At 69.8% G+C, this 111,992-nt stretch carries 108 protein-coding genes, 1 tRNA gene and 1 pseudogene (2 of these 110 only partly in view); 51 read left to right on the plus strand and 59 right to left on the minus strand.

The window, feature by feature from the left end; translation table 11 throughout:
• Positions 1-366, minus strand: the 5' end (the start) of a protein-coding gene (locus tag ABNG04_RS06060) for a creatininase family protein (RefSeq protein WP_371160947.1). 429 nt of this gene lie to the left of the window's left edge; 366 of the gene's 795 nt are visible here — the first part of the coding sequence; the start codon lies at positions 364-366; its stop codon lies beyond the left edge, outside the window.
• A gap of 81 nt (positions 367-447) precedes the next feature.
• Between ABNG04_RS06060 and ABNG04_RS06065 the strand changes: the two genes are divergently transcribed.
• Complete coding sequence (locus ABNG04_RS06065) at positions 448-756, plus strand: DUF5789 family protein (RefSeq protein ID WP_371160949.1); 309 nt, start codon at positions 448-450, stop codon at positions 754-756.
• A 66-nt stretch (positions 757-822) separates the two neighbouring features.
• Here the strand turns inward: ABNG04_RS06065 and ABNG04_RS06070 are convergent, their stop codons facing one another.
• Both ABNG04_RS06070 and ABNG04_RS06075 read right to left on the minus strand, forming a co-directional pair.
• A complete protein-coding gene (locus ABNG04_RS06070; protein ID WP_371160951.1) occupies positions 823-2,769 on the minus strand; it encodes an ABC transporter ATP-binding protein in 1,947 nt (648 codons plus the stop codon).
• 163 nt (positions 2,770-2,932) lie between these two features.
• Positions 2,933-3,211, minus strand: coding sequence for a DUF7538 family protein (locus tag ABNG04_RS06075; protein WP_371160953.1), 279 nt, complete (start codon positions 3,209-3,211; stop codon positions 2,933-2,935).
• Between the two features lie 103 nt (positions 3,212-3,314).
• Here ABNG04_RS06075 and rnz point away from each other — a divergent pair, with 103 nt between their 5' ends.
• From rnz to ABNG04_RS06140, 13 genes are all read left to right on the plus strand, one after another.
• Complete coding sequence (gene rnz / locus ABNG04_RS06080; RefSeq protein WP_371160955.1) at positions 3,315-4,247, plus strand: ribonuclease Z; 933 nt, start codon at positions 3,315-3,317, stop codon at positions 4,245-4,247.
• 289 nt (positions 4,248-4,536) lie between these two features.
• On the plus strand, positions 4,537-5,463 hold the full coding sequence (locus tag ABNG04_RS06085; protein ID WP_371160956.1) for a replication factor A: 927 nt from the start codon (positions 4,537-4,539) through the stop codon (positions 5,461-5,463).
• A complete protein-coding gene (locus ABNG04_RS06090; RefSeq protein ID WP_371160958.1) occupies positions 5,464-6,096 on the plus strand; it encodes an RPA family protein in 633 nt (210 codons plus the stop codon).
• A 124-nt stretch (positions 6,097-6,220) separates the two neighbouring features.
• The gene (locus tag ABNG04_RS06095; RefSeq protein ID WP_371161933.1) at positions 6,221-6,622 is read left to right on the plus strand and encodes a DUF8146 domain-containing protein; all 402 of its coding nucleotides are present in this window, start codon (positions 6,221-6,223) and stop codon (positions 6,620-6,622) included.
• A 319-nt stretch (positions 6,623-6,941) separates the two neighbouring features.
• Entirely contained in the window at positions 6,942-8,045 is a 1,104-nt protein-coding gene (pdhA, locus tag ABNG04_RS06100) for a pyruvate dehydrogenase (acetyl-transferring) E1 component subunit alpha (RefSeq protein ID WP_371160960.1), read from the plus strand.
• Positions 8,046-9,032 (plus strand): alpha-ketoacid dehydrogenase subunit beta, encoded by a 987-nt coding sequence (locus tag ABNG04_RS06105; RefSeq protein WP_371160962.1) that lies wholly within the window; start codon positions 8,046-8,048, stop codon positions 9,030-9,032.
• 45 nt (positions 9,033-9,077) lie between these two features.
• The gene (locus ABNG04_RS06110; RefSeq protein WP_371160964.1) at positions 9,078-10,769 is read left to right on the plus strand and encodes a 2-oxo acid dehydrogenase subunit E2; all 1,692 of its coding nucleotides are present in this window, start codon (positions 9,078-9,080) and stop codon (positions 10,767-10,769) included.
• Complete coding sequence (gene lpdA / locus ABNG04_RS06115) at positions 10,769-12,196, plus strand: dihydrolipoyl dehydrogenase (RefSeq protein WP_371160966.1); 1,428 nt, start codon at positions 10,769-10,771, stop codon at positions 12,194-12,196. Before ABNG04_RS06110 ends, lpdA begins: the two co-directional genes overlap by 1 nt.
• A gap of 295 nt (positions 12,197-12,491) precedes the next feature.
• Positions 12,492-14,654, plus strand: coding sequence for a catalase/peroxidase HPI (gene katG / locus ABNG04_RS06120; protein WP_371160968.1), 2,163 nt, complete (start codon positions 12,492-12,494; stop codon positions 14,652-14,654).
• 237 nt (positions 14,655-14,891) lie between these two features.
• On the plus strand, positions 14,892-15,221 hold the full coding sequence (locus ABNG04_RS06125; protein ID WP_371160970.1) for a DUF5783 family protein: 330 nt from the start codon (positions 14,892-14,894) through the stop codon (positions 15,219-15,221).
• 72 nt (positions 15,222-15,293) lie between these two features.
• Positions 15,294-15,671 (plus strand): NifU family protein, encoded by a 378-nt coding sequence (locus tag ABNG04_RS06130; RefSeq protein ID WP_371160972.1) that lies wholly within the window; start codon positions 15,294-15,296, stop codon positions 15,669-15,671.
• 236 nt (positions 15,672-15,907) lie between these two features.
• On the plus strand, positions 15,908-16,327 hold the full coding sequence (locus tag ABNG04_RS06135) for a PPC domain-containing DNA-binding protein (protein ID WP_371160974.1): 420 nt from the start codon (positions 15,908-15,910) through the stop codon (positions 16,325-16,327).
• Between the two features lie 34 nt (positions 16,328-16,361).
• Entirely contained in the window at positions 16,362-19,922 is a 3,561-nt protein-coding gene (locus tag ABNG04_RS06140; protein WP_371160976.1) for a DNA polymerase II large subunit, read from the plus strand.
• A 58-nt stretch (positions 19,923-19,980) separates the two neighbouring features.
• Here the strand turns inward: ABNG04_RS06140 and ABNG04_RS06145 are convergent, their stop codons facing one another.
• Positions 19,981-20,622 carry a bifunctional 4-hydroxy-2-oxoglutarate aldolase/2-dehydro-3-deoxy-phosphogluconate aldolase gene (locus ABNG04_RS06145; RefSeq protein WP_371160978.1) on the minus strand — a complete coding sequence of 214 codons (642 nt, stop codon included), beginning with the start codon at positions 20,620-20,622 and terminating at the stop codon, positions 19,981-19,983.
• Between the two features lie 194 nt (positions 20,623-20,816).
• On the opposite strand from ABNG04_RS06145, the gene ABNG04_RS06150 reads away from it, so the two are divergent.
• The 5 genes from ABNG04_RS06150 to rpsJ all read left to right on the plus strand — a co-directional run bounded on the left by ABNG04_RS06150 (position 20,817) and on the right by rpsJ (position 26,739).
• Complete coding sequence (locus ABNG04_RS06150) at positions 20,817-23,006, plus strand: elongation factor EF-2 (RefSeq protein WP_371160980.1); 2,190 nt, start codon at positions 20,817-20,819, stop codon at positions 23,004-23,006.
• A 319-nt stretch (positions 23,007-23,325) separates the two neighbouring features.
• Positions 23,326-23,958 carry an amino acid-binding protein gene (locus ABNG04_RS06155; RefSeq protein WP_371160982.1) on the plus strand — a complete coding sequence of 211 codons (633 nt, stop codon included), beginning with the start codon at positions 23,326-23,328 and terminating at the stop codon, positions 23,956-23,958.
• Complete coding sequence (locus ABNG04_RS06160) at positions 23,955-24,953, plus strand: homoserine dehydrogenase (RefSeq protein WP_371160984.1); 999 nt, start codon at positions 23,955-23,957, stop codon at positions 24,951-24,953. The genes ABNG04_RS06155 and ABNG04_RS06160 overlap by 4 nt, the downstream gene beginning before the upstream one ends.
• Before the next feature lie 208 nt (positions 24,954-25,161).
• A complete protein-coding gene (gene tuf, locus ABNG04_RS06165) occupies positions 25,162-26,427 on the plus strand; it encodes a translation elongation factor EF-1 subunit alpha (RefSeq protein WP_006111547.1) in 1,266 nt (421 codons plus the stop codon).
• Between the two features lie 3 nt (positions 26,428-26,430).
• Positions 26,431-26,739 carry a 30S ribosomal protein S10 gene (gene rpsJ / locus ABNG04_RS06170; protein WP_004048854.1) on the plus strand — a complete coding sequence of 103 codons (309 nt, stop codon included), beginning with the start codon at positions 26,431-26,433 and terminating at the stop codon, positions 26,737-26,739.
• A 105-nt stretch (positions 26,740-26,844) separates the two neighbouring features.
• Here rpsJ and ABNG04_RS06175 read toward each other — a convergent pair whose 3' ends face one another.
• On the minus strand, positions 26,845-27,405 hold the full coding sequence (locus ABNG04_RS06175) for a rhomboid family intramembrane serine protease (RefSeq protein ID WP_371160985.1): 561 nt from the start codon (positions 27,403-27,405) through the stop codon (positions 26,845-26,847).
• 72 nt (positions 27,406-27,477) lie between these two features.
• Complete coding sequence (locus ABNG04_RS06180) at positions 27,478-27,768, minus strand: DUF7967 family protein (RefSeq protein ID WP_371160986.1); 291 nt, start codon at positions 27,766-27,768, stop codon at positions 27,478-27,480.
• Between the two features lie 119 nt (positions 27,769-27,887).
• Between ABNG04_RS06180 and ABNG04_RS06185 the strand changes: the two genes are divergently transcribed.
• The 4 genes from ABNG04_RS06185 to ABNG04_RS06200 are packed head-to-tail and all read left to right on the plus strand — an operon-like array spanning position 27,888 to position 33,672.
• On the plus strand, positions 27,888-29,021 hold the full coding sequence (locus ABNG04_RS06185) for a lysylphosphatidylglycerol synthase transmembrane domain-containing protein (RefSeq protein ID WP_371160988.1): 1,134 nt from the start codon (positions 27,888-27,890) through the stop codon (positions 29,019-29,021).
• Between the two features lie 30 nt (positions 29,022-29,051).
• On the plus strand, positions 29,052-30,233 hold the full coding sequence (locus tag ABNG04_RS06190) for an alpha-1 4-glucan-protein synthase (RefSeq protein ID WP_371160989.1): 1,182 nt from the start codon (positions 29,052-29,054) through the stop codon (positions 30,231-30,233).
• Positions 30,234-30,272: 39 nt separating this feature from the next.
• Positions 30,273-31,400, plus strand: coding sequence for an extracellular solute-binding protein (locus tag ABNG04_RS06195; RefSeq protein ID WP_371160991.1), 1,128 nt, complete (start codon positions 30,273-30,275; stop codon positions 31,398-31,400).
• A 13-nt stretch (positions 31,401-31,413) separates the two neighbouring features.
• A complete protein-coding gene (locus tag ABNG04_RS06200; protein ID WP_371160993.1) occupies positions 31,414-33,672 on the plus strand; it encodes a DUF7846 domain-containing protein in 2,259 nt (752 codons plus the stop codon).
• Positions 33,673-33,891: 219 nt separating this feature from the next.
• On the opposite strand, the gene ABNG04_RS06205 is transcribed toward ABNG04_RS06200, so the two are convergent.
• From ABNG04_RS06205 to ABNG04_RS06215, 3 genes are all read right to left on the minus strand, one after another.
• A complete protein-coding gene (locus ABNG04_RS06205; protein ID WP_510952314.1) occupies positions 33,892-34,701 on the minus strand; it encodes a dolichyl-phosphate hexose transferase in 810 nt (269 codons plus the stop codon).
• Positions 34,702-34,766: 65 nt separating this feature from the next.
• Entirely contained in the window at positions 34,767-36,410 is a 1,644-nt protein-coding gene (locus ABNG04_RS06210) for a GMC family oxidoreductase (protein WP_371160995.1), read from the minus strand.
• Positions 36,407-36,967: a gluconate 2-dehydrogenase subunit 3 family protein gene (locus ABNG04_RS06215; RefSeq protein WP_371160997.1), complete on the minus strand. Its 561-nt coding sequence runs from the start codon at positions 36,965-36,967 to the stop codon at positions 36,407-36,409. Before ABNG04_RS06215 ends, ABNG04_RS06210 begins: the two co-directional genes overlap by 4 nt.
• 151 nt (positions 36,968-37,118) lie before the next feature.
• On the opposite strand from ABNG04_RS06215, the gene ABNG04_RS06220 reads away from it, so the two are divergent.
• Positions 37,119-38,729, plus strand: a complete 1,611-nt coding sequence (locus ABNG04_RS06220; protein ID WP_371160999.1) for an ABC transporter permease — start codon at positions 37,119-37,121, stop codon at positions 38,727-38,729.
• 121 nt (positions 38,730-38,850) lie between these two features.
• On the opposite strand, the gene ABNG04_RS06225 is transcribed toward ABNG04_RS06220, so the two are convergent.
• Positions 38,851-39,858, minus strand: a complete 1,008-nt coding sequence (locus ABNG04_RS06225) for a sulfite exporter TauE/SafE family protein (protein ID WP_371161937.1) — start codon at positions 39,856-39,858, stop codon at positions 38,851-38,853.
• A gap of 49 nt (positions 39,859-39,907) precedes the next feature.
• Entirely contained in the window at positions 39,908-40,072 is a 165-nt protein-coding gene (locus tag ABNG04_RS06230) for a DUF7512 family protein (RefSeq protein ID WP_008444452.1), read from the minus strand.
• A gap of 259 nt (positions 40,073-40,331) precedes the next feature.
• Here ABNG04_RS06230 and ABNG04_RS06235 point away from each other — a divergent pair, with 259 nt between their 5' ends.
• Positions 40,332-41,177, plus strand: coding sequence for a universal stress protein (locus ABNG04_RS06235; protein WP_371161002.1), 846 nt, complete (start codon positions 40,332-40,334; stop codon positions 41,175-41,177).
• A gap of 33 nt (positions 41,178-41,210) precedes the next feature.
• On the opposite strand, the gene ABNG04_RS06240 is transcribed toward ABNG04_RS06235, so the two are convergent.
• Genes ABNG04_RS06240 through ABNG04_RS06255 form a run of 4 tightly spaced genes read right to left on the minus strand, consistent with a single transcriptional unit; the run spans position 41,211 to position 44,617 of the window.
• Positions 41,211-42,386 (minus strand): inorganic phosphate transporter, encoded by a 1,176-nt coding sequence (locus ABNG04_RS06240; protein ID WP_371161004.1) that lies wholly within the window; start codon positions 42,384-42,386, stop codon positions 41,211-41,213.
• 12 nt (positions 42,387-42,398) lie between these two features.
• Entirely contained in the window at positions 42,399-42,857 is a 459-nt protein-coding gene (locus tag ABNG04_RS06245) for a YeeE/YedE family protein (protein WP_371161006.1), read from the minus strand.
• Positions 42,858-43,415, minus strand: a complete 558-nt coding sequence (locus tag ABNG04_RS06250; RefSeq protein ID WP_297886729.1) for a YeeE/YedE family protein — start codon at positions 43,413-43,415, stop codon at positions 42,858-42,860.
• A gap of 8 nt (positions 43,416-43,423) precedes the next feature.
• Entirely contained in the window at positions 43,424-44,617 is a 1,194-nt protein-coding gene (locus tag ABNG04_RS06255) for an MBL fold metallo-hydrolase (protein ID WP_371161008.1), read from the minus strand.
• 237 nt (positions 44,618-44,854) lie between these two features.
• On the opposite strand from ABNG04_RS06255, the gene ABNG04_RS06260 reads away from it, so the two are divergent.
• The 4 genes from ABNG04_RS06260 to ABNG04_RS06275 all read left to right on the plus strand — a co-directional run bounded on the left by ABNG04_RS06260 (position 44,855) and on the right by ABNG04_RS06275 (position 47,276).
• The gene (locus ABNG04_RS06260; RefSeq protein ID WP_371161010.1) at positions 44,855-45,100 is read left to right on the plus strand and encodes a sulfurtransferase TusA family protein; all 246 of its coding nucleotides are present in this window, start codon (positions 44,855-44,857) and stop codon (positions 45,098-45,100) included.
• A gap of 2 nt (positions 45,101-45,102) precedes the next feature.
• A complete protein-coding gene (locus ABNG04_RS06265; protein ID WP_371161012.1) occupies positions 45,103-45,675 on the plus strand; it encodes a DsrE/DsrF/DrsH-like family protein in 573 nt (190 codons plus the stop codon).
• Between the two features lie 175 nt (positions 45,676-45,850).
• On the plus strand, positions 45,851-46,291 hold the full coding sequence (locus ABNG04_RS06270) for a DUF302 domain-containing protein (protein WP_371161013.1): 441 nt from the start codon (positions 45,851-45,853) through the stop codon (positions 46,289-46,291).
• A gap of 49 nt (positions 46,292-46,340) precedes the next feature.
• The gene (locus tag ABNG04_RS06275) at positions 46,341-47,276 is read left to right on the plus strand and encodes an NAD-dependent epimerase/dehydratase family protein (RefSeq protein WP_371161015.1); all 936 of its coding nucleotides are present in this window, start codon (positions 46,341-46,343) and stop codon (positions 47,274-47,276) included.
• A gap of 25 nt (positions 47,277-47,301) precedes the next feature.
• Here the strand turns inward: ABNG04_RS06275 and ABNG04_RS06280 are convergent, their stop codons facing one another.
• Complete coding sequence (locus ABNG04_RS06280; protein WP_371161017.1) at positions 47,302-47,622, minus strand: hypothetical protein; 321 nt, start codon at positions 47,620-47,622, stop codon at positions 47,302-47,304.
• A 556-nt stretch (positions 47,623-48,178) separates the two neighbouring features.
• Between ABNG04_RS06280 and argS the strand changes: the two genes are divergently transcribed.
• Both argS and prf1 read left to right on the plus strand, forming a co-directional pair.
• Positions 48,179-49,987: an arginine--tRNA ligase gene (argS, locus tag ABNG04_RS06285; protein WP_371161018.1), complete on the plus strand. Its 1,809-nt coding sequence runs from the start codon at positions 48,179-48,181 to the stop codon at positions 49,985-49,987.
• A gap of 135 nt (positions 49,988-50,122) precedes the next feature.
• Positions 50,123-51,373: a peptide chain release factor aRF-1 gene (gene prf1 / locus ABNG04_RS06290; protein ID WP_371161020.1), complete on the plus strand. Its 1,251-nt coding sequence runs from the start codon at positions 50,123-50,125 to the stop codon at positions 51,371-51,373.
• 28 nt (positions 51,374-51,401) lie between these two features.
• Here the strand turns inward: prf1 and ABNG04_RS06295 are convergent, their stop codons facing one another.
• From ABNG04_RS06295 to ABNG04_RS06320, 6 genes are all read right to left on the minus strand, one after another.
• Entirely contained in the window at positions 51,402-51,845 is a 444-nt protein-coding gene (locus ABNG04_RS06295; RefSeq protein WP_297886738.1) for a metal-dependent transcriptional regulator, read from the minus strand.
• Positions 51,846-51,888: 43 nt separating this feature from the next.
• A complete protein-coding gene (locus ABNG04_RS06300) occupies positions 51,889-52,374 on the minus strand; it encodes a ferritin-like domain-containing protein (RefSeq protein ID WP_371161022.1) in 486 nt (161 codons plus the stop codon).
• 139 nt (positions 52,375-52,513) lie between these two features.
• Entirely contained in the window at positions 52,514-53,728 is a 1,215-nt protein-coding gene (gene sufD, locus ABNG04_RS06305; RefSeq protein ID WP_371161024.1) for a Fe-S cluster assembly protein SufD, read from the minus strand.
• Position 53,729: 1 nt separating this feature from the next.
• On the minus strand, positions 53,730-55,160 hold the full coding sequence (gene sufB / locus ABNG04_RS06310) for a Fe-S cluster assembly protein SufB (protein WP_371161026.1): 1,431 nt from the start codon (positions 55,158-55,160) through the stop codon (positions 53,730-53,732).
• A gap of 52 nt (positions 55,161-55,212) precedes the next feature.
• Complete coding sequence (locus ABNG04_RS06315) at positions 55,213-56,136, minus strand: ABC transporter ATP-binding protein (RefSeq protein ID WP_371161028.1); 924 nt, start codon at positions 56,134-56,136, stop codon at positions 55,213-55,215.
• A gap of 148 nt (positions 56,137-56,284) precedes the next feature.
• The gene (locus ABNG04_RS06320; protein ID WP_371161030.1) at positions 56,285-59,086 is read right to left on the minus strand and encodes a DNA-directed DNA polymerase; all 2,802 of its coding nucleotides are present in this window, start codon (positions 59,084-59,086) and stop codon (positions 56,285-56,287) included.
• Between the two features lie 102 nt (positions 59,087-59,188).
• Between ABNG04_RS06320 and ABNG04_RS06325 the strand changes: the two genes are divergently transcribed.
• The 3 genes from ABNG04_RS06325 (at position 59,189) to ABNG04_RS06335 (ending at position 60,406) form a co-directional block, all read left to right on the plus strand.
• On the plus strand, positions 59,189-59,362 hold the full coding sequence (locus tag ABNG04_RS06325; protein ID WP_371161031.1) for a DUF7331 family protein: 174 nt from the start codon (positions 59,189-59,191) through the stop codon (positions 59,360-59,362).
• A 94-nt stretch (positions 59,363-59,456) separates the two neighbouring features.
• Positions 59,457-59,918: a DUF7322 domain-containing protein gene (locus ABNG04_RS06330; RefSeq protein ID WP_371161033.1), complete on the plus strand. Its 462-nt coding sequence runs from the start codon at positions 59,457-59,459 to the stop codon at positions 59,916-59,918.
• A gap of 26 nt (positions 59,919-59,944) precedes the next feature.
• Positions 59,945-60,406, plus strand: coding sequence for a DUF7346 family protein (locus ABNG04_RS06335; protein WP_371161939.1), 462 nt, complete (start codon positions 59,945-59,947; stop codon positions 60,404-60,406).
• Positions 60,407-60,844: 438 nt separating this feature from the next.
• Here the strand turns inward: ABNG04_RS06335 and rad50 are convergent, their stop codons facing one another.
• The 4 genes from rad50 to ABNG04_RS06355 all read right to left on the minus strand — a co-directional run bounded on the left by rad50 (position 60,845) and on the right by ABNG04_RS06355 (position 65,648).
• A complete protein-coding gene (rad50, locus tag ABNG04_RS06340; RefSeq protein WP_371161035.1) occupies positions 60,845-63,538 on the minus strand; it encodes a DNA double-strand break repair ATPase Rad50 in 2,694 nt (897 codons plus the stop codon).
• Entirely contained in the window at positions 63,535-64,893 is a 1,359-nt protein-coding gene (gene mre11 / locus ABNG04_RS06345) for a DNA double-strand break repair protein Mre11 (RefSeq protein WP_371161037.1), read from the minus strand. The genes rad50 and mre11 overlap by 4 nt, the downstream gene beginning before the upstream one ends.
• Complete coding sequence (locus tag ABNG04_RS06350; protein WP_371161038.1) at positions 64,890-65,303, minus strand: DUF7966 family protein; 414 nt, start codon at positions 65,301-65,303, stop codon at positions 64,890-64,892. The genes mre11 and ABNG04_RS06350 overlap by 4 nt, the downstream gene beginning before the upstream one ends.
• A gap of 81 nt (positions 65,304-65,384) precedes the next feature.
• Positions 65,385-65,648 carry a helix-turn-helix domain-containing protein gene (locus ABNG04_RS06355; RefSeq protein ID WP_371161040.1) on the minus strand — a complete coding sequence of 88 codons (264 nt, stop codon included), beginning with the start codon at positions 65,646-65,648 and terminating at the stop codon, positions 65,385-65,387.
• Between the two features lie 184 nt (positions 65,649-65,832).
• Between ABNG04_RS06355 and pan1 the strand changes: the two genes are divergently transcribed.
• A complete protein-coding gene (gene pan1, locus ABNG04_RS06360; protein WP_371161041.1) occupies positions 65,833-67,050 on the plus strand; it encodes a proteasome-activating nucleotidase Pan1 in 1,218 nt (405 codons plus the stop codon).
• A gap of 83 nt (positions 67,051-67,133) precedes the next feature.
• On the opposite strand, the gene ABNG04_RS06365 is transcribed toward pan1, so the two are convergent.
• The 12 genes from ABNG04_RS06365 to ABNG04_RS06420 form a co-directional block, all read right to left on the minus strand.
• Positions 67,134-67,265 carry a hypothetical protein gene (locus tag ABNG04_RS06365; protein ID WP_371161043.1) on the minus strand — a complete coding sequence of 44 codons (132 nt, stop codon included), beginning with the start codon at positions 67,263-67,265 and terminating at the stop codon, positions 67,134-67,136.
• An 89-nt stretch (positions 67,266-67,354) separates the two neighbouring features.
• Positions 67,355-68,530: a DHH family phosphoesterase gene (locus tag ABNG04_RS06370; RefSeq protein WP_371161044.1), complete on the minus strand. Its 1,176-nt coding sequence runs from the start codon at positions 68,528-68,530 to the stop codon at positions 67,355-67,357.
• A 123-nt stretch (positions 68,531-68,653) separates the two neighbouring features.
• On the minus strand, positions 68,654-69,556 hold the full coding sequence (locus tag ABNG04_RS06375; protein WP_371161045.1) for an NAD-dependent epimerase/dehydratase family protein: 903 nt from the start codon (positions 69,554-69,556) through the stop codon (positions 68,654-68,656).
• A complete protein-coding gene (locus ABNG04_RS06380; RefSeq protein ID WP_371161047.1) occupies positions 69,553-70,005 on the minus strand; it encodes a DUF5791 family protein in 453 nt (150 codons plus the stop codon). The genes ABNG04_RS06375 and ABNG04_RS06380 overlap by 4 nt, the downstream gene beginning before the upstream one ends.
• A gap of 56 nt (positions 70,006-70,061) precedes the next feature.
• A complete protein-coding gene (locus ABNG04_RS06385) occupies positions 70,062-73,319 on the minus strand; it encodes a DUF7286 family protein (protein ID WP_371161049.1) in 3,258 nt (1,085 codons plus the stop codon).
• A complete protein-coding gene (locus ABNG04_RS06390; protein WP_371161051.1) occupies positions 73,313-73,897 on the minus strand; it encodes a DUF7284 family protein in 585 nt (194 codons plus the stop codon). The genes ABNG04_RS06385 and ABNG04_RS06390 overlap by 7 nt, the downstream gene beginning before the upstream one ends.
• Positions 73,888-74,352 (minus strand): DUF7285 family protein, encoded by a 465-nt coding sequence (locus ABNG04_RS06395; RefSeq protein WP_371161053.1) that lies wholly within the window; start codon positions 74,350-74,352, stop codon positions 73,888-73,890. Before ABNG04_RS06395 ends, ABNG04_RS06390 begins: the two co-directional genes overlap by 10 nt.
• A gap of 6 nt (positions 74,353-74,358) precedes the next feature.
• Positions 74,359-74,847, minus strand: coding sequence for a DUF7283 family protein (locus ABNG04_RS06400; RefSeq protein WP_371161055.1), 489 nt, complete (start codon positions 74,845-74,847; stop codon positions 74,359-74,361).
• A gap of 84 nt (positions 74,848-74,931) precedes the next feature.
• Entirely contained in the window at positions 74,932-76,758 is a 1,827-nt protein-coding gene (locus ABNG04_RS06405) for a type II secretion system protein (protein ID WP_371161057.1), read from the minus strand.
• Positions 76,755-78,689 (minus strand): ATPase, T2SS/T4P/T4SS family, encoded by a 1,935-nt coding sequence (locus ABNG04_RS06410; protein WP_371161058.1) that lies wholly within the window; start codon positions 78,687-78,689, stop codon positions 76,755-76,757. The genes ABNG04_RS06405 and ABNG04_RS06410 overlap by 4 nt, the downstream gene beginning before the upstream one ends.
• A 115-nt stretch (positions 78,690-78,804) precedes the next feature.
• The gene (locus tag ABNG04_RS06415) at positions 78,805-79,269 is read right to left on the minus strand and encodes a DUF7311 family protein (RefSeq protein ID WP_371161060.1); all 465 of its coding nucleotides are present in this window, start codon (positions 79,267-79,269) and stop codon (positions 78,805-78,807) included.
• A gap of 7 nt (positions 79,270-79,276) precedes the next feature.
• Entirely contained in the window at positions 79,277-79,939 is a 663-nt protein-coding gene (locus ABNG04_RS06420) for a DUF7310 family coiled-coil domain-containing protein (protein ID WP_371161062.1), read from the minus strand.
• A gap of 74 nt (positions 79,940-80,013) precedes the next feature.
• On the opposite strand from ABNG04_RS06420, the gene ABNG04_RS06425 reads away from it, so the two are divergent.
• Entirely contained in the window at positions 80,014-81,093 is a 1,080-nt protein-coding gene (locus ABNG04_RS06425) for a tubulin/FtsZ family protein (RefSeq protein WP_371161064.1), read from the plus strand.
• Positions 81,094-81,144: 51 nt separating this feature from the next.
• Complete coding sequence (locus ABNG04_RS06430; RefSeq protein WP_371161066.1) at positions 81,145-81,852, plus strand: phosphoglycerol geranylgeranyltransferase; 708 nt, start codon at positions 81,145-81,147, stop codon at positions 81,850-81,852.
• 57 nt (positions 81,853-81,909) lie between these two features.
• Here ABNG04_RS06430 and ABNG04_RS06435 read toward each other — a convergent pair whose 3' ends face one another.
• The gene (locus ABNG04_RS06435; RefSeq protein WP_371161068.1) at positions 81,910-82,539 is read right to left on the minus strand and encodes a riboflavin synthase; all 630 of its coding nucleotides are present in this window, start codon (positions 82,537-82,539) and stop codon (positions 81,910-81,912) included.
• Positions 82,540-82,657: 118 nt separating this feature from the next.
• Here ABNG04_RS06435 and ABNG04_RS06440 point away from each other — a divergent pair, with 118 nt between their 5' ends.
• Positions 82,658-82,933 carry a DUF7533 family protein gene (locus tag ABNG04_RS06440; RefSeq protein WP_371161070.1) on the plus strand — a complete coding sequence of 92 codons (276 nt, stop codon included), beginning with the start codon at positions 82,658-82,660 and terminating at the stop codon, positions 82,931-82,933.
• A 25-nt stretch (positions 82,934-82,958) separates the two neighbouring features.
• Here ABNG04_RS06440 and ABNG04_RS06445 read toward each other — a convergent pair whose 3' ends face one another.
• From ABNG04_RS06445 to ABNG04_RS06470, 6 genes are all read right to left on the minus strand, one after another.
• Positions 82,959-84,014, minus strand: a complete 1,056-nt coding sequence (locus ABNG04_RS06445; protein ID WP_371161071.1) for a BGTF surface domain-containing protein — start codon at positions 84,012-84,014, stop codon at positions 82,959-82,961.
• A gap of 61 nt (positions 84,015-84,075) precedes the next feature.
• Positions 84,076-85,479 (minus strand): M24 family metallopeptidase, encoded by a 1,404-nt coding sequence (locus ABNG04_RS06450; RefSeq protein ID WP_371161072.1) that lies wholly within the window; start codon positions 85,477-85,479, stop codon positions 84,076-84,078.
• Positions 85,476-87,320: a UvrD-helicase domain-containing protein gene (locus ABNG04_RS06455; RefSeq protein ID WP_371161074.1), complete on the minus strand. Its 1,845-nt coding sequence runs from the start codon at positions 87,318-87,320 to the stop codon at positions 85,476-85,478. The genes ABNG04_RS06450 and ABNG04_RS06455 overlap by 4 nt, the downstream gene beginning before the upstream one ends.
• Positions 87,321-87,427: 107 nt before the next feature.
• Positions 87,428-87,586 carry a DUF7563 family protein gene (locus ABNG04_RS06460; protein ID WP_006111597.1) on the minus strand — a complete coding sequence of 53 codons (159 nt, stop codon included), beginning with the start codon at positions 87,584-87,586 and terminating at the stop codon, positions 87,428-87,430.
• An 83-nt stretch (positions 87,587-87,669) separates the two neighbouring features.
• Positions 87,670-87,852 carry an HVO_0416 family zinc finger protein gene (locus ABNG04_RS06465; RefSeq protein ID WP_086220396.1) on the minus strand — a complete coding sequence of 61 codons (183 nt, stop codon included), beginning with the start codon at positions 87,850-87,852 and terminating at the stop codon, positions 87,670-87,672.
• Between the two features lie 151 nt (positions 87,853-88,003).
• Positions 88,004-88,546, minus strand: a complete 543-nt coding sequence (locus ABNG04_RS06470) for a CDP-2,3-bis-(O-geranylgeranyl)-sn-glycerol synthase (RefSeq protein ID WP_371161077.1) — start codon at positions 88,544-88,546, stop codon at positions 88,004-88,006.
• A 168-nt stretch (positions 88,547-88,714) separates the two neighbouring features.
• Here ABNG04_RS06470 and ABNG04_RS06475 point away from each other — a divergent pair, with 168 nt between their 5' ends.
• Entirely contained in the window at positions 88,715-89,554 is an 840-nt protein-coding gene (locus ABNG04_RS06475; protein ID WP_371161079.1) for a proline dehydrogenase family protein, read from the plus strand.
• A 93-nt stretch (positions 89,555-89,647) separates the two neighbouring features.
• Positions 89,648-90,376: a DUF502 domain-containing protein gene (locus ABNG04_RS06480; protein WP_371161081.1), complete on the plus strand. Its 729-nt coding sequence runs from the start codon at positions 89,648-89,650 to the stop codon at positions 90,374-90,376.
• Between the two features lie 89 nt (positions 90,377-90,465).
• On the opposite strand, the gene ABNG04_RS06485 is transcribed toward ABNG04_RS06480, so the two are convergent.
• The 3 genes from ABNG04_RS06485 to ABNG04_RS06495 all read right to left on the minus strand — a co-directional run bounded on the left by ABNG04_RS06485 (position 90,466) and on the right by ABNG04_RS06495 (position 92,997).
• Positions 90,466-91,395, minus strand: coding sequence for a branched-chain amino acid transaminase (locus ABNG04_RS06485; protein ID WP_371161082.1), 930 nt, complete (start codon positions 91,393-91,395; stop codon positions 90,466-90,468).
• Between the two features lie 106 nt (positions 91,396-91,501).
• The gene (gene ribB / locus ABNG04_RS06490) at positions 91,502-92,209 is read right to left on the minus strand and encodes a 3,4-dihydroxy-2-butanone-4-phosphate synthase (RefSeq protein WP_371161084.1); all 708 of its coding nucleotides are present in this window, start codon (positions 92,207-92,209) and stop codon (positions 91,502-91,504) included.
• Complete coding sequence (locus tag ABNG04_RS06495; protein WP_371161086.1) at positions 92,209-92,997, minus strand: DUF120 domain-containing protein; 789 nt, start codon at positions 92,995-92,997, stop codon at positions 92,209-92,211. The genes ribB and ABNG04_RS06495 overlap by 1 nt, the downstream gene beginning before the upstream one ends.
• 259 nt (positions 92,998-93,256) lie before the next feature.
• Between ABNG04_RS06495 and ABNG04_RS06500 the strand changes: the two genes are divergently transcribed.
• Positions 93,257-93,328 (plus strand) — tRNA-Ala (locus ABNG04_RS06500).
• A gap of 201 nt (positions 93,329-93,529) precedes the next feature.
• Here the strand turns inward: ABNG04_RS06500 and ABNG04_RS06505 are convergent.
• From ABNG04_RS06505 to ABNG04_RS06540, 8 genes and pseudogenes are all read right to left on the minus strand, one after another.
• On the minus strand, positions 93,530-93,955 hold the full coding sequence (locus ABNG04_RS06505) for a type IV pilin domain-containing protein (protein ID WP_371161087.1): 426 nt from the start codon (positions 93,953-93,955) through the stop codon (positions 93,530-93,532).
• A 530-nt stretch (positions 93,956-94,485) separates the two neighbouring features.
• Positions 94,486-94,812 (minus strand): annotated as a pseudogene (locus tag ABNG04_RS06510) (MmgE/PrpD family protein); the annotation flags it as partial.
• Positions 94,813-94,869: 57 nt separating this feature from the next.
• Complete coding sequence (locus ABNG04_RS06515) at positions 94,870-95,490, minus strand: hypothetical protein (RefSeq protein ID WP_371161089.1); 621 nt, start codon at positions 95,488-95,490, stop codon at positions 94,870-94,872.
• A gap of 92 nt (positions 95,491-95,582) precedes the next feature.
• Positions 95,583-96,884: an RNB domain-containing ribonuclease gene (locus tag ABNG04_RS06520; RefSeq protein ID WP_371161091.1), complete on the minus strand. Its 1,302-nt coding sequence runs from the start codon at positions 96,882-96,884 to the stop codon at positions 95,583-95,585.
• 99 nt (positions 96,885-96,983) lie between these two features.
• Positions 96,984-97,850, minus strand: a complete 867-nt coding sequence (locus tag ABNG04_RS06525; RefSeq protein ID WP_371161093.1) for a hypothetical protein — start codon at positions 97,848-97,850, stop codon at positions 96,984-96,986.
• A 36-nt stretch (positions 97,851-97,886) separates the two neighbouring features.
• A complete protein-coding gene (locus ABNG04_RS06530; protein WP_371161095.1) occupies positions 97,887-98,276 on the minus strand; it encodes a DUF7562 family protein in 390 nt (129 codons plus the stop codon).
• A 123-nt stretch (positions 98,277-98,399) separates the two neighbouring features.
• Positions 98,400-98,702 carry a DUF5789 family protein gene (locus ABNG04_RS06535; protein WP_371161096.1) on the minus strand — a complete coding sequence of 101 codons (303 nt, stop codon included), beginning with the start codon at positions 98,700-98,702 and terminating at the stop codon, positions 98,400-98,402.
• A 250-nt stretch (positions 98,703-98,952) separates the two neighbouring features.
• The gene (locus tag ABNG04_RS06540) at positions 98,953-100,113 is read right to left on the minus strand and encodes an aminopeptidase P family protein (protein WP_371161098.1); all 1,161 of its coding nucleotides are present in this window, start codon (positions 100,111-100,113) and stop codon (positions 98,953-98,955) included.
• A 93-nt stretch (positions 100,114-100,206) separates the two neighbouring features.
• Here ABNG04_RS06540 and ABNG04_RS06545 point away from each other — a divergent pair, with 93 nt between their 5' ends.
• Both ABNG04_RS06545 and ABNG04_RS06550 read left to right on the plus strand, forming a co-directional pair.
• Positions 100,207-100,383: a hypothetical protein gene (locus tag ABNG04_RS06545; RefSeq protein ID WP_371161100.1), complete on the plus strand. Its 177-nt coding sequence runs from the start codon at positions 100,207-100,209 to the stop codon at positions 100,381-100,383.
• Between the two features lie 90 nt (positions 100,384-100,473).
• A complete protein-coding gene (locus tag ABNG04_RS06550; protein WP_371161102.1) occupies positions 100,474-100,704 on the plus strand; it encodes a DUF7543 family protein in 231 nt (76 codons plus the stop codon).
• 35 nt (positions 100,705-100,739) lie between these two features.
• Here the strand turns inward: ABNG04_RS06550 and ABNG04_RS06555 are convergent, their stop codons facing one another.
• Positions 100,740-101,093, minus strand: a complete 354-nt coding sequence (locus ABNG04_RS06555) for a VOC family protein (protein ID WP_371161104.1) — start codon at positions 101,091-101,093, stop codon at positions 100,740-100,742.
• A gap of 26 nt (positions 101,094-101,119) precedes the next feature.
• On the minus strand, positions 101,120-102,508 hold the full coding sequence (locus ABNG04_RS06560) for a TiaS agmantine-binding domain-containing protein (protein WP_371161106.1): 1,389 nt from the start codon (positions 102,506-102,508) through the stop codon (positions 101,120-101,122).
• 197 nt (positions 102,509-102,705) lie between these two features.
• On the opposite strand from ABNG04_RS06560, the gene ABNG04_RS06565 reads away from it, so the two are divergent.
• Entirely contained in the window at positions 102,706-103,677 is a 972-nt protein-coding gene (locus ABNG04_RS06565; RefSeq protein WP_297884517.1) for a transcriptional regulator, read from the plus strand.
• 18 nt (positions 103,678-103,695) lie between these two features.
• Here the strand turns inward: ABNG04_RS06565 and ABNG04_RS06570 are convergent, their stop codons facing one another.
• Positions 103,696-105,414, minus strand: coding sequence for a nucleotide-binding protein (locus tag ABNG04_RS06570; protein ID WP_371161108.1), 1,719 nt, complete (start codon positions 105,412-105,414; stop codon positions 103,696-103,698).
• 167 nt (positions 105,415-105,581) lie between these two features.
• Between ABNG04_RS06570 and ahaH the strand changes: the two genes are divergently transcribed.
• The 7 genes from ahaH to ABNG04_RS06605 all read left to right on the plus strand — a co-directional run.
• Positions 105,582-105,938, plus strand: coding sequence for an ATP synthase archaeal subunit H (gene ahaH / locus ABNG04_RS06575; RefSeq protein WP_371161109.1), 357 nt, complete (start codon positions 105,582-105,584; stop codon positions 105,936-105,938).
• A 4-nt stretch (positions 105,939-105,942) separates the two neighbouring features.
• Positions 105,943-108,165 carry a V-type ATP synthase subunit I gene (locus ABNG04_RS06580; protein ID WP_371161941.1) on the plus strand — a complete coding sequence of 741 codons (2,223 nt, stop codon included), beginning with the start codon at positions 105,943-105,945 and terminating at the stop codon, positions 108,163-108,165.
• Between the two features lie 202 nt (positions 108,166-108,367).
• Positions 108,368-108,619: a V/A-type ATP synthase subunit gene (locus ABNG04_RS06585; protein WP_297884521.1), complete on the plus strand. Its 252-nt coding sequence runs from the start codon at positions 108,368-108,370 to the stop codon at positions 108,617-108,619.
• Positions 108,620-108,640: 21 nt separating this feature from the next.
• A complete protein-coding gene (locus ABNG04_RS06590; RefSeq protein ID WP_371161111.1) occupies positions 108,641-109,219 on the plus strand; it encodes a V-type ATP synthase subunit E in 579 nt (192 codons plus the stop codon).
• Positions 109,216-110,262 carry a V-type ATP synthase subunit C gene (locus ABNG04_RS06595; protein ID WP_371161113.1) on the plus strand — a complete coding sequence of 349 codons (1,047 nt, stop codon included), beginning with the start codon at positions 109,216-109,218 and terminating at the stop codon, positions 110,260-110,262. Before ABNG04_RS06590 ends, ABNG04_RS06595 begins: the two co-directional genes overlap by 4 nt.
• A complete protein-coding gene (locus tag ABNG04_RS06600) occupies positions 110,259-110,588 on the plus strand; it encodes a V-type ATP synthase subunit F (protein WP_371161115.1) in 330 nt (109 codons plus the stop codon). Before ABNG04_RS06595 ends, ABNG04_RS06600 begins: the two co-directional genes overlap by 4 nt.
• A gap of 1 nt (position 110,589) precedes the next feature.
• Positions 110,590-111,992, plus strand: partial view of an ATP synthase subunit A gene (locus ABNG04_RS06605; RefSeq protein ID WP_371161117.1) — the 5' portion only. It continues 361 nt past the right edge of the window; 1,403 of the gene's 1,764 nt are visible here — the first part of the coding sequence; it begins with the start codon at positions 110,590-110,592; its stop codon lies beyond the right edge, outside the window.

Consider the following 111,992-nt stretch of genomic DNA (forward strand, 5'->3'; position numbering starts at 1 on the left):
CCCGTGCGAGACGAGCGACTCGGCGGACTCCCGGACGTACGCGCGGAACGTCTCCGGAGAGACCCACATCGTCCCGTCGAACGTGCGGTGCTCCTCGGCGACGCCGACCGAGACCGGCGGCGCGACCGCGACCTCGCCGCGGGCGTCGTCGCGACCGGCGCGGTCCGCGTCGGCCGAGCCGTCGGTCTCGGTCGACTCCCCCGTCTCATAGGCGTCCGCACCCGCCGCCGCGACCGCGACGGCGTTCAGCGCGTCGGTGCCGAGCGGCGCGTGGGGGCCGTGCTGCTCCGTGCTCCCGACCGGGAGGAACGCGACGTCGACATCGGTGTCGCGCACGTCGGTCCAGGCGACTTCGCTGAGGCGCATACCGTCACCTCGGCGGCCGGCATCGTATAGCCGGCGGTCACCACCCGTGGTGTTATGTCGCTCCCCGCGGGTCGCGGCCGTATGAGCGGTGACAACGCGGACCACGATACGGAGGCGCACGATCCGGCTCCCGCCGTGACGTTCGGCCCGCTGAAGCGGGCGCTCCGCGAGCACCGCTACCCGGTGACAGCGGCGGAGCTCATCGAGCAGTACGGCGCGGCGACGCTGGAGACCCCGACGGCGACGGCGCGGCTCGACGCGCTGCTCGAGGGCTGCGAAGAGACGCAGTTCCGGGAGCCGTCGGAGGTCCGCGAGGCGGTCCTCCGCGCGCTCGACCACGAGGCGCCGCCCGCGACCGCCGCCGACGAGTGGACGGAACTGCCCCGCTGACCCGGGCGTCGCGTCGGCGGTCCGATGTCGCTTCGCGGGCCACCCCGTCCGGCGGTCCGGTGCCGCTCAGTCGTCGTCGGTCTCGGCGTCCTCGACGATCCGGGCGGTGCGCTCCTGCGCGCGGTCGATGAACTCCTGCGGGAGCTCGTCGATCTCGCCCGCCTGAACCCCCCAGAGGTGCGCGTACAGCCCGTCGTTGTCGAGCAGCTCGTCGTGCGTGCCGCGCTCGGCGATCTCGCCGCCCTCCAACACGAGGATCGTGTCCGCGTCCTTGATCGTCGAGAGCCGGTGGGCGATCGCGAACGTCGTCCGCTCCTCGGTGAGCCGGTCGAGCGAGCGCTGGATCAGCATCTCGGTCTCGGTGTCGACGTCGGAGGTCGCCTCGTCGAGGATGAGGATGTCCGGGTCCTTCAGCACCGCCCGCGCGATGGTGACGCGCTGGCGCTGCCCGCCGGAGAGCTTCACGCCGCGCTCGCCGACCATGGTGTCGTAGCCGTCCGGGAGGTTCTCGATGAAGTCGTGCGCCTCGGCGGCCTCGGCGGCCTCGCGGACCTCCTCGTCCGTGGCGTCGAACGTGCCGTAGGTGATGTTCTCGCGGACCGTGCCGTAGAACAGGTACGACGACTGCCCGACGTAGCCGATCGAGCGGCGGAGCGACTTGAGCGTCACGTCGCGGACGTCCTGGCCGTCGATCTCGATCGACCCCTCGTCGACGTCGTACATCCGGAGCAGCAGTTTGAGGACGGTCGACTTCCCCGCGCCGGTCGGGCCGACTAACGCGAGCGTCTCCCCGCCCTCGACGGAGAAGTCGACGTCCTCGATGATCGTCTCGTCGTCGTAGCCGAAGGAGACGTCGTCGTACACCACGTCGCCGTCCCCGACGGTCAGGGCCTCCGCGCCCGGGTCCTCGGCGAGTCGCGAGGGCTCGTCCATCAGTCCGAAGATCCGCGCGGAGGAGGCGCGGGCGCGCTGGTACATGTTGATGATCTGCCCGAACTGCGCCATCGGCCAGATGAACCGCTGCGTGTAGAGGATGAAGACGACGAACATCCCGACCGAGAGCTCGCCGGTGAACGGCCCCGGCGGCGTCTCCTGGAACACCCAGAGGCCGCCGATGATGAACGTCACCACGAAGCCGATGCCGGCGAGCACGCGGAGCCCCGGGAAGAACTTGATCCGGGTCGTGATCGCGTCCCAGTTGGCGTCGAAGTACTCCATCGAGACGTCGTCGACGCGGTCCGACTCGTACGGCTCCGTGTTCGACGACTTGATCACCTGAATGCCGCCGAGGTTGTTCTCGAGCCGGGAGTTCATCTTCCCGACCGACGAGCGCACCTCGGCGTACTTCGGCTGGATGATCTTGATGAACAGGTAGGTGAACCCGCCGATGATCGGGACCGGCAGCAGCGCGACCAAGGCGAGCTGCCAGTTGATCCAAAAGAGGAGGACGCCGATCCCGACGACCATCACCGACAGTCGGAATAGCGAGTTCATCCCGTCGTTGAGGAACCGTTCGAGCCGGTTCACGTCGTTCGAGAGGATCGACATCATCTCCCCGGTCTGTTTGTCCGAGAAGAACTCCATGTTGAGGCGCTGCATCTTGTCGTATGTGTCCGTCCGGACGTCGTGCTGGATGTTCTGTGCGAAGGCGTTGAACCCCCAGTTGCGGACCCAGTGGAAACCGGCGCCGATCCCGAACGCGCCCCCGATGATGGCGATCGTGAACCAGAACTGCGCGGTCTGTCCCGTCGGCAGCCACGCGTCGGGGAGGACGACGAGCGGGATCTGCTCGCTGAACAGGGCGTCCTCGTAGAACACGGCGTCGATGGCGATCCCGAGCATCAGCGGCGGGAGCAGGTCGAGCAGCCGCGCGAAGACGCTCGCGAACACCCCCACCGTCACCTGCGGAACGTAGTCGCGGCCGTACTCGACGAACAGCCGCTTCATCGGATTCTCTATCTTGTCCCGCTGCTCTTCGAAGGGATCGTCGTCTTCCCATTCGACGCCACTCATCACCAAATCGTATCGGGTAATGCGGCAAATAGGTTTCCTTCGAACCGAAATACATCGGCAGAAAACACCGGTAACACCCGTTCGATCGGGTGATCTCTCCCGCGACGGCCGCGGTCACCCGCGTCTGCGCCCCGGTCGACTCACCGGTCTGGCTCGCGCGCGCTCAGAGGTCGCGGCGCTCCACGCTCGGGTCGATCCCGGCCTCGTCGAGGTCGTCCCGGACGCGCTGCCGGAGCGGCCCCGGGACGCCGTCGCGCGGGACCGGCGCGGCCGTCCCGCCCTCGTCCTCGTCGGTCGGTACGGACCAGTAGAGGACGTGGGCGCTCTCGGCGTAGAACTCCACCGCGTACCGGTCGTTGCCACCCTCGTAGTGGACGCGGGCGGCCGCGCCCTCGGCGCGCCACCCCTCCTGTCGGACCAAGGCGGCGATCGGCTCTCGCATGGCCGCCCTCGGGTCCCCGGCCTCATGTGGGTGTCGGCGGGGCGAGGCGGCGCCGCCCACCCGCATCGACACCGGTTTACAACCGCCGCCCCGATGACCGGTCATGTCTCTTCGCGTCACGTTCCTCGGGACGGGCGGGGCCGTTCCGACCGTCGAGCGCGCGGCGAGCGCCGTCTTCGTCAACCGCGAGGGCGACCGCTTCCTCTTCGACTGCGGCGAGGGCACCCAGCGCGAGATGATGCGTAGCGGCACCGGGTTCGGCGTCGACCGGGTGTTCGTCTCGCACCTCCACGGCGACCACGTCCTCGGCATCCCCGGCCTCGTCCAGACGCTCGGGTTCAACGACCGCTCCGACCCGCTGACGATCCACTGCCCACCAGGGACCGGAGAGCAGCTCCACGACTTGGTCCACGCGGTCGGCCACGACCCGGCGTTTCCGGTGCGAGTGGAGCCCGTCGAACCGGGCGAGGTCGCCCACGAGACCGACGAGTACGCGGTCCGCGCGTTCGAGACGGAACACCGGACCGTCTCACAGGGGTACGTCTTAGAGGAGGACGACCGCCCCGGCCGGTTCGACCGGCCGAAGGCGGAGGAGCTCGGCGTCCCTGTCGGGCCGAAGTTCGGGCGCCTCCACGAGGGGGAGTCGGTCGAGGCCGAGGACGGGACGGTCGTCGAGCCGGAGCAGGTCGTCGGCCCGCCGCGCCCCGGCCGTAAACTGGTGTACACCGCGGACACGCGCCCGCAAGAGACCACCGTAGAGGCGGCCGCGGACGCCGACCTGCTGATCCACGACGCCACGTTCGCCGACGACATGGCCGACCGCGCCCGCGACACCGCGCACTCGACCGGCCGCGAGGCGGGGTCGATCGCCGCCCGCGCGAACGCGAAGCGGCTCGCCTTGGTGCACATCTCCTCGCGGTACGCCGCCGACCCGCGTCCGATACGCCGCGACGCCCGCGAGGCGTTCGACGGCGAGTGCCTGCTGCCCGACGACGGCGACCTGATCGAGGTGCCGTTCCCCGACGCCGACGACTGAGATCCCCGAGCGTCCGCTCTCTCATCCCCGACTCGGTCCGTGCCACCGCGACCCGTGTGACCGTTCCACTCGAAACGAAGCCCGCGCATGGCTGACGCGCGTCTGACGCGGTGGCCGTCGTCTCCCCGTCGCCCCACATTCAGTCGGGCGTCGATTCGTCGAACACCAGTGAGAAGCGCGCTCCCGTCGGATCCGTTCACTTTCACCGCGGTCACGGGCGTTTTAATACGGTGAGGAACCAACCGTCGTACGCCTCCCACTGAAACAAGACCGGAGGCGGAGACACCCCATGAGCGAACTGCGACAGGAAGCGGAAGCGATAGCGGAACAGTTCTCGGACCACACTGACGTCGATCCCGACGACGTCGAGGAGCGACTGACGACCCTCGTCGACGAGTACCGCGTGCCGCTCGACGAGGCCAGCCGGAGCGTCACCAACAGCTACCTCGAAGACGCCGGGATGGAGCGCGACGAGCTCGGCCGCGGCGGCAGCGAGGAGGTCCTCGTCGACGACATCGACGAGGACGAACAGTGGGTCGACCTGCGCGTCGAACTCGTCGACCTGTGGGAGCCCCGCAGCGACTCCATCTCGCAGGTCGGCCTCCTCGGCGACGAGTCGGGCACGATCAAGTTCGTCGCCTTCGAGACCTCCGACCTCCCCGAGCTGACCGAGGGACAGGCGTACGAGCTCTCGAACGTCGTCACCGACGAGTACGAGGGGAGCTACTCGGTGAAGCTCAACCGGACGACGCAAATCACCGAGATCGACGAGGAGATCGAGATCGGCGACAACGCCGACACCGTCGAGGGCGCGCTGGTCGACATCCAGTCCGGCTCCGGCCTGATCAAGCGCTGTCCGGAAGATGACTGTACCCGCGTCCTCCAGAACGGGCGCTGCTCTGAACACGGACAGGTCGAGGGCGAGTTCGACCTCCGGATCAAGGGCGTCCTCGACGACGGCGAGACCGTCTCCGAGGTCATCTTCGACCGCGAGGCAACCGAGAAGCTCACCGGCATGAGCTTGGAGGAGGCCAAGGACATGGCGATGGACGCGCTCGACACCACCGTCGTCGCCGAGGAGATGGGCGAGGACGTGCTCGGGCGTTACTACCGCGTCACCGGCCCGACGTTCGGCCGGTACGTCCTGGTCGACGAGATGGAGGACCCCGGCACCGTCGACGTCGAAAGTGCGCTGATCGAAGCGAGGTCGATCTAAATGAGCCAGTCAGCCCCCACCCGAGAGGTCGCCCGGCGCGTGTTCGCGAGCGAGTTCAACGACGCCGGCTACACGTTCACCGAGTCCGACGACGAGCGAGCCCCCGTCTACGCGCTGTTACCGACGGGCGAGTCCTCGAACCGCGTGTTCTTCGTCGGCACCCTCACCGAGAAGGAGGACGTCGGCGAAGACAGCGAGTACTGGCGCGGTCGCATCGTCGACCCGACGGGCACGTTCTTCGTGTACGCCGGCCAGTACCAGCCCGAAGCCGCTTCCAAACTTCGGGACTTGGAGCCCCCGGCCTACGTCGCAGTCGTGGGGAAACCCCGGACCTACGAGACCGACGACGGCACGGTCCGGGTCTCCGTCCGCCCCGAGTCGATCACCGAGGTCGACGCCGCCACCCGCGACCGTTGGGTCGCGGAGACCGCCCGCCGCACCGTCGAGCGCGTCGCCGCGTTCGACGACGAGGGCAACGAGTACGCGCGGATGGCCCGCGAGGAGTACGACCTCGACCCCGAGACATACAAGGCCGCCGCGCTGTCGGCGTTAGAGGACCTCGACGACAGCGGCGACGAGCTCGCCGGCGACGCCGGCGACGAGCCGGACCCGGCCGGAACGCCCGAGCCCTGACCGGCGACGCTCGGCCGCGTTTCTGAGCCGATCGGGCGCTTCGACCCGCAACGAGCGATATTTCGCGGTTTCTTGCGACCGTCTGACAAACGCTTAAGTGACTCGCGCGCCAAATTTTCTGGTGATGGGCAACAAGAACAAGACGATCTCGTTCCGCGTCAACGAGGACGCCTTCGAGGCGCTCCGCGACATCGCTGAGGAGCGCGATATCTCGCTGTCGGCGGTCTTCCGAAACTACGTGGACTCGCTCGTTGCCCACGACGGTCAGGTCCGGGTCGTTCCCGAGTCGGAGCTGGCCGGGGCCGACGACGACGAGCCGTTCCCCCCGAAGGTCGAGGTCCCGAAGAGCTTCGTCCGCGAGCACGAGCGGCTGGAGCTCGAGGCCGAGCACCTCCGCGAACAGCTCGAAGAGCACAAGCGGTACGTCAACTACCTCCAGGAGCAGCTGGAGGACGGCGACGACGACGTGATCCACCTCGAGGACCTCGACGGCGAGCCCGACGAGCCGTCCTTCCGCCTCGGATAGCGGCTCGACACCGCCCGTTTCTCCCCTCGGCGTCCGCTTCATCCCCCAGTCGCGACGCCACGGCGTGCCTCCTCGCCGGTCGCCCGGCCGCCCCTCGCGCGAAAACCTTCCTGTTCGTCCGTTACTGACCGGCGAAACGCCCATGTTGCCGAAAATATTGCCTAACTCCTCCGAGTTTGTTCAGAAACGTCCGATTCTCTCCCCGTCTGATGGACAGTTTCTCATCGCGAAGCCGCTATTTCTGAGTATACTAAATTATTTACGAAAACGATATTACCCGGGCGCTGGACGGATCGGACATGCGAAGGTGGGTTCGACCGTGAGCGTGTTCGACAGGGCGTACGACGATACGGTTCGCGTCCTCGACGAGGACGGGGAGGTCGTCGGCGACGTCCCCGACCTCGACGACGGGTCGCTCGTCGGGATGTACAGGCACATGCGGCTGGCGCGCCACTTCGACGGCCGCGCGGTGAGCCTCCAGCGGCAGGGGCGGATGGGGACGTACCCCCCGCTCTCCGGCCAGGAGGGGGCCCAGATCGGGTCGGCGTACGCGCTCGACGACGACGACTGGATGGTCCCGTCGTACCGCGAGCACGGCGCGGCCCTCGTCCACGGGCTCCCGCTGAAACAGACGCTGCTCTACTGGATGGGCCACGAGGACGGCAACAACGCGCCGCCGGACGTCAACGTCTTCCCGGTCGCCGTCCCCATCGCGTCGCAGGTCCCCCACGCCACCGGCGCGGCGTGGGCCTCGAAGCTCCGCGGCGAGGACGACGCGTTCGTCTGTTACTTCGGCGACGGCGCGACGAGCGAGGGCGACTTCCACGAGGGGGTCAACTTCGCCGGCGTGTTCGACACGCCGACCGTCTTCTTCTGTAACAACAACCAGTGGGCCATATCGGTCCCGCGCGAGCGGCAGACCCGGAGCGCGACGCTGGCCCAGAAGGCGGAGGCGTACGGGATCGACGGCGTACAGGTCGACGGGATGGACCCGCTCGCGGTGTACGGCGTCACGGCGGCCGCGCTGGAGAAGGCGCGCGACCCCGACGCCGACCGCCCGCGCCCGACCCTCATCGAGGCGGTCCAGTACCGGTTCGGCGCGCACACGACCGCCGACGACCCGACGGTCTACCGCGACGACGACGAGGTCGAGCGCTGGAAGCGGAAGGACCCGATCGACCGGCTGGAGTCGTACCTCCGCGACGAGGGGCTCCTCGACGACGAGCGCGTCGCCGAGATCGAGTCGTCGGTGGAGGCGCAGGTCGCGGACGCGATCGACGCGGCGGAGTCGATGGCGCGCCCCGACCCGCGGGAGCTGTTCGAGCACGCCTACGCGGAGCTTCCGCCCGAACTGGAGCGGCAGTACGAGGAGTTCGCCGCGCTGCGCGACGAACGCGGCGACGCGGCGTTCCTGGAGGACTGAATGACCGACACACAGAATCTCACGCTGGTACAGGCGGTACGAGACGGACTACACTCCGAACTGCGCGCGGACGACGACGTCGTCGTGATGGGCCAGGACGTCGGCAAGAACGGCGGCGTCTTCCGCGCGACCGAGGGCCTGTACGACGAGTTCGGCGGTGACCGGGTGATCGACACGCCGCTGGCCGAGTCCGGCATCATCGGCACCGCGGTCGGGATGGCCGCCATGGGGATGCGACCGGTCCCGGAGATCCAGTTCTCCGGGTTCATGTACCCCGGCTTCGACCAGATCGTCTCGCACATGTCGCGGTTCCGGACCCGCAGCCGCGGGCGGTTCACGCTCCCCATGACGCTGCGCGCCCCCTACGGCGGGGGCATCCGCGCGCCGGAACACCACTCCGAGTCGAAGGAGGCGTTCTACGCCCACGAGGCCGGCCTGAAGGTCGTCGTCCCCTCGACGCCGTACGAGGCGAAGGGGCTGCTCGCGGCGTCGATCCGCGACCCCGACCCGGTGATCTTCCTCGAACCGAAGCTGATCTACCGGGCGTTCCGCGAGGAGGTGCCCGAGGAGCCGTACACGGTCCCTATCGGGGAGGCGGCCACGCGGCGCGAGGGCGACGACGTCGCCGTGTTCACCTACGGCGCGATGACCCGCCCCACGCTGGAGGCCGCCGAGACGCTCGGCGAGGAGGGGATCGAGTGCGAGGTCGTCGACCTCCGCACGGTCTCCCCGCTCGACCGCGAGGCGATCGTCGAGGCGTTCGAGAAGACGGGCCGCGCGGTCGTCGTCCACGAGGCCCCGAAGACCGGCGGGCTCGCGGGCGAGATCACCGCGATCCTCCAGGAGGAGGCGTTGCTGTACCAGGAAGCGCCGATCGGCCGCGTCACCGGGTTCGACGTGCCGTACCCGCTGTACGCGCTGGAGGACTACTACCTCCCGTCCGCGGCGCGCATCGAGGACGGCATCCTGGAGGCGGTCGAATTTTAAGATGACCGCCGGAGATACACGTATGACACTCGAGGGGGAGAGCGCATGACCGTCGAGGAGTTCAAGCTCCCGGACGTCGGCGAGGGGGTCGCCGAGGGCGAACTGGTCAGCTGGCTGGTCGCGCCCGGCGACCGCGTCGAGGAGGACCAGCCCGTCGCCGAGGTCGAGACCGACAAGGCGCTCGTCGAGGTGCCGTCGAGCTACGACGGCGTCGTCGAGGAGCTGTTCGCCGAGGAAGGGGAAATGGTCCCCGTCGGCGACGTGATCATCTCGTTCCGCGTCGACGAGGACGGCGACGCCGAGGCGGCCGCCGGCGACGACGCGGGAACCGAAGCCGAGCCCGAGCCGGCCGACGATCCGTCGTCGGAGCCGGCCGCCGAGGAACCCGACGCCGAGCCCGAGCCGGCCGACGATCCGTCGTCGGAGCCGGCCGCCGAGGAACCCGACGCCGAGCCCGACACGCCCTCGGGGCGCACCTTCGCGCCGCCGTCGGCCCGCCGGCTCGCCCGCGAGCTCGGCGTCGACGTCGCGGCGGTCGAGGGGAGCGGCCCCGGCGGCCGCGTGAGCGAGTCGGACGTCCGAGCGCACGCCGACGGGGATGCGGGGTCCACCGACGCGGACGACGCCCCCGAGCCGCGTCCCGCGCCGACGCCGACCGACACCGGTTCCGGCGACCGCAAGGCCGCGGTCAGCAAGCGGAACGGGGACGGTGCGACGGCGTCCGCCGGCTCCGCGGCGGGCGGTCCCGAGCCCACCGGCCGCGACACCACGCTCGCGACGCCCGCGACCCGGAAGGCGGCGCGCGAGCGCGGCGTCGACCTCGACGACGTCCCGACCGACGAGACCCGCGACGGCGAGGCGTTCGTTACGGCCGAGGCCGTGAACGCGTACGCCGACGCGCTGGAGTCGACCGCCGAACCGGCGCCCGAGCCGGAGCCGGTCGACCTCGACGCCGGCGGCGAGGCCGCCGCGACGCCGGCCGACGCGGCCGCAGCCGCCGGTGCGTCGGCGACGGACGCCTCCGGCTCGGGAGACGAGACCGTCCCCTACCGCGGCGTCAGGCGGACCATCGGCAAGCAGATGGAGCGGTCGAAGTACACCGCCCCGCACGTCACCCACCACGACACCGCCGAGGTCGACCCGCTGGTGGAGGCGCGCGAGCAGCTGAAGCCGAAAGCCGAGGCGAGCGACGTGAAGCTCACCTACATGCCGTTCGTGATGAAGGCGATCGTCGCGGGGCTGAAGAAGTACCCGTACCTCAACAGCGAGCTCCGCGAGGATGACGAGGAGATCGTCCTGAAGAGCGAGTACAACCTCGGCATCGCGGTCGCGACCGACGCGGGCCTCATGGTCCCCGTCGTCGACAACGTCGACGAGAAGGGGCTCTTCGAGCTGGCCGACGAGGTGAACGACCTCGCCGCCCGCGCCCGCGAGCGCAAGCTCAAGCCCGCGGAGATGAACGGCGGGACCTTCTCGATCACCAACTTCGGCGCCATCGGCGGCGAGTACGCGACGCCGATCATCAACTACCCCGAGACCGCGATCCTCGGGCTCGGGGCAATCGAGGAGCGCCCGGTCGTGCGCGAGCGCGACGGCGCGAGCGAGGTCGTTCCCGCCCCGACGCTGCCGCTGTCGCTGTCGATCGACCACCGGGTCGTCGACGGCGCGGTCGCGGCCGAGTTCGCGAACACCGTCATGGAACACTTAGAAAACCCGCTGCTGCTACTCAACGAATAATGGTCGTCGGAGACGTCACCACGGGAACAGAGGTACTGGTCATCGGCGCGGGGCCGGGCGGCTACGTCGCCGCCATCCGCGCCGCACAGGAGGGGCTCGACACAACGCTGGTCGAGAAAGACGCCTACGGCGGCGCGTGTCTCAACCGCGGGTGTATCCCCTCGAAGGCGCTCATCACCGGCAGCGGGCTGGCCCACGAGGCGGGCAACGCGGAGTTCATGGGCGTCCACGCCGACCCCGCCGTCGACATGGGGAAGATGGTCGAGTGGAAAGACGGCGTCGTCGACCGGCTGACGGGCGGCGTCGAGAAGCTCTGTAAGGCGAACGGCGTGAACCTGATCGAGGGGACCGCCTCGTTCGTCGGCGAGGACACCGTCCGCGTCGCCCACGGCGGCGACGGGCAGGGCTCGGAGACCCTCTCGTTCGAACACGCGATTGTTTCCACCGGCTCGCGGCCGATCCAGATCCGCGGCTTCGACTTCGCCGAGGACCACGTCTGGAGCTCCGCGGACGCGCTCGACGCCGACACCGTCCCGGACCGGCTCGGGATCGTCGGCGGCGGCTACATCGGGATGGAGCTGGCGACCACGTACGCCAAGCTCGGGGCCGACGTGACGGTCGTCGAGATGCTCGACGACATCCTCGACCCCTACGAGGACGACGTGAAACGGGTCGTCCGCGAGCGCGCCGCGGAGCTGGGCGTCGAGTTCCAGTTCGGCGAGGGCGCGAGCGAGTGGGCCGAGGCCCCCGACGGCGGCTACCTCCTCCACACCGAGACGAAGGGGGGCGAGGAGTCGACGTACGGCGTCGACAAGATCCTCGTCGCGGTCGGCCGCCAGCCCGTCACCGACGGGCTCGACGTCGAGAACGCGGGGATCGAGACGGACGACCGCGGCTTCATCGAGACGGACGACCGGACCCGCACCGCGGTCGAGCACATCCACGCCGTCGGCGACGTCGCCGGCGACCCGATGCTCGCGCACACGGCCTCGAACGAGGGGATCGTCGCCGCCGGGGTGATCGCGGGCGAGCCCGCCGCGCTCGACCGGCAGGCCGTCCCCGCCGCGGTGTTCACCGACCCCGAGATCGGCACGGTCGGGATGACCGAGGCCGAGGCCGAGGACGCCGGCTTCGACCCCGCCGTCGGCGAGATGCCGTTCAACGCCTCCGGCCGCGCGATGACGACCGGCCACACCGAGGGGTTCGCCCGGATCGTCGCCGACGAGGAGACCGGGTTCGTCCTCGGCGGGCAGATCGTCGGGCCCGAGGCGTCGGAGCTGATCGCGGAGGTCGCGCTCGCGGTCGAGATGGGGGCGACGCTCGAAGACGTGGCCGCCACGGTCCACACCCACCCGACGCTCGCGGAGGCCGTGATGGAGGCCGCGGAGAACGCTCGCGGACAGGCGATCCACACGCTGAACCGCTGAGTGCGTTCCGGCCGTCGAGCGCGTCCCGAACGGACCCCTTCGGCCGGTACTACTGACTCGCTTCATGGGTCCGTACAGCCGTCTCTCCGACCGATAGCGGGTACCCGATACAGTAAAGACTCGCAGGCGGGCGATACTACATTGATCGTCGACGCCGGTGAGCGGTATCTGTTCGACCGTGGTAGCAAATCCATCACTCATCGAGATATATTTATTTCGTCTCTGTCAATTTTTATTGTAATGAAAGATTTCGCCAAACAACTGTTATCAGACGGAAGCCGATACACAGTGGCAGATGGCTAGCAGCAGTTCAGACGAAGCCTTTACCGGAAAATCGAATCAAGACTGGTGGCCCGAACGACTGAGTTTGGAGATACTCGATCAGAACGGACAGAAGTCCGACCCACTAGAAGCGGACTTCGACTACGGAGAGGCGTTTCAGGAACTCGATCTCGAGGCTGTTAAAGAGAACATCGAAGCCGTACTCACGGAGCCACAAGACTGGTGGCCGGCAGACTACGAACACTACGGTCCGCTCATGATCCGGATGGCGTGGCACAGCGCCGGCACGTACCGCGCCTACGACGGACGCGGCGGAGCCGCTGGCGCTCGGCAGCGGTTCGCGCCACTCAATAGCTGGCCGGACAACGCGAACTTGGATAAGGCTCGGCGTCTGCTCTGGCCCGTCAAGCGGCAGTACGGACGTAACCTCTCGTGGTCCGACCTGATTGTCCTTGCCGGGAACGTCGCCGTCGAGTCGATGGGCTTCCCGACGTACGGTTTCGCTGGCGGCCGCGAAGACGACTTCGACACCGACAAGTCCGTTAATTGGGGCCCGGAGAACGAACTGGAGACGCAGAACCGCTTCGAGCGGCCCGGTGAGATCCAGAAAGGGCTCGGCGCATCGGTGATGGGGCTCATCTATGTCAATCCTGAGGGGCCGAACGGACAGCCGGACCCCGAGGCGTCGGCGAAAAACATCCGACAGACGTTTTCCCGCATGGCGATGAACGACAAGCAGACGGCGGCACTCATCGCCGGCGGCCATACCTTCGGGAAAGTTCACGGGAAGGACGACCCTGAGGAAGTGCTCGGACCCGAGCCGGAGGCCGCGCCCATAGAGAACATGGGGCTCGGTTGGCAGAACGACGCTGCGGTTGAGGACGGCGAAGTCACCACGAGCGGGATCGAAGGTCCCTGGACTCGGTCTCCGACCGAGTGGGACATGGGGTACGTCAACAACCTTCTCGATTACGAGTGGGAGCCGGAGAAGGGACCGGGCGGTGCTTGGCAGTGGACGCCGGAGGACGGTGAGCTCGAAGACTCCGCGCCGGACGCTCTTGACGACGGTGAGCGGGTCACGCCGATGATGCTCACGACCGATGTCGCGCTCAAAAAGGATCCGGACTACCGGGAGATCATGGAGACGTTCCAAGAGAACCCGATGGAGTTCGGGATGGCGTTCGCCAAGGCCTGGTACAAGCTGACTCACCGCGACATGGGTCCGCCAGAGCGGTTCCTCGGCCCCGAGGTCCCGGACGAAACGATGGTCTGGCAGGACCCGCTCCCCGACGCGGAGTACGAACTTGTGGGCGACGAAGCGGTCGCTCAGCTCAAGGAAGCAGTCCTTGAGACGGATCTCACGCGGGCACAGCTGGTCAAGACCGCCTGGGCCTCCGCGTCGACGTACCGTGACAGCGACAAGCGCGGTGGTGCGAACGGGGCTCGCATTCGCCTGAACCCGCAGCGCGGCTGGGAGGTCAACGAACCGGAGAAACTGGAAACGGTCTTGGAGACGTACGAACGTGTCCAGGCGGAGTTCAACGAGTCGCGTGGCGAAGTACAGGTGTCACTGGCCGACCTCATCGTGCTCGGCGGAAGCGCGGCCATTGAGGAGGCCGCGGCCGACGCCGGCTACGACGTCGAAGTCCCGTTCGAGCCCGGTCGGACCGATGCGACCGCCGAACAGACCGATGCCGACTCGTTCGAGGCGCTCAAGCCGGAGATCGACGGGTTCCGCAACTACGTTCCGGACGGGGTCGACCGGCCAGCCGAAGAGCTGTTGATCGACAAGGCCGACCTCCTGAATCTGACTCCCGACGAGATGACTGCGCTAGTCGGTGGTATGCGGACACTCGGCGCGACGTACGGCGACAGGGAGTACGGTGTGCTTACCGATCAGCCGGAGGCGCTAACGAACGACTTCTTCGTGAACCTCCTGAGCATGGAAACGAACTGGAAACCGTCCACCGAAGACCAGGTGTTCGAGGGCTACGACCGCGACACCGGCGATCTCAAGTGGAAAGCGACCCGTGCGGACCTAATATTCGGGTCACATTCCCGGCTCCGCTCGCTCGCCGAGGTGTACGCGGCAGAAGACGGCGAAAAGAAACTCGTCGAGGACTTCGTCGATACCTGGACGAAGGTGATGCAGGCGGACCGCTTCGACCTCAAGTAACGCCCCCGTCGCAGTCGGTTTTCCTTTCGAGTCGCCCAATCGGGTAGCTCCGACGTTCGCACCTCTCCACGCGGGTCGCCGATCTCCGGCTCGCACTATGTCCTATCAATTCTATATCGCGATATACAATTTATAAAATCGACTCGTTCGGGTCACCTCGTCTGACTGCACTCCCGACGTTCCGCCGTCTCGGCGGCGATCGACCGGCTTTTTTTCCGCCGAGCCCTCGCTCGCGACATGGCCGACGAGTTCGACCCGGAGAAGTTCGAGGACAAGTACGCTAACTACTTCAACGAACTCCAGCGGGCGTACAAGAACGCGTTCAACCAGATGAACGACCGGTACGACTCGGAACTGATCCACGGCATCGACCAGACCGTGCTCAACGAGTCGGAGCCGTTCTACGAGGACGGTGAGTTCCGCGTCGAACTCCCGGAGAACCCCCGCGAGCGGATCCGCGGTGCGGTCGCGGTCGACGACGAGACGTTCGAGGAGACGCTGGAGGAGTACGTCGAGCGGATCGAGTCCGAACTGTACCGGACGCTGGGCGTCGACCGGCCGGAATGAGTCCGCGGCGCGTCTCCCCACCGGATCCGGGCGAACCAAAGGCATAAGCCCGGTGCCCGCCAACTCGCGGGCATGAGCACGGACACGGCTGACGCGGACAACGAACTCCGCGAGCGGATCACGAACTTCCTGCGGCGCAACTTCCCGCAGATCCAGATGCACGGCGGTAGCGCCGCCATCGCCCACCTCGACCGCGAGAAGGGCGAGGTGACGGTCCAGCTCGGCGGGGCCTGCTCCGGCTGCGGCATCTCCCCGATGACGATCCAGGCGATCAAGTCCCGGATGGTCAAGGAGATCCCCGAGATTGAGACGGTCCACGCCGACACCGGCGCGGAAGCCGGCGCGGACGGCGACCTCGGCGGTACCAGCAGCGGCGGCGGGATGTCCCCCTCCTTCCCCGGCGAGACGACCGACGACGGTGACGACGAAGGCCCGCAAGCGCCGTTCTGAGTCGGTCCGACCGATCCGAACCTCCTCCCTCTTTCCGCTTCGCGAGTTGCGACACTATCTCGCGCTAATGTGCCGGTTTGACGCGTGAGACGCCACTTCTCGGGACTAGCGTCGTCTCAGGGCTCTCCCCCCGCTGTCGAGCTCATGTACCTCATAACGCTATATCGAATCCGGACCGCGCGCTCAACTCGGCCCGACTGAAGCCTTTTTCTCCCCTGCCGCCGTGGGGAGTTGCTATGTACCATCGCGAGGTCGAACCCACGGCGGAGTACGTCGCGCGGTTCGAAACGGGGGCCGACTGGCGCGAGGAGATCGAGTCCCTCGCCCGCGCGGAGGACGTCGAGGCCGGGTGGTTCACGGCGCTCGGGGCGGTCCAGGACGCGGACGTCTGGTTCTACGACCAAGACGAGACCGAGTACCGCTCGGTCACGTTCGACGAACCGCTGGAGGTAGCCGCCTGCGTTGGCAACGTCTCGCTCTTGGAGGGCGACGTGTTCGCGCACACCCACGCCGTCCTCTCCCGACCGAGCGGGCAGGCGCTCGCGGGCCATCTCGATTCGGCCACCGTCTGGGCCGGCGAGTGCCACCTCCGCGCGTTCGCCGAACCGCTGGAGCGCTCGCACGACGAGGCGACCGACCTCGACCTGTGGCTGTGACCCGCCGAGCGCGTCGCCCGACCGTCGAAGCCCGATGAGACCGGACGACGAGCGCTACTTCGCGCGGATCGAAGAGCGGCTCGACGAGGCGTGGGACGTCGCGGAGGCGGCCAAAGAGCAGGGCCGGGACCCCGAGCCGGAGATCGAGATCCCGATCGCCCGCGACATGGCCGACCGCGTCGAGAACATCCTCGGCATCGACGGCGTCGCGGAGCGCGTCCGCGACCTAGAGGGCGAGATGTCCCGCGAGGAGGCGGCCCTGGAGCTGGTCACCGACTTCGTCGACGGCAACGTCGGCGACTACGACTCTCGCGAGGGGAAGATCGAGGGGGCGGTCCGGACCGCGGTCGCGCTGCTCACCGAAGGGGTCGTCGCCGCGCCGATCGAGGGGATCGACCGCGTCGAGCTGCTGGAGAACGACGACGGCACGGAGTTCGTCAACGTCTACTACGCCGGCCCGATCCGCTCGGCGGGCGGGACCGCGCAGGCGCTGTCCGTGCTCGTCGCCGACTACGCCCGGTCGCTACTCGACGTCGACGAGTACAAGCCCCGCGATGTGGAGGTCGAGCGCTACGCCGAGGAGATCGCCCTCTACGACAAGGACACCGGCCTCCAGTACACGCCGAAGGACAAGGAGTCGAAGTTCATCGCCAAGCACATCCCCGTCATGCTCGACGGGGAGGCGACGAGCGACGAGGAGGTCTCGGGGTTCCGCGACCTCGAACGGGTCGACACGAACTCCGCGCGCGGCGGGATGTGCCTCGTCGCCGCCGAGGGGATCGCGCTGAAGGCCCCGAAGATCCAGCGGTACACCCGCGACCTCGAGGAGGTCGACTGGCCGTGGCTCCAGGACCTGATCGACGGGACGATCGGGAAGGACGGGGCGGGCGACGACGACGGTGACGAGGCGGAGAGCGGCGACGCCGACGGCGCGGACGAGGGCGGCGACCCCGACGCGCCGGAGAGCGAACCGGAAGCCGACGACTCGGCCGAAACCGGATCGGACGGGCCGGTCCGCGCAGACCCTTCCCAGAAGTTCCTTCGAGACCTCATCGCGGGGCGTCCCGTGTTCACCCACCCGAGCGAGGCGGGCGGGTTCCGGCTCCGATACGGTCGCGCCCGCAACCACGGCTTCGCGACCGGCGGCGTCCATCCGGCGACGATGCACATCGTCGACGACTTCCTCGCGGCCGGGACGCAGATCAAGACGGAACGCCCGGGGAAGGCGCACGGCGTCGTCCCCGTCGACTCCATCGAAGGCCCGACGGTCCGGCTCGCGAACGGTGAGGTCCGCCGGATCGACGACCCCGAGGAGGCGAAGGAGCTCCGGAACGGCGTCGAGAAGGTGCTCGACCTCGGCGAGTACCTCGTCAACTACGGGGAGTTCGTCGAGAACAACCACCCGCTCGCGCCCGCGTCGTACGCCCCCGAGTGGTGGATCCAGGAGTTCGAGGCGGACGGGGCCGACGTCCGCGCGCTCCGCGACGACCCGCACGTCGACCTCGAACACCCGGGCGTCGACCGGGCGCTCTCGTGGGCGGAGGCGTACGACTGCCCGCTCCACCCGGAGTACACGTACCTCTGGCACGACGTGTCGGTCGACGCCGTCGCGGCGCTCGCGGACGCGGTCGCCGCGGGCGACGTCGTCGAGGGCATCCTCGCGATCGAGCGCACCGACGAGGTCCAGGACGCACTGGAGTCGCTGCTGATCGAACACGCCGCGACCCCCGACGCCCTCCGGATCCCGACGTGGCGACCCCTCGCGCGGTCGCTCGGGATCGACGACGGACTTCGGAAGGAGTGGGACGCCGCCGACCTCTCGGCGGCGGCCCGGGACTACGCCGACGGCGCGAACGCGATCCGCGCGGTCAACGAGGTCGCCCCGTTCGAGGTGCGCGAGCGCGCCCCGACCCGCATCGGCAACCGGATGGGGCGCCCCGAGAAGTCGGAGAGCCGCGACCTCTCGCCGGCGGTCCACACGCTCTTCCCGATCAACGAGGCGGGCGGCCCCCAGCGCGACGTCGCCGAGGCCGCGAACGTGATGGACGACACCGGTCGCCGGGGGCGACACGAGCTGGAGGTCTCCGACCGCGTCTGCCCCGACTGCGGCGAGCACACCTACGCCGCGCTGTGCCCCGACTGCGAGACGCACACGGAGCCGCACTACGCGTGTAACGACTGCGGTACCGTCTGCGAGCCCGACGAGGCCGGCCGGGTCGAGTGCCCGAACTGCGAGTGGGAGGTGACGGCCGCGGGGTATCAGGAGGTCGACGTCAATGACGCGTACCGCACCGCCCTGGAGACGGTCGGCGAGCGCGAGTCCGCCTTCGAGATCCTGAAGGGCGTCCAGGGGCTCACCTCGCGGAACAAGACGCCGGAGCCGATCGAGAAGGGCGTCCTCCGCGCGAAGAACGGCGTCACCTCGTTCAAGGACGGGACGGTCCGCTACGACATGACCGACCTCCCGGTCACCGCGGTCCGGCCCGAGGAGCTCGATGTCACCGCGGACCACTTCCGCGAGCTCGGCTACGAGACCGACGTCGACGGCGAGCCCCTGCGCCACGACGATCAAGTGGTCGAACTGCGCGTCCAAGACATCGTCCTCTCGGACGGCGCGGCCGAGCACATGCTCAAGACCGCGGACTTCGTCGACGACCTCCTCGAACAGTTCTACGGGCTCGACCGCTTCTATGAGGTGAACGAGCGCGACGACCTCGTCGGCGAACTCGTCTTCGGGATGGCCCCCCACACGAGCGCCGCGACTGTCGGGAGAGTGATAGGATTTACTTCGGCCGCGGTGGGATACGCTCATCCGTACTTTCACGCCGCCAAGCGCCGGAACTGCGACGGTGACGAGGATTGCGTGATGCTTCTCATGGACGGACTGATCAACTTCTCGAAAGAATTTCTGCCGGACCAACGCGGCGGGCGGATGGACGCGCCGCTGGTGATGTCCTCGCGGATCGACCCCTCGGAGATCGACGACGAGGCGCACAACGTCGACATCGTCCGCGAGTACCCGCTGGAGCTGTACGAGGCGTCGCGCGAGCTGGCGGACCCGGAAGAAGTCGAGGAGCTGATCCAGATCGGCGAGGACACGCTCGGGACCGACGACGAGTATCACGGGTTCGACCACACCCACGACACGACCGACATCGCGATGGGCCCGGACCTCTCGGCGTACAAGACGCTCGGCGACATGATGGAGAAGATGGACGCGCAGCTGGAACTGGCCCGGAAGCTCCGCGCGGTCGACGAGACCGACGTGGCCGAGCGCGTCATCGAATACCACTTCCTGCCGGACATCATCGGGAACCTCCGGGCGTTCTCGCGGCAGGAGACGCGCTGTCTCGACTGCGGCGAGAAGTACCGCCGGATGCCGCTGACGGGCGAGTGTCGCGAGTGCGGCGGTCGCGTGAACCTCACGGTCCACGAGGGGTCGGTGAGCAAGTACGTCGACACCGCCATCGAGGTGGCAGAGCGGTTCGACTGCCGCCCCTACACGAAACAGCGGCTGAAGGTGTTAGACCAGTCGCTGGAGTCGATCTTCGAGGACGACACGAACAAACAGTCCGGCATCGCGGACTTCATGTGAGGTAGGGGCAGTCGGAGCGACCGCGGGTCGAGCGGGCCTCACCGCGCCGTGCCGGGGCTCAGTCGCCGCGCGCCTCCTCGACCACCCGCGTGAACTCGCGGGCGGTCTCGGTGATGGCCTCGTAATCGCCGCGCTCGGCGGCGTCGTAGTCGACGAGCGCGCCGCCCGCGCCGACCGAGAACGCGCCAGCCTCGACGTACTCCGCGGCGTTGTCCGGGCTGACGCCGCCCGTTGGCATCATCGGGATCTGGCCGAGCGGCCCCTTCATCGCGCCGAGGTGGGCCGGCCCGACGGTCTTCGCCGGGAACACCTTCACGAAGTCGGCGCCGGCCTCGTAACCGCGGACCGCCTCGGTGGGCGTCATCACGCCGGGCGCGCTGACCGCGCCGTAGCGGTTACACGTCTCGATGACGTCCTCGTGGAGGCTCGGCGAGACGACGAACTCTGCGCCGGCCATCAGCGTCGTCCGGGCCGTCTCGCTGTCGAGGACCGTCCCCGTGCCGACGACGACCTCGTCGTCGAAGGAGCCGGCGACCTCGCCGATGAGGTCTCCGACGTTCGGCGTGTCCGCGGTGATCTCGACGGCGGTGACGCCGCCCTCGCGGAGCGCCTCCGCGATCTCGATGAGCTGGTCGGCGGGCACCCCGCGCAGCACCGCGACGACGCCGCTGTCGACGAGCCGTGAGAGCGTCTCGTTCATACTCCTCGTTTCCCGAGTCTGCCCTTAAAACCGCGCCGATGCCGGCTCCGGCGGCGGCCGCTTCCGAGCGACCGCAGCGGCCGTTCCGTGGCACGGGTAAACACGAAATCGGCGGCGATCGGGGGTGATCCCCGTCGAATCGGCCGCGACGAAACACTACCCTTTTGACCCTGCTTTCGGTAACACTCGGTATAATGGGCCGACGCAAGAAGATCGTTCAGGAATGTGAGCGGCTGATGGACAACCCGGAGCACATCCGGAACATCGCCATCGCCGCCCACGTCGACCACGGGAAGACGACGCTGTCCGACAACCTGCTGGCGGGCGCCGGCATGATCTCCGAGGACACCGCGGGCGAGCAGCTCGCGATGGACACGAAGGAGGACGAGCAGGAGCGCGGGATCACCATCGACGCGGCGAACGTCTCGATGACCCACGAGTACGAGGACACCAACCACCTCATCAACCTCATCGACACCCCGGGCCACGTGGACTTCGGGGGCGACGTCACCCGCGCGATGCGCGCGGTTGACGGCGCGCTGGTGGTCGTCGACGCCGTCGAGGGCGCCATGCCCCAGACGGAGACGGTGCTCCGGCAGGCGCTCCGCGAGGGCGTGAAGCCGACGCTGTTCATCAACAAGGTCGACCGCCTCATCTCGGAGCTCCAGGAGGGGCCCCAGGAGATGCAAGAGCGGCTGATGTCGGTCATCGCCGACGTCAACGAGCTCATCCGCGGGATGGCCGAGAACATGGACGACATCCCCGAGGACTGGACCGTCTCCGTCGAGGACGGCACGGTCGGCTTCGGCTCGGCGCTGTACAAGTGGGGCGTCTCGATGCCCTCGATGCAGCGGACCGGCATGGACTTCGGCGACATCATGGAGCTCGAACAGAATGACAAGCGCCAGGAGCTCCACGAGCGGACGCCGCTGTCGGACGTCGTGCTCGACATGGTCTGCGAGCACTTCCCGAACCCGGTCGACGCGCAGCCCCGCCGCGTCCCGCGCATCTGGCGCGGTGACCCCGACACCGAGCTGGCCGAGGGGATGCAGCTGGTCGACGAGGACGGCGACGTCGTCTTCATGGTCACCGACATCTCCATGGACCCGCACGCGGGCGAGATCGCGACGGGCCGCGTCTTCTCCGGCACGCTGGAGAAGGGCCAGGAGCTGTACGTCTCCGGCACCGCCGGCAAGAACCGCATCCAGAGCGTCGGGCTCTTCATGGGGTCCGAGCGCGAGGAGGTGGACCGCGTCCCGGCGGGGAACATCGCGTCCGTCACCGGACTGCGTGACGCCATCGCCGGCTCCACCGTCTCCTCGATAGAGATGACGCCGTTCGAGTCGATCGAGCACATCTCCGAGCCGGTCATCACGAAGTCCGTTGAGGCGCAGAACATGGACGACCTGCCGAAGCTCATCGAGACGCTCCAGCAGGTCGCCAAGGAGGACCCGACAATCCAGATCGAGATCAACGAGGACACCGGCGAGCACCTCATCAGCGGGCAGGGCGAGCTCCACCTCGAAGTGATCACCCAGCGGATCCGCGACAACCAGGGCATCCCGGTCATCACCGGCGAACCGATCGTCGTGTTCCGCGAGCAGCCCCAGGAGTCCTCTCGCGAGGTCGAGGGGCAGTCGCCGAACCGCCACAACAAGTTCTACATCACCGTCGAGCCGATGGACCAGGAGATCGTCGACGCCATCCAGCTCGGCGAGGTTTCGATGGACATGCCTGAACTGGAGCGCCGCGAGGCGCTGCAGGAGGCCGGTATGGACAAGGACACCTCCCAGAACGTCGAGGACATCCACCGGACCAACATCCTCATCGACGACACGAAGGGGATTCAGCACCTCAACGAGACGATGGAGCTCGTCTTGGAGGGGCTTCAGGAGGCGCTCGACGACGGCCCGCTGGCCGCCGAGCCGGTCCAGGGGTCGCTGTTCCGACTCCACGACGCGAAGCTCCACGAGGACACCATCCACCGCGGTCCGGCGCAGGTCATCCCCGCGGTCCGCGACGCGGTCCACCGCTCGCTGATCGACGGCGAGGTCCGCCTGCTCGAACCCATCCAGGACGTCCGCATCGACGTCCCCTCGGAGCACATGGGCGCGGCCTCCGGTGAGATCCAGGGTCGTCGCGGCCGCGTCGACGACATGTACCAGGAGGGCGACCTCATGGTCGTCGAGGGCATCGCACCCGTCGAGGAGATGATCGGGTTCTCCTCCGACATCCGCTCGGCCACCGAGGGCCGCGCCTCGTGGAACACCGAGAACGCGGGCTTCCGCGTCCTCGTCGACAACCTCCAGCGCGAGAAGATCATGGAGATCCGCGAGCGCAAGGGGATGAAGCTCGAACTGCCGCAGTCGATCGACTACTTCTAAGTCGACGGCGCGGTCCGCGGTCTCTGCGGTCCATTCCTCTCTCGCGTCTTCCGCCCGAGAGTCCCGACGCCGTCGATCGCGGCAGATCTCCCCGAACCGTGCGCCGCGTTGACAGGCACGGGAGCGAGGCAACGCCTGCCCCCGCCGAAGGCTTATACCCGATCGTCCGACTCCGTTCGGGTATGCAGACGGGTACGACTCCCCCCCGGCGCACCGCGACGGAGCCACCGAGCGACCGCTCCACGCCGGGGACAGGACCGTGCCCCCGACCGCGCGCCCTCGAGACGATCGGCCGCGACGAGAGACCGGAGGTGGCCGCGTGAGCGACCGCCGCGACGGGGCGCCGGAGGCCGCGCTAGACGCCGAGGGCGAGACCGATCCGGTCGACGACGCGGAGGACGCGGATTCGGCCTCGCCCGACGGTGGCCACGCGGCCGCGACCCCCTCGACGCACACGGTCCGGCTGGAGCTGGTCGACGAGCCCGGACAGCTGCTCGCCGCGCTCCACCCGATCGCCGACAACGGCGGGAACCTCCTATCGATCTACCACGAGCGCGGCAACAAGACGCCCCGCGGGCGGATCCCGGTCGAGGTCGACTTCGAGGCCGCCCCCGAGCGCTTCGAGGAGATCGTCGACGCGCTCCGCAGCGAGGGCGTGAACGTGATGCAGGCGGGCACGGAGCGGTACGCCGAGGAGGTGACGCTGCTCCTCTTCGGCCACCTCATCGACACGGACCTCTCCGACACGCTCTCGCGGATCGAGGCCTGCGAGTCGGCGTCGGTCGCCGACGTGTCGCTCGCGGCCCCGCAGGGCACCGAGGAGGTGTCGAGCGCGCGGCTCCGGCTCGAGGCCCGCGCCGGCGAGACGGACGCGGCGCTCGCGGCGGTCCGCGACCTGGCCGCGGAGAAGGACCTCCGCGTCGTCGAGCCGCTCACGGGGGTGGAGGCGTGAGACTCGCCGTGATCGGCGCGGGCGCGGTCGGGCGCTCTGTCGTCGAGCTGGCGGGCGAACACGGCCACGAGGTCGTCGCGGTCGCGGACTCGTCGAGCGCGGTCGTCGCGGACGGGACCGGCGGCCCGAGAGCGGACGACGCCCCGGGCGTCGACCCCGACGCGGTCGTGGCGCGGAAGGCGGAACGGGGGATCGTCGGCGACGACGACCCCGACGACGCGCTGGCGGCCGACTACGATGTCCTCGTGGAGGCGACGCCGACGACGCTCGGCGACGCCGAACCGGGCTTCTCGCACGTGACGGCCGCGCTGGAGCGCGACCGGCACGCCGTCCTCGCGAACAAGGGCCCGGTCGCGGAGCGGTACGGAGACCTGCGGGCGGCCGTCGCCGACAGCGACGGCGAGATACGGTTCGAGGCGACGGTCGGCGGGGCGATCCCCGCGGTCTCGACCGTCGAGGACATTGAACCCGGGCACGTCACCGCGGTCCGGGGCGTCCTCAACGGGACGGCGAACTTCATCCTGACGCGGATGGCCGCGGAGGGACTCGACTACGACCACGTCCTCGCGGAGGCGCAGGACCTCGGGGTCGCCGAGGCCGATCCCGCCTTCGACGTGGACGGCACCGACGCGGCGCTGAAGTGCGTCATCCTCGCGAACGTGCTCTCGTTCGGTGCGGCCGACGACCCGGCCGACGCCCGGGAGCTCACGCTCGCCGACGCCGACGTCGCCGGGATCCGCGACGTGCCCGGCTCCGCGCTCCGGCTCGCGGCCGAGGACGGGCAGACGGTCCGGCTGATCGGCGAGGCGACCGGCGAGACCGTCCGCGTCGCGCCGCGGCTCGTCCCCGAGAACGGGACGCTCGCGGTCTCCGGGACGCAGAACATCGTCCAGATCGAGACCTCCCACGCCGGGCGGCTCAACATCTCCGGCCGTGGCGCGGGCGGTCCCGAGACCGCCAGCGCGGTCCTTGGCGACGTGGGCTGCCTGGAGTAGCCCGGCCGCGGCGGTCCGCGCCGCCGATCGAGACACGCCGTCGGTCCGCGTTACCGCCCCCCCCGCGGTCTCCGTGCGCCGGCGTGGCGTGCCCCGCGTTGTCGAGAATCGCCGGACAGCGGCGCGATACTCTGTGGGCCGTATCGAAACCGTTTTAGTGGAATCTACCGAAACTTACTCACAGAGCGCCTTAGCGCGTGATTACCCCATGAGTGACAAACCGCACCAGAACTTGGCCATCATCGGCCACGTCGACCACGGCAAGAGTACGCTCGTGGGTCGCCTCCTCTTCGAGACGGGGAGCGTCCCCGAGCACGTAATCGAGCAGCACCGCGAGGAAGCCGAAGAGAAGGGCAAGGGCGGCTTCGAGTTCGCCTACGTGATGGACAACCTCGCCGAGGAGCGCGAGCGCGGCGTCACGATCGACATCGCCCACCAGGAGTTCGACACCGACGAGTACTACTTCACCATCGTCGACTGTCCGGGCCACCGTGACTTCGTGAAGAACATGATCACGGGCGCCTCGCAGGCCGACAACGCGGTGCTCGTCGTCGCGGCCGACGACGGCGTCGCACCCCAGACGCGTGAGCACGTGTTCCTGGCCCGAACGCTCGGGATCAACGAGCTCATCATCGCCGTCAACAAGATGGACATCGTCGACTACAGCGAGGACTCCTACAAGGAGGTCATCGGCGAGGTCGAGGACCTCCTCAACCAGGTCCGCTTCGCGACCGACGACACCACGTTCGTGCCGATCTCGGCCTTCGAGGGCGACAACGTCGCCGAGGAGTCCGAGAACACGTCGTGGTACGACGGCCCCACGCTGCTGGAGTCGCTCAACAACCTGCCGGAGGCCGAGCCGCCGACGGACGCGCCGCTCCGCCTGCCGATCCAGGACGTCTACACCATCTCCGGCATCGGGACCGTCCCCGTGGGACGCGTCGAGACCGGGATCCTCAACACCGGCGACAACGTCTCCTTCCAGCCGTCCGACGTGGGCGGCGAGGTGAAGACGGTCGAGATGCACCACGAAGAGGTGCCCAAGGCCGAGCCCGGTGACAACGTCGGATTCAACGTCCGCGGCATCGGCAAGGACGACATCCGCCGCGGCGACGTCTGTGGCCCGGCCGACGACCCGCCGAGCGTCGCCGAGACGTTCCAGGCGCAGGTCGTCGTCATGCAGCACCCGTCGGTCATCACGGCCGGCTACACCCCGGTCTTCCACGCCCACACGGCGCAGGTCGCCTGTACGATCGAGTCCATCGATCAGAAGATCGACCCCTCGTCCGGTGAGGTCGCCGAGGAGAACCCGGACTTCATCAAGTCCGGCGACGCGGCGGTCGTCACCGTGCGTCCCCAGAAGCCGCTCAGCATCGAGCCGTCCGGCGAGATTCCGGAGCTCGGCAGCTTCGCCATCCGCGACATGGGGCAGACCATCGCGGCCGGCAAGGTGCTGGACGTCAACGAGCGATAATCGATGCAGCAGGCACGCGTCCGCCTCGCCGGCACGAGCCCCGAGGACCTCGACGACATCTGCGACGACGTCCGCGAGATCGCGGACTCGACGGGAGTCGCCCTGTCGGGCCCGATCCCGCTGCCGACGAAGACGCTCGAGATCCCGTCGCGCAAGTCCCCGGACGGTGAGGGGACGGCGACGTGGGAGCACTGGGAGATGCGCGTCCACAAGCGGCTGATCGATATCGACGCCGACGAACGCGCGCTCCGCCAGCTCATGCGCGTCCAAGTGCCGAACGACGTCAGCATCGAGATTGTTCTCGAAGACTGAGCGCTAGGGCGTTTCTCTTTCACCCCTCTCGTTTTTCACACCGGCTAGCCCCGGCGCCGTCGGTCGCGTCTCGCGATCTCCGCCCACCGTCCGGTCCGGTTCCGGTCAGCGCGCGTCGAGCAGGCCGACGCGGCCGGCGACGAGGCCGCAGAACGCCCCGGTTCCGTGCGCGATCAGCGCGACGCCGGGCGCGGCCGTCGTCGCCGTGAGGACGACGGCGACGAGGCCGAACAGGACCAGTTGGGCCCGCGGCGGAAGACGCAGGCGGTCGAATAGCGTCTCGCTCACGACGTTGCCGGCGAGCAGGTAGCCGCCGAGCGCGAACACCGCGCCGCTGATCCCCAACACGGCGGCCGGCGGGCCGAGGAGCCCGCCGATCGTCACCTGCGCGAGGCCCGCGAGCGCGCCCGTCGTGACCACGAACGCGTGGAAACGCACGCGGGTCGTCCGGCGCTCGACGAGGGGGCCGACGAGAAGCAGCGCGAGGGCGTTCGCCAGCAGGTGGCCGACAGAGCCGTGCGCATACACGCTCGTGACGAGCGTCCAGGGAGCGACGGCGACGGGGGTCGACAGCGCGAACAGTCCGGCGAGGCCGACGACGCTGAGGAGGGCCTGCGCGGCGCCGACGAGGAGGGCGACGCCGAGCGTCTCGAGAGTGGCGCGCATCGAGCGAACGTTGGGACCGGGCGGTGAAAAGGCTGTGCGGCCGCGTCGCTCGCGGGTCGCCGCCGGCGCGGCTCAGATGACGTCGTCGGGGTCGTGGGCGCGCGCCATCCGCGTCGCCTCGGCGGCGTACCGCTCGCGGTCGCCGGGGTCCTCGACCGCCCCGACGTTCGACGCCCCGGCGTCGACGGCGGCCGTGGTGTCGCGCACGTCCGTGAAGGAGGTCAGCGCCCGCTCCTTGCGGAAGTAGCGCTCGCCGTCCGGCGTCGCGTATGTGAGGATCACCATGTTCTGCTCGTCGTCAGAGTAGGTACGCTCGACGAGCCACATCCGGACGTCGTCGCCGGCCGCCTCGTTCGCGCTCATGCGCGGTGTTTCACGTTCTACGAACAAACGTGTCGCGTCGGAGTCGCGTCGAACTCACCCTGCGGCTCGCCTCCGCGAACCGCCAGCGTTATGTTCTTTAGGGCGACCTAAATAATCGCATGGACCCGCGAACCGCCGCCGCTCGGCTCCGCGAGCGCTTTTCCCGACTGCGCGAGCGCCTGCCCCGGGGATCGCTCGCTGTCGCCGGGACGCTCCTCGTCCTCGCGGTCGGCGGCGCGGTGCTGACGCGGACGCTCGACGTCGGGGCCGTCGTCTCGGCGGCCGCCGCCGCGGACCCGGCGCTGCTCGCCGCGGCGCTCGTCGCGTATCTCCTCTCGTGGCCCGTCCGCGGACGGCGGTATGGCGACGTGCTCGCGCCAATGGGGTACCGATGTCGCACGGCGTTCCTCACCGCGGCCGTGTTCGCGAGTCAGACCGCAAACCTGATCGTCCCCGCGCGGGCCGGCGACGGGGTGCGCGCGTACCTGCTGAACGACCGGCGCGGCGTCCCCTACCCGACGGGCGTCGCCTCGCTGGCGGTCGAGCGCGCCTTCGACCTGGTCGCGCTCGGCGCGCTCGGCGGTGTCGCGCTCGCGACCCTCCTCGCGGACGGGCGGACCGTCGCTCCCGCCGGCTCGGAGCGAGCGGCCGCGGCCGCCGCCGGGACCGCCCTCGCCGCCGGGCTGTGCTCCGTCGCCGTCGTCGCAGTCGCTCGCAGCGACCGACGGTTCGGGCCGGCCCTCCGCGACCGAGCCGAGGGGTCACGTCTCTCGCGGGTCGTCGACGCCGCCGTGCGGTTCGGCGCCGCCGTGCGCGTCGTGGCGGCGGACGCGAGCGCGGTCGTCCGGGTGTCGCTCGCGAGCGTCGTCGTGTGGGGAGCGGACGTCGTGACTGCCGTCTTCGTCCTCGCGGCGCTCGTCGGCGGGTTCGGCGGGACCATCGACCCGGTCGCGCTCGCCGTGGTCGGCACGCTCGCCGTCTCGGCCGGGAACCTCGCGAAGGTGCTGCCGCTCTCGCAGGGCGGGATCGGGCTGTACGAGGCGGCATTCACCGGCATCGTCGTCGCGGCGACGCCGATCCCGGCGGAGGTCGCGCTCGCCGCGGCGGCGCTCGACCACGCGCTCAAGAACGCCGTCACGCTCGCAGGGGGCGGCGTCGTCGCGGCCGCGTTCGACCTCTCGCTGGCGGGCGCTCCGGACGAGGCGGAGCGCGAACCGGACGCGGCCGCGACGCGGCCGACGACGGACCGCTAAGCTTTTAGGCCAGCCTAAAAGATGGCGGGTATGGATGCGACAGCCTCGGACCGCGACGGTCCGGACGTCTGCGTCATCGTCCCGACGATACGCGAGTACGAGTGTCTCCGCGACTACGTGGCGAACGCCCGCGAGCACGGGTTCGACGTCTCCCGGCTCCACTTCGTCCTCGTCACGGAGGACTTCTGTGACGTCGAGAAGATGCGCGCCATGCTCGACGACCTCGACGTCTCCGGCGAGGTGTTCGACGGCAGTCGCCGCGAGGCGTGGTACGAGGCCAACGGCGTCGCGGAGTACGGCCACGTCGTCCCCGCCGCGAGCCACGCCGAGACGAGCTTCGGCCTCCTGTACATGTGGGCCGACGAGTCGTTCGACTACGGCGTGTTCATCGACGACGACACGCTCCCGCACGACGACGTCGACTACTTCGGCCGCCACATGGAGAACCTGGCGTTCGGCGGCGAAATCGAGCGCGTGCGCTCCGACGAGGACTGGGTGAACGTTCTCTACGATAACGCCGACGAGCACGGCCTCTACCCGCGCGGCTACCCCTACTCGGCGATGGACGAGACGGTCGAGACGGACTCGGTCGCGGTCGACGCCGGCGAGGTCGTCGCCTCGCAGGGGCTCTGGACGAACGTCCCCGACCTCGACGCCGTCCGGATCCTGATGGACGGCGACCTCGAGGGGCAGGCGCAGACCCGGACGACCGCCGACGACTTCGGCGAGGACTTCGTCGCCGCGCGCGGCAACTACCTCACGGTCTGCTCGATGAACCTCGCGTTCCGCCGCGAGGTGATCCCGGCGTTCTACCAACTGCCGATGGACGACAACGAGTGGGACGTGGGCCGGTTCGACGACATCTGGTCGGGGCTTTTCTTGAAGCGCGCCTGCGACGTGCTGGGCAAGCGGATCTACAACGGCGACCCGCTCTGCGAACACAACAAGGCCGCGCGGTCGACGTTCAACGACCTCGCGAACGAGGTCGCCGGGCTGGAGCTGAACGAGCATGTCTGGGAGGTGATCGACGAAGTGGGTGCCGACGCCGACTCGTACGCGGCCGTCTTCGACGCGATGGCCGACGCGCTCGCGGCGGGCGACTTCGAGGAGTGGAACAACGGCGCGTTCCTCAACCACTGCGGCGAGTACATGCGCGACTGGCTCGACTGCCTCGACGCGATCCGCCGGACGCCGGCGCCGGCGGACGACTGAACCGACACGACTAAAACCATTTAGGCAAGCCTAAAAGACATGACGAACCACGATCTCACAGAGGCGGACGTGAACCGGAGGCGGTTCCTCGCGGGCGCCGGCGCGGTCGGCGCAGTCGCGCTCGCGGGCTGTACGGGCGACGAGACGGACGACGGCGACGCGCAGTCGTCGATCGGACAGATCGGCTCCGGCCGCGAGGGGCGCGGGCTCCCGGGCGGGACGCCCATCTCCGAGATGCCGGACCTGTCGGGCGAGCTGACAGTGTACTCCGGCCGCAACGAGTTCCTCGTCGGGCCGCTCGTCGAGTACATCGACGAGCAGTACCCCGACCTCGATCTGACGGTCCGGTACGCCTCCTCCACCGACCACGTGAACGCGATCATCAACGAGGGGGAGGGGTCGCCGGCGGACGTGTTCTACTCGGTGAACGCGGGGTCGCTCGGCGCCCTCGCGAGCGAGGGGCGCACGCAGGCGGTCCCCGACGACGTCGCCGAGCTGGTCCGCGAGGAGTTCCGCACCGACCAGTGGATCGGCACTTCCGGCCGGGCGCGCACGGTCCCGTACGACAGCGGCGAGTACGACGCCGAAGACGTGCCGAGCGACATTATGGCGTTCCCGGAGGCGTTCGACGGCGACCTCGCGTGGGCCCCCTCCTACGGCTCCTGCCAGGCGTTCGTCACCGCCATGCGGATCCTCGAAGGCGATGAGGCCACCCGCGAGTGGCTCGAGGCCGTCGTCGCCTCCGGCGCGACCGCGTACAACGACGAGTTCCGCGTCTGCCAGGAGATCGCCGACGGGAGCGTCGACGCCGGGTTCACGAACCACTACTACATCCAGCGCGTCCTCGACGGGAGCCCGGACGCGACGATCGACACCGCGTTCACCGAAGGCGACGCCGGCGCGGTGTTCAACGTCGCGGGCGCCGCGGTGATCGACACCGCCACCGACGCGACGCTCGCCGGCAACTTCGTCCGGCACCTGCTGTCCGCGGAGGCGCAGGACTACTTCGCGCGCTCGACGTTCGAGTACCCGCTCATCCCCGACGTGGATCCGATCGGCGACCTCCCGTCGATCGACGAGCTCGACGTCCCGGACGTCGACCTGACGGAGCTCTCCGACCTGGAGGCCACCGTCGACCTGATGCGCGAGGCCGGCGTCGACGTCTGATCCGTCTCGCCCCGTGTCGTCCCGCTCCGACCCCTCACTCCTCGCGCGGCTCGCGGCCCGGCTCCGTCAGCGCCTCGCTCGCGCGGACCGGACCGCCGCGGCCGCGGCCTGCGTCTCGCTGGCCGCGGGGCTCCTGACGTTCGCGGTCGCCGCGACCGTCTTCTCGCACCACTCCGCGAACCACGACGAGGGCGTCTACCTCACGCAGGCCGCGCTCCTGCTCGGCGGCCAGCTCGAGTTCCACGCCGGCGCGCTCGCCGACGCCGTCCACCCGTGGTTCTTCGTCGAGGACGGCGGCCGGCTCTACCCGAAGTACAGCCCGGTCCCGGCGGCGACGTACGCGGTGTCGATGGCCCTGTTCGACGAGCCGCGGGTGACGCTCGGCGCGATCGCCGCCGGCAACGCCGCGCTCATCTACCTGCTCGGCGGGACCGTCGGCGGGCGCCGCGCCGGGCTCGCCGCGGCCGCCCTGTTCGCGGCGTCTCCGATGGCAATCCTGACCGGCGCGGCGTTCCTCCCGTACGCGCCCACGACCTTCTTCAACCTCCTGTTCGCGGTCGCGTACCTCCGGAGCGTCCGTGACGGGTCGACCGCGGCCGCGGGCGCCGCCGGCGTCGCTATCGGGGTCGCCTTCTTCGCGCGCCCGTTCACCGCGGTGCTGTTCGCCGCGCCGTTCATCCTCCACGCCCTGTGGCGCGTCGGATCGGCGGTCGCAGCCGAGGGCCTGTCCCCGTCGTCGCTCCCGGACACGGTCCGCAGACACGGGCTGACGGCGCTGTTCGGGACGCTGTTCGTCGGCGTGACGCTCGCGTACAACCTCCGGATAACCGGCTCCGCGTTCACCTTCCCGTACCAGGCGTTCGCGCCGATGGACGGGCCTGGATTCGGCGAGCGACGGATCCTGGGGCACTCGGTCGAGTACACCCCGGCGCTGGCGCTCGAATCGAACGGCTACGCGCTGTGGGAGCTGGCGACGCGCTGGGTCGCGGCCGGCCCGCTCGGGACGCTGCTCGCCGCCGTCGGCGGCGCGGTCGCGGTCCGGCGCTGGCGCGACGGCGTCGACCTCGCGGCCGGAGGGGACCGCACTCAGCCCGACGGCTCGCCGGCGTTCCGGCAGACGGCGGCGCTGATCGTCGCCGGGATCGCCGTCTCGGTCGTCGTCGGGAACCTGTTCTTCTGGGGGACGCACAACGCGCTCGCGACGCTGTCGGACCCGACCGACGGGCTCGCCGCGCTGTTCGGGCCGTTCTACCACTTCGACCTGCTCGTGCCGCTGTCGGTGTTCGGCGGGCTCGCCGTCGCGGCCGGGGCGCGGGTGCTGCCGCGGCTCCGCGCCCGTCTCGTCGCGCGGACCGGCTCCGAACGGAACGCGCGCGCCGCGGTCGCGGTCGCCGTCGCCGTCGCCGTCGCCCTCGTCGTCGCCTCCGGTGCCGCGGTCGCGACCGCGGCCGACCCGGTCCAGCGCAACGCGGGGATCGACGCTAAACACGAGGCCGCGTACGCGCCGTTCGACGAGGCGGAGTTCGCGAACGCGCTGGTGTTCGTCCCGACGCCGTACGGCGAGTGGCTCGCGCACCCGTTCCAGCGGCTCCGGAACGGCCCTGGGCTCGACGGCGACGCGGTGTACGCGCTCGACCGCGACCCGGTCGAGGACTTCGCGGTCCTCGACGCCTACCCGAACCGTACGCTCTACCGCTACGGCTACCGCGGCGCGTGGACCGCCGACCCCGAGTCGCGCGTCACGCCGAAGCTGGAGCCGATCGACGTGCGCTCCGGCTCGCGGGTCGCGGCCGAGACGACGGTCGGGGTCCCGGAGCGCGTCGAGAGCGCGCGGGTCCGACTGGAGACCCGCCGCGGCGAGGAGCGCGCGGTGTACGACGTGCCCGACCCCGAGGCCGGCGACCCGCTCGCGGTCGAGTGGTCGGTCGGCGAGGACGGGGTCCGGCTCGCGGGCGCGCCCGACGGGCCGGTGACCGTCGACCCCGCGGGCGACGTGGCGATCCTCACCGTGACGCTGTTCGCGCCCGACGGCTCGACGTTCACCTACCGGCAGGAGATGACGGTCCGAACCGCGGGCGGCGAGGCGGTCGGGGACGGCGAGGCGAACGCGAGCGCCGCTGACGTCGAGGTCGTCTGGCCCCCGGAGCGGTCGGTGTGCCGGCTCGTCACCGACTGTGGGAGCGAGGGGACGTACCTCCCCGACCGCCCCGGCGAACACGCCGAGTGGGTCGTCTTCGAGACGGAGGCCGAGGCGAGCGACTCCGGCGAGTGACTGAAGACCCCTCTGACAGTCGGGCGTCGCCCGACGACCTCGTGCGTGCGACTCGCGCCCCGCGGGCGGTCGTCCGCACACGCCACCGCGGTGGTCGTCTATCTGTAAACGACTGGCGTCGTCACTCAGGGGATAAAAACGTCGCCGGCGGCGGCCCACTGTGCCCACAGTGTACGTCTGGACCGCCATCCGACGACCGCGTCGAGGGGAGAAGCGCCCTCAGAACCGCCGCAGCTGCTCTTCAAGACAGACGGTGACGATCGACTTCGCGATGGCGACCCCGCCGCCGATCGGGTCGAGCTTCGTCTCGCCGAGGCGCTCGGCGTACCGGATCGGGCGCTCGCGGACGTCGTAGCCGCGCATCAGCGGGCGGATGAGGAGCTCGGCGGAGAGGCCGGTGTTCTCGGTCCAGCCGATCTCCTCGACCACCTCGCTCCGGTACGCGCGCATCCCGGTGGTGGTGTCGTGGACGCGCTCGCCCATCAGGAGGGAGGCGACCGCCGCGAACGCGTGGTTGCCGAAGCGGTTGAACGCCGGCATCGCCTCCGCGCCGTGGTAGAGCCGGTCGCCGCTCACCACGTCGGCCCCGTCGTTGATCTCGGCGAGGAACTCCGGCAGCGCGTCCATCGGGTAGGTGTCGTCGCAGTCGGTCGTGACGACCACGGGCCGGTCGGGCGTCAGGACCGCCTCGCGGACGGCGACGCCGTACCCCTGCGGCTCCTGTTCGATGACCCGCGCGCCGTGTTCGCGGGCGATCTCCGCCGTCCGGTCCGAGGAACCGTCGACGCAGACGACTTCCGCCTTCCCGTCCGTGACGCGCTCGATGTCTTCGAGCACCGTCGCGATCGCCTCCTCCTCGTTGTACGCCCCCATCACGACGCTGAGGTCGTCGAAGGTGTACTCGCCCGCGTCCGCCGCGCTCGCGGTCTCGTCGTCGTTTTCCGCCGCGTTCGCGGCCTCGCTCTCGTCGTCGGCCGTCGCGCCCACGGCGCTCGCGGACCCGTTCGTCGCGTGTGCTGAGTCGCTCATTACCCGCATCTCCGCTCGCACGCACTTGAGTTTTTAGGTTTACCTAAAATAGTGGCGACGAGCCGTCAGGTCCGCCGCGAGAGCCGGGCGTCGACGTCGTCGGCGACGCGGAGCGCCAGCGCGGCGATGGTGAGGGTCGGGTTCATCGCGCCGCTCGTCGGGAACACCGAACTGGAGGCGATCCAGCAGTTGTCGAGGTCGTGCGTGCGGCAGTCGGCGTCGACGACGCCGCGGTCGGGGTCGTCGCTCATCCGCGTCGTGCCCATGTGGTGGTAGGCGGGGCCGGTCGCGTCCGGGCCGGCGACCCATTCGACGTCGGCCCCGAGTTCCTCCAAGATCGACACCTGGATCTCGTTCGCCCGCTCGATGGTGTCGAGCGCGCGGTCGCCGACGGTCCACTCGATCCGCGGGACCGGGTTGCCGCGGTCGTCCGTCCGGTCGTCCGCGAGCGTCACGCGGCTGTCGGCGTCCGGGCGCTGCTCGACGAGGCCGCCCATCGCGACGTGGTTGCCGTACTCGCTTCGCAGCCGGTCGCGGAGCGAATCGCCCCAGTCGTCGCCCGACAGCGCCGACTCCACCGGCGAGGGGCCCGCGTAGTTGAAGAACTCGAGCTTGAACGGGGCCTGCTCAGCGTTGGCCTCGTCGTAGAACTGGTCGCAGGCGCTGGTGTAGAAGCCGACGTGGTTCTGTCTCGTCGGCTCGTCGAGCGTGCCGCCCGCCCCCGCGAACAGGTGGTCCATGAAGAACTCCCCGACGTGGCCGCTCCCGTTCGCCAGCCCGTCGGGGTAGCGGTCGGAGGCGGACAGCAGGAGGAGCCGCGGGGTCTCCACCCCGCCGGCCGCGACGACGAAGGCGTCGGCTTCCTGCCGGTGTTGCTCCCCGTCGGGCGTCGCGTAGACGGCGGCGGTCACCCGGTCGTCGCCGTCGTGTTCGAGGCGCTCGACCGGCGCGCGGTCGATCACGGTCGCCCCCCGCTCCTCGGCGCGCTCGACGTGAACCGTCGCGTCGTACTTCGCGCCGCTCGGGCAGACGGGCTGACAGGTGCCATAGCCGACGCAGGGAGACCGCCCTTCGTAGGGCTCGGAGTTGCGCGCGTTCGGCACCGAGTGCATGTCGATCCCGAGCGACTCGCAGGCCTCGGCGAACAGCGAGTCGCTGTAAGAGGGCTCGAACGGCGGCATCGGGTGGGGCTCCTCGCGCGGCGGCGCGTAGGGGTTGTCGGACGCGCCCGCGACGCCCAGCTCGCGCTCCGCCGCGGCGTAGTACGGCCGCAGGTCGGCGTAGTCGATGGGCCAGTCGGGGCCGACGCCGCGCTCGCTCCCGGAGTTGAAGTCGTCCTCGTGGAGCCGCATCACCATCCCCTGCCAGTGGAGCGTCGACCCGCCGACCCCCTTCACGCGGGCGTGGTTCAGCGGGTAGAACCGGTCGCCTGCGCTCTCGTGGGCGTCGCGCTCGCCGCCCACGTCCCAGACGTCCGGCCGGCCGTAGGACGGCCGGATCGCCCGCTCCTGTCTGGCGACCCGGTCGTCGGGGTCGAACCGCGGCCCGGCGTCGAGGACCACCACGTCGCGGTCGCCCGCGAGCCGGTCGGCGACCAACGCCCCCGCGGGGCCGGCGCCGACGACGCAGACGTCCGCGTCGGCAACGGGAGTCCGGTCGATCCCGTCGACGTCCGACCGCTCGCCGCCGGAGCTCTCCGCGCCGCTCACGGCGGCCCCCGCTGGTAGCTCTCCGCGCCGCCAGGGTGTCCCTGCGGGTTCTCGATGCCGACGAGCTCACCGCCGGTCGGCGAGGCGTACAGCGCGAGCAGCAGCTCGTTGACGACGTAGTACCGGACCCGCTCGGCGGTCGTTCCGTCGGGGTCCTCGTCGGCGGCGTCGGCCCCGACCTCCCGGAGGAGCCGGTCGCGGTCGGCGGCGTCGAGGTCGGCGACCGGCGCGCCGTGCCACGAGTTCGCGAGGTGGTTCAGCTCCGCGACGGTCTCGCGGACTCCCGTCGCGTGCGCGGAGCCGTCCAGCCGCCCGGCGAGGAAGGCCTCGACGAACGCCTCGACGCCGGCGAGGTCGGACGGGTAGACGACCGACGCGACGGCGGTCAGCGTCTCGCGCACGGTCTCGTCGTCGCTTGCGACCTCGCCCGTCTCGGGGCCCTCGTCCGGGTCGCCGTCGCGACCCCGGTCGGCGGCGACGCGCGCACCGAGCGCGACCCCGCCGCTCGCGCCGAGCGCGGCCAGCGCCGCCGCCGCGTCGCGCCGCGTCAGTTCCATGCGGTTTTTAGGCAACCCTAAACTAATATATCCGTCGGAGCGCGGTTGCCGCCCCCGTCGAGAGCGCGCCGTCGAACCGCACCCGCGGCCGGATCGGAACCCCTAACGGCGGTTGCGACCATCCTTCGACCGAAGCGACCACGCCCGGATCATGAGCCCGATATCCCGGATCCGCGACCGGCTGACCGACGGAAAGGACCGCCTACCGCTGGGGCTGACGCTGCTCTCCGCGGCGATAGCGGCGACGCTCGTCTTCCCGCTCGGGTGGCTCGTGATCGAGGCGGTCACCGTCGACCCCGCCCGCGCAATCGACCTCACCCTCAGCGTCCGCACCGCCGAGACGGTCCTCAACAGCCTGCTGTTGATGATCGGGGTCACGGCGCTGTCGATCGCGATCGGCGTCCCGCTCGCGTACCTCACCGCCCGGACGGACCTCCCGTTCCGCCGGTTCTGGGCGGTCACGGCTGCGCTCCCCCTCGTCGTGCCGAGCTACGTCGGGGCATTCTCGTTCGTCTCCGCGTTCGGCCCCCGCGGCGAGTTCCACGAGATCCTCTCCCCGCTCGGTATCGAGCGAGTCCCGGAGATATACGGCCTCTCCGGGTCGATACTCGTCATCACGCTGTACACGTACCCGTACGTCTACCTGACGACCCGGGCGGCGCTGCTGTCGTTCGACACCACGCTGCTGGAGGCGGCCCGGACCCTGAACCACGGGCGGCTCGCCTCGTTCCGGAAGGTGACGCTGCCCGCGATCCGCCCGGCCGTCGCCGCCGGCTCGCTGCTCGCGGCGCTGTACGCGGTCTCCGACTTCGGGACCCCGTCGATCATGCGGCTGTCGGTGTTCACCCGCCAGATCTACGTCGAGTACCGCTCCTTCGGGAGCGACTACGCCGCGCTGCTCTCCCTCCAGCTGCTCGTCGTCGTGCTGTTCGTGCTCGCGCTGGAGTGGCTCGTCCGCTCCGACGCCTCCTCGCACGGCGACGACGCGGGGCGCACCGACGACCGGGTGTCGCTGGGGCGGCTGCGGTGGCCGGCGACGCTGCTCCCCGCCGGGGTGTCCGCGGCCGCGCTGCTCGTGCCGCTGTGGATCCTCGGCCTGTGGCTGGTCCGCTCGGAGACGGGCCGCCGCCCCTCGATGGCGTTCGAGCCGATATACGTCGTCAACTCCGTCTCCGTCTCCGCGGCCGCGGCCGTCGTCGCCGCGCTGGCGGCGATCCCCATCGCCTACTTCGCGGCCAACCACCGCTCCCGGCTCGCGACCCTGTTCGAGCGCGCGACGTACGTCGGCTTCGCGGTGCCCGGCATCGTCCTCGCGCTGGCGCTCGTCTACTTCGGCTCCGGCTACCTGCCGTGGATCTACCAGACGCTGCCGCTGCTCGTCTTCGCGTACGTCGTGCGCTTCCTGCCGCAGGCCGTCGGGTCGAGCCGGACGTCGATCCTTCAGGTCGACCCGCGGCTGGTGGAGGCGGGCCGGACGCTCGGCGAGTCCTCGCTGGGGACGTTCAAGCGCGTCACGCTCCCGCTCACCCGCTCGGGGATCGTCGCGGGCGCCGCGCTCGTCTTCCTCACGACGATGAAAGAGCTGCCGGTCACGCTCATCCTCCGGCCCTCGGGCTTCGAGACGATCGTCACGCAGATCTGGCGCGCGCAGGAGTCGGCGCTGTACCAGTACGCCGTGGTGCCGACGCTCATCCTCCTGCTCATCTCCGGGCTCTCGATGGTCGTCCTCCTCGCGCAGGAGGGCGGCCAAGAGGGGCTGTGAGGATAGACTACGACCGCACCCCGGCAAATCGCCCGGCGGGGCTCACCGCGACGCCCTACTGCTCGTTCACTGTACTGACACAAAAGAGCAATACCGAACCGCGGATCGACGGGCGCGTCGATCAGTCCGCGGCGGACGTCTGCTGTTGCCGCGTCACGCGGAGCGAGGTGACCGTCGTGTAGAGCACCGCGAACGCGACGACGACCGCCGCGCCGATGACGAGCACCAGCCCGAGCAGTTCGAGCGTCGAGTTGCCCAGGTACGAGCCGACCTCGCCGATACCCACGGCGATGGAGCCGACCAGCAGCATCCCGCCGAAGTACACCTTGATCTCGTCGGAGTCGACGACGGCGGTCGCGGCGGAGCCGACGCGCGCGCCGAGCGCGCTGCCGAACAGCAGCGGCGCGACGATGCCGAGGTTGACGCCGCCGCCCTGGCCGTAGAGGTAGCTCCCGAGGCCGCCCGAGAAGACGATCTCGAACAGGTCCGTGCCGACAGCGACGGGGACCGGGACGCCGATCGCGTAGATCATCGCCGGCATCCGGATGAAGCCGCCGCCGACGCCGAGGAACCCGGACAGGACGCCGGTCGCGAAGGCGACGGCCGTGATCACCCACGCGGACACGCGGACGTCGCCGCGGAGCGTCACCATCGGCGGGATCCGGACGGTGCGCTGGATCGTCTTCGCGATCTCCGGGATCTCGTACTCGTCTAAGTCCTTGTCGGCCGCCTCGTGGTCGACGCCGCCGCCCCCGTCGCCCTTCAGCGCGTCGCGGGTGACCATCGCGCCGACGCCGCCGAGCAGGACGACGTACGCGACGCTGATGACTCCGCCGGCGAGCCCCATCGACTCGAGGTAGTAGACGCTCGCGCGCCCCGCCTCGATCCCGATGGTCGTCCCGGTGATCATGATCACGCCGAGCTTGTAGTCGACCTGCCCGAGGTCGTGGTGTTTCAGGGTCGCGATGACCGCCGTCCCGAAGACGAACGCCATCCCGCTCCCGACCGCGACGGGCGCCGGGTAGTCTAACATTAGCAGGGCCGGCGTGACGAGGAACGACCCGCCCATGCCGAAGAACCCGAACAGGACCCCGACGACGAGGCCGAACCCGACGAACAGCGCGAGCATCTCGGGGCTCGTGTCCAGCACGCCGAGCCCGCCGAGGGCGCCGACGAGGCTATCGAGCACTCGAGTCACCCCCGACGACGAGGTCCATGAGGTACGGCCCGACGAGCCGTTCGAGGCCGCCGTAGCCGGCGTAGAGGACGAACGCCTCGAAGAGGATCACTCCGATCAGGAGGGCCGTCTCCGGGTCCCAGGTCGGAATCTCTAGTCCTGCCATCGGTTCACCCTCCGACTGCCGCACGCGGTAATTCGACTTTGGCACATTTCTGCTCAACTCATCCTACCTGCTTCGAGGGTATAACGGTTTTGGGCTAGTCGTACAAGACTATATTCCGGTAACCTCGGTCGGAGTACCGATAACTTACAGCGAAGGTACGGGGCCGGAACCCGGGCGATCGGCCGGTCGACGTCTCGGGCGCCGAAAGTGTCGTTCTCCGAACAAAACCGTGTTATCGTCGCTCGCCGAACGTGTCTCCATGAGAGCCCTGTGCGCGACCGACCTGTCGGCCGCCAGCGAGGCGACGATCGAGAACGAGACCTGTCTCGACTGCCTGGGTCGCATCGGCGTCCGGACCGTCCACCTCGTCACGGTCGTCCCGGCGAACGTCCACGCCGGGATGCCCGGCGTCGACTTCGAGGAGCGCCGGCGGCGGGGGCTCGACAGGTACCGGTCGGTGATCGAGGACGCGGGGTTCGGCGTCGAGACGCACGTGGTTCGCGGGACGCCGCACCGACGCCTCAACGGGCTCGCCGAGACGGTCCGCGCCGACCTGTCGGTCGTCGGCTCGCGGGGACAGAGTCCGCTGGAGAACCGCGTGATCGGCTCGACCGCGCGCAACCTCGCGCGGACCACCGTCGTCCCGCTCTTGGTCAACCGCGTCGAACGCGCGGCCGACGACCCGGACGTCCTCCGCGAGCACCTCTTCCGGCGGATCCTCTTCGCCACGGACTTCTCCGAGCACGCCGACCGGGCGTTCGACGCCTTCTCGTACCTCCGGCACGCCGCCGAGGAGGCGACGCTCGTCCACGTCCGGTCGCCGAAGGACGGCGGGCCGGCCGACGGCGTCGACCCGGACGAACGGTTGGCCGAGCGGGCGAGCACGCTGGAGGCGTGGGGGATCGAGACGCGGACCGAGGTCCGCCGCGGCGACCCCGCAGAAGAGATCCTCGCCGCCGAGGCGGCGATGACGCCGTCGACGGTCCTCGTCGGATCGAAGGGGCGGAGCCGCATCCGACGGCTCCTGTTGGGCAGCGTCTCGGAGGAGGTCGTCGCGCGCGCCTCGGCCAACGTCTTCCTCGTCCCGCCGCCCCGGGCGGTCTGAACTCCCCGCCGCGCGCGACCGCGTCCCTCGGAGCTACAGCAGGAGGAACGCGGTCGCGTACGCGAGCGCGAACGACAGCGCGAACGAGCCCGCCCACGCGCCGATCGTCACGCCGATCTTCCGCGCGTCCACCGCGCTCCGTCCGCCCACCGCGGCCCCGCTCCCGATGATCGCGCTGACGACGATCTCGTTGAACGAGACCGGCACGCCGAGCAGCACCGCCAGCTGCGCGATCAGGAACGACGGGACGAGCGCGGAGATGGAGCGCCGCGGCCCGAGCGACGAGTAGTCCTGCGCGAGCGACTTGATCATCCGGGGCGCGCCGGTCCACGAGCCGGCGAGCATCCCGAGCCCGCCGCCGACGAGGACCGCGGTCGCCGAGACCATCCCCACCTCATCGAGGAGCGGGAGCAGCGGGCCGACGGCGAGCCCGACCTGGCTCCCGCCCGCGGAGAAGGCCACCAGCGACCCGAGCGCGAGCAGGACCCGCCGCAGCCCGCCCGCCTCGTCGCGGCGCACGTCCCACCAGACGACGCCTCCGACCGCCAGCGCCGCGCCGGCGGTGACGGCGACGCCCCACGCGGTACCCTCAAGCGCGAGGGTGCGCTGTACGACGCCGCGGACCGTCCCCGGCGCGCTCCCCGCGCCGAGGAAACTGAACCTGACGTTCGCGAGGACGGCGCCGACGAGGCCCGCGAGCACCGCGACGCAGCACCGCTCGGGCGCGCCGGGCCGCGGGAGGACGCTCGCGATCCCGAACGCGAGTCCGCCGCCGACGAGCGGCGTCAGCGCCCAGACGGCGGCGATCTGCTGGTACTTCCCCCAGACCGGCGTCCCGCCGAGCGCGAGCCCGACGCCGATCACCGCGCCGGTCACGGTGAACGCAGTCGCGATCGGGATCCCGGTCGTGATCCCGATCGCCATCAGCCCCGCGCCAAGGAGGAGCACGAGGATGACGCCGGCGACCGGGAGGCTGATACCGCCCACGAGGCCGCTGCCGACGGCCTCCGAGACGTTGCTCCCCTGCGTGACCGCGCCGGCGAAGCCGAAGACGCCGACGAGCAGGGCGGCGCGCATCGTCCCGATGGCGTTCGCGCCGACGGCGGGGGCGAACGGAGTCGCGCCGCTCGACCCGGCGCCGATCACCCACGCCATGAAGAGGCTCGCGAGCGCTGCGGCGACGAAGAGGGCGACGAGCGCGGGGTCCATCGCGGCGGGGCCTCAGTCCGCGCCCGCCGCGGCGGCCTCGGGGGCTCGACTGCGGCTCCGCCAGTACCCCTGCGCGTACGCGCCGAGGAACATGCCCCCGAGCGCCCACAGGATGGTGACGTTGCCGACGCCGAGGCTGGCGTACGCGGCCCCCGGACAGATGCCGGAGAGCCCCCAGCCGACGCCGAACACCGCGCCGCCGACGAGCACGTTCCGGTCGAACGGCTTCAGCCGACGCTCGTACCGGTCGCCCGTGAGCGGGGCCGTCTCCCGGATCCGCGGCAGCAGCGCGAACGCGACTCCGGAGACGATCGCGGCCCCGAACATGACGAACGGGAGGCCGAGGTCCTCGAACAGGAGGAAGTTCACCACGACCTCCGGCCGCGCCATGTGGCTGAACCCGAGCCCGAAGCCGAATATCAGGCCGCCGACGAGCACCAGCGGCTTGAACAGCGGATGCCGCTCAGCCATCTACGGGCTCACCCCCAGCGCCGCGACGACCTGTGCGGTGCCGATCGCCACGGTCAGGAACGTCGCGACGCCGACCAGTGAGGTCTTCGACGCCGAGCCGACGCCGCAGACGCCGTGGCCGGACGTGCACCCCTTCCCGATGCGGGTCCCGATGCCCACGAGGATCCCGCCGAGGAACAGCCGCCACGGCTGGACGTCGGTCGACCACAGCGTCACGCCGGCGACCTCGTACAGCGTCCCGGTCGTTCCGGGCTCGTACAGCGAGGTCGTGACCACGCCCGACTGGACCGTCGCGGCGAACGCCAGTCCGCCCAGGACGATCCCGGCCGTGAACACGACCCGCCAGTCCCGGGAGGCGACGTATCGCTGGAACCGCGACTGGTCGGAGACGTACGACAGCGTCGACTCCAGGAACGTGCTCGCTCCCGCCGGGATGCCCGTACCGACGTAGATCACGACGGTCCCGAGTCCGACGAGCAGCCCGCCGACGGCGTACCGGCTGATCCCGTTGGGGAACAGCTCGGCCACCGCCTGAAGCAGTACGAGGGAGGTCGCCATCGGGGGCGTTAGTCACCCGCGAGCGACTCTTGACTGGCCGCGCAGTTGTTCGGGCCGAGCTCGAGCGTGAACGCCTCGTCGTCGTCGACGGCGTTCTGCCCGAGGTTCGTCGCGATGATCTCCTCGTAGTTGGCCGGTCGAGGCGGCATGTCCGAGAGGATCAGGTCGACGAACGACTCTTCGTCCATGGTGAGCGCGTCCATCTCCTCGACGAGCTGGCCGATCGGGGCCGTGTAGGTCCCGTCGGCGGCCCGCTCCGCGGCGTCGCTGAAGTGCGCGCCGCCGATCAGGGTGTCGTCGGGCAGCGCCAGCACGCGCTCCTGGAGCGACTCGTACAGCATGCGCGCGGCGTCTGGCGCGCCCTCGTCACCCTCCTCGAGGTCGGGGCGGGCGACGCTCTCGACGAACAAGCCGTCGCCAGTCGCGAGCAGCCCGTCGTCGAGGAGGTACGAGGTCATTCCGGTCGTGTGGCCGGGGGTGTGGACGGTCTCGATCGTCGCGTCGCCGACCACGAAGGCGTCGCCGTCGGCGGCGGTCGTCAGGTCGTCGGCGTACGTGACGCCGCGGTCGACGGCGGCCGCCGGGATGACCCCCTCGACGCCGTTCGCGTCGAGGTCGCGCACGCCGGAGATGTGGTCGGCGTGGACGTGGGTGTCGAGGGCGTACTTCAGGTCGACGCCGAGGTCGTCGGCGTCGGCGAGGTAGCGGTCGGTGAACGCCCGGAGCGGGTCGATGATCGCGGCCTCCCCGCCGTCGTAGAGGAGGTATCCGAGACAGCCCGAGGAGGGGCGCTGGTACTGGAGGAGCGTGCCGGCCCCGTCGTACCCCTCGACCTCGACGGTCTCGTAGATGCTCGCCCAGCCGTTCATGCCGTCCTCGAGGTGGTCGACGTCGTACCCGCGCTCGACGAGGGTCCCCGCGACGTACTCGCTGGCGCCGCCCTTCGCGCAGAGGACGGTCACCGGGCGGTCGTCGGGGATCCGGTCGAGGACGTCGTCGTCGATGTCGTCTTCGAGGAACTCGAAGTACGGCACGTTGATCGAGGTGACGTTCTCGCCGTCGATGCGCCACTCCTCGTAGTCGGACTGCATCCGCGTGTCGAGGAGCGTCACGTCCTCGCCCGCGTCGATTCGACTCTTCAACTCGTCCGGTGCGATCGTGTCTACGTCGGCGTCCGGCGCCGGGAAGTCGTTGGCGTCCATCTTCTACACCCCATCGTACCGGTTGGATATAGAAAAACGTTCGGATAGTAATTCAACAAACTCACAATATTAGATAGCCGATGAGGCGCATATAATGGTCTAAACACGTGTTTTCGGCAATTTTAGGGAGTCTCGCACACATTGGTCGTTCGCAGTTTACCCAAGAAACAACATTCTTTTAACCTTCGCAGGGATATTGTGTGATAGCTCCAATACGACCAACGGAGCAGATACACAATGAGTGCCGAATTCGACATCGCGGAGACGCTCGACGTGAAAGGCGCATCGTGCCCCATGCCGGTGGTAAAGACGAAGTCCGCTATCGACGACCTCGACGCGGGTGCGGTCCTCGAAGTGCTGGCGACCGACCCCGGCAGCGTGAGCGACCTCGACGGCTGGGCGGACGGGACCGCGGGCGTCGAGCTCGTCGGCCAGGAGGAGGGCGACGACGTGTACAAACACTACGTCCGCAAGACGGAGTGACGATGAGCACGGACACGCCCGACGCGGCGGCCGACGACGCCCCCTCGCGCGCGGAGCTGGCCGCGCGGATCGACGAGCTCGAGGGCGCGCTCGCCGCGGCCACCGACGAGGACGACGGGAAGAAGATGAGCATCATCGCGACGAAGGGCACGCTGGACATGGCGTACCCGCCGCTCATCCTCGCCAGTACGGCCGCCGCGTTCGGCTACGACGTGACCGTCTTCCACACGTTCTGGGGGCTCGACATCCTCCACGAGGAGCGCTCGAAGAGCCTCAAGCTGAGCTCCGTGGGCAACCCGAACATGCCCGTCCCGAACGCCGTCGCCGCGCTCCCCGGCATGGACAGCGTGACGACGAAGATGATGGAGCGGCGGATCGCGGACAACGACACCGCCACCATCGAAGAGCTCCTCGAGACCAGCCTAGACATGGGCGTGGAGTTCCAGGCCTGCCAGATGACCATCGACCTGATGGACTACGACGAGAACGACTTCTACGACGGCGTGACCACGGGGGTCGGTGCCGCGACCGCCCTCCAGGACATGGCCGAAGCCGACATCCAGCTCCTGGTGTGACCTCCGCCCCGTCGAGCGTCTCGACGGCTCCAGTCGTTCCGGCCGCCGATCGGTAGCCGGACGTCGAAGCTAGCCGGACGCCGAACGCTAGCCGGACGCCGAACGCCCACCGCTGCCTCGCAATTTCTCGCCCCGTACCCAAAGACATTTTATTTCACACCCAATACTGTACACAATGGTACTCCCAATCGACCCGAGCCAGATCGACCCCGACGACATCGGCGAGGCACAGACGACGCTGGAGATGGGCCACGAGGAGGCGATCGAACATGTCCGAGACGTCTTCACCGACGCCGGCTTCGGCGTGCCGGTCGAGTTCTCCCCCTCGGAGATGCTCAACGAGAAGATCGACGCGGGCCGCGACCCCTACTACGTGCTCGGCGCGTGTAACCCCGAGGTCGCCGACCGCGCCCTCGACGCGACCGACAACACGATCGGCGCGCTGATGGCTTGTAACGTGGTCGTCTGGGAGGAGGAGCCCGGTCACCAGCGCGTCTACCACGTCTCCATCATGCGTATCGCCCGCCTCCTGGACATGTCGGTGGATGACGACGAGATGGCGTCGATCATCGCCGACACCGGCGAGCTCGTCGACGAGGCGTTCGCGAACCTCTAGTCGCGTTCCGATCCCGCACCTACTTATTCGCGACCGACGACGGACCGGCATGAACCTCGCCGATGCGCACGTCCTCGTGACCGGCGGCGCGGGGCTCGTCGGGAGCCACCTCGTGGCCGCCCTGCTCGACCGCGGCGCGACCGTCCGCGTCGCCGACGACCTCTCGAAGGGGACCCGCGACCGCGTCCCCGACGGCGCGGCGTTCATTGAAGCGGACATGACCGACGCCGACGACGTGGCGCGCGCGGTCACCGACGACCTCGACGTCATCTTCCACTTCGCGGCGTACACGGACACGAACTACGACGACGACCACACGCTGTTCGAGGAGAACACCGAGATGACGTACAACGTCTTGGAGCGCATGCGCGAGGTCGGCGTCGACCGGTTCGCGTTCACCTCCTCGTCGACGGTGTACGGCGAGGCCCCCCGTCCGACCCCCGAAGACCACGCCCCGCTCGAACCGATCTCGATCTACGGCTCCGCGAAGCTCGCCGACGAGGCGCTGATCTCGACGTTTGCGCACTCGTACGGCGTCCGGTCGTGGGTGTTCCGGTTCGCGAACATCGTCGGCCCGCGCCAGCGCGGCAACGTGATCCCGGACTTCATCGAGAAGCTGGACGACGACCCGACCGAACTGGAGATCCTCGGCGACGGCCGTCAGGAGAAGTCGTACATGCACGTCTCGGAGTGCGTCGACGCCATCCAGCACGTCGTCGAGGGCGCGGACGACCCGTACAACGTCTACAACCTCGGGACGCAGACGACGACCGCCGTCACCGACATCGCCGACATCGTGAGCGAGGAGCTCGGCGTCGATCCGGAGTACGCCTACACCGGCGGCGACCGTGGCTGGACCGGCGACGTGCCGAAGATGCGCCTGTCGATCGCGAAGCTCGCCGACCTCGGCTGGGAGCCGTCGATCGAGAGCGACGAGGCCGTCCGGCGCGCGGCCCGGCAGCTGATCGACGAGATCGTCGAGTAGCGCGCCCGCGAACCGCGCCGACCCCTCAGCCGTCGCCCGGCTCGTCGGACTCGGTCACCGGGATGGCGATTCGCTCCTGCTCTTCCTCCGCTCCGTCGACCGGTCGTCCGCCGTCGGGCAGCATCTCCGGGCCGTCGAAGCTCGCCTCGACGTCGTCGACGACGGCCCCGGCGACGTACCCGGTCGCGCCGCCGAGACCGGACGCGATCCCCGCGGCGAAGGGGCCGGCCCGCGACCCGGCCGCCGCGCCGACCCGCGCGCCGATCTTCGCCGCGGTCCGAGCGGTCGGTCGGGCGTCGCCGTCGTCGGACCCGAACGGACAGGACTTGCGCTTTCCACCGAACATCATGTGTGTAAATGGCTCACAGCCACTTGTATGATCGGCTCAGGGGTCGTTTCGAGGCGCCGACGTGGCGATTCTCGGTGATCTGTCGTCCCCCCGCCGCCGACGAAGACGCGCCGGAACGCGACGCGGCACCGATCCGTCCGGCGAGCCGTGTCCGCACCCGAACCGGAGGGGTTCCCGAACGCGGACCGTGCCGCGCTTTCGGGATACCGGTGTCACAGACCGCCGGAACGCGGCGGCGTCGCGGTAGGGGTACGGAACGCTATAGAGCACAACGCGCTGCGCTTCCCGTGGAGATCCGATCTGGCCTGGCGGCGATCTCAGACGACTGCCACTCTTCGTCCGCGTCGCGTCCACCGCACGGCGGAAACGCTTCCGCCACTGACGGCCGGCCAGAGCGCTTGGAGCGGCACGTCGACGTGGACTCTCGACGGGGAACCGGTGCCGTACGTCGACGGCGAACACTGGTACGACTCTCTCGACTCGATCGGTCGCGCGGAGATCGACGCCGAGCCGCTTCGGAAGGGCCTTTTAACCCGCCCGTCGAACGGACGGTATGTTCCGGCAGTTCCGGTCGGAGGTCGAGGCGGCGCTCGCGGACGCGCTGGCCGAACTCGACCTCCCGACCGACGACCTCGGCATCGAACGCCCGCCCGACGACATGGACGCGACGCTCGCCTCCAGCGTCGCCTTCCGACTCGCGGGCGAGGTCGGCGACGCGCCGCCGAACGTCGCGGCGACGGTCGCCGAGGCGGTCGCGGTCGACGACGCCGACTACGTGGCGGGCGTCGACACCGCGGGGCCGTACGTCAACTTCCACGCGAACGAGCGCTACCTCGCCGACACGCTCGACGCGGCCGCGGTCGACGCCGACTACGGCGCGCTCCCCGACCGCGACGCGAGCGTCGTGGTCGAGCACACCAGCGCGAACCCGACCGGGCCCGTCCACGTCGGCCGCGCGCGCAACCCGATCGTCGGCGACGCGGTCGCGAACCTGCTGTCGTACGCCGGCTACGACGTCGACCGCCACTACTACGTCAACGACGCCGGGCGGCAGATGGCGGTGTTCACGTGGGCGTACGAGCGGTTCGACGAGTCGGACCTCGACGCGGAGCCCGCGCGCGACCGCGCAGAGTACGACCTCGTGCGCTACTACCGGAAGGGGAACGCCTTCCTCGAGGAGGCGGACGACGACGCCGTGGAGGCCGCCGAAGCGGAGATTCAGTCGATACTCCAGGGGCTCGAGGCGGGCGACGAGGAGACGTACGAGCGCGTCGGCGAGGTCGTCGACGCCGTCCTCGGCGGGATGAAGGCGTGTCTCGGCCGGCTCCCGGCCGAGTTCGACGAGTTCGTCAAGGAGACGCGGTTCATGCGCGACGGCTCCACCGACGACATCGCGGGCCGGCTGAAGGAGACCGACCACGCGGTCTACGAGGAGGACGCCTGGCAGCTGGAGCTCGACGAGTGGGGGATCGATAAGAACCTCGTCTTCCTGCGCTCGGACGACACGAGCCTCTACACCACCCGCGACCTAGCGCACCACGAGTGGAAGTTCGACAACTACGACCGCGCCATCACCGTGCTCGGCGAGGACCACAAGCTCCAGGCCGACCAGCTCGACGCGACCCTCGAACTGCTCGGCAACGACACCGACCGCCTCGGCCACGTCATCTACTCGTACGTCAACCTCCCCGACGGGAAGATGTCGACGCGGCAAGGGACGGGCGTGATGCTCGACGACCTGTTGGACGAGGCCATCGACCGCGCCCGCGACGCCGTCGAGTCGCGCATGGACGACCGCATCCGCGACGACGACCTCACCGACGAGGACGTCGAACGCATCGCCCACCAGGTCGGGATCGGCGCGGTCCGGTACGACATCGTCTCGAAACAGCCCGCGAAGGCGATCACCTTCGAGTGGGAGGACGCGCTCGACTTCGAGGCGCAGTCCGCGCCGTTCGTCCAGTACGTCCACGCGCGCTGCGCCGGCATCCTCGGCGAGGCCGCCGCCGCCGGGATCGACGTGCCCGGCGTGACCGCGGACGCCGACGGCGACGTCGACATCGAGGCGCTCGACGTGGACGCGGGCGCCTTGGAGACCGACGCGGCCCGCGCGCTCCTCCGCGAGGTCGCGCGCTTCCCCGCCGCGATCGAGGCCGCCGCGGACGACTTGGAGCCGCACACGATCGCGACGTTCACCCGCGAGTTCGCGGACGCGTACAACGCCTTCTACCGCGAGTGTCCGGTCGTCACCGCCGAGACCGAGGCGCTGCGCGACGCGCGGCTCGCGGTCGTCGCGGCCGCGAAGCATACGATGGCGAACGCGCTCGACGTGCTGGGTGTCGAGGCGCCGGAGTCGATGTAGGCCGCGGGCGCGCCGCGCTCCGTCCCCGAGGCGGGGTCCGGAGGCGTCCCGCCGCTAAACCCGGAGGAGAACGACGCTCTCCACCGCATCGACAGGTCAAAGATTACTTACACGCACGCGACCGTATTCGGAACAATGAGTAGCGACGCACAGGAGGCAAACGCAGACCGCCGGAAGTACGAGTTCCGCAAGGTCATCGAGGAACTCACGGAGTACGAGGGCTCCGGCACGCAGCTCGTCACCATCTACATCCCCGAGGACAGGCAGATCTCCGACGTGGTGGCCCACGTCACCCAGGAACACAGCGAGGCGTCGAACATCAAGTCCAAGCAGACGCGGACCGCCGTCCAGGACGCGCTCACGTCGATCAAGGACCGCCTGCGCTACTACGACACGTTCCCGCCCGACAACGGGATCGTGATCTTCTCCGGGGCCATCGACAGCGGCGGCGGCCAGACCGACATGGTCACCCGGACGCTGGAGTCGCCGCCACAGCCCGTCCAGTCGTTCCGCTACCACTGCGACTCCGAGTTCCTCACGGAGCCGCTCGAACACATGCTCGAAGACTCCGGGCTGTTCGGGCTCATCGTCTTAGACCGCCGCGAGGCGAACGTCGGCTGGCTGAAGGGAAAACGCGTCGAGCCCGTCAAGTCCGCCTCCTCGCTCGTCCCCGGCAAACAGCGGAAGGGTGGCCAGTCCGCACAGCGGTTCGCTCGGCTGCGGCTAGAGGCCATCGACAACTTCTATCAAGAGGTGGCGGGGATGGCGAACGACCTCTTCGTCGACAAGCGCCACGAGCTCGACGGCATCCTCGTCGGCGGCCCCTCGCCGACGAAAGACGAGTTCCTCGACGGCGACTACCTCCACCACGAGCTCCAAGACAAGGTGCTCGGGAAGTTCGACGTCGCGTACACCGACGAGTCCGGGCTGAAGGACCTCGTCGACGCGGGCCAAGGGGCGCTCGCGGACCAGGAGATCGTCCAGGACAAAAACGACATGGAGGAGTTCTTCGAGAAGCTCAACACCGGCCGCGAGGCCACGTACGGTTTCGAACAGACCCGCCGCAACCTGATCATGGGGTCTGTCGACCGCCTGCTCATCTCCGAGGACCTCCGCTCCGACGTCGTCGTCTACGAGTGCCCGAACGGCCACGAGGAGTACGAGGTGGTCGACGCCCGCCACTCGACGCCGGACCACGAGTGCGACGAGTGCGGCGAGGCCGCGTCCGCCGAGGAGCGCGAGGACGTCATCGAACACCTGATGGCCATCGCGGAGCAGCGCGGCACCGAGACGCGGTTCATCTCCACGGACTTCGAGAAGGGCGAGCAGCTGCTCGACGCGTTCGGCGGCATCGCCGGCATCCTGCGGTACTCGACTGGCGTCTAAGAAGCTCCGCGAAAGGCCACGACCGCGCTTACTGCTGCTCCGGTTCGACCGGCGTCGCCGCGATCTCGAGGCACGCGCAGGCGTCGGACTCGGGGTCGAAGCAGTCCGGACACTCCGGCTGGCGGTCGATGATCGTGTCGAGCCGCTCCGCGACCGTGTCGTCGATGACGGCCTCCAGCTCCCGGGCCTCGGCCTGGAAGTCCTCGACCGCGAGGACGTTCGCGAGGAACCGCTCGATGATACAGTAGGTCTGGAGGGCGTCTCTGGCCCGCACGATGCCGTCGTCGGTGAGCGTGACACCCTTGTACTTCTCGTGTTCGGCGAGCCCGCGCTCCTCGAGCTTGCCGATCATCTCGTTCGCGCTGGCCGGGCTGACGCCGAGCGCGTCGGCTATCGATCCGGTCGAGGCGGGGCCGTCCTCGCTGTCCTGTACGACGTATATGGTCTTGAGGTACTGGTCTGCGGTGTTCACGGTGCTCCTCCGTCGGCGCTCGTCGGCGACTCGTCTGTCCGGTTCATCGTCGTTCCATGACCTCCGTGACCTCGCGCACGCCCTCGGCCTCCTCGTCGCGGATCGTCGTCAGCGTCGCGAGCAGTTCCTCGCGGTCGACCGAGAACGCCGCGTCGGACCCCTCGATCGCCTCGATGAGGTCGTCGTAGAACTTGTACGCCGTCTCCTCGTTACACAGCTGGTCGTACAACACGCCGTCGAAGTCCTCCGGCCGCGTCCGCCCGTAGCGGGCGTCGACGAGCGACTCGATCTCGTCGAACGGCACGCTGTCGACGCCGAGCCCGTCGATGAGGGCCTCCAGGCGCTCGCGGTGGTCGGCCGACTCCTCGGCCGCGTCCGCGAGCAGCGTCTCAACCGCCGCGTCGAGTTCGGCGTCCAGCTGCTGGTAGTGGCGGTGCGCTCGCGCTTCGACGACCTCCTCCAGCACGATTCCGATCTGGAGCAGCCGCGCGAGTTGGTCGTCGGAGGCGACCCGCTGGCTCACGCTCACCGCGACCACCCGAGACGGCACGATACGCGGGTTCGCATACGAGTGACTCGGGCGTCGTCGGTCTTAAGCGGTTCCCCTCGCTCGCCGGTCGCTCCGGGAGTACGAGCGGGAGTGAAAAAATGCGTTCGGCGTCGGCGGCCTACCGGAGCCGCTCGAAGACGAGCTCTTCGACGTCGTCGCGGAACTCGTCGACGGCGATCTCCTCTAAGACGGGCACGAAGAAGCCCTCGACGAGCATGTTCCGTGCGGTCCGCGAGTCGATCGACCGGCTCTCAAGGTAGAACAGGTCCTCGGCGTCGACCTGCCCGACCGTCGCGGAGTGGGACGCCTCGGTGTCGTGGTTGTGGATGATCAGCTTCGGCGACGCGTCCGCCTCGGCATCGTCCGACAGCATCAGCGTGTTCTCGCGCTGGTAGCTGGAGGTGTTCCACGCGTCCTCGCCGACGTCCTGGACGCCCTCGTAGACGGAGCGTGCCACGTCGTCGAGCACGCCGCGGGTGACGAGGTCGGCGGTCGTCTGCTCCGCCAGGTGCCACACGCGGGCGTTGATGTCGAAGTGCTGGTCGTCTGTGCCGAAGAACGTCCCGACGATCTGGCTCTCGGAGCCGTCGCCCTCGAGCTCGGTCTCGATGTCGGACCGGGTGAGCTTCGAGCCGAAGTTGCTCTCGATCCAGTCGACCGTCGCGTACGTGTCGGTCACGCCGCGCTTCAGCGAGTAGGTGTAGGCGTCGTCGTCGAGGTTCTGGAGCGAGCCGAACTGGACGTTCGAGTTCTCGCCCGCGACGACCTCGACGAGGTTCGAGAAGTACCGGTCGCCGTTCACGTCGGCGTCGCCGGACTCGATCGACTCGAGGATCGTCACCGACGACGACTCCTCGGCGACGACGAGCGTCTGGCTGAACAGCGAGCGGGAGTTCATCTCCGCGCGCACCGTCACGTCCTCGACGTCGACGCCCTCGGGGACGTAGACGAACGTCCCGGTGGTGAACAGCGCGACCGACAGCGCCGTGAGGTAGTTGTGTTCGGGGTCGAGGACGGAGCCGAAGTTCGCCTCGATGACGTCGCCGTACTCGGCGAGCGCCTCGGTGAACGGCAGCACCACGGCCTCGTCGTCGCCCGCGGTCCGCTCGGTCTCGTCCGCCTGATTTAGCGGGTCGACGAGCGACTCGAAGTCCAGCGCCTCGAGGTCGGTCCAGCGGCGGCCCGGCGTCTTGATGACGTCGGGCAGCTCCGCGGTCTCCAGCGCGGCCAGCGCGTTCAGACGGGTCTCCAAGAGCCACTCGGGCTCGTCGCGTTCGTCGGCGATGCGTCGTACCGTGTCCTCCGAGAGGCTCTCGATTGCTTGCGTGCTCATGTTATCCGAGCGAGCCCTCCATCTCGAGTTCGACGAGCCGGTTGAGCTCGACGGCGTACTCGATCGGCAGCTCCTCCGTGATCGGCTCGATGAACCCGGAGACGATCATCTGTTTCGCGTCGTCGTCGTCGAGACCGCGCGACTGGAGGTAGAAGATGTCCTCGTCGCCGATCTTGCCGACGGTCGCCTCGTGGGCGACGTCGACCTTCGACTCGTTGATCTCCATGTACGGCATCGTGTCCGACGTCGACTCGTTGTCGAACATCAGCGCGTCGCACTCGACGGCCGTCGAGGAGTTCTCCGCGCCGTCCGCGATGTGGACGAGGCCGCGGTAGTTGGTGCGGCCGCCGTCTTTCGCAATCGATTTCGACTCGACGGTGGATTTCGTGTCCGGCGCGTTGTGGTACACCTTCGCGCCGGTGTCGATGTCCTGGCCCTCGCCCGCGAAGGCGATGGTGATGTGGTTGTCGGAGGCGCCACGACCCTTCAGGATCGTCGAGGGGTACAGCATCGTCGCCTTCGATCCCATCGACCCAGAGATCCACTCCATGCGCCCGCCCTTCTCGGCGATGGCGCGCTTGGTGTTCAGGTTGTACGTGTTCTTCGACCAGTTCTGGACGGTCGAGTACTGGACGTGAGCGTCCTCGCCCACGAACACTTCGACGCCGCCCGAGTGGAGGTTGAACGCCGAGTACTTCGGCGCGGAACAGCCCTCGATGTAGTGGACCTCGGAGCCCTCCTCGGCGATGATGAGCGTGTGCTCGAACTGACCCATCCCCTCGGAGTTCATCCGGAAGTACGCCTGAACCGGCATCTCCACGGTGGTGTTCTCCGGGACGTAGACGAACGAGCCGCCGGACCAGATGGCGCCGTGAAGCGCGGCGAACTTGTTGTCGCTCGGGGGGACGCACTTCGTCATGAAGTGCTCGCGGACGATCTCCTCGTGCTCCTGGACGGCCTTGTCCATGTCACAGAAGATGACGCCCTTCTCCTCCCACCGCTCCTGCATGTTCTGGTAGACGATCTCGGACTCGTACTGCGCGCCGACGCCCGAGAGCGCGTTCTTCTCGGCCTCCGGGATGCCCAGCTTGTCGAACGTGTCCTGGATCTCCTCGGGGAGGTCCTCCCAGCTCTCGGCGCCGCCGCGGGCCTCGATGTCCGGGCGGATGTACGGTACGATCTCGTCGATGTCGATCTCGGAGAGGTCCGGCTGGCCGGGCCAGTCGGTCGGCATCGGCATCTCTTGGAACTGCTCGAGCGCGCGCAGGCGTCGCTCCAGCATCCACTCCGGCTCATCCTTGTCCTCCGAGATGACGCGGACCGTCTCCTCGGTGAGGCCCTTCTCGGTCTGGAAGGCGGACTTCTCCTCCTTCTTGAACTCGAAGCGTGCCTCGGTGTCTGTCTCCTTCAGATCGTCCTGTTGTGAACTCATAGTGTATTGTTACGGATTCCCGTGTTTACGTGTGTCGCGTGCCCGCATTCGGTTACGCCGCCTCGTAGGCGTCTTCGCGGACCCAGTCGTACCCCTCGTCCTCGAGCTTCTCGGCGAGCTCCGCGCCGCCGCTCTTGACGACTTCCCCGTCGAGCATGACGTGGACGTGGTCGGGCTCGACGTAGTCGAGGATGCGCTGGTAGTGCGTGATCTGGAGGACGCCCGTGCCCTGCTCGTCGCGGAGCGCGTTGATCCCCTTCGAGACGTCCTTCAGGCGGTCGATGTCGAGCCCCGAGTCGATCTCGTCGAGCACGGCGACGCTCGGCTCCAGCATCGCGGCCTGGAGGACCTCGTTCTGCTTCTTCTCGCCGCCGGAGAACCCGGCGTTGAGGTAGCGCTGCATGAACTTCTCGTCCATGTCGAGGAGCTCCATCTTCTCGGAGAGGATCTCCTGGAACTCGGCGACGCCGATCTCGCCGTCGTCCGCGGGCCCCTCCATCGGGGAGGTCTCGTATCCCTCGTCGTCGTCCTCGTCGGCTTCCGCCTCCTCCTCGTCTTCGTCCTCGAACAGCTCCTCACGCTCGTCCGCCTTGGCGTTGAGCGCCTGCCGGAGGAAGTTCGTCATCGTGACGCCCTCGATCTCGGCGGGGTACTGGAAGCCGAGGAAGATGCCGAGCGCGGCGCGCTCGTTCGGCTCCAGCTCCAGCAGCTCCCACTCGTAGTCCTCGTCCTCGAGGTCGACGTCGATGTCCGCGACGTCGGCCTCGTCGAGGTGGAGCAGGATCTCCCCGCCCGTTACCTCGTAGGCTGGGTGGCCGGCGATCACCTTCGCCAGCGTCGACTTCCCCGAGCCGTTCGGTCCCATCAGCGCGTGGATGTCGCCCGACTCGACGGTCAGATCGACTCCGCGAAGGATGCGTTCGCCGCCCTCTTCCGCCACTCGTGCGTGAAGATCGTTGATTTCGAGAGTAGCCATGAGTATTCTCGTGCCTCGTACGTTGACGGTGGGGTTTGAGGGGGTTAATGGTTACGCATCCACCCGTCAAAAATCGCATATCGATCAAGAAATTTTCTACCAACGGAAAACTGCTTTCGAAAGAGCGCGGTCGCCCCCCCGCCGTCGGTCACATGAACGAGCCGAGCCCGGTCTGTTCTTGCCCCGTCTTCACTTCCTCCCACGACATCCCGAGCGCCTCGATCACGCGCTCTATCGGCCCCTTGAGGGTTTTGTCCAGCATCTTCTCCCAGTCGACCGCGAACTCCTCGGGCACCTGGTCGGCGTACTCGAAGCAGATCACGTCCGGGTCGCGCTTGAACTCCCCGTACAGGGGGTCGCGCTGTGGGTCGAGCCCCTCCTCGTCTTCCATCCGCTCCCAGAAGTCGGGGTGGACCTTCTCGATGTAGAGCCGCTTCGGTTTCGAGCCGCTCCCGAAGTTCGTCCCGAGCATGTGGTTGGCGTACTTCGCGCCCCGGACCTGTGCGGTCGGCGTGTCGTAGGCGTCGAGCTTCTTGCCGATCCCGCCGGGGATCCCGATCTCGTCGAGGTCCACCTCGCCGTCGAGGACGCGGGCGATGACGTCCACGAGGTACGACTTCACCTCCTCCATGTCCTCGTCGATGTCGTCGCCCGTCACGATCGTCTCGATGACGTTCTGCTGGACCTCCTTCGTGATCCCGGCGATGTCCGAGCGCTTGTACTCGAAGCCGGTGATGTCGATGTCGTCGACGTCTTTTCCCTCCTTCCAGATGATGTGACCGGCGTACCGCTTCTTCTTGCCCGCCTGGAAGAACCGTCGGTAGAGCTTCTCGAACTCGATCTGGAAGCGGTGGGCGTCCGCGTTGAGCTCCTCCCGGGCGAAGTCGTCGTAGCGCTCGTTGATGTGGTCCTCTATTTCGAAGGACGTCTCGATCGCCTCCTCCGTGGACATGTCCGACAACGAGAGCATGACGCTATCGGTGTCACCATACGCGACCTGATAATCCAGCTCCTCGGCGGCCTCCTCGGTGAAGTCGATGACCTCCCGACCAGTCGCCGTGACGGCCGCCGCGCCCTCCTTGTCGTAAAGCCGGAACCGATCCCATCCCGTCACGCCGTACAACGAGTTCATAATGACCTTGACGGCTCCCTGCTGCCGGTCGTACTGCTCGTACGGCTCGGTGCCGGGGTCGTGGTCGTTCCGGAGCGCCTTCTTCTCCTCGCGCTCGGAGAGCAGTTCGTCAACCATCTCGCGCATGATCCCGTCCGGCTCCTTCCGGAAGTGGGTCCCGTTGGGCGCGACGTACGTCTCGCCGCCGTACTCGTCGGGGTCGACCTTGGTCTCGGGACCGGCGTTGATCGTCACCATACACATCGGGTAGAGGCTCTTCAGGTCCTGGACCGTCACCATCTCTTTGACGCCGGTGATCGGGTCGAAGACGGCCCCGCCCTCGAAGTCCTCCGACTCCTGTTGCCCCTTCGTCGGGAGCGCGAACTTCCCGAACGCCTTGTGGAGGACGTACATGTCGACGGTGTCGCCGGGGGTGGGCGCGTCCTCGATCTTACAGCCGACGAAGGTGCGCACCTCGTCCCAGAACGCGATCACGTCCTGCTTGCGGTCGATCTCGACGCACAGCTCCACGTCGCGGATGCTGTACTCCAGTAAGCGCTCGGGGTCCTGCTCCCAGAGGTCGCCGATGTCGCCCGTGTAGCGCTCCTTCCCGACGCCCAGCTCGCGCTCGCCGACCGCGTCGAGGCGGTACGACTCCAGCTCGGTGAACATCGTGCGCTTGTAGGCGTACAGCAGGTCGAAGACGACCCGCCCCTTCACGTCCGGACCGCCCCAGCCGGAGCGCCACACCTCGCCGATCCGGGAGAGCCGGTCGACGTCGAGGTCGTACTGGCTCCCGTCGTCGAGCTCCTCCAGCCGGTCGAGGACGTACGGCGCGTCGAAGTCCTCGAAGTTCCACCCGGTGAGCAGGTCCGGGTCGGTGTCGTCGATGTACTCGACGAACGCGTCGAGCATCGCGGCTTCCTCCTCGAACGTGCGGACCCTGAACTCGAGGTCCGACCCGTCCCCGACGATCCCCTCGTATTCGGGGAGGCCTTCGGGCGGGGGGATCTCCGCCTCCGGTGCGTCGTACAGCCAGACGACGTACTCGTCGTCGTAGGAGTCGTGGCTGGTGAGACAGATGATCGGCTCCTCGCCGTCCTCCGGGAATCCCCGGCGGTCGTCCACCTCGATGTCGAAGGTGTTCACGCGCAGGTCGGCGTCGACCTCGGCGGGTTCGAGGTGTCCCTCGTGGACCTGGATCGTCCCCTCCCCGTCGTCGAGGCGGCGCTCCTCGACGCGGATCCCGCCGTCGATCCCGTTGTCGATCAGGAAGCGGTTCGGGAAGAGGATGTCCGCCTCGAAGCTCGTCGCGAAGTCGTCGCGGATGTTCCCCACGTCGCGGGGCGTCCGGGTGACGATCCGGGTGAGCGGCTCGCCGCGGATGCTCTCGTAGGGCTCGCCGTCGGGGCCCGCCTCGCGCGTCCCGATCACCACGTCGTACTCCTCGACGGGGTCGCGGTCGAGGTCGGCCGTCGGGACGTAGAAGTACGGCTCGACGCCCAGCACGCGGAGGTGTTCGACGACGTCGTGGTCGACGTCCCCCTCGACGTGCTCCGCGGGCCGCCGCCCGAACACGTGGACGACCGGGTACTCGTCGCCGCCGTACCCCTCCACGGCGTAGTCGATCTGGGTGATCATCAGTTCGACAGTCCCGGTCGACTCCGGGAACTTCGCCTCGTCGACGTCGACCACGTCGTTGACGTGGCCCCGTCCGCCCCCGGCGACGGCGGCCGCCTCCTGCGCGGCCAGCTCCTCCCGTTCGGTGTCCGTGTCGCCGTCGGCCTCGCCGTCCGCGTCGCCGCTCGACGAGAAGTCCGACAGCCCCGACTGAGTCATATCCGTGCTTCGGCGTCACCCGGCTAAAATACTCGGCTTTCGGGTGCGGCGAGGTATCCCGCCACGGAAAGGCATATATTGTGTGACTTCTTACCATGGTCTATGTCTTCGGACCCACGTTCCGAACCCCAGGCGGCTCGCCCGGCCGACTCCGACGCGGTCGACGCTGAGGTGGAGGTGTACGAGGACGACGGGAACGTGGTGCTTTTCGACGCGACGAACCCCCTCGCGTGGGTCGAGGCGAGCCGAACGGTGCGGCTCGCCGACGCGCTCTGACCGGCCCGCCGAATCGGTGCGTTCTCCGTCCGCCCCCGTAGCCGCGGCGCCGCCCGGACGGAACCCCTTTGCCCCGGCGCGGCGTAGGTCCGGCGTGTTCAGCCTCGACGAGGACGACGAGGGCGAGATCTCCGTCGGTGAGAGCTCCGACGCCGAGCGGGAGATGACGCCAGACATCCCCGAGGCCCCGTCGGTGAAGACGTTCGACGACGGCGGCGACTTCGAGGGGGCGAGCGACGTGGACCAGGGGACCCTCCGCGCGTTCGTCGTCGCCGTCGTCTACGCCAACGCCGCCGTCCTCCTCGTCGCGCTCGGCCCGATGGTGTGGTTCTTCGAGGGGTGGTCGCGGGTCGGCCCGGCGCTGCTCGTCGTCGGCCTCCTCGCCGGAGTCCGAACGTACCAGACGTACCGGTCGTGGCGACGCTCGCGGGACGAGGCGGACGAGGGGGACGAATCGCCATCCGACCGCGACGCGGAGGGGGACACCGCCGACGCCGATTCCGATGCCCCTGCCGACGCCGCTGCCGGCGCCGACACCGAGTCCCCGGAAGCGTAATGTCCGACGAGCGCGCTGTTCCGACCATGCAGACGGTCCGCGACGGCGACGGCGAGACGTACCTCCTCGTGAAACGCTCCGCCGAGTCGAGCCGCGTTCGCGACCCGGCTACCGGCGCGGAGCGCTACGTCGACAACGACGACCTCAGCGTCGTCGACGGGGAGTCGCCGCTCGCAACCGCCGCCTCGGGCGTGCCGGAACCGGTCCGCCAGACGCTCGGGGCGATCCGCGACGACCGCTCGCTCGGCCTGCTCGCGGTGGTCGTCGACGAGGGGCCGATCGCCGCGATCGACCTCCTCGACGCCGTCGACATGTGCGAGTCGGACCTCCACGGCGCGCTCACCGAGTTCCGCGCGGCCGGGCTGGTCGACGAGGCCGAGGTCGCCGGCCGGCGCGGCTACGAGGCGACGGCGGTCGCGGCCGAGGCGCTGGGGCTCATGCGCGGCAAGCCGGACGCGGCGGCCGCCACCGACCCCGACGACGGTTGAGCCCGACCACCGCCGCCCGCTCGTCACCGACAGAAAGCACTTGCTGCCCGCGCTGGAGCTCCCTTCATGCCGCTTCGACGGACCCGTCGCGTCACCGCCGGACTCCTCGCGGTCTGTCTCGGATTCCTCGCCCCGTTCGCATCGGAACGACTCTTCGCCCACTGACTCGGACTGGCCGGACCGCCCGTCGAGTACGGGATCTGCGGGTTCACGGCGCTCGTCGCCGTCATCGCATTCCGGTACTCCTCGGCCCGCTCGTGGCGGTACCTGCTCGCGTACGCCGCGCTTGCCGCCGCCGGCGCGCTCGGCGCGTTCGGATACCTGTTCAGCACGACGCGGGCGTAGCTTCCCCGCCGATCGCCGAGCGACCGTCGGACCGACCGGACGGTGACCCGTTGGAGGCGCTCGGAGCGCGTTCCGCACCGCGAGCGCCTCCCGTCAGTCGTCCGCGAGCGACGCGACGTCGAGGTCCGCCGCGTCCTCCCGACGGACGGTCGAGCGGTTCGAGCGCGGGTCCTTCTCGACGGTGACCAGTTCGTCGGCGGCGCCGACCAGCTCGTCGTCGTGGCTCACGATGACGATCTGGCGCACGCCGAAGCCGCGCATCTCCTCGACGAGTCGGACGAGCCGCGAGACGTGCCCGGAGTCGAGGAACACCGTCGGCTCGTCGAGGATGAGCGGCGGCGTCGGCGCCGCGCCCTCGATCCCCTCCGAGAGCAGCCGGTAGATCGCACAGCGCAGCGAGAGGTTGAACAGGGCCCGCTCCCCGCCGGAGAGCTGCTCTGGGTCGAGCGGCTCGCCGTCCTTCTGGTAGACGGTGAGGACGTACTCGCCGTCGAGCTCGATGTGCGAGTAGGCGTCGTTGCCGTAGACGAGCTCGAACGTCTCGTTGAGCGTGCGCTCCAGCTCGCTGACGTTGCGCTGGCGGAGCTCCGCGCGCAGGTCGCCGTACATCGTCTCCAGCTCGCTCGTCTCCTCGTGGAGCGTCTCGAGCGCGTCGACCCGCTCGCGGAGCGCCTCGCGCTCATCGCGGAGCGCCTCCAGTTCGCGGATGTCGCCTTTGATCCCGCCGATCGCGTTCTGGAGCTCCTCCCGCCGCTCGTCGAGCCGCTCGAGCTCGCCGGCGACCTTCTCGAGGTACTCCACCGCCTCCTCTTTCCGCTCTCTCGCCATCTCGACCGCGGACTCGTCGACGGCGTCGGCGAGCTCGTCGCGGCGTTCGCGCTTGTCCGCGAGCCGGTCGCGCCGCTCGTCGTTCACCTCCGTCAGGTTCTCGCGTTTCTCGCGGCGGCGCTCGATCTCGTCTTCGGCGTCCGCGATCGCCGACAGGCGCTCCTCGACCGCCGTCACCGCCTCGCGAGCGTCCGCGACCGCCTCCAGATCGGCCTCCAACTCTGTGACGCGCGCGGCGGCCGCCTCGGCCTGTTCGCGCTTCTCCGCGGCGACCTCGCGCGTCTCCTCGGCCTCCGCGCGGAGCTCGGCGGCGCGCTCGCGCTTCTCCTCGGCCTGCTCGCGCCGCTCGGTCGCCGCGGCGCGCTTCTCCTCGACGCGCTCTTCGAGGCTCGCGATCCGCTCGTCGATCTCGTCGAGCCGGTCCGCCGCGCTCGCGAGCTCGTCGAGTTCCGCGACCCGCTCGTCTAAGTCGGCCTCGCGCTCGCGAGCGGTCTCCAGCTCCGATTCGAGCTCCGCCACCCGCTCGCGGTCCCCGTCGATCCCGCTCGCGTGCGGCGAGTCCTCGACCGGCTGGCCGCACTCGGGACACTTCCCGGCCGCCAGCAGCGCCTCGGCCTCCTCGACGCGCTCGCGGGCGTTCTTCAGTTCCGCCGACAGCTCGGCGATCCGCTCGCGGACCTCGCCCCGCTCGTCGCGCAGCGCTTCGCGCTCGTCGGCGACTCCGTCGCGGTCGACGTCGGCGTCGGCGGCCGCGAACCGCTCGCGGAGGTCCGCGGCCTCCTCGCGGAGCTCTTCGATCGACGACTCGCGCTCGGCGGCTTCCGCCGCCGCCGACTCGGCCTCGTCGGCGAGGGACTCGGCCTCGGACTCGATCTCCACGGCGCGATCAGTGCGATCGTCGGCCTTCCCGGCGAGGTTCGTCGCCTGGTTGCGGAGCGCCTCGGCGTTCACCCGCGCGTCGTCGAGGTCCTCGCGGATCTCCGCCTCTCGGTCGTTGAGCTCGGTACGCCGCGCGGCGATGGCCTCCTCGGTCGCCGCGTCGAGGCCGGCGTCGTCGAGCCGGTCGTCGATCGCCGCCTCGATCTCGCCGATCCGCTCGCGGGTCTCGCGGATCGCGTCGCGGTGGTCGTCGCGCTGACGCTCCGCCTCCCGGATCGCGGTCTCGATCTCGTCGACCTCGGCCTCGACCGACTCCAGCTTCTCCCGCTTCTCCGCGTGGGTGGCCAGCGTCTCCGCGGCCGCGTCGCGCGTCTCCTTCGCCTGCTCCCGCTGGGTCTCGTACCGGTCGATGTCGTCGGTGACGTCGCCGAGCTCGCCCTCCAGCTCGTTGAGCCGCGCGTGGAGCTCGCGGTCCTCCTTCGCCGCGATCTGCTCGTCGAGATGGTCGAGCCGCCCACGGCGGTTCTCCAGCACGTCCTCGACGCCGAGACGGGCGTCACCGGCGCGCTCCCGGTACTCCTCTAACTTCCCGAGCTGGAGCAGGTCGTCGATCGTGTCCTGCCGCTCCCGGGGCGTGGCGTTGATGAGTTTGTTCACCTCGCCCTGTCGGACGTACGCGCAGTTGACGAACGCCTCGGCGTCCATCCGCAGCAGTTCGGTGACGAACTCGCGCACGGCGCGCGCGCCGTCGCGGGTCACGTCGCTCCCGTCGGTCGACTCGAGCGTACATTTGTGGTCGATCCGCCCGTCGTAGGATTTGAGCCGCCGCTCGACTCGGTAGGCGACGCCGTCGTGAGTGAACCACAGCTCGACCTCGGTCTCCGCCTCGCCGTTCGTGATGACGTCTTCGAGGGTCCCGTCGAGCGCCTTCGACCCGTACAGCGCGAAGAAGCAGGCCTCCAGCAGCGACGACTTCCCGCTGCCGTTGAGCCCGTGGATTACGGTGACGCCCTCGGTCAGCCGCAGGTCAGCGTCGCCGTACGGCTTGAAGTTCGCGAGGCGGACGCGGTCGAACTTCACAGGTAGTCCTCCATGGAGACCTGGCCGTCGGTCGCCGCCGGGTCGGGGTCGTCGGGCTCCGCACCCTCCGGTTCGGCGGTCGGTTCCGGGGGATCCGATTCGTTGTCGTCCGCTTCGTTCCCGTCGTCGTCCGGTTCGTCGTTGTCGTCAGAGCCGTTGCCGACTGCTCCGGCGCTGTCGTCCGACTCGCCGTCGTCACCGACGACATCGCTGCCGTCGACGATCTTGAAGGCGCCGAGATCGCCGTCTTCGTCGAGCCGCTCTTCGATCCTGCGTTTCACCGTCTCGCGGACGTTCGCGTCGGGCACGCCATCCTTGCGGACTGCGCGCTCCACGTCACGGGCGGCGGTCGAGAGCGCCATCTTGTCGAGCCGGTCGCGGACGGCGTCTTCCGGGTCGGCGAAGCTCACGTCCACCTCGCCGTCGGCGTCGACCTCGCGCCGGTCCGTGACGCGCGCGACGAGCGCGCCCTCGTCGCTCGCGAACTCTTCGACAGCCGCCGGCGTCACCGGGTCGCCCTCCCCGGTGATCTCCACGTGGACGACCGCCGCCGCGAGGTCGTGTTCGCGGACCCGCTCGCGGACCCGCGGCTCGCCCTCGCCCCCGCGCAGTTCGACGGAGACGAAGACGAACGGCCGCGTGTCGAGCGCGCGGCGCCGGATCTCCACCCGGTCGTCCCCGCCGGCGGCGTCGGCGTCGAAGACGACGAGGTTGTAGCCGCGCCCCTCGCGTTCGCTCGCGCTCGCGCGCTCCGTCGACCCGGGGTACGTCACCCACGTGTCGGCGACCTCGGCGGTATCCGGGGTGTGGTTGTCGCCGAGGAGCATTGCGTCGAAGGCGACGTCGCTCTCCGTCAGCACGGTCTCGGTGTCCCAGTCGGCGTAGCCGAACGGCTCGAAGAGGCCGTGCGCGACGAGCGCCGCGTAGTCGGCGTCGTGGTCGGCGAAGGCGTAGTCGAGGTCGTCGCGCCGAGAGACGGGGACGTGGTCGAGCCCGTAGAACGCGGTGTCGCCCACGACGACCGGCTCGTCGCCGAGCCGCGTGGCGAGCCCGAGGCGCTCGAAGAGGTCGAGCCACTGCCCGCCCCGCGTCGACTCGTGGTTGCCGACGACCGCGAGGAACGGGATCCCGGCGTCGTCGAGCCGACGGAGGACCGAGATGGTCCCCATCAGGTCTTGGAGGTCGGGCCGGCGGTCGTGGAAGAGGTCGCCCGCGTGGACGACCGCGTCGACGCCGCCGTCGACCGCGTCGTCGACCACGGCCTCGAAGGCGTCGAGGAAGTCCTGGCGTCTGACCGGCGAGTGGTACTGCGAGTACCCGATGTGGGTGTCGCCGGTGTGGATCACCCGTGTCATCTGTCCGCGTCTTGTCCGGTGTCGGGCTTAGGGATTCCGGGGCCGGAGCGGAAGTGGTCGCGGTCGGCGGAGTCAACGTCGTGGATGTCACCGGTCCCACTGGCGTCACCCGTTCCGCCGGCGTCACTCCCCTCGTCGGTGTCACCCGTGGCCACCCGTCGAAACGCCCGGTACGCGTCGAGCGCTTCGCGTCCTCGCGAGGCGATCGCCTCGTCGCCCGCGCGGTCGGCGGCGGCCACCGCCTCCGCGAGGCGGTCCAGCCCGACGGCGTCGACGAATCCTGCCGCGCGACGGACGTCGGCCCGCGCGGCGTCTGCCTCGTCGATCACGGCGACGTAGGGTCGTCTCGCGGTGTCGGTGCGGGTCGCGAGCGCGGCCAGCGCGCGCTTGACGGCGGTAGTCGAGACCACGGTTTGACTGCCGCGGTATCGGTGATAAACCGTCGCGGGCGGCCGCCGGCGTCGCGCTCGGCGACGGTTCGGGGGCCGCGCTCAGATGCCGAGCGAGTACAGCCGCTTGCGGGCGTCGGTGAAGGAGAACCGCGAGTCGACGACGTCCTCCTCTTCGAGCCGCGACAGCGCGTAGCGGACCGTCCGCGGCGGCAGCAGCGTCTCCTCGGCCAGTTCGCTCTGCGTGAGCGTGCCGTTGTAGTCCAGCACCTTCGCGACTAGCTTCGCGCTCGGGGGGAGGTCGCGAACGGCGGCCCAGCGGTCCGCGCTCCCGTCGTCGGCGGTGACGGCGTCGGTCGTGCTCATGCGTGTCTCGATCGTTGCCATGCCGGATAATAATATTTACTATGAGTTTTGATTACTGTAGAGAATCAAAAAGCGCCGATATCGCGAATCGGGACGCCGGTCGTCCGTCGTCGAGGGCGGCGAAACTGGCCGCGCCGTTCCCCCACCCGAAGCCTCTTATCCGCGAGACGCCTTAATAAATACAATGAGTGACACGGTCGACGACGTCGACATGCCCTACGACGAGGGGTCGGCGTCGAAACAGGAGAAGATCGACTCCCTACAGGAGCGGCTCGACGTTCTCGAGTCCCAAAACGAGGAGATGCGCGACAAGCTCCTCGACGCCAACGCGGAGAACAACAAGTACCAGCAGAAGCTCGAACGACTCACCCACGAGAACAAGAAGCTGAAGCAGTCCCCGCTGTTCGTGGCAACGGTGCAAGAGATCACGCCCGACGGGGCCGTGATCAAACAGCACGGAAACAACCAGGAGGCGCTCACCGAGATCACCGACGAGCTGCGCGAGGAGCTCGACCCCGACGACCGCGTCGCGGTCAACAACTCTCTGTCCGTGGTCCAGAAGCTGGAGAAGGAGACCGACGTCCGCGCCCGCGTGATGCAGGTCGAGCACTCGCCCGACGTCACCTACGCCGACATCGGCGGTCTCGAAGACCAGATGCAGGAGGTCCGCGAGACCGTGGAGATGCCGCTCGAACACCCCGACATGTTCGAAGACGTCGGCATCACCCCCCCCAGCGGCGTGCTCCTGTATGGCCCGCCGGGCACCGGGAAGACGATGCTCGCAAAGGCCGTCGCAAACGAGACGGACGCGACGTTCATCAAGATGGCCGGCTCCGAGCTGGTCCACAAGTTCATCGGCGAGGGCGCGAAGCTGGTCCGGGACCTGTTCGAGGTCGCCCGCGAGAACCAGCCCGCGGTCCTGTTCATCGACGAGATCGACGCCATCGCCTCGAAGCGGACTGACTCGAAGACCTCGGGCGACGCCGAGGTCCAGCGGACGATGATGCAGCTGCTCTCCGAGATGGACGGGTTCGACGAGCGCGGCGAGGTCCGCATCATCGCCGCGACCAACCGCTTCGACATGCTCGACCCCGCCATCCTCCGCCCCGGTCGGTTCGACCGCCTCATCGAGGTCCCCAAGCCGGAGACCGAGGGTCGCGAGATCATCTTCCAGATCCACACCCGCAACATGAACCTCGCGGAGGGCGTCGACTTCGCCGAGCTGGCCGAGCTGACCCCGGAGGCCTCTGGGGCCGACATCAAGGCCATCTGTACGGAGGCCGGGATGTTCGCCATCCGCGACGACCGCACCGAGGTCACGCTCGACGACTTCATGGAGGCGCACGACAAGCTCAGGCAGGACGACGAGACGAACGCCGACGACTCGCTGGCGTTCGCCTGATCGGTTCTCGCTTCTCACTTCGACGCTCGTTCTCGCCGCTTTCGCGCCGACGCCCGCCTCGCACAGCGCCGCGAGACGCCGCGCTATAATGCGGTGACAGCGAGGTACGGCACGACGAAGAACAGCAGGAACACGAGTCCGGTCGCGAGCGCGTACCCGGCGCCCACGCCGACGAGCGTCACCCACCCGCCGTCGATCGCGTCTACCACGTCCATGGCCGATCCACCGCGGCTCGGGACTTAAATCCGCCCGCTCGGGGTCGTGAGGACGACGAGAAGCCGTTCGATCCCAGGCGCGCGTCGGGTCACACGTCGCCCGCCATCGCTCGGAACAGCCCGTCGGCGAGGGCGTCGCGGTCGACGCTCTCGAGTTCGCCTTCCCCCGTGGGATCGACGTCCGGCTCGATCGTCCCGCCGCCCATCCGGGAGTGTCCGCCGCCGTTCCCGTTGTCGACGTCGTCTAACACCGCCGCGATCGCGTTGCCCATGTGGACCCGGTCGTCGCGCGACCGCCCCGAGACGTGGACGGTCTCGTCGCGCTCGCCGATCACCACGACGGCGCTGACCCCCTCCAGCTGGATCAGCTCGTCGGCGGCCTGCGGGATCGCGTCCACGTTGTTCACGCCGCCGACGTCGGCGACCGCGAACGACCCCTCGATGCGCCGCCCGGCGATCGCCCGCGCCTTCACCTCCAGCACCTCCGCGTCGACTGCGGGGTTCGCGATGCGGTCGAGCCGGTCCTGGTCGACGCCGGGGTAGAGGTAGGCGGCCGCCGCGAAGTCGGGTTCGCTGGCCCCCACCGTGAGGTGTTTCGTGTCGGACAAGATTCCGTACAGCAGCCCGGTCGCCGTGTCCGTCGACAGCGTCAGGCTGCTCGCTGTCTCGCTCGCGTGCTTGTCCGGTGGCACGGGGACCGCGTCGTTGTCCTGAAAGTACTCGGCGACGACCGACGCGGTCGCGCCGTAGTCGGTCCGTACGTCGGTGAACGACTCGCCGGCCCCGTCTCCCGGGTGGTGGTCGACGACGGCCGTCGGCAACACGCCGTCGGCCCCGGCGAACCCCCGGGGCTCGTTGTGGTCGACGAGGACGACCGACTCGGCCGCGAGGTCGCTCACGTGCTCGATCGGCTCGAGTTCGAGGTCGAGGACGGTCCGGAACGCCCGATTCTCCTGGTGACGGATCTGCCCCGGGTACTGGACGGTGGCGTCGACGTCCGCCTGGCTGGCGAGAGAGGCGACGCCGACCGCGGCCGACATCGCGTCGGGATCCGGATTCGGGTGCATCAGCACCGTTATCTCGTTTTCCCTGGCCAAGAGCCCGCGGAACCGGACGCCCGGAGTCATCCGCGACCGGAGCACGACGAGGCCGACCCCGACGGCGATCAGGACGGCGAGCGCCACGGCGACGGCGATCTCGGGATTCTCCCGGGCCATGGCCTCCGCCTGCGAGAACCGGTCGCCGACCGCGCTCATCGCTCGCATGCGTTATGGCGAGTCGCTCCCGACACATGAAGGTTCGTTAGCGTTCCGACGCTCTGGAACCGACGGAACGGACCGTGATCCGACGACCCTGCGGCGGCACGGTCACGCCTCGGTCGACGCCCGCTACTCCGCCCGCGACCGGTACGCGCGAACGGCGTCGCGGTAGCCCGACCGGAACGTCGGGTGGGCGAACTCGTAGCCGAGGTCGCGGAGCAGCGCGTTCGAACACCGCTTGCTCGTCTGGATCCGCCGCTCCGCGGCGGCGGAGAGGTCGCCGGCGGCGATCCGCTCGTCCTTCGACAGCTTCTCCGGGCGCGGGACCCCGCAGGCGTCCGCGAGCCAGTCGGCGAACGCGTGCTTGTCGATTGGCTCGTCGTCCACGACGAGGACGGCGCGGTCACGCGCGCGGTCCGTCTCCAGCAGGTGTCGAACCGCCCCCGCGGCGTCGTCGCGGTGAACCATGTTGATGTAGCCGGCGGTGACCGGCCCCTCGACGTACCGCTCCAGCCGGTACCGGTCGGGGCCGTACAGCCCCGCGAACCGGACGACGGTTCCGTCGATCCCGGCCTCGGCCGCGCGCTCCGTCGCGATGCGCTCGGCCTCTGCGAGGACGCGCGTCTTCTCCGTGGTCGGCTCCACCGGCGTCTCCTCGTCGACCCACCCGCCGTCGTGGTCGCCGTACACGCCGGTCGAGGAGGTGTACACCAGTCGCTCCGGCGGCGACGCCCGCGAGCCGTACTCGTCGACGACGTTCGCCAGCCCGTCGACGTACACCTCCCGCGCCGCGTCGGCGCCGCGCCCGCCCGAACTAGCCGCGAAGACGACCGCGTCGGCGTCCGGCAGGTCGGAGAGCGACTCCGAGTCGGTCGCGTCGGCGCGGACGGCCTCGACCTCGGGTCCGACCGCGTCGACCGCGTCGAGCCCGGCGTCGGACCGGCGAACGCCGGTCACCGCGTGGCCGCGGTCGTCGAGCTGCCCAGCGAGCGCCAAACCGACGTACCCGCACCCGACGACGACGACCCTCATGGCTTCCGGCGCTCGATGACCGCGAGGATGTCCGCGAGCTGGCCGAGGGTCAGCGTCGTCCGTCCCTCCAGCGCCTGCTGGACCTCTTGCCCGGTGAGGTCGGCGTCGATCCGCGCGGCGATCGCGTCGACGTCGAGGACCGCGGTCGCCATCCCCATCAACAGGTGATCGCGCACCTCAGCGACGATCGCGTCGGCGTCGCGGTCCGGCTCCGCGGCCGCGAGGACGGCCGCCCCGTCCGTCAGCGAGAGCGCCGCGACGTCTCCGTCGCGGGCGGCGGAGGCGTCCGCCTCGGTCAGTCCGGACTCACCGACGAGCCGCTCGTGATCGACGCTCGCCGCCGCCTCCGCCACCAACGCCGCGAAGGCGGCGAGCAGGTCGGCCGCCGCCGGCTCGTCGGCGTCGACGTCGGGTCCGACTTCGCGACCGTCGACGACTTCGTGGAACATACCTCCACTCCGTCTCCGCGTCTCAAAACGCCTGTGGTCGGGCGCGTTTCGTCCGTTCAGCTCTCACGGTCGCCCGATCGCTGTCCGCTCGTACACTCGTTCTCTTCCTCCGGCGACGGGCTCAGCGGTCCCGGACACGGCCACCCGGCGGAGGTCTCGTCGCGGGTCCCGTCGACGTCGCCGACCCCCGGCGGCCCGGCGGGCACCGCGACGACGATGACCGTCCGCGTCTCGAAGGAAACGGGCTCCGTCGCCCCGAGCGCGATCGACTCGCCGTTCACCTCGACGGTGACCTCGCCGCGCTCGCGAACGTACTCGAACGGGCGAGCGGGCGTGCCGACGTTCGCCCGGAGCGCGAACCGCGGGTACTCGCCGCGGACCTCGACGCTCCACGCGTTGACCGTCGCCACCCAGTACCCCGGAACCGGCGCGACCGGGATCCCCGCCCCGACGCTTCGAACGGGCTTCGGAACCCGCTCGTCCGGCACCGACGCGACCGCCTGCCGCGCGCGGTCCTCGATCGCCGACTCGACCTTCTTCCGACGAATCGCGCGGGACGCGACCGTCGTCTCGTCGACGAACCGGGCCGGCACCCGGACCGCGTCTCGGCCTGCCTCCGCCCGTGCCGCGACGCGGAGGTGCGCAGCGAGCCCGAGCCGCTCGACCGCCGACAGCCCGGCGACCCGCGCCGCCTCGCTCCCGACGCGCTCCGGGTACTCCCCCTCACCGACCGCGACGGCCCGCGCGCCGATCGAGTCGTACTGGGCCGCGACGCGGTCCATCACCGCGTCCCGCTGCTCGCGCGAGAGCGCGGTCCGCTCCGCGAGCTGGGCCGCCAGCGCGTCGTCGAGGCGCCCCAGTGAGGCGTCGACTCGTCCGGCGAGCGCGTTCCTGTCGGCGCGGAGGTCGTCGTTCGCCGCCGCGGCGAGTGCGTCGTCCGCCGCGAGGAGTGATCGGCCGGCGACGCCGAGTCGGACCGTGTCGTCGGTGCCCAGGATCCGGTCTGCGATCCCGCCGGAGACGTCGCCGTACGGGACCGTAGCGTGGTTCACGTTTCGCGTCGCGAGCGGCCGGGTCGTCGTGCCGTCGACGCTGTCGAGGCGCTCGCCGTCGACCGCCGTCCGCGGGAGGTAGCCGGGCGATCCCTCCGGCGCGAACCTGACTGCCCCACCCGGCCCGTCGCCGCCGACGGCGTAGGTCCCCGGATCGCGGGCCGCCTCGCGGCTGGCGATTACCTCGCCGACCGGTGGGCCCCCGAACGCATCGTTCACGCTGTCGAGGACCCCGTTGGCCGCCGCCTCCCTGTCCTCGGCCGCTGATTCGAGTTCCGCGACGACCGCGTCCAGATACGCGACGCGGGCGGCGACTCGCCCCCGGTCGACCGCGCCGTCGTACCGCGGCGGGGCGTCCCGGAGGGCGTCGCGGCGGTCGCGAACGGTCCTGGCGAGGTCACGGTACGGCGTCGACTCGCCGACCGCGGTCTCGGCCATCGACGCCTCGGTCTCCAGCTCTCGGACGCGCTCCGCCAGCGACGCGACGTCCGCTGCGACCTGGTCGACCGCGGCGTCCGAACGATCGCCGTAGAGTACCGTCGACCCCGTCACCTCGCCCCGCTCGACCGCGGCACGCGCCAGTCGGTCGACGTCTCCGTCCGTCTCGACGTTTAGCGCGTCCCTCGCGGCCGCCGGCGCGTCGCCCAGGTCCGGCCCGGACCCGTCGCGACCCGCCGCGGCACCGAACGTCGCGGTCGGCCTGTCCGGCGCGTCGTCGCGCGGCGCGTACGTTCCGACGACCGACACGCGGACGCGGTACCGGTCCGTCGCCGCGTCTCTCGTCACGGTGCGGTCGACGCTCACATTCCGGACAGATCCGTTCGGTCCGCGCTCGACGACCCGCCGCTCCCACGTCGCGGTCGCGGCGCGCTCGACGACGACCTCGCGGGTCGCGCCGCCGAACGACACTGCCTCGCCCGGCGACACCGTCTCGCCGTCGGTCCCCGTCCGGAGGTCGCTCCCGTCGACCGCGCGGACCCGCTCCGTCCGCGACGTGTCGACGCGCCGCCAGGGCTCGCCGAGCCCCGACTGCGGACGGTCCGGCGCCGCGGGACCGCCGTCGACGGTCCGCGTCGACTCCGTCTCCACACTCGCCTCGACGCGGTGACTGCCCCGCACGATCGCTTCGAGGTCGTCGTGGACGCGCGTGGCGGCGCGGTCGGCCGCGTGACCGATCGCCACCGACGCGGTCTCGCTCTCCCGTTCCGTTGACGGGCCGAAGGCGCCGCCGTCGCCGCCGTCACCGCCAGCGGCGTCCCCCGGCGACGGCGTGCGCTCGTCGGTCCCGTTCCCGGCCGGGGTCGGCGCTCCGAGGACGGCGTCCGTCCACGACGGTTCGTGAATGCCGGTTGGCGAAAGTAGGTCCGCCACGCCGGTCTCGGCGGTCGCGCGCGCCACGCCGCCGCGGGCGTCGGGGTCGCTCGTCCCGAACACGTCTCGCTGGACGCGCACGATCCCCGCGTTCGCCGACAGCTCGACGTGGCGGTTCGCGACGACGTTCTCGACGGGCGCACCGGCGTACTGCCCGTACCCCCGGGCCCACGCCATCGCGTAGAGGCTGGCGGTGACCTGCCGTCCAAGCCCGGGTCCCTCGACGGGTCCACGGTCGAGCCGCCGCTCGAACCGCTCGGTCCGCTCGTGGGCGGCCAGGGTCGGGACGGCGACCGTGACCGTCCGGGGGCGCGTCCGATTCACGACCGTCCGGCCGCCCCGAGTCGCGGTCGTCGCGACCGCCTCGAAGGTGATCCGCGTCGCCGTCCCGTTGGCGACCGGCTCGACGCGGACCCGTTCCCGGGCCGCGACGAGGTTCTCCGCCGACTCGACCGGCGGGAGCGAGACGGTCGCTTCGACCCCACCGATGTCGCTCTCGACGGCGTCTAGCGCCTCGCTCCCAGCGATCGCGAGTCGAATCCGGAACGCGTCGCGGAACGCGGACCCTTCGCGGACCGCTTCGGCTCCTGGCCCCGTTCCATTCGGCGGCCGGGTCACCGGCTCCGCCGCCGCGTCGTGGGTGGCCTCCCGAGCCGCGCTCCTGAGGGCGGCGGTTGCGTCGGCCTCGACGCGCTCGACGGCGCGTTCGACGCGACGGTCCTCGCCGACGAGGCCCTGATCGGCGAGCCCCGCGGCGTACGCCGAACTGGTCACGAGCAGCAGCACGCCGACGAGCGCGAAGGGAACCCGCGCCCGCTCGTCGACGGTGAACGTCCGCGCTCGGCCCGTCTCGCTCGCCCGACCGCGACATCGGTCGCCCACGCTCACCACCTCCGAACGACGATCCGAACGACGCCGTCCGACGGCCGCCGCTCGTCGCTCGGCCCGTCGAACCGATCCGGGATCGGTTGCCGGACCACGGCGGCGGCGATGTTAGCGCTTCGGGGCGGTTTGGGACCGAAGCCGACGAGATCTCGGCGCTCGGCCGTCGCTTCGCTTTGCACCGCCATCGCGTCCGCCGACCCCCGTACACCTCTGTCCACGGCGGGACCACCGGCGTCGTTCGCGTGGATCGATTCGCCGACCTCCACCATTACGTCGACCCGCGTCCGCGGACCGAGTCCGTCGCGGACGACCTCGACGGCGCGGCGATCGAACGCCGTCGCCGCGTCTCGGGCGGCGACCAGCGCGAGCAGCTCCGCGCGGGTCGCGTGAACGCGGCGCGTCTCGTTCGGCGCGTCCGCGTCGGGATACGCCACCGTCGCGGTCTCGGTGACGAGGCTGTCCGCGACGTCGGTGGCCGTCGGGCCGCCGTAGCCGCCGGGGTCGCTCGCTCCGAGCGCGACGACGCTGGCGGAGACGCAGAGCAACAGCACGGTCACGTCGAGGACGGTGCTCGTCATCGCCACACCACCGCGCGGAGCGTACCCCGGACGTTCCGTCCCGGCGCGACCCGGACGGTCACCCGCCGTTCGACGACGACGACCGCCTCCGGCGACCGGACTCCCGGTGGTCCCGGGGCGTCCAGCCCCGACGCGGCCAGCCACCGTTCGCCGTCCGCCTCCAGTTCGACCGCGGTGACGGTCCCCGGGGCCTCGACCCGGCGCATGCGGGCCGGTTCGGCGACGCCGCCGACGGTGATCGCCTCCTCGGCCCGGTCGAGCGCCGCCGCCGCAGTCGACCGATCGTCGCCGGACGTCGCGTCCGCAAACGCGCCGGCGTACAGTCCCAGCGCGAGCCCCACGACGACCACGGCGACGAGCGCGGCGATCGGTTCGACAGCGGCGCGCCCGTCGGCCGAGAGCGTCGGACGCGAACGGCCCGATACCGCCGGTTCGCTCCGTCTCGTGGAGTTCCGTGGCACGGACGATCACCCGACCAGCGTGACGCGGACGTCCCCGTAGTGGACTCGCCGGACCGCGATCCGATCCGGGGCGGGTGCCCAGCCCCCGTCCGTCGCCCTCGCTCGTTCGGCGGCCGCCGCGAACGACGCCGGGTCGTCGAACGCGGCGTCGGGTGGGACGCCGTCGAGGACGCGTCGAAGCCGCGCGTCCGTCGTCGCGTTCGACGCCGCCGGCGTCACCGGCGTTATGCGCGGTGCTTCCAGCCGTGCCCGCGCGCTTCCCCGCTCGTCGCCGAGCGAGACGGAGTCGTTCGTGAGCCGGACCCGCTCCGCCGCGATCCCGTGTTCGGCTGTCGCCGGGTAGTCGCCGCCGCCGACCGAGTCGACGGTGCGGGCGACACCGTCCGCGTCCGGGGGCGGTGAGGCCGGAAACGCCGCGGCCACGCCGACGGCCGCGACGCTCACGACGGCCAGGCCGATCCACGCGTACGTGGCGTCGAGGTGCGTCTCGAACATAGCGCGGCTGGCCGCGGCCTTATATAAAAACGATCGGCGTCGAAGGGTGGAGTGACTCGTCGCCCCCGCTATCTTTCACCGGGATCAAAACAGGACCCCGGCACCGGCGAACGCGACGAGGAACGTCGCGGTGGCCGTCGGCAGCGCGATACCGATCCGATACGCCACGAGCGTCCGGTCGAACCCGCGCTCTAACCCGGTCGCCAGACCCGTGAGGAGCGCCGCGAGGAGCAGCACGTACGTCCCGACGATCCGTCCGAGCGCCGGAACGGACAGGGAACCCGCACCCACACTCGCATTGGCCGCGCCGCCGCTACCGGCGGCACCGCTCCCGGCGGCCGTCATCCCGCTGCCCGCGCCCACTCCGCCGCCGAGCGCGTCTGCGCCCGCGGCCGCTCCGGCGCCGAGCCCCCCGACGTCGACGGTGTCGATCCCCGTCGCGAGCGCGACGGTCGCGCCGCCCACGAGCGGCGCGAACACCGCGGCGGTGTTCGAGAGGGTCCCCGTCACGGTCGCCAGCTGGCGGCGCGCGTCGCGCTCCAAGTCGCGGAGCGCCTCCAGCTGGTCGGCGAGCTCCAACAGCACGTCGCCGGCCGGCCGCCCTTCTCGTGCGGCGACGGCGAGCAACGCGATCGCACCGCGGAGCCGTGGCGACGGGACGGCGGCCGCCGGGCCGCCGCGTCCGAGAAACGCCTCCCGGACGCCGACGCGGAGCGTGTCGCTGCGCCGCCCGGCGCGCTCGAACACTTGGCCGGTCGCGCCGTCCAACCGCTCGCCGGCGTTCGCGAGCGCGGCCTCGACCGCGACCCCCTCCGCCACGTCGCCGCCGATCACGGTCATCGCGTCCGGCAGTCCCCGCTCGACGTCGCGGACGTCCGACAGCACCGCCCGACGCGGCCGCGCGAAGACGAACAGCGCGCCGCCGACGCCGACGCCGACTCCCGCGATGGGCCACGCCCATGACGCGACGAGCCGCGCCGCGGCGACGGCGGCCCCTGTCCCGAGGAGACAGCCGACGAGCAACGCCCAGCCGCGTCGCTCCGGCACGTCGGGGTGATCGCCGCCGATCCGCGGCGGCGGAAACGCGACCGGACGACGAGAGAGCAGCCACGCGGCGGCGGCGACGAGCCCCCCTGGGAGCGCGACCAGGTACAGCCCGGCGACGAGTCCGGGACCGACCGCGACGCCGGCGGCGGCGCCGGCCGGGAGCAGCGCGACGAGCGCCAGCGGCAGCAACACGCCGAACGCGTACAGCGCGGAGACTGGCCCTCGCACCGCGCCGACGAACGATGCGAGTCGGTCGGTCGTCCCCGAGAGCGTCGCGTCGAGCGCCCTGTCGAGACACCGTCCCCGGCGCTCGGGCGGTGCGGTCGCCGCCGTTCGGACGAGCGCCGCGGCGCGGTCGATCGCCGGGAACCAGGGCCGCCACTCGCGGGCGAACGCTTGGAGCCCGCTCGTCGGGCCGTCCGCGCTCCCCCGCTCGTGGCGGGAGAGCGCCGCGGCGAGCGGACCGTCCCCCGTCCGCCCGGCGAACCGGACTGCGCGCTCGGTCGAGGGGTCGAGCCGCATCCGCAACACGAGTCGCCCCACGAGCCCTGGTGCCGCCCCGAGCGCCCGCGTCCGCCTGAGCGACGCGAGCCACACCGGCGTGCGGTGGACCGCGTGCGTCACGCCGACGGCGGCGGCAAGTCCCGTGGGCGCGGCGACGACTGCGCCGGCGATGAGAGCCACGGCCGCGGCGACGCCCGCGCCGGCGACGACACCGCCCCGATATCCGAGGGACACGACCCGCTCCGCGGAGACGTCCCAGCCGAGGAACGCGATCGCCCGTCGCAGCTCCGCAGACGCGGTCGATTCGTCCCCCGATCCGGCGTGGGGTTCGCCCGTCACCAGGGAGGGGTCCTCCGTCATCGGTCTCCCCCGCCGTACCTCGCCGGCGCCGTTCGGCCTGCGCGCACCGCGTCCCGAATTTGTTCGCTTCGCCGATCGACGGCCTCTCGGACCGACGCGTACGATTCGCCCGGGACCGCCAGGTCCTCGATCAGTCGACTCTCGCCTCGGTCGATGCGCCCCGTTCCGATGAGTCCGCTTCCGATCCGCTCGAAGAGCGGCTCGAAACTCACCCCCTCGCCGTGATCGGCGACCTCGACGATCGACTCGACCCGGTGGTCCTCGAGGACGGCAATCAGGTCCGTGGTCGCGAACGAGGATCGAGGGACGCCGAGATCGGTGACGACGCGCTCTTCGACCGCTGCCGCGTCCGCTCCGTGGATCGTCCCGAGGACCGTCTCGTCGGCGGCTCCGACGCGCATCGCCTCGTACAGCGCCTCGGCTTCTTCACCGCGCACCTCGCCGACGCTTATCGCGCCGCCGCCCATGCGGAGTGCCGTTCGGACGGCGTCCGCCGGCGCGAGTTCCGCCCCGTCACCGACCCGGAGGCGCTGGGCGTCCCGCCCGGCGTCGGCGAGCGCGTCCACCGGGAGTTCGGGTGTGTCCTCGACGGCGATCGTCCGCGTTCCGGCAGGTATCTCCCACAGCAGCGCCCCGAGAGCGGTCGTCTTCCCGGCCGCTCGTCCGCCGGCGATCAGCCCCGCGACGCCCCGCTCGACGGCGACCGACAACAGCCCGGCCGCCGCGGGAGTGAGCGTGCCGACCGACACCAGCCGCGGCAGCGTCCACGCCTCGGGGTCTCCGCGCCGGAAGGTGAAGGAGAGTCCGTCGCTGGCCGGTGCCGTGGTCGCGGCGACCCTGACGCGACCGGTCTCCGACTCGATCGTCGCGTCGAGCGTCGGCGTCGCCCGCGAGAACGCTCGGCCGCTCGACCGGCGGAGCCGCGACGCCAGCGTCGCGGCCCCCTCCGGCGGGAGGCGCACGTTCGTCCGGCAGCGCTCGCCGTCGAGGACCACGCGCAGGGGGTTCTCCGCGACCGGCGCCGTCACCGTCGCGTCGCTCACCCTGTCGTCGGCGAAGACGTGTTCCAGCACGCCGTAGCCGTGGGCGTGCCGCCGCAGGATCGCTGTCACGTCGGCGACGGGGTCGCCGTCGTCCGCCACCGCTCGTACCGCCCGTCCGGGCGCCCTGTCACCCCCCTCCGGGTCGTCGAGCAGTCGGTCGCGGGCGGCGTCCAGCGTCGCCACGGCGTCGGCGTCGAGGTCGACGGTCGGCGGCGTGAGGTGGTACGTCTCGAGTGGACCGTCACCCGCGTAGCGCCGGACCGTCGCGCCGGTCGACACCGTCCAGCGGTCGACCAGCGTCGCGCCCGGGGGCGGCGCGGTCGCCACGCGCGCGGTCGCCGCCGTCGGACCGACGTGGGCCCGCAGGACGCGGTTCAGGTCTCGGTCGCTGCCGTCCACATCTCCCCCGAGCGCTTCGACGGCAGACAGCAGGTTCGTCCCTGTCGCGATGCGGTTCACCGGTCCGGCGCGGCCCGCCGCCTCCGCTGCCGCCCCGAGCGGATTGCGGACGACCCGGTCGGCGAGCCGCTCCTCGTGGAACGCGACCCGCTCGCGGAAGCGTCCCGCCGCGACGAGGAGAGCGGCCGCCCGGTCGGCGTAGGAGCGCTCGCGCCCGCGGTGGCGAGTCCTGATCACGTCCGCGTCGCGGTCGGCGAGTGCCTTGACTACCGTCGCGAGACAGTCCGGGCTCGCGGCGAGGTCGCCGCGTCCGGGGCAGTCGTCGGCGTCGACGTCGAGCACTACCCGGTTCTCGACGCCCGTTCCCACGGGCTCGCGGAACGTCGGATCGCAGCGACATCCGTCGGACCCGCAGCCGATCCACGAGAGCGTTCGGAGCGGCGTCTCGCCGTCGCCGCCGGCGATCCGCCCGGTGATTCCGATGTCCATGCCGGCCGTGGCCGCAGTTCGGTACATAAACGATCGCCCGCTCGTCGGCCACCCGCGCTCGGCCACTACCATTCCCTGCCCCCATCCCGCCCCACTCCGCCGCGCCGTCCCCATCTCACCCGACTCGGCTGATCCGGACCGTCGGTCCGTCGTCGTCGACGTACCGGATCCGAATCCGACTCGCTCCGCCGGTCCGGAGCTCGATCGGCCCGCCGACGGGGTCGACGGCCGTCTCGGTCGGCCCCGTGCCGACGCGGAGCATCCGCTCAGAACGCCCCTCGATCCGATACGCGAGCGCGACGCCGCTCGCCCCCCTGGACGGCTCGACGAGCGCGACCCGGTCGATGTCCGCCGCGGCGAACCCCGCCGGAACGCGGACGAGGACGGTCGTCTGCGCGGCCATCGCCGGGTCGCTCACGGGAGTGGATCCGGCGACGACGGCGCCGATCGCCCGCTCCAGCCGGTCCGCCTCGACACCGATCCGCTCCGTCGTCGTCGCGGTCCGAGCAGTCTCGACCGCGGGCATCGACGCCGCCAGCAGCGCGACGGCGACGAGGACGGTGAGTACCACGCGGATCACGGGGCGGTCACAGTGACTCCCGGAGTCGATCGAGCGCGTCCGTCGCCCACGCGCCGCCGTCGCCGTCTCCGTCGTTCCCGTCACCGCCGGTGCGAGGTCCGGTCCTCGGCCGGTCGTCCGGCAGAGCGGCGTCGATGGCGCTCTCCGACGGGACGGCCCCCTCGCCGCCGGTAGCCGGCTCGGGACCCTCACTCTCGTCGTCTCTGCCGGCCGCCGTCGCCCGCGCCAGCGCGAGGTCGGCGCGACGCTCGACCTCGCGGTTGACGGCCCTAATCGCCCCCGCGTAGCCGCGGATCGCCTGCGTCGCGGACTCCAACTCGGCGACCCGCGCCTCGAGGTCGTCGAGCCGCGATCCAAGCCGCTCGCGCTCGGCCGTCGCCTCCGCACCGGCGGCCACGTCTGCGGGCCGCGTCTCGCCGCCGGTGACCGCCCGTTCGACGGCGCGGAGTCGGGTCTCGATCTCGTCGCCCGCCGTCTCCCTCGTTGCTTCTGCGTCCGCCGTCCCCCTCGTTGCTTCTGTGTCCGCCGTCTCCCTCGTTGCTTCTGTGTCCGCCGTCTCCCTCGTTACTTCTGCGTTCGTCGTCGCCTCCGTTCCCGTCGTCGCGTTCGATCCCGCCGTCGCCTCAGATACGGTCCTCGACGACTCGACGCCGTGCGCGTGATCGGGCATGCGACCCGTTGCCCGCGGTTCCACTCTTAAAGCTCGGGGAAAGGGTATTGTTGGGGGGGCTGGTAGGTGTTCGCATGAAAGCAGTCCTCCTCGGCGTCGGACAGGCGGGCGGCAAACTCACGACCGCCCTCGCGGAGTTCGACGCCGACGCCGGCTACGGTGCGGTCCTCGACGCGCTGGCCGTCAACACCGCCGCGGCCGACCTCGATCCCCTCCCGCTCGAAACGGTCCTCGTCGGGCAGTCGCGGGTCAACGGGCACGGTGTCGGCGGCGACAACGAACTCGGCGCCGAAGTGATGGACGAAGACGTCGTCGAGGTGCTAGACGCGCTCGCGCCAAAGGTCACTGCCGAGGCGGAGGCCGTCTTCGTCGTCGCCGGCCTCGGCGGCGGGACCGGCTCCGGCGGCGCGCCCATCCTCGTCCGCGAGCTGAACCAGGTGTACGACGTGCCGGTGTACGCGATCGGCGTCCTCCCCGGCCGCGACGAGGGGACGATGTACCAGGTGAACGCCGGCCGGTCGCTCAAGACGCTGGTCCGCGAGGCGGACGCGACGATCCTTCTGGACAACGACGCGTGGCGCTCGGCGGGCGAGTCAGTCGAGGGCGGCTACGAGGCGATCAACGCCTCGATGGCGAAGCGGATCGGCCTCCTCTTGGCCGCCGGCGAGGCCGTCGAGGGCGTTGCCGAGTCTGTCGTCGACACGAGCGAGGTGATCAACACGCTGCGTGCGGGCGGAATGGCCGCGGTCGGGTTCGCGTCCGCGCCCGCGGCCGAAGACCCGCAGGAGAACGTCACCACGGTGACGAGCGCGGTCCGGAGCGCGGTGATGACGGGGCTCTCGCTGCCGAGCGCCACCGACGCCGACGCCGCCCTCGTCGCGGTCGCGGGCGACCCGGACCGGATCTCCCGGAAGGGCTCGGAGAAAGCGCGCAAGTGGCTTCAACAGGAGACGGGCTCGATGCAGGTCCGCGGCGGCGACTTCCCGCTCGACTCCGACCGGATCGCCGCCCTCGTCCTGCTCGGCGGCGTCGAGCGCTCGCAGCGCGTCGAGGCGTTCCTGAAGCGCGCGCGCCAGGCGGTGCGCGACGAGCGCGAGGAGAAGCCCGACCCGGCGGCGGCGTTCGAGAACGACGAGATCGACGACCTACTCTGAGGCGGCGCAGGTTCCGCACCTTTTTACTCTCGCCCTGCCGACTCTCGCCCGATGACCAACCCGTGGGACGACTGGGACCACGTGCTGAAGGTCGATCCCGACAAAGACCTCCAGCCGGGCGAGACCTTCGAGGACGTCTGCCGGACCGGGACGGACGCGATCGAGATCGGCGGGACCCTCGACGTCACCGCGGAGAAGATGACCCGCGTCGTCGACGCCGCCGCGGAGTTCGACGTGCCGCTGTACCAGGAGCCCTCGAACCCCGGCGTCGTGATCGACTCGCCGGCGCTCGACGGTTACCTGATCCCGACCGTCTTCAACGCCGGCGGCCCCTTCTGGATCACCGGCGCACACAAGGAGTGGGTCCGGATCGACGACCTCGACTGGAGTCGGACGCACACCGAAGCGTACATTGTGTTGAACCCCGAGGCGTCGGTCGCACAGCTGACCGAGGCGGACTGCGATCTCACCGCCGACGACGTGGGCGCCTACGCGAAGGTCGCGGAGCGCATGTTCGGCCAGGAGATCGTCTACGTCGAGTACTCGGGCACGTTCGGCGACACGGAGAAGGTCGCGGCCGCCCACGACGCCTTGGACGACGCCGCGCTCTTCTACGGCGGCGGCATTCACGACTACAAGTCGGCCAACGAGATGGCCGCCCACAGCGACGTGGTGGTCGTCGGCGACCTGCTCCACGACGAGGGCGTCGACGCCGTCCGCGAGACGGTGAAGGGCGCGAAGGACGCGCAGGACGACTGAAACGGGGTTCTGCTGCCGGAAGCGGTCGATTCATGCCGAGAGCGTCTCTTCCGGCGCTCAGTCGTCCGCCGCCCGCGGGTCGGCCGCGTAGCCGTCCAGCATGTTCTCGACGTACTTCGCGATCACGTCCACCTCCAGGTGGACCGGGTCGCCCACCGACTTCTCCGAGAGCGTCGTCAGGTCGTAGGTCGTCGGGATGATCGCCACGTCGAACTCGCCCGCGCGCTTCTCGGCGACCGTCAGCGAGATGCCGTCGAGCGTCACGGACCCCTTGTCGACGAGGTAGTCGCCGTGGCCCTCCGGGATCGCGAACGTGAACCGCCAGTCCTCGCCGACGCGCTCGATTCCGGTCACCTCGGCGACGGTGTCGACGTGGCCCTGGACGACGTGGCCGTCGAACCGCCCGTCAGCGGGCATCGCGCGCTCGACGTTGACAGCGTCGCCCGTCTCGACTTCACCGAGGTACGTCTTCGCGACCGTCTCGCTCGCGAGGAACACCGCGAACCACTCGCCGCCGCCGTCGGCGACGCCGTACTCCTCGACCGTCAGACAGACGCCGCTCACGCTTATCGACTGGCCGTGGTGGAGGTCGTCGAACCCGTCGACGCCGATCCGCAGCCGGAGGCCGTCGTCGGTCTCGGTGCGCTCGCGGACCGTCCCGGTGCCCTCGACGATGCCGGTGAACATACCCGAACGTGGGGGCGGGCGACGGATATCGGTTCTGGGTCCGGACGGGGTCGCTCTCGCCGACCGCCGTTCGTCTCGGCCGGGCCCCTTTTGCCCTCCGGGGATCAACGGGAGGTCGATGCGACTCGGAGTGCTGGACATGATCGGGTTGGCGGCGTCGCTCGTCTTCGCGCTCCCGCTCGCGAACTACGCCGTCGTCCGCCTGTTCGCCGGCGAGGTCGCGCTCGGCGCCGGCCTGCTGGTCGTCGCCGCTGCGATGGTCGTCCTCCCGCAGTACTTCCTCGACCCCGCGCGGGTCCTCCGCCGGTTGATCTCGGGGCTGCTCCCCCGACAACTCCGGTCCGACGACGCGCCCGCAGCGGAAGAGTCCGAGAGCGACTCTCCGGAGCGCTAACCGCCGGCGCGAACGCCGATCGCCGTCACGTCCGCCGTTGGACGACCGCAGTGACGAGCAGGAGCGCGAGAGCGCCCGCGACGATCCCGAACCCGGGCGATTCGCCGACGGACGCGTTCCCGCTCTGCCCGACCCCGATCGACTCGTCGACGACGAGCACCTCGCGAGTGACCTCCTTGTCGAGCCTCTCCTTCCCACGGACGGTGAGCGTCGCGCGGTCGCCGTGGCTCGCCGGGCTCAGTTCGAACGTCGCGCTCGCCGACCCGTTCTCGACGGTCGTCTCTTCCGTCATGATGAACCCCGTACTTGCGTCCGTGTCCGAGCGGATCCGGAGATCCACCGTCTCGCCGTCGTCGAGCGGGACGGAGACGGAGACATCGGTCTCGCCCGGCTCGACGACGAGATCGGCCTCCTCGACGTCTGCCTCGGTGACGGTCGTCGGCTCCGCCGACCGGTCGCTCTCGCTTTTCTCGCTTTCCTCGCCGTCGTCGGTTCTGCCACCCTCGTTCGGATCGCTTCCGCTTTCTTCGTCCCCGTCTTCGGCTGTGTCTCGCTCTTCGACGATCACCGTGCCGACGGCGTCGACGTCGCCGCCGTCGAAGCGCAGTTCGATCCCGTACTCGCCGGGGGCGATCGGTTCGTTGAGGGTCGTCTCGCGGTCGATATCGACCGTCGCGTCCCCTTCGGCGGTCAGGGGCGTTCCGCCGCCCCCGGTCTCGGCGTGGTCGAACACGAGCGTCGTGACGCCGTCGTCGTTCGGCGTCACCGTCGCGCGGAGCACGTACCCGACCTCTTGTTCGTCGCCGATGACGATCTCGAACGCGTCGGTGCCGTCGGTCCGAACGCCGATCTCGGTCGTTCCGTTCTCGCTCACCGTGACGACGCTCGTCTCCAGCCCGGCCGGCTCGTCGGCGGCGACCGTTCCGGCCCCTGCGAGCGACAGCCCGGCGACCGTGACCCCGACGACTGCGACCGCGGCCACGAGGAGCGCTGTAACAGTCGGAAGTCTCTTGGTCTCGGTACGTCGGGGCGGCTCGACCTCGCCGGTCTCGCCGCTTCCGTCGGAGGGTTCTGACGCCATACGGATCAACTCTCGGGCGGCGCTGAAAAAGAGCCGACGGTAACTCAAACAGCGGTCGTAGCTATCCGCCGTCCTCCCGCCCGGCCGCCCCGATATCCAACGGGTACTCTGCCAGGATCTCGTAGCCGTCCTCGGTGACGAGGACTAGGTCCTCCAGCCTGACGCCGCCGACCTCGGGGTCGTAGACGCCGGGCTCGACGGTGACGACGTGCCCCGCCTGTAGCTCGCCCGCGCCCGACAGCGACGGTCCCTCGTGGAGGCTCACGCCGACCCCGTGTCCGGTGCCGTGGGTGAACCCGGACTCGCCCTCTCCGGCGTTCGGTTCGAAGCCGTACGCGGCCAGTTCGGCCGCCGCCTCGCCGTGGACTGTCTTGGCGGGAACGCCCGGTTCCACCTCCGCGAGCGCCGCCTCGCGGGCGGCCTCGACCGCGACGTACGCGCGGCGCTCCCAGCCGCCGTCGCCGTCGACGACGAACGTCCGCGTCACGTCACCGTAGTGGCCGTCCGGGCCGCGCGGCGAAATGTCTAACAGGACCGTCTCGCCGGGCCGGATCAGGTCGTCGCCGACGTAGTGGAGGTCGGCCGCCGACGGGCCGGCGCCGATCACCGTGTTGCCGGCGTCGCGGACCCCGCGGGCGGCGAGGACCGCGTTCACTTCGCGGCGGAGCCGCTCCGTCGTCAGCGGGTCGCCCTCCCAGCGGAGCGGGGGTCGGCGGTCGCCGTCGGGACGGGTGGCTCCCGTCCCTTCGTCGCTTGGCTCGACGGCCTCGCTCTCCGCGAGCACCGCCTCGGCGCGGGCCATCCCGGCGACCGCCGCGCGCTGGACGCGACGGAGCCGATCGACCTCCGCCGGCGTCTTGTGCGCCCTCGCGGTCGCGACCGCGTCGGTCGAGGACAGTTCGTTGCCCGCGCGCTCGAGATACACCGCTGCGTCGTGCGGGACCGACGCGGGCGTGAGGACGGTTCGGCCGGCTGTCTCGGACGCGTTTCCGTCCCCTCCGACGAGTTCCGCCAGGACCGCGGCCGCGCGCTCGCCGGCGTGATCGCCGACGCTCTCGGTCCGCACCTCGCGGACGACGCCGTCGTGGAACTTGGCGCCGCCGCCGTCGTCATCGTTTTCCGCTGCGGCCGGCTCGCGCGCGGTCGCGACGAACTCGCGGTTCGCCTGCTCGCGGAACAGGGCGGGGGCACACAAGACGGCTCGGGCGGCGGGTGCGTCCGTCGCCGCGGTCTCCCGGTCCGTCGCTGCGCCTTCTCCCGCCTCCGGGACGACGACCAGCGCGTACAGCCGGTTCGGCCCGAAAAAACGCGTTAGGTAGCGCAGGGCGTCGTCGAAGCGGTCGCCGACAGCGACGAACGCGGCCGCGTCGGCCGCACGGACCGCCTTGACGATCGGCCGGAGGTCGGTCCGGAGCGGGCGGAGACCCTCTCCGGTGTCGTCCCCGGGCGCGTCGCTCCCGCTCACGGCTCGGGCTCGGGGACGGCCAGCTCCGCCTGGACCTCCTCGACGAGCTCTTGGGCCGGCTCCTCGCGGAGCTCGTTGAACAGCAGGACGCTGATCGGCAGCGTCGGCGCGCCGCTGATGAGGCTCTCCATGATCACGAGCCGCTCGCGGGCGCGGGACATCCCGACGTAGAAGACGCGGCGCTCGTTGTCGGTGAGCACCGGCACGGGGCTCGTCGCCTTCGTGAACTCCTCGACGCCGTCGACGTCGGTCGGGTCGTCGATGGAGGCCGCCATCTGCTCGACCACCTTCTCCGTGAGGTCGGTGGCGACGAACACGTGGTCGGCCTCGCGGCCCTTCGCGGAGTGGATCGTGCCGACGCGGACGCGGGTCGGCTCGGTCCCCTGGTAGTCGCCCTCGAAGTACGCGCCCATCGACTTGCGCTGGAAGCTCGTCACCTTCCGGACCATGTCGTCGGCGCTGGCGGTGTCCGGCATGAAGGGGATGTACTCGTCGAGCGTGTCGGCCGCGACGTCGATCTCGGCGACGTCGTCGGCGTCGGCCGCCTCCTCGCGGTCGTCGAGGTAGTCGTAGAACTCCTCGCGATCGTGGGTCCCGAACGCCGATTCTTGGAGCATGTCGGCCAGCCGCCGCGCCTCCAGCCCGGTGACGGAGTTGCCGGCCTCCGCCTTCTCGACGGCGCTGACGTAGTCTTGGACCCGGTCGGTCCACATTCGCCCGTCGGTGAGCATCGTGAACGGGATGCCGTGGTCGATGAACTCGTCGATGAAGTCGAACATCTGGTAGCGCGCCCGGAACAGGCACATGATGTCGCCCTCGTCGTCCTCGACGGTGTACCGGACGTTCCGGACGAGCTCGATCATCGACGGCGACTCGATTGCCTCGACGGTGCCGCCCTCCGTGCGCGGGTGGAGGTCCTTCTCCTGGCGCTTGTCGATGTGGCGGATCTCCGCGTTGACAACGTTGAGGATCTCCGAAGGGAGCCGGTAGGAGTTCGGGAGCACCACGTCCTCGTCGACGTTGGTGTCGAGGAGGAGGTCGGGGTCGGCCCCCTGCCACGCGTAGACGACCTGGTCGTCGTCGCCGGCGATGAGCACCTTCTCCATGTGGGGCCGCCACTCCTCGAAGACGTTGTACTGGAGCGTCGTGATGTCCTGGAACTCGTCGATGATCAGGTAGTCGACGCTGGGCACGAGCGAGCGCTGCGCGACCCGTTCGAGCATGTCCGCGAAGCCGACGAGGTCGTTCTCGCCCTTGTACGTCCGCCACGCCCGGATCGTCTCGGGGATGTCGATCCGGTCGTCGTCGGAGGGCCACGTCGGCGTGTACTTGTTCCCCTGCTGGGCGTTGGGGTCCTCCTCTGGCGGGAGCCGGACCTCTTCGACGTTCCACTGGAAGGGCACGTCGTACCAGTCGGCCACGTCGCGCTCGGTGCGCTGGAGCCACTGCGAGGTGGCGATGATCTTGTTGCCGATGGTCGTCGAGCGCGCGGTCCGGCGGCCCGCTCCGCCGTGCTGGTCCTCGAACTCGATGCCGTACTCCTCGCAGAACGACTCCTTGTCGTCCTCGCCCACCACGTCGCCCCGGGAGAGGTCGAGCAGTTCGTACGCCTTCGCGTGCATCGTGCTCACGTTCCCTTGGAGGCTGCGCGGCGAGATGTCGAGTCGCTCGGCGAGCCGTTCGCGGATCTCGGCGGCGGCCGCGCGGGTGTACGAGACGACGAGCACGTCGCGGACGTCGGCGCCCTCCTCGTCGAGGATCTCTTCGACGCGGTCCAAGAGCGCGGTCGTCTTCCCGCTCCCGGGCCCCCCGAACAGCCGCGTCACTGTGGTATCAGTCATTGTTACCTCCAGATTCCGGTTCTCCTTAAACGCCGTGGCTCTGGACCCGTCGGCGGTGGTCTCGACCCGAAGACGGGATACCGGGGCGTTCCCGCTCGCTCGGCCGGCTACCCGCTCCGGGTCGCGCGCGCCTCGCGGACGTCGGCACCGTCGCGGACCAGGTCCTCGCAGGCCGGACAGACCCGAGGCCGATCGACCTCGTTCGGGGTGAACACCCGAACGTAGTCCGTCGTCACGAACGAACCGCAGTTCTGACACGTCGGCATGGTAGCCACTATCGAGTAATTCCTCATAATACTACCGGGGAGTACGACGGAAAGAAAACTCGCGGACCGGGGCGGTCCGGCCGTCAGCTCGGCCGCCAGTCGCAGACCGAACACCGCGCGGACCCTTCCTCGTGGAGCGCACCGCACTCGGGACACTGAAGCTTGTTATAGGATCGCTCCCAGCGTACGATCTCTGTCTCGTGGCCGTGATCGGAGAGGAACTCGTCGAACACGTCGTCGTCCGAGCTGGGTGCACTACTAGACATGCGTGACATGGTATGACACACCAACATATATGTCTTTCTGTCGTTCTCGCAGCTGCGAATTGCGCGATCGAACGATCGATTTTCGAAGAAAACAGACGCGATACGCAACTTCGACGCGCAGCGGCCGCCGTAGGAGATCATTCGTCACCGCTCACCACGGCTCATTCTTGACGCCGAGGAGGTACGCCCCGACGTTCGTGACGACGTGGAGGAGGGGGGTCATCACGAGGACGACCGCGAGGACGCGCGGCGTGAACACCGCCAGCGCCCAGTCGGTGTCGACGAGGAAGGCGAGCCCCAGCGCGCCGACGACGAAGTCTAGTTGGTCCAGCCCCGGGAACGCGGCGCCGCGCTCCCTCCCGGACCGCCGCTTGAGGAAGGAGGCGCCGATGTCGCCGCACATCGCGCCGAACGCGAGCGCGAACGCCGCCGGGAGCGCGAACGTCGGCAGGTCGCCTCCGAGCGCGGCGCTCGCGGGGTCGGCGAGCGCGTTGAGCCCGAGCGCGAGGAGCACGCCGACGAGCGTCCCCACCGCGGTGCCCCGCCAGGTCTTCCCGTCGCCGAGCAGCCGCGCGCCGTGCCACTCGCGCCCGCCGTCGATTGGGCGTCCGCCGCCGGCCAACACCGCGGCGTTGTTCGGGACGTACGCCGGGAGCATCGCCCAGAACGCGGTCGCGACAAGCGTACCGATCATGTCTCCACGGGCGGCGCGCGAGGTGTTATAAACCCCGGATCGCTCGCCGCCAGCTCCCGTTCTCCCGCACCGTCGCGATCGGCCGACGGTCGCCGTCGCGGCCGCGACGTGGCGGCCATCGCGGCCGAGTCGGCAAATGTAAACTTCGCCCCGACCGGAAGTTGGAATATGATTCCACCGATCGCCCGGCGGTTCGTCGCCGGCGAGGGCGTCCCGACGGCCCTCGACCACGCCCGCGCCGCGAACGAGGACGGCGTCGCGGTCATCCTGAACCTGCTCGGCGAACACTACGACGATCCCGCGGACGCCCGCGCGGACACCGACGCCTACCTCCAGCTGCTCGACGACATCGCCGGCAGCGGCCTCGACGCGTGCGTCTCGGTGAAGCCCTCGCAGATCGGCATGGACATCTCCGCCGACCTGTTCGAGGAACACTACCGCGAGATCGTCGCGCGCGCCGACGAGGTCGGCGCGTTCGTCTGGTGCGACATGGAGGACGCCGACACCACCGACGCCACCCTCGACGCGTTCGAGTCGATCGCCGCCGACTACCCGTGGAGCGTCGGCCAGTGTATCCAGTCGAACCTCAAGCGCACCGCGGACGACCTCGACCGACTCGTCGACGTCCCCGGTAAGATCCGGCTCGTGAAGGGGGCGTACGACGAGTCGTCGTCGATCGCGTACACCGAGAAGGCGCGCGTCGACGAGGCGTACCGCGACGACCTGACGACGCTGTTCGAACGCCGCGACCGGGGGATCGCGGTCGGCAGCCACGACCCCGAGATGATCTCGCTGGCGGACCGGCTCGCGCGCGACCACGGCGGCGACTACGAGGTCCAGATGCTGATGGGGGTCCGCGAGGACGCCCAGCGCGACCTCGCTGCGCAGAACGTCGACGTGTACCAGTACGCGCCGTACGGCGGCAAGTGGATCTCGTACTTCTACCGGCGCGTCCGCGAGCGCAAGGAGAACCTCACGTTCGCAGTGCGGGCGGTCCTCGGCGCGTAGTCGCGGGGGCGTTCCGGTCCTCGACGCGGCGTTCGAACGGTGTCGGCGCGTGGAAGCCCTCTTAAGCATCGCCGACACATACCGATCCGATAGATGTCCACGTGGAAACGCGACTTCGCCAGCGGGCTCATCGTGTTGGCCCCGCTCCTCGTCCTCCTGTTGGTCCTCCGCTGGATCTACCAGTACATCGCGTCGATCCCGCTGATCGAGGGGCTCCAACCCGACGTCATCCCGGCGCCGCTCGAGCCCGTCTCCCGCGTGATAATCGCCTTCGCGGTGTTCGCGACGGTCGTCCTCGCGGTCGGCTACTTCATGCGGACCACTCTGGGACGCCTAGCGGAGTCGGCGGTGGACGACGCGATAAACCGAATTCCTGCGCTGCGGGTGGTGTACAACGCCTCGAAGCTCGCGATCGAGACGGCAATTTCCGGCACCGACGAGCTCCAGAGCCCGGTGTACATCGAGACGTGGCCGGGGATCCGGATGACCGCCTTCCGGACCGGGAAGAAGACCCGCGACGGCAAGATCGTCTTGTTCATGCCGACCGCGCCGAACATCACCACCGGCTTCGTCATCGAGGTCGAGCCGGAGCGCATCGAGGAGACCGGCGAGACGGTCGAGGAGGGGATGACCCGCGTCCTCTCCGCCGGCTTCGCCGAGTCCGCCCATCAGGTTCCCGTCCACGAGGAGAACCCCGCCGACGGCGACGACGCGGACGCGCCGGGCGACTACGGACACGTCCGGACCGACGGCAGCCCCGGCGACGGCGAGGGGTCGACCGCCGAGGGGCATGGTTCGGCGGGTAGCGGTTCGGGCGAGTGACCCGCTTCCGTTGGAACTAACACCGACGGCACTGCCCGGAAGGAGATATGGCTGCCCGGATTCGGGCGGTCGCGGTCAGGCTGCCGCGCTCAGAGGTAGGTGAACCACTCGTCGTGGTCGTCCGTCTGCCGCTCGACCAGATCGAAGAACGCGCTCTGGAGCTCCTCGGTCACCGGGCCGCGGGTACCCGACCCGATCTTGGTGTCGTCGACCGAACGGATTGGCGTGACCTCGGCGGCGGAGCCGGTGAAGAACAGCTCGTCGGCGGTGTACAGCTGCCCGCGGGAGATGACGGCCTCGTCGTGGACCTCGTAGCCGCGCTCCTCGGCGAGCGTGATCACGGTGTCGCGGGTGATCCCCTCGAGGATCGACTGCGCGGGGCCGGTGGTGTAGATCTCGCCGTCGTTCACCATGAAGATGTTCTCGCCGGGACCCTCCGCGACGTTGCCCTCCTTGTTGAGGACGATGGCCTCGACGTAGCCGTTCCGCCGCGCCTCCTCGCCCGCCAACATGGAGTTGACGTAGAGGCCGGTGGTCTTCACGTTCGTCGGCACCTGCGAGGAGGCGTGCTTCCGCCACGAGGAGACCATCACGTCGACGCCGTTCTCAAGCGCCTCCTCGCCGAGGTATGCGCCCCACGGCCACGCGGCGAGCACGAGGTCGGTCGGGCAGCCCTCCGGCGAGACGCCGAGCGAGTCGTAGCCGTAGTAGGCGATCGGCCGGATGTAACAGGACTCGAGGTCCTGCCGGTCGAGGAGTTCGAGCGTCGCCTCGGTGATCTCCTCGCGGGAGTGCCCGATGTCCATGTCGTACATCTTCGCGGAGTCGAACAGCCGGTCGAGGTGCTCCTCCCACCGGAACACCGCCGGGCCTCGATCCGTGTCATAACAGCGGACGCCCTCGAACACGCCGCTCCCGTAGTGGAGCGCGTGGGTCAGAACGTGGGTCGTCGCGTCCTCCCAGTCGAGGAACTCCCCGTTCTTCCAGATCGTGTCGACGTCCATCTCGTCGAATCCCATACTCACTCGTTGCGGGCGGCGGGCTTAAAACTGTGACAACCGGTCGGGGGCTGCCGCGAGGCGGCGCGCTCGTCCGCGTCCGCGTGTCGACGGCGAGCGGGGATCGCTACGTCAGCGCCTCGACGAGCGCCGTGCCCTCCACGTACGGGATGTCGCGCCGGGCCGCGTACGCGGCGGCGTCCGCGGGCGCGAGCGCATCGCCCGTCTCATCATCGAGCATCTCGCAGCCGACGACCGCCGGCGGCCGCTCCGCCGCCCCGGCCAGCGCCAGCCCGAGCTCCGTGTGGCCCTCCCGCTCTGCCAGCAGCCCGGGAGCGCCACGCAGCAGGTGGACGTGACCCGGCGCGCGGAACTCGCCGGCGAAGTCGAACGACTCCGGGTCGCTCGCGGCGTCGGCCAGCGCCCGGACCGTGAGCGCGCGGTCCTCGTCGGTGATGCCGGTGTACGTCTCCCGGTGGTTCACCGTCAGCGAGAACGACGGCCGGACGTCATAGCCGAGGCCGTCGAACCGGCCAGCAGGGTGGTCGATCAGGTCGTGGAGAAACGGGAGGTCGAACGCCTCGGCGACAGCGTCCGACAGCGCCACGAACACCAGCCCTCCGCCGTCGTTGCGCAGCCGCGCGAGGTCGGCGGGGGTCACCGCACCCGCGGGGTAGAGGATGTCCGTCTCGCCTTCGCGGTCGTCGGCGTCGTGAACCAACACCGGTTCGCCCTGGTGGAAGGCGTTGATCGCGCGCTCGACGGCTTCGGTCGAGTCAGCGGACGCCCCGGCCTCGCCGGCGACTCTCCCGTCAGCGTCGGCATCGACCCGCATCAGGCCACCTCCGTCTCGCCGACGCCGTTCCCGTCTGCCTCGTCCTCGCGGGCCTCGCCGTCCGGGCCGTCCGCCCGGCTCGTCGGCTCGACGCGGACTTCCACCTGGTCGTCGTCGTCGAGGGCGAGCGCGTCGCGCAGCCGGTCCGGCGCGATCAGTTCGAGCTGGTCGTCGTCGTGGTGGGTCCGGTCGGGGACGATGGCGTGGACCTCGTCGTAGCGCTCGTCGCCCGCCACGAGGGTGACCCCGTAGCAGGTCGCCGCGCCGTACGTGCGGTCGTCGCCCTCCCACGCGTCGATGGGGACGGCGTCGATGCCGGCCATCTCGCCGCGCCGGCGGACGCTCTCCTCGGTGAGGTCGACATTGAGCGTCCCCGGGAACGGGTCGTAGCCGAGCCGCTCGCGGAACTGCTCGGCGTAGCCCGGCAGCGTGATGTAGTGGCGGCCCTCGCCCATCCCGCCGGTGACCGCGCCGCGAAGCGACAGTTCGATGTCCGACTCGAACAGGCGGCGGTAGTCGGCGTACTCCGCCCGGAGCGCGGCCTCGCCCGCCTCCGTCACCCGGACCCACTGGCCGTCGCTGACCACGTCGCGCTCGACGTAGCCGGCGGACTCGAGGGTCTGAAGGCGGCGGGAGGCGGTCTGTGTGGAGGCGTCAAGGCGGTCGCCGAGCGCCGCGCAAGACACCTTCGTCTCCGAGAGGCCGCCGACGAGCCCGACGTGTTTGAGGGCCGCGATCGCGGCCGGATCCACGTCGGCCTCCGCGTCGGTCGCCGTCGCATCTGACATACAAGACGATCGGTCGTCCGCAGGCAAAAGGGTAACGAATGTGTGATGCTTCTCAGAAACGTTATTTGGCAGGCAGCAGCGGAAAGAGATTGACTGATCGTATAGTAATCTTGCGACGTACGTAACCCCGTCGGTGTCGGTCGACTTCGCGGTTTCTTCGACCGCTCGCCGAACTCGTTCGGCGCCCGGATGTGAGCCACTCTCGCACCGGTCGCCGAAAGGTAAGGTACAAATACGAACAGGAATTGTATTCTCATGAGGGCTCGTAGATCAGTGGCAGATCGCTTCCTTCGCAAGGAAGAGGCCCGGGGTTCAAATCCCCGCGAGTCCATTCCTTCATTCCTTTTAGCCGCCTCTTTGTGGGGTCCCATTTACGCTTATCAATGCCACGCCTACATATCCGGTTAGTGAAATAATTTCATGAATGTATGGATCAAGTGAACATTGAAAATCTACAGTAGTCGGTGATACACGCATTCTGACTACGATACAGGATAAAATAAAAAAACCGATGGAGATAGTTATATTCAGCCTATGAGAGGTCCCCCGTCCCCTCGAAGATCACGTTCCCACTCGGATCGTGGATAAGCTGAATCGTCGCATCCTCATTGGTCGGGAAGGTGCCAGTATTTTCACTGTAGGTCACCGTTACCCCGGTTTGCCAATCACCCGAAATGCTCGTGTTTGCTTCATCGTATCTTGCTCCGTCAATGGACAGGACGAGATTACCAACTGGAATCGGTTGACCACCAGTCTTGGTAATATTAACAGATGTACTGTTTGAACTGTCGATGTCGAAGCTGGCTTGCGGTGCGGTGTCATTCAACTGATCGCCGAGTCCGAGAACGAACGTCCCAATAACGGCCGCCAGGATGACAGTAATCGCGACCATGAGGATGACGCCGATGACGGGACTCACTGCCCTGTCGTCCGCGTTGGATTGGTTGCTTGGTTTCATAGTTTGAACCCAGCGGCCACCGCCGAACGAAGTCGCACGCATCCGGATGTCGCCGTTGACGCCGGAGGGAACGCCGACCTGTTCGGATCGGTTGCTGGTTGCGTGTACAGAAGCCTATTTCCCTTATGTACCTAATGGCGTAGCTATCAACGAAGAAAATTGGGCAGATACAGTCACATTCGTTGACACAAAGTCGTTGCGCATGGAGCCCGCGATGACGTCCCTCTCTCGGACCTCTAGCGACAGCGAGCTCGGGATCGAGTAGCCCGGCTCTGCCGGAAACCCCGTGCGTCGGTCCTCCCGTTGGAAGCGATTAAATACTCTCGGCTAATTCGTCGACGTATGAGCGTCTCCGAGGTACTCGAGGGAACCAACCTCACGCACCGTCAGATGGGGATCATCATGGTCGCGCGGATCCTGCTGGTCTCGATCGTCGCCGTCGGGATGCTGCTGTACACCTCCTCGATATAGGTCGCGACGGCGGCGCCCACCGCGAGCGCGGTCGATCCGGCTGTCGGGGCCGCGAGCGCGGCCGCGATCACGGGCGCGCCGGGGTGGAGCGATGAGGCGAGGTGTGTGTCGTCGAAGTCGAGGCTGTGCGCGAGCGCGCCGTTCGCGAGTGCGGCGTCGGCCGGCGTGAGCCGCTCGCCGCTCGGCAGGAGCGTCGCGGTCGCGTCGGCGTTGGGGTCCGGGGTCGGCCCCGCGATCCGCCGGACGCCGTCGAGGACCGCCGGGGTGGAGTCGGCGTGGGTCGCGCCGCCGATCGCGACCGCGAACCAGTCGAGGAGGTGCGCCGGGAGGTCCGGCCGGTCGCCGTCGACCGACAGACAGTGCTCGACGATGCGGTCAGTCACCATGCCGGCGGGTCGTCGCCGCAGACAATCAAGCTTCGCGCCGCGGCAGGCGCGCGCCGATCACTCCGCGTGCTCGTCGTGGTCGCCCTCGTCTCCATCGGACTCGCGGTGGCTGTCTTCGTCTCCGTCGGACTCGTGGTGGCTGTCCTCGTCTCCGTCGGACTCGTGGTGGCCGTCTTCGTCTCCGTCGGACTCGTGGTGGCTGTCTTCGTCTCCGTCGGACTCGTGGTGGCTGTCTTCGTCTCCGTCGGAACCGTCGTGACCGTCTTCCTCGTGATCGGCTACTGTTTCGTCGTGGTCCGCCTCAGCCTCTCCGTTGTCCGGAACTTCATCGTCCTCCCCTTCGGAGTGGACGTCGATCGTCACGGGCCCGCTGTCGGTCTCGGTCGCGTCTGCGTCGGATGCCGTCGTCTCGTGTCCGGCGTCGCCGTCGTCGTCACCGAAGTCCTCGTCCGCCATCGACTCCATCTCGCTCAGCGCGTAGCCGACAGCGTAACCCGTCGACCCGCCCAGCAGCGCGCCGATGCCGGCCCCGACGGGGCCGCCCCGAGCGCCGAGGACCGCCCCGGTGAAGCCGCCGACTGTCGCCGCGCGTTCCGCGTCGCGCTCGGAGTCGCCGGTCGGTTCGAGCGGGTCCGCCTCGTGCCGGTCCGCGTCGCTGCCGCGTTCGTGACCGTTCATACCGAACGTTGCGGCCGCGCAGGTGTATATCTCCCGCCGTCCTGCGCGCTCGCGAGCCGGGCGTTCGGGCGGAATAGAAGGGTCCGCGGGGACTACGCCGTGTGCTTCGCTTCCTCTGGGTTCTCGACGACCTCGACGCCGCGGTTGTTGACCGCGTACGAGTCGAGCCCCTGCTCTTGGAGGAACTGCTTGTAGAGCCGCTCGGCGGTCTCGCCATCTTTCTGCTTGTCGCTGGCGTGGTCACAGAGTTCGAGGAGGGTCTCGGGCACGTCGTTCTCGTGGACGATCCAGTGGTTGATCGTGTCCGACAGCCGGCGGATGGGCGAGGTGAAGTGGCCGTAGATGTCGAAGTTGAGCGCGTGGTGACCGCCGAACGGGTCGTTCATGTACTTCGCGCGGGGCATCACCTTCAGCACGGCGCGCTGGATCTTGTTGAGCTGGCGCTCGGGCGACTCTTCGAGGGCGGCGTTGACCGCCTTCCGCGGGTCGTCGCCCCACGCGTCGCCTGGGATGGAGACGCCGTCGAGCTCCTGGATCTCTTTTAACGCCTCGTTCCACTGGTCGGGGGTCGGCTGCGGGTGGACGCGGTACATCGCCTCGACGCCACGGTCCCACATCAGCGTGTGCGTCACCGCCTTGTTCGCCTTCAGCATCGACTCCTCGATGATGGTGTGTGCGCGGTCGCGCCGGGGGTTGAGGACGAGCGAGCCGTCCGCCTTGCGCTGCTCGTGCATCCGGTCCGCGAGCTCGAAGGCGAGCTCGTTTTCCGCGCCGAGGGGGAGCGAGGGGTCGTCGAGGCGGTTCTCGCACTCCGAGTAGGTGAGCCGCTCGTCGGAGTTGATCACCGATTTGTAGATGTCGATGTCCTCGAAGGATAGCGTCTCGTCGTCGATCTCCATCTCGACGGTGTGCGCGAGCCGGTCCTCGTTCGGGACGAGCGAGCAGACCGTCTCGGCCAGCACCGGCGGGAGCATGTGGATCGTGTAGTCGGGCAGGTAGACGGTGTTTGCGCGCTCGACGGCCTCCTCCCACATCGCGGTGTCCGGGGTGACGTAGTGGGTGACGTCGGCGATGTGGACCCACAGCCGGTAGGCGTCCTCCTCGCGCTTGATGGAAATGGCGTCGTCGAAGTCCTGCGCGTCGACGGGGTCGGTGGTCCACGTGGTGAGGTCGCGGAGGTCCTCGCGGTCGTCGATCTCGGCTTCGATCTCCTCGTAGACGCCCTCGGTCCGCGCCTCCGCCTCGCGGAGGACCTCGCTCGGGAACTCGTCGCGGATCTCGAACTCCTCGAACAGCTCCTCGCGCTTCTCCGCGAGTCGGTCCGCGAGCTCCGGCGTGATCGTCACGGGGCCCTGGTCCTCGGCGGACCCGGGCTTCGGCTCGTCGTCTGACATACCTCCACCAACGCGGGTCCGTTAGAAAGGCCTGTCGGGCGGGGTGATACGAGCGCGCGGCGGGCCACCGAGTGCGCCGTCCCACCCGCGCGGGCGAGCTCAGACGAACGCCGCGATCGCTGGCGACAGCGCCAGTGCGGCGACGACGAGCGCGACCGCACCGAGGACGAGCGGGACGACCGCCCCCCCGACCAGCCTGAGCGCGGTCCGTCGCACGCTCGCGTCCGAGACGACGAACGGCGAGCCGCCCGCAATCCGCGATTTCACCTCGCCGACGGGCGCGCCGGGGAACGCCTCGCTGTCGCCGACGACCGTCACCTCGTCGCCCGGACGAAGCGCCCGCTGGACGTACCGCCGCCGCGGGTCGTCGCCGATCGTGAGCGGGCCGACCTCGTACCCCGTCTCCGTGTCGTCGACCGCGTCGACCGCGTCGATGAACCCTCGGACGCGCTCCGGCGGCTCCTCGCCGGCGTCGAGCTTGATCTTCTCGTCGACGTCGAGCGAGAACGACGCCGCGGCCGGGTCGACCCGGACGCCGGTCCCACCGTCGTCGACCTGGAAGGGGACGCCGGCCTCGCCGCCGTCGATCGCGACCCACGACTGCCCTTTCCCCTGACTGCGAAGCTCAGAAACGTCGTACTCGACGCAGAGGCACGGGTCGCCGCCGAACGGCGCGGGGAGCGTCTCGTCGTCGACTTGGGCGGCGCGTCCGCTGACCCGTATCCGGCGTTCCGCGCCGTCGAGCCTAGCGGGACCGGTCGCGGTCGCTCGGAGGACCCCGACCGCGTTCCGAGCGCCGGCCGCGCCGTGCGCGAGGAAGGCGAGGCCCACGACCAGCGCGCCCACACCGACGGCGGTGGGGACGGGGTCGACAGTGGTGAGCAGTGAAACCGGACCGACGGTATCGGCGGGGCCGCCGGTACCGACGAGACCGAGCGTCGCTACCGCTGCGTGGAGGGCGGGCATGCGTACGACCGCGGTACCGAGCCGCGAGGTGTAGAACTATCGGTCGCGGTCGGAGCGGTCGCGGCCGGAACGGTCGCGATCGGAACGCCGCCTGTCCGACTGGCCGTGGTCCGAGCGCGCTCCCGATCTGTCCTCGTCGGTGCGGTCGCCGTCGCCGTCCGTCACCGCGTCGACGTAGCGGCCGAGGAACTCCTCGTCCGAGAGCCCGTCCGCCTCGATGTCGCGAAGTAGCGACTCGAGCCCGTCGCGAGGCTGGTGGCAGAGCTCGTCGTCGCAGTCGGCACAGAGGTGCTCGAACTCCTTGTCGCGCCGGCTCCACCGGTCGCCCTCCTTGTCGTACTCGCGCGCGTCCTCCCGCAACACCGAGTCTCCGCACGCGATACAGACCACCGTCCGCCGGTCTCGACCCCCGCGGGAGCCCCACATGGGAGCCCTGTCGGCCCCGGTCCACTTAGCGTTTGGTGCGCGGACGCCGTCCGTCGGACGCGGTCCCACGGCTCGCCGCGACGGGTAGAGGCTGTTCGGAAAGAGAATCGTCGCGTTCGACGCCTACTCGGTCGCGACCGGACCGCGACCGACGACCGCCTCGACGGCCTGGACGAAGTCGCCCCGGCTCTCGAACAGCGGCACCTCGCTCTCCGCGAGCACGTCGTCGAGCGTGCGCGGCCCTTCGGGCGTCCGGAGCTCGGCGTCGCCCTCCTGCTCGCGGACGTCGCTTCGCGTCGCGGGCCAGGTGAGCCGGGACGCGACGCGGGCGACCGGCTCGCCGGCCACGTCCGGCCCGTCGCCGAGTTCGACGGCCGGCTCCGCTTCCGCCTCCTCGTCTCCGTCGTCCGCATCGTTATCGCTCATGCCCCGCGGTTCCGCTCGGGCGACACTAATGGTTTCGATGCCGCTCGGCCCCTCGTGCGGCCCCCGCCGGAGCGCTCCATCCGACTGGGAGAATATACCCGAAATAATACGGTAATACTGTTATATTATGTAACGGTGATTTAGGATTGGGGGTAGGCACACGACTCCCGCGTTCGCGTATCGACGCTCGACACGCAGATCCCCGTGTTTCTCGCTCCGTCAGGGACCCGGCCGCCCCCCTCGACGGCCGTCAGTCCCACCCGCGGTCGGTGCGGTTCAGCCGCTCGCAGCCGTCCTCGGTGACGACCACGAGGTCCTCGATCCGACAGCCGAACCGCCCGTCGAGGTAGATCCCCGGCTCGACCGAGCAGACCATCCCCGGCTCCAGCGGGCGGTCGTTGCCGGCGACGAGGTACGGCTCCTCGTGGACGTCCAAGCCAACGCCGTGGCCGGTCCGGTGGACGAACGCGTCGCCGTACCCCACCGCTTCGATCACCTCGCGCGCGGCGCGGTCGACGGCGGACGCCGGGACGCCGGGCTCGACGGCTTCGACCCCGGCCGCCTGCGCCTCGCGCACGACTTCGTGGACTTCGGCGTACGCCTCGGCCGGTTCGCCGTCGAAGACGAGGGTCCGCGTCTGGTCTGAGGGGTAGCCGTCGACGCGCGTCCCGAAGTCCAGGACGACCGGCTCGCCGGCCCGTATCTCTCGGTCGCCGTGGCCGTGGTGGGGCTTCGCGCCGTTCTCGCCCGCCGCGACCACCGTCTCGAAGCTGACGCCACGGCCCCCGCGCTCGGCCAGTCGCTCCGCGACCCACTCGGCGAGCGCGGACTCGGTCATCCCGACCGCGTCCGCGCCCAGTTCGCGGAGGTCGCCGACGACCGCGTCCGCGACTGCGGCGGCCTCGCGCAACGCCGCCAGTTCGGCCTCGTCCTTCCGGACCCGGAGGTCGGCGAGCGCCTCGCTCGCGAGCCCCCACGCCGCGTCGGGGGCCGCCGCGCGGAGGTCCTGTGAGAACTGGGCCCACATGGTGTCGTCGACGAGGAGCCGCCCGGCGTCGAGCCCCTTGTCGGCGAGCAGCTCGCGCGTCGCCGCGACCGGGTCCTCGCCGTCGGCCCACGTCCGGACCGCCCCGACAGCCGTCGCCTCGCGGACCTGCGTCTCGTACAGCGCCGGCACGAGCAGCGCGGGCTCCGGGTCGGCGGCGCTCGCCGCCGGCACGACGAGGAAGAAGTGCCGCTCGCCCGGCTCCTCGGCGAAGCCGGTGAGGTACTGGAGGTTGCGGCTCGGGAACGCGACCAGCCCGGCCGCGTCGACCTCGCCTAGCCGCCGCGCGGTCCGCTCGCGTCGTTGCTCGTGCGGTCGGGTCGACCTCTCCGTTCCCGCCCCGCTCGCGTATGCGTCGTCGGTCACGCGCCGGAGTTCGGACTCGGTATATAAGTAGGGTGGCGTTGACGAGGTAGAAAGCAGCGCATAACTATATGTCGTAGATAGGTATGTTATAGCATGTCAACTGAGAACGCTGCGACGTTCGACTGTCCCGAGTGTGACGTGAGCGCCCCCTCGACGTCGGTCCCGTACGACTCACTCGGGTACGTCGTCTGTCCGGTGTGCGGATACGCGGCCACCCCGGACGCCGGGGAGCAGCCGAGCGCGGGCCGGTCGCCGAGCGCGAGCGACTGACCCGCGGGGACGAGCGACGCCGACCGGCGGAGCCCCGCGCGACCGCCTCGGAACCGCATCGCTTTAGCCGCGGAGCGCGTCCGCCCGGGTATGAGTTGGTCGCTGGAGCGCGACGACGGCACTGTCACCGAGTGGGAGCGATCGGACGGGTACGCGACCGTCAGGCTCCGCGAGCGGTCGGCCGGCGGCGTCGTCGCCCGCCTCGACGTGATGGAGCAGGCGGTCGACGAGTCGACCTACGAGCGGCAGCGGCTCGACGACCCGGAGGCCGCCGAGGAGCGGGCGGCGGCGTGGCGCGACGCCCACGACCTCGACGACTGAGCGCAGTCTGTCGCCCCCGACCCTCTCCGACCGCCTCACTCGATGTCGACCGCGTCGTCGAGGAACACCTGGCACTCGACGGTCCGGCCCTCGGGGTCCTCGGCGAAGCACTGGTAGATGTTGTACGTCTCGTTCTCTCGCGGCGGCGTCACGACCGCGTCGCCGAGTCGCTCGCTCGCGGCGTCGACCGCGTCTCGGTCCGGGTAGACGAACGTGAGGATGCCGCAGTCGTCGGCCTCGTCGCGCTCGCAGAACCCGAACAGGAAGCCGTCGAACTCCAGGATCGTACAGTCGGGCTGTTCGAGCCGCACCGTCGCGTCCAGTCGCTCGCGGTAGAACTCGACGACTGCGTCGCGCCGCTCCGTCGCGTGGAAGACGATCCCAGTCACGTCGGTCCGCTCTCGCGGCGAGCACTTTATCGCTCCGGGTGGGTCGGCGCGTCGAATCCGCCGCGGACGAGGGGCTTCGCGACGTGTCGGCGCGCGCTCGGCGGGACCTCGTACCAGCCGGCCTCGAGGTCGCGCTCCACCGGCTTCGCGACCTTCCCCGGCGCGCTCGTCCCGCAGTCGCGACACCGGTACCCCTGACCGCGCCCGGCCGACGACATCGAGCGGCCGCAGTCCGGGCAGGTCGGCACCGCGGGCGCGGTCCGGACCAGGTCGCGGACGGCGAACTTCTCCAGTTTCAGGGTGCTCCCCGGTCCGTCCGCGTCGTCGCGGAGCTCGTGCTCGCCGCAGAGCGTCACCCGGTCGCCGGGCCGGAGGGCCCGGACGCGATCGCGGAACCGGCCTGTCGGGGCGAACGCGACGGCGCGGAGGCGGTCGGCGTCCTTTCCCCCGTCGCCACCCGCTCCGGGAGCGTCGCCCGCGACGTCGACGTGGACGTGGCCCCCCCGCTTCGTCTCCGGGGCGCTCGCCACCGTCCCGGCGACTCGGTAGCCCGCGCCGTCGCGGAGATCGCCGATCCGCCCGGGCGCGAGGTGGGCGTCGGTGCCCTGATTCGTGAGGAACGTCGCGGCCCGCTCGACCGCCTCGCCGTCGATGGCGGCCGCCACCGCCCGGCACTCGGCCGCGTCGTCGCCGCGGATCCCGTAGAGGATCGGGCCGGGCGCGTTGGGCACGCAGACGGCTTTCCCCGTCTCGCGGTCGACCGTGTCCCAGACCGTCGGGTACCCCTCGTCGGCCGCGGCGAAGACGCTCTCGCGGTCGACCTCGCGGTGCGTCCCGCAGCGGTTGAGCTCCCGGTAGGCGATGCGCTCGACCGTCCAGTCGTCGAACGCGGCCGGCGCGCCGACCGCGGCGAGCGCGCCGATCCGGCCCCGGCCCGCGACCGCGTTCGCCTCGTCGGCGCCGCCCGCCGACCCGACCGCGACGTGTCGGAGTCCATGTTCGTCGGCCAGCTCGGTCGCTTCCGCCACCGAAAGGCGCTCGCGGAGCGCGCGTCGCCCGAACGCAGCCACCGGATCCGGGATTGGGGCTCCGGTCGGGTCGAAGGGATCGCCGGCGACGTCCACGTCCGCGACGACGACGCCCGGCGAGGTCCGCGGGTCCGCGGCCGCGGCGAACTCCGCGACCGTCTCGGCGGCGACCGACGCGGCCGCCTCCGCGTCCACGTCCGAGACGTGGAGCGCGACCGCGGCGTTCCCGCGCGTCTTGTGCTTCACGGCCGGGTTCAGGCGGACGAGCAGCCGGCGTCGGACCCGTCCCCCGGCGTCCGCGAGGCGCTCCGCGATCCGCGTCGCCACATAGGTCGTACACATCCCGCGCTCGCGGGAGTCGGTGTCGTCGACGGCGACGATCGGCATGACGCGGCGTTCGCGGCGGCGAGACAAGCCCCTTTCGAGGCCGGTCGAGACCGCTCCCGGCCGGCTGAGCCGATTTCGGCGCCGGTCGAGTATATAACCGTTTCCCGTCGCGAGCGGGAGAAATCGCCCGCGGGCGGTGGGTTCGTCGGCGAGCGGGCGACACAACGCATATATACGGCGAGACGCTTGTTTCGGCTATGTCCCGGACTGCGCTCATCGGGAACGTCACCGCGATGCTGGAGGACGCAGGGTTCCTCGTCAGCGACCGGTGTGCGGTCCGGCCCAAGAGCTTCGACGTGGCGGCCCGCCGCGACGAGGACCTCCTCCTCCTGAAGATCCTCGGCAACGTCGACGCCCTCGACGCGGAGACCGGCGCGGAGATGCGCCGGCTCGGCGAGTACCTCAGGGGGACGCCGATGGTGATCGGGATCCGGACCCGCGACGAGGAGCTGAAGCCCGGCGTCGTCTACTTCCGACACGGCGTGCCGGTGATCAACCCGGACACCGCCTACGACCTCTTCGTCGAGGGGATGCCGCCGCTCATCTATGCCGCCCCCGGCGGGCTGTACGTCAGCCTCGACGGCGACCTCCTCGCCGACGAGCGCGAGGAGCGCGGCTGGTCGCTCGGTCGCCTCGCGAACGAGCTTGGCGTCTCCCGCCGCACCGTCTCGAAGTACGAGGACGGCATGAACGCCTCCATCGAGGTGGCGATCCAGCTGGAGGAGCTGTTCGACCAGCCGTTCTCCAGCCCGGTCGACGTGCTCGAGGGCGCGGACGACGTCCGCGACTCGGAGCCGACCCCGTCGGCCCCCGCGGCCGACCCCGACGACGAACACGTCCTCCACGTGCTCACGAGCGCGGGGTTCACCGTCCACCCGACCGCCCGCGCCCCGTTCAAGGCCGTCTCCGAGGACGAGGACAGCCCCGCGACGCGCGTGCTCACCGGCCACTCGGCGTTCACCGCCGCGGCCGAGAAGCGCGCCCGGATCATGTCGTCTATCGGCGAAGTGGCCCGGACCCGTTCGGTGTACTTCACCGAGGAGGACGAGAAGCGCGAGTCCGTCGACGGGACCGCGCTGGTCTCCTGCGAGGAGCTCGCGGCGGTCACCGACCCTGAGGAGATCCGCGAGCTGATCCGCGACCGCGCCCGCGCCCCCTCCGAGGCCTGACGGACCGCCGCGCTCCGTTCAGCGACCGAGTAACCGACTGAAGAACCCGCTGCCGCCCTCGTCTTCGTCGTCAGCGGACGGCGAGTCGCCGTCGTCCATCGTCTCCTCGCCGTCCTCCTCGTCCTCCTCCGACAGCACGGTGTTCATCGTCCCGGTGTCGTCGTCGCGGAACGGGATGCTCCCCGCGAGCTCGTCGTCGATGTCGTCTCCCGCCGCCGAGTCAGCGCTCGCGGCCCCCTCGCCGTCCGCCTCGTCGGGTCCGGTGGCCGCCTCGCGCGCCGTCTCGTCCGCGTCGGGGATCGCGTCCGAATCCTCCTCCGTCGCGTCGTCCGGGCCGGTGGCCTCAAGCTCGGCGGCCGCTCTCCCTCCGGCCATGGACTCGTCACCGGCGTCGGTTCCGCCAGCCTCGTCGCCGTTCGCCCCGTCGCCGCCGGTCTCCTGAGTCGGATCGTCGCTCTCGACGAACTCCTCCGGCTCGCCGCCGGCGTCGCGTGCGCCCTCGTCGGTGTCGCCGTCACCGGCCTCGTCCGTGTCGTCGTCGCCGCCTTCGTCCGTGTCCTCGCCTGCGACGTCGTCCCCGGCTTCGCCTGTCTCGTCGCCTCGGTCTTCGTCCGCGATATCGTCTCCGCCTTCGTCTGTCTCGTCGCCTCGGTCTTTGTCCGTGTCCTCGTCCGCGACGTCGCCCGCCGGTTCGCTCTCGCTCGCGACGATGATGTCGTCGCCGTCGCCCGGCTCGGCCACGCCGCTCGCGTCGGGGTCCGCGACGATGATATCCTCGTCCGACTCGGGCTCCGCGCCCGCTTCCTGCCCCGCCTCGGTGGCCGCGGCCTCGCGCGCCTCCTCGTCGGCGTCGTCCCGCTCGCTCGCCGCTTCGGAATCACTGCCGTCCGCGTCGTCCGCCGCCGGTCCGTCGTCGACGATCACGGCGTCGTCGTCCGCCGCGGTCGGCCCGTCGTCGGCTCCCGCGTCGCCGGCCTCCGCGCTGTCCGCCTCGGTTCCGCCCGCGGCGTCGGCTGCGGGCTCGGCGAGTCCCACGCCGTCGACGTCCGCGCCGGTCAGGGCGCGAGTCAGGTCGCGGTACGCCCGCGTCGCCGGCGCGTCCGGTGCGATTGCGGCCAGGGTGCCGTTCGCGGCGGCGGCCCGAGCCACCGCCTCGTCTTCCGGGATCCGCCCGAGAACGGGGGCGTCCAGCAGCGCCGTGACCACCTCGTCGGTGTCCGCCGCCACGCGGGTGATCGCGCCCCCGGCGACGGTCCCGCCGAGGCGCTCCGTCAGCTGCCGCGTCTTCTCGGTGTCGCCGAGGGCGCTCCGCTCCGGCGTCGAGACGAGGAGCGCCTCGTCGGCGATCGCGAGCGGCAGCGTGGAGTCGTGCGACAGCCCCGCGCCGGCGTCGACGAACACGTAGTCGGCGTCGGCGAACGCCTCGACGACCCTCCGGAGCCCCGAGGGGTCCACGGCCGCGTACGCGTCAAGGTCGGCCGCCCCCGGCACGACCCGGAGTCCGGCCGGTCCCTCGCGGACCGCCGCCTCGGGCTCCGCCTCGCCGGCGAGGACGTCGTGGAGGGTGGTCTCGCCGGGCGTCACCCCGACGGCGCCCGCGAGGTTCGCCATGCCGAGGTCGGCGTCGATCGCGACGACGTCGGCGCCCGAGTCCGCCAGGATCGTCGCCACCGCCGCGGTCGTGGTGGTCTTCCCGACCCCACCTTTCGCCGACGCGACCGCATACACCGTTGCCATACGGTGACGGTCCGGCGACTGCTACTTAAATGTAGGCGGCGGCGATCGGACCCGCGCCGCGGTTCGGTCCGAAATCCCTCCGGAACGGGCCCGACGTCCGCGCGCAACCCCGCGGGCTTTCGCAAACACCTTATACATCGCTAGTAGAGTTTCAGGCGATTAGTAGCATGGCGAGACCAGAGGTGCTCAACTCGATCAAGGAGGCCGAACGGGAGGCGGACGAGATCATCGCGGACGCTGAATCGGACGCCGAAGAGCGCCTCGCCGAAGCTCGAAAGCGCGCGGACGAGATCCGCGCCGAGGCCGAGGAGGAGGCGGAGTCCGAGGCCGAAGAGCGGCTCGAAGCGGCCCGAGCGGAGATCGAGGAGCGGCGCGAGGAGATCCTCGAATCGGGACGTGCCGACCGCGACGAGCTCGAACGCGAGGCCCGCGACCGGGTGGAATCGGCCGTCGACTACGCCGTCGAGCAGTTCGAAGCGGCGGTCCACGACGAGGCCGAGGAGGCGGTGGATGCTCAGGCCTGAGCAGATGAGCCGGGTGTCGGTGACGGGCTCGAAGCGCGTCATCGACGACGTCATCGAGGCGGCGTACGCCCACCACTCCCTGCACGTCACGGACTACGACGACCGGTACGAGGGGTTCGACCCCGGGACGTCGCTCGAGGGGGCCGAGACCGTCAACGAGCGGCTCGTGACGGTCCGGTCGCTCGAGAGCATCCTCGACGTCGACGCGGATGACGCCGAGGTCGCCCGGTCGCTCGACGACGACGAACTCGACGCCGAGCTCGACCGCGTCCGCGACCGCGTCAACGACCTCAACGACCAGCGCGACGAGCTCCAGGGCGCGATCCGCGACCGGCAGGAGGAGATCGACCGGATGGAGCCGTTCGCGGAGCTCGGGATCGACCTCGAGTACCTGCGCGGCTACGACTCGGTTGAGGTCGTCGTCGGCGAGGCAAAGCCGGCCGCCGTCGAGGCGGCGCTCGAAGACGCCGAGACGATCGATGTCTTCGACGTGTTCGTCGGCGGCGACGTGCTCGCCATCGTCGCGAAGCCGGTCGACGGCGACGCCGAGGGCGTCGTCCAGGACGCCCTCGTCGGCGTCGACATCGCGCTGCTCGACGTCCCGAACGCTGACGCAAGCCCGGAGGAGTACGTCGCGGAGCTGGAGGCCGAGCAGGCTGACCTCCGCGACGAGCTCGCCGGCGTCGAGGCGGAGCTCGACTCGGTGAAGGAGGAGGCGGCGGGCTTCCTGCTGCGCGCCGAGGAGGCGCTCACCATCGAGGCGGAGAAGAAGGAGGCGCCGCTCTCGTTCGCGACCACCGAGAACGCGTTCGTCGCGGAGGGGTGGGTGCCGACCGAGTCGTACCCCGACTTCGAGGCGGCGATCGTCGACGCCGTCGGCGACCACGTCGAGGTCGAGGAGCTCGAACGGGCGTCGTTCACGCCCGACGGCGACCACCACGCCGAGCCGGTCGCGGAGACCGGCGGCGCGGCGTCGCCCTCCCAAGCGGCCGGCGGCGGTGACACCGAGGACGCGACCGCCGAGCCCGAGGCCGCCACGGACGGCGGCCACGCGGCGCACGGTACCGACGACCCGCCGGTTGTCCAGGACAACGGCAGCGCGGCCGGTCCCTTCGAACTGCTCGTTCAGGCGTTCGGGCGGCCGAAGTACTCCGAGTTCGACCCGACGCTCCTCGTCTTTCTCACGTTCCCGGCGATGTTCGGGTTCATGATCGGCGACGTGGGGTACGGCGTCCTGTACGCCGCTATCGGGTTCTTCATGTACTCGAGATTCGAGGGCGCGTTCCGCGAACTCGGCTCCGTCGCGATGTGGGCGGGCGGCTTCACGATACTGTTCGGCATCTACTTCGGCATCGACCTGTTCGGCTACCACGCCTACCAGCTGCTGCCGGGCGACGTCCACTGGCCGGTCGCCGGTAAGGGGCTCTCGCCGGCCGACCTCGACTGGGGGCTCTCGTTCCTCGTCGTCAGCGTGGTGTTCGGCATCGTCCACCTGAACATCGGCCACGCGCTCTCGTTCGTGAGCACGCTCCAGCAACACGACGTGAAGCACGCGCTCTACGAGGCCGGCTCGTGGCTCCTGATCCTCAACGGCGCGTGGATCTGGATCTTCAGCCAGCACGTCCCCGGCCCGAAGCCCGACTTCCTGTTCGAGTCGGTGTCGCTGCTCACGTTCGGCGTGGTCTCGTTCAGCGGCTTCCCGGTCGTCGTCGGTATCGCCGGCGCCCTCGCCGCGCTCCTCGGGCTCGTCCTGCTCGGCATCGGCGAACCGCCGGAGCTCGCGGAGTTCCTCTCGCCCATCGTCAACGTGATCTCGTACGCCCGGATCATGGCCGTCCTGCTCGCGAAGGGCGGGATGGCGCTCGCCGTCAACCTGCTCGCGTTCGGCGCGTACATCGACAAGGGCGGCGAGGGGAGCTTCCACTTCATATTCTCGGCGGAGCACCTCCATCACGTCCAAGAGACGCCGAGCGAGGAGCTGGTCTTCGCCGGGATCACCACCGCGTTCGACCCCGCCGCCATCGGCCTCGTGGGCGTCGTCGCGCTGGTCGGCGGGATCCTTGTCGCGGTCGTCGGCCACCTCGTCGTCCTGCTGCTCGGGGTCACGTCCGCCGGCATCCAGGCGGTCCGCCTCGAGTACGTGGAGTTCTTCGGGAACTTCTACGAGGGCGGCGGCCGGGCGTACCTCCCGTTCGGTCGTGACCGGAAGTACACCCGCGACGACTGACGGTCGACTCGACCGTCCGTCGTCCGTCGGTCTCGCCGCTTCGCGATCGGTCACCCCCGACGGTTCCGTCGGGTTCCGACGCCGATAGCGCCCGCTCTCGCCTCCGTTCTCCCGTCTTCTGCCCGGTCGTTTTGGGAAGCTTTATGACTCTTCTAGGGGCAACTACCTACCGTTCGGAGACGAGCAACCACAACTACTACCAATGTTTGAAGCTACCAACGAACTCGGGAACCTCGCACTGCAGACCGGTGGAACGCTGACTGACCCCAACGCCGCGGCGGCGCTCGCTGTCGGGCTCGCGGCGCTGGGCGCAGGCTACGCGGAGCGCGGTATCGGGTCGGCCGCCGTCGGCGCGATGGCCGAGGACGACGACCTCTTCGTCAACGGGCTCATCCTGACCGTCCTTCCCGAGACGATCGTCATCCTCGCACTCGTCGTCGTCTTCATCGTCTAAGCGGTACTTCCTTCCACACCAATGAGTTTGGAAACCGTCGTTGAGGACGTTCGAGACGAAGCCCGCGCGCGTGCGGAGGAGATCCGCGAACAGGCCGAGGCGGAGACCGACGAGATCGTCGCCGATGCGGAGGCCGACGCGGAGCGCATCCGCGAAGAGCGGCTCGCCGAGGTCGAGAGCCAGATCGACCAGGAGCGTGAACAGACGCTCTCCTCGGCGAAGCTCGAGGCCAAACAGGAGCGGCTCGGCGCTCGCCGTGACGTCTTAGAGGACGTCCACGACGACGTCGAGGCGGCCATCGGCGCCCTCGACGGCGACGATCGTCGCGAGCTCACCGAGGCCCTGCTCGACGCGACACTCGCGGAGTTCGACGACGACGAGGACGTCGCCGTCTACACCCGCGCCGAGGACGTCGACCTGCTCGAAGACCTCGTCGCGGACCGCAACGCCGAGGTCGACGGCGAGGTCGACTGTCTCGGCGGTGTCGTCGCGGAGAGCGACACCTCCCGCGTTCGCGTGAACAACACGTTCGACTCGGTCCTGGAGTCCGTCTGGGACGACGAGTTGAAGAACATCTCGGAGCGGCTGTTCGACCAATGAGCGCCGCCGGCAGCCCGAACCCCGAGTACGTCGTCGCGCGGGTTCGTGCCCGCCGCGGCAGCCTCTTCGGGGACGAGGAGTACCGGAAGCTCACCCGGATGGGCCCGGCCGAGATCGCCCGGTTCATGGAGGAGTCGACCTACGGCGAGGAGGTCAACGCGCTCGGCAGTCGCCACGGCGGCGTGGACCTGATCGAGTACGCGTTGAACCGGAACCTCGCCGAGCAGTTCGACGCCATCCTCGACTGGAGCGAGGGGTCGCTGTACGACCTGATCGCCCGGTACCTCCGGAAGTTCGACGCCTGGAACGTGAAGACGGTCATCCGCGGCGTCTACACCGACGCGGAGCAGTCGGCCGTCGAGGTCGACCTGATCCGCGCCGGCGAGTTCGACGACCGTCGGATCCGCCGACTGCTGGAGGCCGATTCCGTCGACGGCGTGATAGAGGTCCTCGAAGACACGATCTACGGGGAACCGCTGCGGGAGGCGTACGCCGAGTTCGAGGAGACGGACGTGCTGGTACCCTTGGAGAACGCGGTCGACCGCGCGTTCTACGAGCGGCTTCTCGCCGGGCTCGGCGGCGACGAGCCGACCCGGCAGTACGAGTCGTTCCTCAAGGCGGAGGTCGACTTCCGGAACGCGACGAACGCGCTCCGGCTCGCCCGCTCGGGGGCGGACATCGACCCTGCCGCGTACTTCATCGAGGGCGGCGACCTGTTCACCCGCTCGTCGCTCGCGCGGCTGGCGCAGAACCTCGACGAGCTGGTCGAGTACATCGGCGACAGCCAGTACGGCGAGGAGCTCGGGCCCGCGCTGCGAGAGCTCGAGGAGGCGGACAGCCTCATCGCGTTCGAACACGCGATCGACGCCGCGCTGCTGGCGTACGGCGACCGGCTCGGCACGATCCACCCGGTGTCGGTCACCCCGGTGATCTCGTACATCCTCGCGAAGGAGCGCGAGACGGAGAACATCCGGGCGATCGCCCGCGGGAAGGAGGCCGGGCTCTCGCCCGACGAGATCGAATCGGAGCTGGTGATAACATGAGCCAGGAGATAGCGGTCGTCGGCAGTCCCGAGTTCACGACGGGGTTCCGCCTCGCCGGCGTCCGGGCGTTCGAGAACGTCCCGGACGACGAGAAAGACGAGCAGCTCGACGACGCCGTCGAGCGGACGCTCGACGACGAGAACGTCGGCATCATCGTGATGCACGACGACGACCTCGACCACCTCTCGCGGGGGACCCGCGAGTCGGTCGAGGGGAGCATCGAGCCGGTCCTCGTGACGCTCGGCGGCTCCGGAGCCGGCAGCGGCGGGCTCCGCGACCAGATCAAACGCGCCATCGGCATCGACCTGATGGAGGAAGACGACTAATATGAGCAAAGCAGACACAACCGACGCCGTCGAAGACAGCGGCGTCATTCAGAGCGTGAGCGGTCCGGTCGTGACCGCCCGCGATCTCAACGCCCGCATGAACGACGTCGTCTACGTCGGCGACGAAGGGCTCATGGGCGAAGTGATCGAGATCGAGGGCGACCTCACGACCGTTCAGGTGTACGAGGAGACCTCCGGCGTCGGCCCCGGCGAACCCGTCGAGAACACGGGCGAGCCGCTGTCGGTCGACCTGGGCCCAGGGATGCTGGACGCCATCTACGACGGCGTTCAGCGCCCTCTGGACGTGCTGGAGGGCAAGATGGGCAGTCCGTACCTCGACCGCGGGGTCGACGCGCCTGGTATCGACCTCGAGGAGGAGTGGGAGTTCGAGCCCGAGGTCGCCGAAGGCGACGTCGTCGAGCCCGGCGACATCGTCGGGGTCGTCGAGGAGACGGTCACCATCGATCACAAGGTCATGGTGCCGCCGGACTACGAGGGCGGCGAGGTCGTCGCCGCCGAGTCCGGATCCTTTGACGTCACCGAGACGGTGGTCGAGCTCGACAACGGCGAGGAGATCTCGATGCACCAGGAGTGGCCGGTGCGCGAGGCGCGCCCCGCCAACGACAAGAAGACGCCGCGGACGCCGCTGGTATCCGGCCAGCGCATCCTCGACGGCCTGTTTCCCATCGCGAAGGGCGGGACGGCCGCGATCCCCGGCCCCTTCGGCTCGGGGAAGACAGTTACCCAGCACCAGCTCGCGAAGTACGCCGACGCGGACATCATCGTCTATGTCGGCTGCGGCGAGCGCGGCAACGAGATGACCGAGGTCATCGAGGACTTCCCGGAGCTCGAGGACCCGGCCAACGGCAACCCGCTGATGGCCCGCACCTCGCTCATCGCGAACACCTCGAACATGCCCGTCGCGGCGCGTGAGTCCTGTATCTACACCGGGATCACGATCGCCGAGTACTACCGCGACATGGGGTACGACGTGGCGCTCATGGCCGACTCCACCTCGCGGTGGGCGGAGGCGATGCGCGAGATCTCCTCCCGGCTGGAGGAGATGCCCGGCGAGGAGGGGTACCCCGCGTACCTCGCCGCGCGCCTGGCGCAGTTCTACGAGCGCGCCGGCTACTTCGAGAACATCAACGGGACGGAGGGCTCCGTCTCGGCGATCGGCGCGGTGTCGCCGCCCGGCGGTGACTTCTCCGAGCCGGTCACCCAGAACACGCTGCGGATCGTGAAGACGTTCTGGGCGCTCGACGCGGACTTAGCGGAGCGCCGCCACTTCCCGTCGATCAACTGGAACGAGTCGTACTCGCTGTACAAAGACCAGCTCGACCCCTGGTTCGAGGACGAGGTCGCCGACGACTGGGCGGAGCGCCGCCAGTGGGCGGTCGACGT

Source organism: Halorubrum miltondacostae (genome assembly GCF_041379815.1).
GTDB classification, from domain to species: Archaea; Halobacteriota; Halobacteria; order Halobacteriales; family Haloferacaceae; genus Halorubrum; species Halorubrum miltondacostae.

What these genes read in the sequence shown, in the direction of transcription:
- ABNG04_RS06240 (WP_371161004.1), bottom strand. Translation starts at nt 42,386, where the DNA reads ATGGACCCCGCGCTCGTCGCCCTCTTCGTCGCCGCAGCGCTCGCGAGC.
- ABNG04_RS06255 (WP_371161008.1), bottom strand. Translation starts at nt 44,617, where the DNA reads ATGGACGCCAACGACTTCCCGGCGCCGGACGCCGACGTAGACACGATC.
- ABNG04_RS06125 (WP_371160970.1), top strand. Translation starts at nt 14,892, where the DNA reads ATGGCCGACGAGTTCGACCCGGAGAAGTTCGAGGACAAGTACGCTAAC.
- ABNG04_RS06320 (WP_371161030.1), bottom strand. Translation starts at nt 59,086, where the DNA reads ATGACTCAGTCGGGGCTGTCGGACTTCTCGTCGAGCGGCGACGCGGAC.
- ABNG04_RS06495 (WP_371161086.1), bottom strand. Translation starts at nt 92,997, where the DNA reads ATGTCAGATGCGACGGCGACCGACGCGGAGGCCGACGTGGATCCGGCC.
- ABNG04_RS06375 (WP_371161045.1), bottom strand. Translation starts at nt 69,556, where the DNA reads ATGAGGGTCGTCGTCGTCGGGTGCGGGTACGTCGGTTTGGCGCTCGCT.
- ABNG04_RS06190 (WP_371160989.1), top strand. Translation starts at nt 29,052, where the DNA reads ATGGATGCGACAGCCTCGGACCGCGACGGTCCGGACGTCTGCGTCATC.
- ABNG04_RS06570 (WP_371161108.1), bottom strand. Translation starts at nt 105,414, where the DNA reads ATGGCAACGGTGTATGCGGTCGCGTCGGCGAAAGGTGGGGTCGGGAAG.
- mre11 (WP_371161037.1), bottom strand. Translation starts at nt 64,893, where the DNA reads ATGACACGGGTGATCCACACCGGCGACACCCACATCGGGTACTCGCAG.
- ABNG04_RS06425 (WP_371161064.1), top strand. Translation starts at nt 80,014, where the DNA reads ATGAAAGCAGTCCTCCTCGGCGTCGGACAGGCGGGCGGCAAACTCACG.
- katG (WP_371160968.1), top strand. Translation starts at nt 12,492, where the DNA reads ATGGCTAGCAGCAGTTCAGACGAAGCCTTTACCGGAAAATCGAATCAA.
- ahaH (WP_371161109.1), top strand. Translation starts at nt 105,582, where the DNA reads ATGGCGAGACCAGAGGTGCTCAACTCGATCAAGGAGGCCGAACGGGAG.
- ABNG04_RS06265 (WP_371161012.1), top strand. Translation starts at nt 45,103, where the DNA reads ATGAGCACGGACACGCCCGACGCGGCGGCCGACGACGCCCCCTCGCGC.
- pan1 (WP_371161041.1), top strand. Translation starts at nt 65,833, where the DNA reads ATGAGTGACACGGTCGACGACGTCGACATGCCCTACGACGAGGGGTCG.
- ABNG04_RS06135 (WP_371160974.1), top strand. Translation starts at nt 15,908, where the DNA reads ATGTACCATCGCGAGGTCGAACCCACGGCGGAGTACGTCGCGCGGTTC.
- ABNG04_RS06550 (WP_371161102.1), top strand. Translation starts at nt 100,474, where the DNA reads ATGAGTTGGTCGCTGGAGCGCGACGACGGCACTGTCACCGAGTGGGAG.
- ABNG04_RS06595 (WP_371161113.1), top strand. Translation starts at nt 109,216, where the DNA reads ATGAGCGCCGCCGGCAGCCCGAACCCCGAGTACGTCGTCGCGCGGGTT.
- ABNG04_RS06150 (WP_371160980.1), top strand. Translation starts at nt 20,817, where the DNA reads ATGGGCCGACGCAAGAAGATCGTTCAGGAATGTGAGCGGCTGATGGAC.
- ABNG04_RS06485 (WP_371161082.1), bottom strand. Translation starts at nt 91,395, where the DNA reads ATGGGATTCGACGAGATGGACGTCGACACGATCTGGAAGAACGGGGAG.
- ABNG04_RS06315 (WP_371161028.1), bottom strand. Translation starts at nt 56,136, where the DNA reads ATGGCTACTCTCGAAATCAACGATCTTCACGCACGAGTGGCGGAAGAG.
- ABNG04_RS06325 (WP_371161031.1), top strand. Translation starts at nt 59,189, where the DNA reads ATGTCTTCGGACCCACGTTCCGAACCCCAGGCGGCTCGCCCGGCCGAC.
- prf1 (WP_371161020.1), top strand. Translation starts at nt 50,123, where the DNA reads ATGAGTAGCGACGCACAGGAGGCAAACGCAGACCGCCGGAAGTACGAG.
- ABNG04_RS06460 (WP_006111597.1), bottom strand. Translation starts at nt 87,586, where the DNA reads ATGCCGACGTGTCAGAACTGCGGTTCGTTCGTGACGACGGACTACGTT.
- ABNG04_RS06145 (WP_371160978.1), bottom strand. Translation starts at nt 20,622, where the DNA reads ATGAACGAGACGCTCTCACGGCTCGTCGACAGCGGCGTCGTCGCGGTG.
- lpdA (WP_371160966.1), top strand. Translation starts at nt 10,769, where the DNA reads ATGGTCGTCGGAGACGTCACCACGGGAACAGAGGTACTGGTCATCGGC.
- ABNG04_RS06405 (WP_371161057.1), bottom strand. Translation starts at nt 76,758, where the DNA reads ATGACGGAGGACCCCTCCCTGGTGACGGGCGAACCCCACGCCGGATCG.
- ABNG04_RS06355 (WP_371161040.1), bottom strand. Translation starts at nt 65,648, where the DNA reads ATGAGCACGACCGACGCCGTCACCGCCGACGACGGGAGCGCGGACCGC.
- ABNG04_RS06530 (WP_371161095.1), bottom strand. Translation starts at nt 98,276, where the DNA reads ATGTGGGGCTCCCGCGGGGGTCGAGACCGGCGGACGGTGGTCTGTATC.
- ABNG04_RS06475 (WP_371161079.1), top strand. Translation starts at nt 88,715, where the DNA reads ATGATTCCACCGATCGCCCGGCGGTTCGTCGCCGGCGAGGGCGTCCCG.
- ABNG04_RS06420 (WP_371161062.1), bottom strand. Translation starts at nt 79,939, where the DNA reads ATGCCCGATCACGCGCACGGCGTCGAGTCGTCGAGGACCGTATCTGAG.
- ABNG04_RS06195 (WP_371160991.1), top strand. Translation starts at nt 30,273, where the DNA reads ATGACGAACCACGATCTCACAGAGGCGGACGTGAACCGGAGGCGGTTC.
- ABNG04_RS06075 (WP_371160953.1), bottom strand. Translation starts at nt 3,211, where the DNA reads ATGCGAGAGCCGATCGCCGCCTTGGTCCGACAGGAGGGGTGGCGCGCC.
- ABNG04_RS06250 (WP_297886729.1), bottom strand. Translation starts at nt 43,415, where the DNA reads ATGGCGACCTCCCTCGTACTGCTTCAGGCGGTGGCCGAGCTGTTCCCC.
- ABNG04_RS06335 (WP_371161939.1), top strand. Translation starts at nt 59,945, where the DNA reads ATGCAGACGGTCCGCGACGGCGACGGCGAGACGTACCTCCTCGTGAAA.
- ABNG04_RS06600 (WP_371161115.1), top strand. Translation starts at nt 110,259, where the DNA reads ATGAGCCAGGAGATAGCGGTCGTCGGCAGTCCCGAGTTCACGACGGGG.
- ABNG04_RS06435 (WP_371161068.1), bottom strand. Translation starts at nt 82,539, where the DNA reads ATGTTCACCGGCATCGTCGAGGGCACCGGGACGGTCCGCGAGCGCACC.
- ABNG04_RS06245 (WP_371161006.1), bottom strand. Translation starts at nt 42,857, where the DNA reads ATGGCTGAGCGGCATCCGCTGTTCAAGCCGCTGGTGCTCGTCGGCGGC.
- ABNG04_RS06400 (WP_371161055.1), bottom strand. Translation starts at nt 74,847, where the DNA reads ATGTTCGAGACGCACCTCGACGCCACGTACGCGTGGATCGGCCTGGCC.
- ABNG04_RS06085 (WP_371160956.1), top strand. Translation starts at nt 4,537, where the DNA reads ATGAGCGAACTGCGACAGGAAGCGGAAGCGATAGCGGAACAGTTCTCG.
- ABNG04_RS06440 (WP_371161070.1), top strand. Translation starts at nt 82,658, where the DNA reads ATGCGACTCGGAGTGCTGGACATGATCGGGTTGGCGGCGTCGCTCGTC.
- ABNG04_RS06525 (WP_371161093.1), bottom strand. Translation starts at nt 97,850, where the DNA reads ATGCCCGCCCTCCACGCAGCGGTAGCGACGCTCGGTCTCGTCGGTACC.
- ABNG04_RS06520 (WP_371161091.1), bottom strand. Translation starts at nt 96,884, where the DNA reads ATGTCAGACGACGAGCCGAAGCCCGGGTCCGCCGAGGACCAGGGCCCC.
- ABNG04_RS06235 (WP_371161002.1), top strand. Translation starts at nt 40,332, where the DNA reads ATGAGAGCCCTGTGCGCGACCGACCTGTCGGCCGCCAGCGAGGCGACG.
- ABNG04_RS06515 (WP_371161089.1), bottom strand. Translation starts at nt 95,490, where the DNA reads ATGAACGGTCACGAACGCGGCAGCGACGCGGACCGGCACGAGGCGGAC.
- ABNG04_RS06230 (WP_008444452.1), bottom strand. Translation starts at nt 40,072, where the DNA reads ATGGCAGGACTAGAGATTCCGACCTGGGACCCGGAGACGGCCCTCCTG.
- ABNG04_RS06175 (WP_371160985.1), bottom strand. Translation starts at nt 27,405, where the DNA reads ATGCGCGCCACTCTCGAGACGCTCGGCGTCGCCCTCCTCGTCGGCGCC.
- ABNG04_RS06220 (WP_371160999.1), top strand. Translation starts at nt 37,119, where the DNA reads ATGAGCCCGATATCCCGGATCCGCGACCGGCTGACCGACGGAAAGGAC.
- ABNG04_RS06260 (WP_371161010.1), top strand. Translation starts at nt 44,855, where the DNA reads ATGAGTGCCGAATTCGACATCGCGGAGACGCTCGACGTGAAAGGCGCA.
- ABNG04_RS06380 (WP_371161047.1), bottom strand. Translation starts at nt 70,005, where the DNA reads ATGTTCCACGAAGTCGTCGACGGTCGCGAAGTCGGACCCGACGTCGAC.
- argS (WP_371161018.1), top strand. Translation starts at nt 48,179, where the DNA reads ATGTTCCGGCAGTTCCGGTCGGAGGTCGAGGCGGCGCTCGCGGACGCG.
- ribB (WP_371161084.1), bottom strand. Translation starts at nt 92,209, where the DNA reads ATGCGGGTCGATGCCGACGCTGACGGGAGAGTCGCCGGCGAGGCCGGG.
- ABNG04_RS06095 (WP_371161933.1), top strand. Translation starts at nt 6,221, where the DNA reads ATGGGCAACAAGAACAAGACGATCTCGTTCCGCGTCAACGAGGACGCC.
- ABNG04_RS06535 (WP_371161096.1), bottom strand. Translation starts at nt 98,702, where the DNA reads ATGAGCGATAACGATGCGGACGACGGAGACGAGGAGGCGGAAGCGGAG.
- ABNG04_RS06470 (WP_371161077.1), bottom strand. Translation starts at nt 88,546, where the DNA reads ATGATCGGTACGCTTGTCGCGACCGCGTTCTGGGCGATGCTCCCGGCG.
- ABNG04_RS06090 (WP_371160958.1), top strand. Translation starts at nt 5,464, where the DNA reads ATGAGCCAGTCAGCCCCCACCCGAGAGGTCGCCCGGCGCGTGTTCGCG.
- ABNG04_RS06070 (WP_371160951.1), bottom strand. Translation starts at nt 2,769, where the DNA reads ATGAGTGGCGTCGAATGGGAAGACGACGATCCCTTCGAAGAGCAGCGG.
- sufD (WP_371161024.1), bottom strand. Translation starts at nt 53,728, where the DNA reads ATGAGCACGCAAGCAATCGAGAGCCTCTCGGAGGACACGGTACGACGC.
- ABNG04_RS06185 (WP_371160988.1), top strand. Translation starts at nt 27,888, where the DNA reads ATGGACCCGCGAACCGCCGCCGCTCGGCTCCGCGAGCGCTTTTCCCGA.
- ABNG04_RS06110 (WP_371160964.1), top strand. Translation starts at nt 9,078, where the DNA reads ATGACCGTCGAGGAGTTCAAGCTCCCGGACGTCGGCGAGGGGGTCGCC.
- rnz (WP_371160955.1), top strand. Translation starts at nt 3,315, where the DNA reads ATGTCTCTTCGCGTCACGTTCCTCGGGACGGGCGGGGCCGTTCCGACC.
- ABNG04_RS06275 (WP_371161015.1), top strand. Translation starts at nt 46,341, where the DNA reads ATGAACCTCGCCGATGCGCACGTCCTCGTGACCGGCGGCGCGGGGCTC.
- ABNG04_RS06480 (WP_371161081.1), top strand. Translation starts at nt 89,648, where the DNA reads ATGTCCACGTGGAAACGCGACTTCGCCAGCGGGCTCATCGTGTTGGCC.
- ABNG04_RS06180 (WP_371160986.1), bottom strand. Translation starts at nt 27,768, where the DNA reads ATGAGCGCGAACGAGGCGGCCGGCGACGACGTCCGGATGTGGCTCGTC.
- ABNG04_RS06455 (WP_371161074.1), bottom strand. Translation starts at nt 87,320, where the DNA reads ATGACTGATACCACAGTGACGCGGCTGTTCGGGGGGCCCGGGAGCGGG.
- ABNG04_RS06445 (WP_371161071.1), bottom strand. Translation starts at nt 84,014, where the DNA reads ATGGCGTCAGAACCCTCCGACGGAAGCGGCGAGACCGGCGAGGTCGAG.
- ABNG04_RS06205 (WP_510952314.1), bottom strand. Translation starts at nt 34,701, where the DNA reads ATGAGCGACTCAGCACACGCGACGAACGGGTCCGCGAGCGCCGTGGGC.
- ABNG04_RS06585 (WP_297884521.1), top strand. Translation starts at nt 108,368, where the DNA reads ATGTTTGAAGCTACCAACGAACTCGGGAACCTCGCACTGCAGACCGGT.
- ABNG04_RS06140 (WP_371160976.1), top strand. Translation starts at nt 16,362, where the DNA reads ATGAGACCGGACGACGAGCGCTACTTCGCGCGGATCGAAGAGCGGCTC.
- sufB (WP_371161026.1), bottom strand. Translation starts at nt 55,160, where the DNA reads ATGAGTTCACAACAGGACGATCTGAAGGAGACAGACACCGAGGCACGC.
- ABNG04_RS06130 (WP_371160972.1), top strand. Translation starts at nt 15,294, where the DNA reads ATGAGCACGGACACGGCTGACGCGGACAACGAACTCCGCGAGCGGATC.
- ABNG04_RS06560 (WP_371161106.1), bottom strand. Translation starts at nt 102,508, where the DNA reads ATGCCGATCGTCGCCGTCGACGACACCGACTCCCGCGAGCGCGGGATG.
- ABNG04_RS06215 (WP_371160997.1), bottom strand. Translation starts at nt 36,967, where the DNA reads ATGGAACTGACGCGGCGCGACGCGGCGGCGGCGCTGGCCGCGCTCGGC.
- ABNG04_RS06280 (WP_371161017.1), bottom strand. Translation starts at nt 47,622, where the DNA reads ATGTTCGGTGGAAAGCGCAAGTCCTGTCCGTTCGGGTCCGACGACGGC.
- ABNG04_RS06270 (WP_371161013.1), top strand. Translation starts at nt 45,851, where the DNA reads ATGGTACTCCCAATCGACCCGAGCCAGATCGACCCCGACGACATCGGC.
- rpsJ (WP_004048854.1), top strand. Translation starts at nt 26,431, where the DNA reads ATGCAGCAGGCACGCGTCCGCCTCGCCGGCACGAGCCCCGAGGACCTC.
- ABNG04_RS06545 (WP_371161100.1), top strand. Translation starts at nt 100,207, where the DNA reads ATGTCAACTGAGAACGCTGCGACGTTCGACTGTCCCGAGTGTGACGTG.
- ABNG04_RS06370 (WP_371161044.1), bottom strand. Translation starts at nt 68,530, where the DNA reads ATGCGAGCGATGAGCGCGGTCGGCGACCGGTTCTCGCAGGCGGAGGCC.
- ABNG04_RS06505 (WP_371161087.1), bottom strand. Translation starts at nt 93,955, where the DNA reads ATGAAACCAAGCAACCAATCCAACGCGGACGACAGGGCAGTGAGTCCC.
- ABNG04_RS06105 (WP_371160962.1), top strand. Translation starts at nt 8,046, where the DNA reads ATGACCGACACACAGAATCTCACGCTGGTACAGGCGGTACGAGACGGA.
- ABNG04_RS06410 (WP_371161058.1), bottom strand. Translation starts at nt 78,689, where the DNA reads ATGGACATCGGAATCACCGGGCGGATCGCCGGCGGCGACGGCGAGACG.
- ABNG04_RS06465 (WP_086220396.1), bottom strand. Translation starts at nt 87,852, where the DNA reads ATGTCTAGTAGTGCACCCAGCTCGGACGACGACGTGTTCGACGAGTTC.
- ABNG04_RS06365 (WP_371161043.1), bottom strand. Translation starts at nt 67,265, where the DNA reads ATGGACGTGGTAGACGCGATCGACGGCGGGTGGGTGACGCTCGTCGGC.
- tuf (WP_006111547.1), top strand. Translation starts at nt 25,162, where the DNA reads ATGAGTGACAAACCGCACCAGAACTTGGCCATCATCGGCCACGTCGAC.
- ABNG04_RS06065 (WP_371160949.1), top strand. Translation starts at nt 448, where the DNA reads ATGAGCGGTGACAACGCGGACCACGATACGGAGGCGCACGATCCGGCT.
- ABNG04_RS06430 (WP_371161066.1), top strand. Translation starts at nt 81,145, where the DNA reads ATGACCAACCCGTGGGACGACTGGGACCACGTGCTGAAGGTCGATCCC.
- ABNG04_RS06590 (WP_371161111.1), top strand. Translation starts at nt 108,641, where the DNA reads ATGAGTTTGGAAACCGTCGTTGAGGACGTTCGAGACGAAGCCCGCGCG.
- ABNG04_RS06565 (WP_297884517.1), top strand. Translation starts at nt 102,706, where the DNA reads ATGTCCCGGACTGCGCTCATCGGGAACGTCACCGCGATGCTGGAGGAC.
- ABNG04_RS06580 (WP_371161941.1), top strand. Translation starts at nt 105,943, where the DNA reads ATGAGCCGGGTGTCGGTGACGGGCTCGAAGCGCGTCATCGACGACGTC.
- ABNG04_RS06225 (WP_371161937.1), bottom strand. Translation starts at nt 39,858, where the DNA reads ATGCTCGCGCTGTTCGTCGGGTTCGGCCTCGTCGTCGGGGTCCTGTTC.